Raw genomic sequence first — 114,029 nt, 5'->3', positions numbered from 1 at the left:
CGATTTCGATTACCTGCTCAAGGCGCGCATCAGCGAGATGGCCTCCTACCGCAAGCTCCTCGGCAGCACCCTGCTCACCCTGCCGCACGTGCGGGAATCCAAAAGCTATATCGTGATGGAAGAGGTCAAGGAGACCTGGGCACTGCCGATCGCCGACTGACCGTCGCCCACGCCGTCCCCAGGATCCTGCTGGCGCGGCCGCTCGGAGCATCGGCGCGGCTCAGGGATCGATGCGCGAGTCCGCGCCCTGCGGCACGCTGTCGTGATACCGGCCGGTGCGCGAATCGAATACGCGGTTGGGACCGGCCTGCTGCACGCCTGGAATGATGCGGCCTTCCCGGTCGTAGACCTTGGCCGGCGCCGTGGTGCGCGGTGCCGGCAGCGCCTGCGCCGGGCCCGTGCTGCTGATCGGCCCGGCCGGCGGGGAGGGCACCGGGCGTGGGCCCTGCATGGGCGCGGGCACGGCCGGTGGTGCCGGCCGCGCGGGCTGCACGGGCCGTACGGGCTGCACGGGCGGCGGCGGAGAGACCGTGGTGGCGCCGCGCGTGGTGGTCGGGCTGGCAGGCGCCGCCACCTGGGCCAGCGCGAGGGTGGGCAGCAGAAGGGCCCCGAACAGCAGCGACGAACGTTTCATGGCACGCTCCAGCGGACGATTTGCCCCAGCTTGGCCCTGCGCCCGTGTGCCGGCCATGAACGCCGCACCGGCTTGCCTGATCCCGGCGCATCCCCATCTATAGAGCACCCCCACGGAGAATCCGCATGAGTGACTTCGACCTCACCCCACCCTCCGACGCGCAGCGCCAGACCCTTGCGGCCCAGCTCAGCCCCGACGAAGCCCGCGTCCTGCTCGCCCACGGCACCGAGGCCCCCTTCTGCGGCGTGTTCCTGGACAACAAGCAGGACGGTGTCTACTGCTGCCGGCTGTGCGCGCTGCCGCTGTATCGCTCGGGCACCAAGTTCGACTCCGGTACCGGCTGGCCGAGCTTCTTCGCCCCGTTCGCGCCGGGCCACGTGACCGAAATCCGCGATACCAGCCACGGCATGGTACGCACGGAGATCACCTGCGCGCGGTGTGGCAGCCATCTGGGGCACGTGTTCCCGGACGGTCCGCCGCCCACGTTCGAGCGCCACTGCCTGAACTCCGTCTCACTTTCCTTCACCCCGCTGGGCACCCCCTATGCCGACCCGCTGGGCCGTGGTGGCGCGGAGGCCGAGCCGGCGCGCTGAGCCCGCGCGCCGTCCCGTAGCGCCGCCCGGGCCGACGGACGTCACACAATCGCCCCTTCAGAAAACCGACGAGCCGGCCGACAACGGTGATACCCCCTCGCCCTGCGTCACGCCATGCTCATCATCATCGGTTTCCTCGTCGTCATCGCCAGCGTCATCGGCGGTTATCTCGGTGCCCACGGCAAGCTTGGCGTGCTGTGGCAGCCGTATGAGGTGGTGATCATCGGCGGCGCGGCGCTGGGTGCCTTCCTGGTCGGCACGCCGCTGAAGGTGGTCAAGGACACGCTGCGCGCCACCCTCGGGGTGTTCAAGGGGCCGCAATACAAGCAACAGGACTACATCGACGTCCTGAGCCTGGTCTATGAACTGCTCAACAAGGCCCGGCGCGAGGGCTTCATGTCGTTGGAAGAGCATGTGGAGCGGCCGGCGGACAGCCCGATCTTCGCCAATTATCCGAAAGTGCAGGCCGACCACCACCTGGTGGATTTCATCACCGACTGCCTGCGCCTGATGATCGGCAGCAACATCGAACCGCACGAGCTGGAACCGCTGCTCGAGCTCGAACTGGACAAGCACCACGCCGAAGCACTGGCGCCTTCGCAGGTCATCAACCGCGTCGCCGACGGCCTCCCCGGCTTCGGCATCGTGGCAGCCGTGCTCGGCATCGTGGTCACCATGGGCTCCATCGGCGGGGACATCGTGGAGGTCGGCGGGCACGTGGCGGCCGCGCTGGTGGGCACCTTCCTCGGCATCCTGATGGGCTACGGGTTCGTCGGTCCGCTGGCCTCGGCCATCGAGGCGCGTGCCGAGCAGGACAGCCGCATCTACGAAGCGGTCAAGACCGCCCTGCTGGCCTGTCTGCGCGGCTATAACCCGAAGATCGCGCTCGAGTTCGCCCGCAAGACGCTGCCCACCGACGTGCGCCCGGCCTTCGCTGCGTTCGAGCAGCACCTCAAGACGGTGAAGTAGGCCATGGCCGAGACCAAGCCCACCGTCATCATCCGCCGGGTCAAGAAGGGCGGCCACGCCGCGCACCACGGTGGCTCGTGGAAGGTCGCCTACGCGGACTTCGTGACCGCGATGATGGCCTTCTTCCTCGTGCTCTGGCTGATGGCCAGCACCAGCCAGCCGCAGCGCGCGGCGATCTCCGAATACTTCCGCAACCCGAGTCCGCTGAGCGGCACCAGCAGCACGCCGGCGCCAGGCATGGCAGGACCGGGCGGCGCCAGCACCTCGATGATCAAGCTCGGTGGCGCCACCGATGTGAGCCGCGGCGACAGCAGTGATCCGTTCCAGAACCGCAAATCCTCGCTTGCCCAGCAGGTCGAGCAGCGTGACCAGCAGGCCCATCGCGAGCGCGAGAAGCAGCAGCTCGAATCATTGATGCAGGAACTGCAGGAGGCGATCAGCAAGAGCCAGGCACTGGAACCGTTCAAGGACCAGCTGCTGCTCGACCTGACCCCGGAAGGCCTGCGCATCCAGATCGTGGACAAGCAGAACCGCCCGATGTTCGACCTCGGCGGCGCCAGCCTCAAGCCGTATACGCGCGACATCCTGCATGAGCTCGCGTCCTACCTGAACCATGTGCCGAACCGCATCAGCCTGACCGGCCACACCGACACCACCGCCTACAGCTCCAGCCGCGGTTACGGCAACTGGGAGCTGAGTGCGGAGCGTGCCAATGCCGCGCGGCGTGCACTGGTGGACGGCGGGCTGCAGGAGGACAAGGTCACCCGTGTGGTCGGCCTGTCCTCGTCGGTGCTGTTTGACAGGCAGAATCCGCAGAATCCGATCAACCGCCGCATCAGCATCGTGGTGATGACCAAGGACGCCGAGGCCACCTCGCTGGCGGGCGCCGGCCCTGCGGTGGGCATGTCCGCGGCCACGGTCGATCCAGACGTGCAGGCGGCCACTGCGCCCGAGGTCGCCCCTTGACGCGCGGCCCGGCGGGCTTCAAGCGGGGCGGTGCACAAGCCCCTACAATGGACGCCTGAACCTTTTGCAGGCGATTCCCACGATGTCCAAGCAGTCCAAAGCCAAGCGTGACAAGCGCAAGAAACAGCAGGGCCAGCGCCCCTTCATGCGCCTCAACGATGCGCAGCAGGTGCAGAACCATGCCGTGCTGACCAACGAAGAAGACCAGGTCATCGCGGCCATCGGCCTGCAGGGTCGGCAGTGGCTGCTCTCCATCGGTGGGCAGACGATGGGCAATGCGGAAAACCCGATCCCGATGCTGGCCATGCTCAAGCACCTGGCCAATGTGCAGGAGCAGGAAGGCCGCAAGGTCGAGCTGCAGTATTCCGAGGGCCTGAAGGGCCTGGTGGAAGCCGTGGCCGCCGAGAAGGGCCAGAGCGTCGATGACTACCTGGAAGCGCTGACGGCGGAGTTCCGCAACGTCGATGCCGAAGGCGCCGACGAAGACACCTCCGGGGCCAGCGAAGGCCAGGCCCAGGGCGATGCCGCCGATGCCGACGCGGACCAGGACGCAGCGCAGGCGCCTGCCGACGACGCCAAGCCGCAGGCCTGAGCCTGCCTCCGGCGCGGTGGCGGTCTACATCGACGATGCGGTGCAGGCCTGGCGCGGACAGCGCTGGGCGCACCTGATGGCCGACACCCTGGCCGAGCTGCACGCCATGGCGGCGCAGCTCGGCATTCCCCGGCGCGCCTTCCAGAACAAGGCCAGCGGGGCGCACTACGACGTACCCGCGCCACTGCGTGAGCAGGCCATCGCGCTGGGCGCACGGGCTATCTCGCGGCATACCGATCGCGCGCTGCTGAAGGCCGTGATCGCCAATGCACGGTCACAGTACGAGGCGGACGGCTGAGCCCCTCGTCGCTGGCGTGCGCGAGCGCTGCGCCGGGTCGGGCTGCGACCTGGCGTGGCGAACAACCGCCGCCGTCGCTGCTGCCGGCCGTGTCCGGGCGCCCCTGTCACCCTTCAGCATGACCATTCTGTTCCGCTGGAGGCTGAACGTGGACGCGCCTCCGACAGATCACGTCACCAAACGTCTTGATCGACAGCAGATCCCTCCGGGAACCCACCGTATCGTGAGCGCCGATACCATCAGACTGGAGTGAAAACATGAAATACAGAACCGGCGCAGCGGCCTTCGCGACCCTGATGCTCTCCGGCTGCGCCTCCATTCCGCTGCACGATCAGGCCGCGGGCGTTCGCCTGACCCACGAGGAGCCCAAGGGCTGCCAGTTCCTGGGCGATATCACCGGCAACCAGGGCAACTTCCTGACCGGAAGCTACACGTCCAACAAGAATCTTGAATCGGGTGCGCGCAACGACCTGAAGAACCAGGCTGCGGCCAAAGGCGGCAACGTGGTGTACCTGCTGACCAACCGCGCCGGCATCACCGGCCGCCAGGGCAGCCAGGCGCAGACCAACGTCACCCTCAGCGGCAACGTATATCGCTGTCCCTGAGCTGCAGGGTGCCTGCCGACGCGCCGCCCAGCCGCAGGGTGCACGGGCGCCGGCACTCGAGCGGTTGCGGCGGGTGCGGGGGCACAGCCCCTGCCCTGCCGCTCAGAAAGGATCGCTGCCCAGGCGCACTTCCACGTTCAGCAGCGAGCACAACGCCAACATCGCATCGTCATCGCGCGTGAGCGCCATCCATCCAGTGAACCCGTCGCTGCCCGCATCCACGCTCCACAGTGTGTAATTGTGCTCGCGCAGGCGGTCAAATGCCGTGGACATCAACTGCACACCGTCCAGCTCCCGTGCGAAATCCTCATCGTCCAGGTCGCCACCCCAATCCACCTGCAGATTGAAGCGCGCCGACAGCTCGTTCACCGCCGACATCAGCGACTCCAGATCGTCGCGGTCCACCTCCAGGCCTGACTGCCAGTTGATCGCCGCCAGCAACGGCGGCAGCCAGTCACTTTCAGCTTCCAGCGGCTCGCCCTGCTCGGCCAGCAGCTCGCGCCAGCGGTTGAACTGCTGCAGCGCCAGTTCTTCGTCGCCCGGGTTGATCAGCACCAGAAGGTTCCAGATACGCGCTTCGAAATCGGCTTCGTCGAAATCGTTCTCGCTCTCTTCGAAATCGAAATAATCGCTGTTGTCTGGCATGGTCGGAATCCTTGGCGCAAGGGCACGCATTCTACGCGCCGGGCCGCCGGCCCGCTGCATGGCAGTAGGGCGATCGCGCGGGGAACGGTATCCTGTGGGCATGAAGCCGGCCGTGGTGGCCGTCAAAGTGAACAACGAAATGAGCGAGACGCCTCCCGATCACCTGGCCATCAACCCCGACAGCCCCTTCCACGACGCCCAGGCGCTGGAGCGCGGCGTCGGCGTGCGCTTCAACGGCATCGAGCGCACCGATGTCGAAGAATATGCGGTAAGCGAAGGCTGGATCCGCGTGCAGGCCGGCAAGGCGCGTGACCGTCGCGGCAACCCGATGACACTGAAGATCAAGGGCACCGTGGAGGTGTACTACCTGGATCTGCAGCAGCGCAACGCCTGATCCAACAGGTGGCAGGCGTGCCGGCCGGAGCGGGCACGCCGTGCGTTCACTCGCGCTGGCGCGATTCCAGCAGGTCCAGGTTGCGGATCAGCTTGCGTGAGATCTCATCGGAAATCACCCCGCGCCGGGTCAGCCGGAACAGTTCTTCGCGCTCGGCCACCAGGCCCGCGCTGCGCAGCTGACGGTAGCCCCGTTCCATGCGCCGCACCTTTTCCGGGTTCACGTCCGGGCCGTTGTCCTTCTCCAGGTGCCGCTGGTACAGCAGGCTCACGCGCGAGGCCGCATCGTTGTAGAGCTGCACGTTTTCCGTGGTCTGGTTCTGCACCAGCTGCTGGCGCGTACGCTCCACCCCGGCAAGGGCCGCCTTCGAAGCCAGTTTGCGGGCCAGGTCCTCCTCCTTGCGTTCGCCCGAGTCGGCCGGCAACTGCAGTCCCTTGAGCAGCTGCGGCAGGGCCGCGCTCGCGGTCACCAGCGAGAACAGGATCACCGCAGCGGCAAGGAAGATCACCAGGTCACGCGCCGGGAACGGATCACCACTGGGCAGGAACAGGGGCAGGGTCAGCACGCCGGCCAGCGTGATCGAACCGCGTACGCCCGCCACCGAGGTCGCCACCACGATGCGCCAGCCCGGCGCTTCATTGTGCTTCTGGCCGCGCCGACGCGCACGCAGCAGGTTCCAGCGCAGCGACAGCCACACCCACAGCAGGCGCAGCGCGACCAGCACCAGGTTGATCACCAGCACGTAGACAAGCAGCCACCACGGGCTGTGATGCCCGCTCTCGCCCATCGTCGCCACGGCGCGCTCGACGATGCCGGGCAACTGCTCGCCGAGCAGCACGAACATGATGCCGTTGAAGGTGAACTGCAGCATGTTCCACACTGCCGAACGCTGCACGCGCATGCTGCCGGACACCCGCCCGCTCATCTCCACGTAGCTCATGGTGATGCCCGCCGCCACGGCCGCCAGGATGCCCGAGGCCTCGATCTCTTCGGCCAGCAGGTAGGCCGCGAAGGGAATGAGCAGGTTGACCAGCATCGCAGCGCCCGGCTCCTCGCCGAAACGGCGCCACAGCCAGCGCTGGAACGTGGACACCCCGAAGGTGACCGCCACGCCGACCGCCAGGCCGGCGAGCGCCACCCACAGGAAGGTCACCGACGCGGTGGCGAGCGAGAACGTGCCGGTCATCACCGCGGCCACGGCGAAGCGGAAACAGACCAGGCCGGAGGCATCGTTGAGCAGCGACTCACCTTCCAGGATATGCATCAGCCGCTTGGGGATCGGCGCCTTGGAAGCGATCGCGCCGACCGCCACCGGATCGGTCGGCGAAATGATCGCCGCCAGCGCGAAGGCCACGGCCAGCGGCATCGCGGGAATCATCCAGTGGATCAGCAGGCCGGCACCGATGACGGTGAACACCACCAGCCCGAACGCCAGTTCAAGGATCGCGCCCTTGTCGCGGAACAGGCCCTGCTTGGGGATGCGCCAGCCATCAAGAAACAGCAAAGGCGGCAGGAACAGCAGGAAGAACATGTCCGGGTCGAGATCATGGCCCCGGTTGAACACGCCCGAGATCACCGCCCCCAGCGCGATCTGCACCAGTGGCAACGGCAGCGAAAACGGCAGGACTCTTACCAGATAACCACTGGCGACCACCGCCACCAGCATCGCCAGAACTACTTCAATCGTGTGCATGCATCCGTCCGCGAGTGGCGCCGCGGGAGGGCCGTCGGGGCCGGCGCCAGAGCGCAAAAACTAGCATATCGCCGACCCGCAGCGCATTCGGACGCGTCCGGGCATCAGGCCGGCAGCGCGCCATCGAACCGGTAGATGTCCATCGCCAGCAGGCCCGCCTCGATGCCCGCATCGATCCGCGTGGCGCCCAGCGCGGAGCCCCCGGCCGCCCCCATCGCGAAATGCAGCGGCTGCAGGTGTTCATCGGTGGGGTGCGCACGCTCGGCGTGTGGGGCCTGGCGGCGGTAGTCGAGCAGCGCACCGAGATCATCGGCCAGCAGGCGCTGTTCCAACCACTGGATGAAGGGGCGCACGTACGGTGCTTGCTTGCCCTCGTGGTAGGTGCGCAGGTCGTGCAGGTTGTGGGTGATGCTGCCCGAGCCCACCAGCAGCACGCCCTGTGCGCGCAACGGCGCCAGCGCGCGCCCCACTGCGAACTGGTGCGCAGGCCCGGCCTGCGGCTGCATCGACAACGGCACCACGGGGATGGCGGCGTCCGGAAACAGGAAGCGCAGCGGCACCCACACGCCGTGGTCAAGCCCGCGCGTGGCATCCAGCGTGGCCGGCAAGCCCGCCGCAGCCAGCCGCCCCTGCACCTCCGCCGCCAGGGCGGGATCGCCCGGCGCGGGGTACTGCAGCTGGTACAACGCCTGCGGAAAACCACCGAAATCGTGCACGGTGGGCGGTCGCGGGTGCGCGCCCACCTCGATGCGCGGTGTCAGCCAGTGTGCGCTCAGCACCACGATGGCGCGGGGCCGCGGCAGCGTCGCCGCCAGTGCCGCCAGTCGTTCGCCTACCGCGCCGGGGTGCAGCGCGGTCATCGGCGAGCCGTGCGAAATGAAGAGACTGGGCAGGACAGCCATGGCGGAAAATCCATGCGGAACGATCCCGTGCCATGCTCGGCGCGGCCCCCCGCAGCGTCAAGCGCGGCGCCGGAACGCACCGTCCGCTCAGCCTTCAACCCCCTCGGCCTGCAGCATCCCCAGCACGTCCGCCAGCGGCGCCGGCCGACCCAGCAGGTAGCCCTGCACCTGGTCGCAGCCATGGGCGGCCAGCCACTGCAGCTGCCCCGCCGTTTCCACGCCCTCGGCGATGATGGTCAGGCCCATGCTGTGGCCCAGCGACAACAGAGCGCGGCAGATGGAGGCATTGCGTGGATTGACTTCCACGTCGGTCACGAACGTGCGATCGATCTTGAGGATGTCCAGCGGCAGGTGCTGCAGGTAGGACATGCTGGAATACCCCGTACCGAAGTCATCCAGCGACACGCAGATGCCCTGCTCCTTCAGTCGCTGCATGGTCTGCAGTGCCTGCGCCGGCCGGCGCATCAGGCTGCTCTCGGTGAGCTCCACCTGCAGCGCGCCGCGGGCCAGTCCGAACTCTTCGATGGCCCGGGTGAACTCGCCCACCAGGTCGCTGTTGAAGAACTGCACCGCCGATACATTGACGGCGATCGGCAGGTCCCCGCATCCGGCGGCCACCAGCTGCGCCTGTGCCTGTGCCGCACTGCGGATCACCCAGCGCCCGAGTGCCAGGATCAGCCCGGTATCCTCGCAGAGCTGGATGAACTCGCCCGGCGGAATGAAGCTGCCATCGGCCTGCGGCCAGCGCAGCAGCGCCTCCAGCGCGGCCGGGGTGCCATCGGCGGCATGGCAGATGGGCTGGAAATACAGCTCGAACTCCGCGTCGATCGCATTGTGGATGCGGCCGGCAAGCCGCAGGCGCTCGGCCAGCCGCGCGTTGACGCTCGGATCGAAGCGGGCCAGCACCTCGCCCTCGGCGTGCGCACTGTGCGCGGCCTGCGCCGCCATGCCGATCACCTGCTCGGCCGAAAGGCCATCATCGGTGGCGTGCGTGGCCACGCCGATGCGTGGCTCGAACTGGTGCAGCGACTCCTGCCCGCGCACCGGCTCGGACACGATCTGCACCAGGGCATCAAGCGCACTGCGCGCATCATGCGCATCACTGAAGGCGAACACGAAGTCTTCAGCCGGCTGGAAGGCCAGCCAGCCATAGCGTGCGCCCAGCCCGCCCAGGCGCGAGGCCATTGCCTGCAGGACCGCCTCACCGATCTCACGGCCCAGCGCGTCGGCCACCAGCTGCAGGCCCCGCAGCTGGATATAGGCCACGGTATAGCCGCTGCCGCACGCATCCAGCGCCTCGGAGAGCGCGCGCGTGTTGAGCAGCCCGGTCTGCGGATGGTGGCTGGCATGGAAGGCCAGATCGCGCTCGTAGGCCAGCCGCTCGCTCACGTCCTCGGCCAGCACCAGGCAGGCGGTACGGCCATCGAAATCCAGGCTGGCCAGGTGCGCACGCACCTCGAACACGCTGCCATCCTTGCGCTGGTGCAGGCGGATCTTGGCATCGTGGTTCTCGCCTGCGCGGGCCTCGGCGATCGCATTTCGGATCTCATCCCAGCCTTCGCGCGGGCGGATGTCCAGGATGCTCATCGAGAGGAACTCCTCGCGCGAGTACCCGTACTGCTCCACGGCCGCCTGGTTGACCTCGATGAACCGCAGGGTGTCCGGATCGAAGACCCAGAACGGCGCAGGGTTGCGGTCGAACAGCAGGCGGAACTGGCGCTCGGCCTGGTCCACGCGGTCGCGCGCGGTGTAGCGCTCGCTGATGTCGGTGAGCGCACCGATCATCCGCCGCTGGCGGTCGGCCAGGGCCACGCGCTGGCCACGCGCGGTCACCCAGCGCACGTCGTCGCGTGCGAGCACGATGCGGAAGATCTCATCCAGCGGCGCGTCGCCGGCGAACGCCCGCTCGAATGCCAGCTTCAACCGCGCCACATCGTCGTGGTGCACGCGGGTGAAGAACTGCGCAAGCGGCAGCGTATCCACGGTCAGCCCGAGGATTTCGCGTGCCAGTGGCGACCAGTGCAGGGCGCACGCATCCTCGTCCACGTACCACGTACACACCCGTCCCACCTGGTGGGCCAGCTGCAGTTCGGCGTGGCCGGCACGCAGCTCCTCGGTCAGCAGGTGCTGGCGCCGCGCCGCGCGGCCGACGCCCCACACCACCAGGGCCAACAGTCCGCCATACAGCAGCAGCAGGGCCACCGCACCGCGCACATAGGGCCACCAGGCCGCCAGCACGTCACGGCGGCCCAGTCCGGCGTACACCGCCAGCGGGTACTGGCTGAGCGTACTCATCGCCGAGATGCGCGTCCTGCCATCGATGGCGCTGGTCTCCACGCCCAGCGCGATCACGCCATCGGCACCGAGCGCGCCGCGGTTGGGCAGATCGAAGCGCCTGCCCGTCACCTGGCCGCTGGCCGGCGCACGCGCCAGCACGTGACCGTCCACGTCGGTGATGGACACCACGCCTTCGCTGCCGATGTCCAGGCCACTGATGATGCGCTGCATCTCGCTGGCATGCAGTCGTGCCAGCAGCCAGCGCTCGTCGTCCAGGCGCAGCGCCAGCGGCACCACCCAGTTCAGGCCATCGAAGCGCTGCGGCGGCCCCAGGTACAGGCTGCTCTGGCTGCCGCGGCGTTTGCCATCCACCCATAGCGGCAGCTGCAGATCGCCGACCCCGCTGGTCAGCGCGCGGCCGAAGGCATCGACCACCACGATGCTGTCCAGCTCGGCATGCCGGTGCAGCACACCGGCGATGTTCTGGTCCAGCATGGCCGCGGCCTGCCCGGGCACGCTCGCGTAGAGGTGCGCGGCGTCGGCCGCGATACCCTGCATGGCACGTTCCAGATTGCGCAGTTCCAGCCACAGCAACCGCTGGCTGCCCATCGCGAGGGTGCGGCTCTGGCGCTGTGCGGCGGCCTCGCGGCGCTCCAGGTCGTTGGCCAGCAGGGCCACCAGCCCGGCGCCCAACAGCAGCCCAAGCAGCACGCCGCCCCAGAGCAGGGCGCGTTGTGGGCGGGCCAGCACCCGCATCAGCGTCAGCATTGCAGCAACGCAGGCGGTGGTGGAGCGAGGGCAGTCATGCGCGGAAGTTTTCCTCTTATCCAACATCACAGCGGCCGCGGCAGGCGATTCTTGACGCTTGCCGCCAGCCGATTCCCCGGCGAGACCCGCGGGGGCCCGGCACCGGCCCCAGAATGCATCAGTCCCATGACGACAGGAAGCGTCGCCGCCACACCGTGTGCGCCGCCCCCCCATCACCGCTTCGGACCGCCCGTATGGTTGCCGTTGCAACCGGCCCGCAGCCAGGGGATTAGACTGGTTCTTTCCCGTCGCCCGAGATGTCCATGCCCGCGCTGCGCCGCTCCGCCCTGTCACTGGCCCTGCTGTCCTGCCTCTCCCTCTCCCTCAGCGCCTGCGGTGATTCCGCGCCGGCGCAGGCCCCGCAGGCCGCCGCGCCCGTGGCGCCCGCCAAGCCCACCCCGCAGCTCGGCAGCTTCGGTTTCGATGCCGAAGGCATGGACCGCAGCATCGTCCCGGGCGAGGATTTCTATGGCTACGCCAATGGCGGCTGGATGAAGACGACCGAGATCCCGGCTGACCGCTCGCGCTTCGGCAGCTTCAACCTCATCGCCGACAAGACCCAGGCCGATACGCGCGCCCTCCTGGAGGGCGCCGCCAACGCCGCCGATGCCAGCGGCGAAGACAAGCTGATGGGCGACTACTACGCCGCCTACATGGATGAAGCCGGCATCGAACAGCGCGGGCTGGCGCCGCTGCAGCCGCAGCTGGACGGCATTGCCGGCATCGCCGACAAGGCCGGCCTGGCCAAGGCGCTGGGCGCGGACATCCGTGCCGACGTGGACCTGCTGAATGCCACCAACTTCTACACCGACCGCCTGTTCGGCCTGTGGGTGTCGGTGGACCTGCTGCAGCCCGAGCGCACCGCGCCCTATCTCGTGCAGGGCGGACTGGGCATGCCGGACCGTGATTTCTACCTGGGCGATGGCCGCATGGCCGTGCTGCGCAAGCAGTACCAGGAATACATCGGCAAGGTGCTGCAGCTGGCCGGGGTGGCCGATGCCGCCGGCAAGGCGGCGCGCATCCTCGCGCTGGAGACGAAGATCGCGCAGGCGCACGTCAGCCAGGAACAGACCAACGATGTGACCAAGGGCGCCAACGCCTGGACCCGTGCGGACTTCAACGCCAAGGCCCCGGGCATGGACTGGGAGGCCTTCCTGCAGGCCGCGCGGCTGGGTGGGCAGCAGGACTTCATCGTCTGGCAGCCGACGGCGGTTGCCGGCCTCTCGCGCTTGGTCGCCACCGAGCCGCTGGATGCCTGGAAGGACTACATGACCTTCCACGCGCTGGACCGCGCTGCACCGTATCTCCCCAAAGCGTTCGCCGATGCACGGTTCGCCTTCCACGGCACGGCGCTGAGCGGCACGCCGCAGCAGAGCGAGCGCTGGAAGCGCGCCGTCGACGATGCCAACCAGTCCATCGGTGAAGCGGTCGGCAAGCGCTACGTGGAAAAGCATTTCAGTCCGGCCACGAAGGCCCGCGCGGACGAAATGGCGCGCAACATCATCGCGGCCTTCGGCGCACGCATCGATGCGCTGGAGTGGATGTCGCCGCAGACCAAGGCCCAGGCCAAGGCCAAGGTGGCCGGCCTGACCGTCAGCATGGGTTATCCGGAGACGTGGCGCGATTACAGCGGCCTGGAGATCAAGCGCGATGATCCACTCGGCAATGCGCAGCGCGCGGCGCTGTTCGAATATGAGCGCAACATCGCCAAGCTCGGCAAGGCGCCGGACCACAGCGAGTGGTCCATGTTGCCACAGACCGTCAATGCGATGAACGTACCGCTGGAAAACCGCCTGGTCTTCCCCGCCGCGATCCTGCAGCCGCCGTTCTTCGACGGTGCTGCCGACGATGCGGTGAATTACGGTGCGATCGGTGCGGTGATCGGCCATGAAATCAGCCATGGCTTCGACAACGCCGGCGCGCTGTTCGATGCCACCGGTCGGCTGCACAACTGGTGGACGCCGCAGGACCTGCAGAAATTCAACGCGGCCGGCGATGCGCTGGCCGCGCAGTTCAGCCAGTACGAACCGTTCCCCGGCGCGAAGGTCAACGGGCGCCTGAGCCTGGGCGAGAACATCGCCGACGTGGCCGGACTGGCCACCGCCCACGATGCCTACCGGCTCTCGCTCAAGGGCACGCCGGGCGAGACGCTCGAAGGCTTCACGCCGGACCAGCGCTTCTTCCTCGGCTTTGCCCAGGCATGGCGCAGCAAGAGCCGCGAGCAGGCGCTGCGCAACTCGCTGCTGACCGACGTGCATGCGCCGGGCCAGTACCGGGCGCTGACGGTGCGCAACCTCGATGCGTGGTACCCCGCCTTCGATGTGCAGCCCGGGCAGGCGCTGTATCTCGCACCCGAAGCCCGCGTAAAGGTCTGGTAAGCCCAGCGCACGCCGGGCCTCGCCTGGAGCCGGGTCCTGCCCGGCTTCAGGCGGCCTCGCCCGGCCACGCCCGCAGGGTCTCCACGGGCAGGCCCATGCGGGCACACGCCCGGCTTGCCGCGCCATCGGGCAGTGCGCGGCGGAACACGGGGGCCAGGCCCTGGACCATCCGCATCGATGCGCGTGCCTGCAGCTGCTGTGCCGCCGTGCGTTGCAGCAGAGTGGCCGCCCAAGGGGGCAGCAGGGCGGCGCCCGCGCCAAGAAACACATCGCGCGAGAGCCCCGCTGCAGGCACCGGCAACCGCACCGCCGCCAGCACCTCCAGCACTTCGTGCGAGCGCGCATCCATCCGCAGCCCCTCGCGCTGGTCGGCGAAATACGCCGCCACCGCCGCTTCGCTGCACGGCACATCGCGCGCGCCCAACGCCTCGGCCACGCGCCGGTATTCGTCGTAGTACTGGTCCGCCAGCGCGGCCGGCACCTCGCGCACGTAGCGGCGATAGCCCTGCAGGAAGGCGTACGCCTCGGTCACGTGCACCCAGGTCAGAAGATCCGGATCATCCGCGGCGTAGGGCACGCCGTCCGCCGTCACTCCGCGCACGTGCGTGTGGATGCGGCGCACCTTCGCCACCAGCGCATCCACTTCGGCGCTGGCCGCGTAGGTGGTGCCCGCCACGAAGGCGGTCGTGCGCCGCAGCCGCCCCACCAGGTCGGCACGGAAATTGGAATGGTCATACACCCCTGCCAGTGCACGCGGGTGCAAGGCCTGCAGCATCAACGCGCACAGGCCGCCGGCCAGCATCGAAGGCAGCTCGGCGTGTATGCGCCAGGTCATGCTCTGCGGGCCGAACCAGCCCGGGTCACCGGCCGGCAGGTCGTAGCTGATGCCGCTGTGCCCACGCGGGAACGCCTCCAGCACCCAGCGGCGCACGGGGGAGGTCAGCGGACGGGACAGGCGGTTGAACAAGGAGGGCATCGGACGTCGTTTCTGCGCGCAGGAGCTTTGATTCTGGCTGAACCACACACCTGCGGGCGAGAAGGCGCGCTCACACCAAGGTGCATGTGCAGGTGCAGCAGCCAAACCCCTGCGACAACTTGTCGCAGGCACTTTTTGGCATTGTGCGCCGCACCACATCGACCTTGGCGCGACGCATTCAGCCAGACGACCCGCACGGCGCTTGCGTCCCGGCCATTGCACCGGCCTACGGAAGTGCTAGAAATGGACCCGTACCGCGACCCAATGCAGATGCCGCGACGTTCCCCAAAGGAGCCAGCCATGATTGCTTTGTTCAAAGGTTTGGGACTGCTGCTACGTGACAACGAGCTGTACCACAGTCCCTTCGAAAAACAGGCCGCGCACTGGCGCAACCTGAGCGAGCAGCAGATCCGCGAGGAAGTCACGCTGCTTGGCAAGGCCAAGACCCAGTGGCTGATCGCCTCCATCATCGGCTGGCAGTCCGTTTCGCTGCTCATCCTGGGCCTGATCGCCAATTATCTGTGGCGCGATGACTTCCACATCACCTTTACCCGGGTGGTCATCGTGTTCGGTTCCTGGGTATCGATTCTGTTCGTCATCTGGTTCATGGCCAACATGTTCGACCAGAAGGCCGGTTTCGAGCGCTGGATGAAGGCATTCAACAGCCGCGAGCGGATCAGCTCACGGGCCGATACCGTGGAGTGCGTGGCCAACGCCCTGGGCATGGCCGAGCATTATCCGGAGGTCCTGGACTACAAGCAGGCCGTGACCGCCAAGCGCGAACTGCGGCACGAAGACATCCGCATCATGAGCGAGATCGGACGGATGAAGCAGCATTCCGAACTGGTCGGCCGCCTCAACCATGTGGGTGAGACCCGCAACCACCGTGACATGACCCTGCAGCCCGCGTTCTAGCCTCGCCGGGACACGGCCACCGCGCCCATCCGGCCGACGATGCCACCGCCCTCACCCGCGGTGGCATTGTCCGTCTGCCGCCGCGGCGACACAGCTCGAACTGTCTTCCGGCAGGTCCGCACGCGCGCGCTGCTGGCCGGCCCGCACCTGGAACCGCTGCACCTCGCTGCGTTCACAGTGCAGGCCACCGGCCGCACAGGTTTCCCGGAACACCTGGTAATGGCAGCGGCCGCTCGCGCTGCGCATGCATTCAAAGGTGGTTCCGGTGCCGCGCACCGTGATCCGGCTGAAGAGCTGGTCCGCCCCCCGCTCGGTCACCCGTGTCACCGATGTACGGGCCGACGGCTCATGGCAGCCGAACAGCGAAAGCAGGCAGCTGAGAATCATGGTGAGATGACGCATTGGCGAATCCTTTGCACAGGGTGCGGTCAACGACGTGCGCGGCTTACATGCCGCGGAACAAACTCATGAAGGGCTGGCTGACGGTGAGGGTTTCCGGGCGGTGGCGCAGCCTCAGCACACCGCGGCCGGTATCATCACGGCTCACCGCCGCCACCGCTTTCATGTTCACGATGGTCGAACGATGCACCTGCCGGAACTGCGTGGCATCCAGCGCTTCAAGCAGCTCCCGCAGCGGCGTGCGCAGCACGCATTCGCCCTCGGCGGTGACCACCGTGGTGTATTTGTTGTCCGCGCGGAAGTAGGCCACGTCTTCGAGCATGATCAGCCGCGTATCGCGGCCACTGCTGGCGGTGATCCACGCCAGCGGCGGCTTCTCCGCGGTGCCCGGGCCCCTGCCCAGCCGCTGCAGCAGGCGCTCAAGCACGGCATCGTCGGCGCGCGGAGCGGGCAGCCGGCTCAGTACGCGCTCGCGCGTGGCGAGCAGCCGTTCATCGCTCACCGGCTTGAGCAGGTAATCCATCGCCCCCTGTTCAAACGCATCGATGGCGTACTGGTCGTAGGCAGTGACGAACACCACCTGCGTACGCGGACTGATCGTGGCCGATGCACGCGCCACCTCGATGCCGGTGATGCCCGGCATGCGGATATCCAGCAATGCGATGGCCGGCTGATGCGCGGCCAGCGCCTCCAGCGCCGCCGCCCCATCCTCGCACGCCGCCACGATGCGCAGCTCCGGCCACAGCCGGCCCAGCTGCTGCACCAGCGCCTGGCGCAGCAGGTCCTCGTCCTCGGCAATCACTGCATCAAGCGGCATGTGCGGCCTCCCTGGCACACACCGGTGGCAGGCTGATGGTCGCAGCCACGCCGCTCGGGAAGTTGGCCACGATGGCCACCCCCGCGTGCGGCCCGCAGGCCAGGCGCAGGCGCTCGCGCAGGTTCTTCAGCCCGACGCCGGTACCCGACGTGCCGCTGCCGAAGCCCAGCCCATCATCGGCCACGGTCACCGTGGCATGGTCATCGAAGGCCCGCGCGATGATCCAGATCGTGCCCCCGCCCGGCTTGGGCTCCAGGCCGTGCTTGATCGCGTTCTCCACCAGCGATTGCAGCGCCATCGCCGGCAGCTGCAGGGCCATCAGCGCATCCGGCACCTGCACGTCCACGGCCAGCCGCGTGCCCATGCGGATGCGCAGGATTTCAAGATAGGCCCGCGTGCGCTCCAGCTCCACGCGCAGCGTGGACAGCGATTCGTCCGCGCTGGGCAACGAACTGCGCAGGTACTGGATCAGGTGGCCCAGCATCTGTTCGGCACGGGGCGCGTCGGTGCGCGTGAGCACCTGGGCGTTGGCCAGCGTGTTGTAGAGGAAATGCGGTTCCACCTGCGCCTGCAGCAGGTTCAGGCGGGCCACCGAAAGCTCCTTTTCCACGTGGCTCTGCTCGGCGGCCGCCTGTTCATCGCGGCGTTGCTCGGCCACGCGACGGGTGAGCGCGCGGGTCAGGGTCTCTGCATTCTCATGATTGCTGCCTTCATCCAGCGCCAGCAGGTCGGCCCACCAGCCGGCATCGGGCTCGAACAGCAGCGTCACCGTGCAGGTGCCCTGCCCCGGCGTCACCGTGGCCTGCACCGCGTTGCGGGTGATCGCCAGCTGCGCGGGCAGGTTCCAGCGCGAGGGCTGGCGGCCGCTGCGCGTATCCATGCGGCGCACGAAGGCTCGGACCTCCAGGCCACCCGGCGCACTTGCGATGTCCTCCACGCGCGGCAGTCCGGCGATCGCCGCTTCCACCAGCGCAAACGCCGGCCCGGCGTCCATCGGCAGCTCGATCTGGCGGCGCTGGCGGCTCGATACCGTGCCACCGTCCAGGCGCCCGGCGAGCAGCCGCACGCGGCGCAGGTGGGTGATCGCACTGCCCAGGGCGGACAGCATGAGGAACATCGCCAACAGGCCGAAGACCCAGCCCGGGCCTTCGTCCATGCCGTTGAAGAAGCCACTCCACACCACGCCCAGCACAAAGATCGCAGCGGCCCAGGCAAGCAGATGGCGGAAGATCAGCGAGAGGCTGGCGAACACGGCCGGTACCCGGAAGAAGGATCCGCCGAGCATAGGCCGCCCCGTCCGCGCCGCAAGTCCCCTGCGACGAAACGGCCCGGCGGCCGATGAAACCCCACAGGGGCCGACCCGTGGCCGGCCCCTGCCACGTCGCAGGGATCAGCGGCGCTGGTCCGCGCTCTGGTCACGCACTGCCCGGAACGATTCCGAACGGTCCCAGTTCGGCCACGCCCGCGAATTGGCCAGGTCGTGGCCGAGCGTGTACAGCACTTCCAGGTCACGCGCCGCGCCAGCGAACGTCCAGTCCGACTGCCATTGGTCACCCTGCTGGTGATAGCGCTTGGCGGTGTAATCGTCCGATGCGCGCTTGCCCGCCGCCACGCCACCCTCCACCCAGTCCTGGCCGGCCGACCACGAAAGCGCCGGCACGCCGCGCTTGGCGAACGGGAAATGATCGGAGCGGAAGAACAACCCCGCTTCCGGCTTGGGGTCGGGCGTGTAGCGGGTGTCCCAGCGCGCGGCGACGTCCTTCAACTGGTCCAGCAGCTCGAACTTCGCCGAACCGTAGATCCCGAAATCGCGCGAGGGACCGAACGGCGCCATGCCATCCATGTTGATCACCGCCACGGTCTTTTCCAGCGGGTACAGCGGGTGCGTGGCGTAGTACTCCGAGCCCAGCAGCCCCTTCTCTTCGGCGGTCACCGCCAGGAATACCACCGAGCGGTCGGGCGTGCCGGCCTTGGCGAAGCCGCGGGCCAGCTCGACCAGCGCGGCGGTGCCACTGGCGTTGTCCAGCGCGCCGTTGAAGATGCGGTCGCCGTGGGCGTCAGGCTCGCCTACGCCGATGTGGTCCCAGTGCGCGCTGTACACGATCGTCTCGTCGGCATGGGCGCTGCCCTCCAGCCGCGCCACCACGTTGTGCGAGGTGATCACTTCGGTCTTCACCGCGTACTTCGCATCCAGGCTCGCCCCGGTCAGCTCCACCGGGGTGAAGTCACGCTGCTGTGCCTTGCGCTTGAGTGCTTCGAAATCCAGTCCGGCCGAACGGAACAGGTCCACGGCCAGGTCGCGCTGGATCCAGCCTTCCAGTAGGGGATGGGTCTGCGAAGGATCCTCGCGCACCACGTCGAACATGGTGTTGGTATTGGAGCCGGCGACGGTGGCCCAGCCGTAGGAGGCCGGTGCGGTCTCATGCACGATCAGTACGCCCAGCGCTCCCTGCCGCGCGCCTTCTTCGTACTTGTACGGCCAGCGTCCGTACCAGGTCATGCCCTTGCCGTCGAAGTCGCCCTTGCCGGTTTCGAAGTCGGGATCGTTGATCAGCACCACGGCGATCTTGCCTTCCAGATCCACGCCCTTGAAGTCGTCCCAGTTGCGTTCCGGTGCCTTCACCCCGTAGCCCACGAACACCAGCGGTGCCTTGCTGATGTCCACGTTGCTGGCACCATTCATGGCCGCGCGCACGGCGATCTGCTGGCCCTGCTGCAGCTGCTGCGTCGCACCCTTGCGGGTCAGTGCCAGCTGCGGCGTGCCCACGATGTCACCCTTGAGCAGCGGGACCGCCTGCGTCCACAGCCGCTTGCCGTCCTTCATGTCGCCGCCCGGCTGCACGCCGGCCGCTTCGAACTGGCGGGACAGGAAGGCCACGGTCTTCTCTTCACCGGCGGTGGCCGGGGAGCGGCCTTCGTAGGCATCGGAGGCCAGCTCGCGCGCATCGGCGGAAATCCGCGCGCCGTCGAACTTCGGCGTCGCCGCCATCAGGGCACTGGACACCGAAAGGGCCAGCACGCCCATCACAAGTCGTTTCATTGCTCTCTCTCTCACGCCTCACAAGAATCCCGAGTGTAAGCGCATCGCGCAGGTGTGCAGCCTGTGGCTATTTCGCCGGGACTTCGCGGGGCGGCCCCAGCGCCTGCCGATAGCGCGCGTGCAGGGCCATCACTTTGTCCACGTACGCAAGCGTCTCCGCGTACGGCGGTACGCCGCCATGGCGCGCCACCGCGCCGATGCCCGCGTTGTACGCGGCCGCTGCCAGCACGTGGTCGCCGTGGTACCGGCGCAGCAGCATGCGCATGTAGCGCGCACCGCCGTCGATGGACTGCTCGGGCGAGAACGGATCGGCCACGCCGTACGCCTTGGCCGTGTCCGGCATCAGCTGCATCACGCCCTGCGCCCCCTTGGGTGAGCGTGCGGCGGCGTCGAATCCACTCTCTGCATGCGCGATCGCACGCAGCCAGGCGTCTTCCACCCCGGTGGCCTTGGCCGTGGCGAGGAACGCCTTGGCATGCGCGCGCAGCTGCGGCGCCCCGACCCGGCCGAGCCCTTCATGCGCCGGCTCGCCTTCGGGCGTCTTGGCGGTGAAGCGCAGGAACACCGTGGAGCCCGGCAGGTTGCGCGTGGAGTACACCCGCTTCCCGTCCTGCTCGCGCTCGTACAGGACACCACTGAACACGCCCATCTCACCCCACAGGTTCGGCGTCTGCACTGCGGCATCGTCCACTTCGCGTGCGTGGCAGCGCGACCCCGGTTCCGGCGCGGTGGCCAGGCTCACCGTATTGCCCTGCACGCAGCGGTAGACCGTGCGCGCCGAGGCCGGCCCCGTGCTCAGGGCAAGCAGCACCGCACAGAGGGCACCAGGCAGACGGATCATCGGAGGGGAGGCATCCACGGCGTGCGAGCGTGCGGCCGGGCCTGCGAAACGGCGGTGAAGGACATGTCGCGGACGGCTCCTGCCCACGTCCGCCATGCCCGGCACGGCCAGTAGCCGCAAGGCCGCAGCGTCCCTGGACAGCGCGCGGGGCCCCGGTTCAGTTAGGCTTGCCATCAAGGACGACCGTCGCAGGTCAGCGCCGAGAGCCCTCCTCCCACCCGGGTGCCCTGACCATGAAACGCTTCCGCGTCCCGCTCATCATGTCCGGCACCGCGCTGCTCAGCGCCCTGGTGCCCCTGCTGGTGATGACCTGGCTGAGCTGGACCCAGGCCGTGCACGTGGAGCAGGCGCAGGTGAAGGACGTCGCCGAGCGGGCCCTGCGCCGGGCCGACCAGTCCTACCGCAAGGCGCTCGATGCGCTGGGCCGCATGCAGCGCGCGTCCCTCCCGGCGTGCTCGCCGGCGCACATCCAGCTGATGCGTTCGCAGGTGCTCGCAACGCCCTCGGCCGACCAGATCGGATATTTCGTCGATGACAGGATGCAATGCACCTCCTGGGGGCCGGCGGACGGCTCGGTGCAGTGGGGCACGGCCGATTACACCACCGCCGACGGGGCTACCCTGCGCCTGGACGTCAGGCCGGCGGCCACGCGGGGCATGCGCATGCTCTCGATGCGCCTGGGCGCGCACGACGTGCTGATGGATCCGGGGCACTTCGTCAACCTCATCGGACCGGACGACATCCGGGTGGCCATCGCCACGCCTGACGGCGCCCTGGTCGCCCACCAGGCCATGCCCGACCCCGCCCTGCTCGGCACCCTGCTGCGCGATCCGCGCGATGGCATGGATCAGCACACGCTGTTCGCCACCGCGCGCAGCGACGAATGGCTGGCCGTGGCCACCGCCCCGCGCAGCCGCCTGCAGAAGGCGTTCGTCGAGCAGATCTGGCTGTTCCTGCCGGGCGGCCTGCTTGCCGCCGTGCTGTTCGCCGGGGGCGGCGCCTGGCTCTCGCGTCGGCGCCTTTCGCTGCACGGCGAGCTGGCCAAGGCGATCCGCCGCAACGAACTGTACGTGGTGTACCAGCCGATCATCGAACTGAGCACCGGCATCTGCGTCGGTGCCGAAGCGCTGGTGCGCTGGCAGCGCCGCGACGGCAGCAATGTGCGGCCGGATGTGTTCATTCCCATCGCCGAAGACGGCGGCCTCATCGAAGCGGTCACCGACACCGTCATCGACCGCGTGATCACGGACATGCGTGAGCTGCTGGTCAGTGACCGCAGCGTGCACATCGCGATCAACATCGCGCCCGGTGACATGATCAGCGGCCGCGCGTTGAAGGTGATCGGGCGCAAGCTGGAAGGCACGCAAATCAACCATCCGCAGATCTGGCTGGAAGCCACCGAGCGCGGCTTCATGGATATCGACCGCGCGCGCGTGGTGATCGCTGCCGCGCGGCATGCCGGGCACGCCGTGGCCATCGATGACTTCGGCGTGGGGTATTCCAACCTGCAGTACCTGCAGCAGCTGCCGCTGGACGCGTTGAAGATCGATAAATCCTTCATCGATGCCATCGGGACGGACAGCGCAACCAGTCCGGTCACCGACCACATCATCGAAATGGCCCGCACGCTGGGTCTGTTCGTGGTGGCCGAGGGCCTGGAGACCGAAGCACAGCTGGCCTACCTGCACGCGCGGCAGGTGGAGTTCGGACAGGGCTGGCTGTTCTCGCAGGCGCTGGCACCGGAGGCGTTCGTCGCCTTCCATCGCCAGCGCCAGCAGCAGTACGGCGCCGCGCGCGAAAACATGCAGAACGAGCGGCACGCGGCCGAGGATCCACCGCCGCCGGGCTGAGCCAGGACGGTTCAGCCACGCCCGCTATACTGGCCGCCTCACCTGGAGGCCTGTCCCGATGCGCCACTGATGCCGCCGTCTTCCCGACGGCCTGATTCTTCCCGCCCCTGTGCGCAGGGGAGTTGATGGCATCTGCTGGAGGTCTCCATGACCGCGCTTCCGCTTACCCTTGACCGCGTGTCGTACCGGCTGGCCGACGGCCGCACGCTGTTCTCCGATCTGTCCTTTTCCTTCGAGCCCCGGCTCACCGCACTGGTTGGCGCCAACGGAGTCGGCAAGAGCGTGCTCGCCCAGCTGCTGGCCGGCACCCTGCAGCCGCAGCAGGGTCGCTGCGGGGGCGGCGGCAGGGTGCACCTGGTACGCGCGCTCAGCGGCACGCCCGGGGGCACGCTCGGCGAGCTGGCCGGTGTGGGCCCGGTGCTGGCGGCGCTGCAGCGCATTGGCGAGGGCAGCGTTGATCCGCGCGATTTCGCCCGTGCCGAGGGCCACTGGGATCTGCCCGTGCGGCTGGCCCGCCACTGGCGCGAGGCCGGGCTGCCCGCGCACCTGCAGGCACACGATGCGGCCAGCCGCCTGAGCGGCGGGCAGGCCATGCAGGTGGCGCTTTCCGGCGCGTGGGCGAGCGCGGCCGACTGGCTGCTGCTGGACGAGCCCAGCAACCACCTTGATGACGCGCAGCACCGGCTGCTGCAGGACCAGCTGGCGCAGTGGCGCGGTGGCCTGCTGGTCATCACCCACGACCGCCGGCTGTTGGAACGCGTGCACACCCTCGTCGAGCTGGATGCCGAGGGTCTGCATCGTTACAGCGGTGGCCATGCGGCCTTCGTGCAGGCCCGTGCGGCACGCCACGCCGCCGCGCAGGCCGGGCTGGACCACGCGCGGCAGGCCGACCGCCAGCAACGCCGGCAGGCGCAGGCGCAGGTGCAGCGTCTTCAGCAGCGACAGGCGCGCGGCGCCCGTGCCGCACGCGATGCGAACCAGGCCCCGATCCTGCAGGGCCTGCAGGCCGGCCGCGCCGAGGCCACCGCCGGGCGCCTGCGTAGCGTGCAGGCCGAGCGTGTAGCCGCTACGGCGGCACAGCTGCGCCAGGCGGCGGCAGGCGTCGCCAGCGCCCCCCAGCTGGCCGCGTTGCCACCCGCGCTGGCGCAGGGCCCGCGACAGGTCGCCGCATTGCGGGCGGTGGTGCTGCCGCACGGGCTGCAGGCGCCCCTCCATCTGACCCTGCTGCGTGGCCAGCGGCTGGCCGTCACCGGGGCCAATGGCAGCGGCAAGTCCACGTTGCTGCGGGTGCTTGCCGGGCAGCTGCCGCCGCAGGCCGGCACGGCGCGGGTCAACGTGCCGGTGGCCCTGCTCGACCAGCAACTGCTGGCGCTCCCCGGCGAGGCATCCGTGCTGCAGGCGCTGCAGGCCGCCGCACCCACCACCGACGCGGGCGTGCTGCGCACCCACCTGGCACTGCTCGGCCTGGATGCCACGCGCATCGAACGCGCGGCGAGCACGCTCAGTGCCGGCGAACGCCTGAAGGGCGCCCTGGCGTGCGCGCTCCATGCCGAGCCCGCGCCCGGCCTGCTGCTGCTGGATGAGCCCGGCAACGGCGTGGACCTGGCGGCGCGGGAGGCGTTGGAGGCGTTGCTCGGTCAGTACCGCGGCACACTGGTGATGACCAGCCATGACCCGCACCTGCTGCAGGCCCTGGGACCTTCGCACCGGCTGCATGCAGGACAGGCGGGATGGCAACTGGAAACATGCGTGCAGCGGTGACGTCCCCTTCAGGCTTGAGGTGTTACTCTGTAACACTACCGATTGATGCGGGTTCCTCGATGAAGTCTTCTCCTGCTGCGCTGCTGGATGCCGGTGCGCTCGCCCTGTCCAGCCTGTGCCTGCTGCACTGCCTGGCGCTGCCGCTGCTGGCGGCCGCGCTGCCGCTGTTCGGGGCATGGGCTGAAGCGGAATGGGTGCACCTGCTGTTCGTCGCCGTTGCGCTGCCGATCACCGCCGTGGCGCTGTGGCGCGCACACCAGCAGCAGCGCCTGCCCACCGGCGCATGGGCAGCGGCCACGCTCGGCCTGGGCCTGCTGCTGGCCGGTGCGCTGGGCTGGCCGAGCCACGAAGCCGAAACGCCCCTCACCGTGGCTGGCAGCCTGCTGCTGGCGGCCACCCATGTCTGGAATGCCCGCCGCCGCCACCGCCGCTGCCACGCCTGAGCGTTTTCCCGCGCGGTCACAGCGCCTTGCACAGCCCCTGCCTACAGTGCGGTGACACGACCCGGGGGGGGATCCCATGCACACCGCATTGCGCACACCACTTATCTTTCTTCCGCTGCTGCTCGCCGGCTGCGGCAAGTCGCCCGAGGCGCCCTACAGCGCCGATCCGCTGGTCGGCTGCTTCGCCACCAGCGCCCGCAAGGCGCCGGAGTTCCGCATCGAACAGAGCGGTGGACAGTACCTGGTGGCCTTCAGCCGGGAGCACGGCTGGGAGACCGATCCGTCGCCCCTGCAGAAGGCCACGCGCGCGGAAATCAGCCAGGCCTTCGGCAGCGGCGCCGGACAGATCCAGTCCGCCCTGGTACGCCCAGGTGGCGGTTTCGGCATCTTCCACTTCGCCCCCGGGGCCACGCTGAAGGGCAAGGACCGCAACAGTGATTACATGGCGCTGGTCCTGATCGGCGCAGGCCCGGTCTTCAAAATGGCCTGCGGGTCCTGAGCCGCATCGCACCTCGGTTACCATGCGCTGCCCTCACCTCTGGTCCTGCCCGTGCCCCACTACACCGGTCCCCTGCTCACCCGCGAAACCCTCGCCGTGCTGCAGCGGGCAGTCGCTGCCGGGCAGGCCGAATGGACCGGCTCGCTGGATCTCGGGCGCAGCGAAGACACGGTGCGCCTGGACAGCACGGGCTTCATCTTCGGCGGCACGCACCATGCGTTCCCACCGAAGCTGAAAGACCGCACGCTGTATTACTGGGACGGTGAGGCGTTCGAGCCCATCTCGCGCTACGGCACGGCCCTGATCAAGCTGGTGCCCACCGAATGGGGCGCGCCCACCTTCGAGATCGACGGCATCAAAATGTTGCCCTCGGCCAAGGTCTCGCCATATGAGGACGCACGGCGCAAGGTTGAACTGGTGGCCCCGGCCGGCAAGCAGCTGCTCGATACCTGTGGCGGGCTGGGGTACTTTGCCGCCTGCAGCCTGGACGCCGGCGTAGCCCACCTGCGCTCGTTCGAGAAGAACCCGGACGTACTGTGGCTGCGCACGCTCAATCCCTGGTCCCCGGATCCGGAAGCGGCCTCCGCCGGCGGTCGGCTGCAGCTGACCCAGGGCGATGTGTCGCAGGAAATCGAGGCGCTCGCCGCCAACAGTTTCGACGCCATCCTGCATGACCCGCCGCGCTTCGGGATTGCCGGCGAACTGTATTCGCAGGTGTTCTACGATCACCTCGCACGCGTGCTGCGCAAGGGCGGGCGGCTGTTCCATTACACCGGTGCGCCGAACCGGCTCACCAGCGGCCGCGATGTCCCGCGTGAGGTGGCCCGGCGGCTGGAAAAAGCAGGGTTCAAGGCCGACCTGGCGCTTGACGGCGTCCTTGCCATCAAGCGCTGAGCGCGGATCACCACCAGCCGGATGCTTCGCCGATCTGGTTCACGCCGGCCACCGCGGACGCCCCTGCCGCCGCACCGATGCTGAAACTGCTCACATAGCTTTTCAGATCGGCGCCGACAACCGCCATCAGGCGGCCGAACCATCCTCTGCGCACGGCCTGGCGGCTGTCCAGGCGCCCTTCGACCTTGTGCCAGAACGCGGCCGAGCCGCGCCCCAGCGTGAGCGATTGCAGGATCAGTTCGCGTGCCTCGGTCTTCTCCGGCAGCGTCTCCATGGCCTCTTTCTGCAAGGCCGCCAAGCGCGCATCCACCTCGTCGAAATCAGTACTGGTGGCGAGGACGTCGTCGATGCGCTCAAAGAAGGCGAACGCGGTCTCGCCGTAGGCTTCGCGCTCGCCCGCCATGAGGCGGGTCAGGGGCTGACTGTAATCGACCTCAAGCGTGGGCTGGAACGTGCGGATGAATTCCTCGCGCGAGGTCTCGATGGGATAACCGCAGCCATCCACGAGCACCGCGAGCGCTGTTGCCGCCGACGGCCCACCGTGATCGAGCAGACAGGCCAGGTAGGTGTTGTGCAGCTCACCGGCATCGGCGGGGTCGTCGCTCTGTGCCAGCGCCGGCGCACTGACCAGGGACAACAACGCAAGAGACAGCAAAGACGTTTTCATGGACACCTCCGGATCGAAGCGTGGGCTGCCGGATGAAAGCCAGCGGAGCCACATTAGGATCGGCGGCGTCGGAGCGGCGGGTTCTTCCTCGATCCGGTGCACGCGCAGACAGCACACGCCGCAGGAGGTGCCGTGCTGCCGCATGGCAGGCAGGTGACTGCGACCGGTGCACGGTCACCGCTACAGGTGCTGTTCCGTCACGACCTCGGCGCGTGCTTGGCCGCCCACATGTTATCCACCAGGTTGGGGTACGGCCGGCCGTTCTCCTCGGCGCGGTCTTTCGCCGCGGACTTCTGGGCGGCCGTGAGCGGCTGGGATTTCTGCCCCTTGGGATTGGGCTTTTTCCACGGCGGTGTGCGTGTCTTCTGCATGGGGTCCTCGCACGGCACAGGTGTCAGCCACGGCCGACACCTGCACCTTGCTGAAATTACTTCTTGAGGAAATTGAGCAGCGCCAGATTGAACTCATCCGCATTGCTGACGTTGCAGCCATGCGGCGCGTCCTTCAGCACCACCAGCTCGCTGTTGGCCACGGCCTTGTGCGTACGTGCACCTGAGCCTTCGAACGGCACAGTCCCATCGGCGTCGCCGTGGATCACCAGCGTCGGCACCGTGATCTTCTTCAGGTCTTCGCGGAAATCGGTGGTGCCGAAGGCTTTCTGGCAGCCGAGCGCAGCGGTCTGATCGGACTGGTGCGCCAGCGCGATGGCGTCCTGACGCTGGGCCTCGGTGACCTTCAGCTGCCCATTGGCGCTGAAGAATTCCTTGCTGAAGTTCTCGAAGAAGGCCTCACGGTCCTTGCCCAGGCCGGCAGCCATCTCATCTGCTTTTTCCTTGGTGAGCGGACCGTCGGGGTTGTCGTCGGTCTTCAGCAGGTACGGCGGCACCGCCGAAGCGAACACCACGCTGTGCAGCTTGTCCTGCCCGTACGTGGCGATGTAACGCGCCACTTCGCCACCACCCATGGAGAAGCCCACCAGGCTGACATCCTTGAGGTCTAGCTCATCGATGATGCCTGCCAGATCGGCGGCGAGCGTATCGTACTCATAGCCGTCCGTCGGCTTGTCGGAACGGCCGAAGCCCCGGCGATCGTACGCGATCACCCGGTAGCCGGCATCGCGCAGCACCGGTACCTGCGCCTTCCACGAAGCAGCGGACAACGGCCAGCCGTGGATGAGGACCACGGGCCGACCGGTGCCGCCGGAATCTTCAACGTGCAGACGGACCTTGGAAGCAGTCATGGGTACTCCTGGGAGGGGAAGGGGAGCCTCTACGCTAGTGACGGCTCCCTACGAACGGCGTGAAGGATCGGCCCTGCGCCGTGACATGCCTTACACGTGTGGGACGCGCAGCGGCGGTCCACCGCTATCATAGCCGCACATGTTCTGGCAGGACCGTATCGCTGATGTCGCAGCTGTGGAAGCCCTCGCGCTGGGGTCGCCTTTTTACCCGTTCTGAACCCTGGGTCCTGCAGCTGGAAGACGAGAGCCTCCAGCTGCACAGGGCGGGCGCTACGCAGCGCTTCACGCCCGGCGCGGACAGCGAGCTGCACGTCCGTCCCGGCCTGCTTTGGTCCCGCCTGCACCTGCAGCCGGACCACGGCCCCGCGCTGGCACTGCACGGCCTGCCCAATGCCCCTGCGCGCCGGCTGCACCGCGCCATCGAGGCCCTGCTGCAGCAGCGGGAGGCACGCGATCGCGTGCCCACCTTCCAGCGCGCGCTCGCGGCCATGCGCGCCTGGAACGGCGAGGCCGAAGACCTGCTCACCCGCCGCGAGGCCGAGCGTCGCTGGATCGCCCATGACTGCCTGCAGGCACTGCTCGCACGCCGCCCCGTGCTGCGTCCACGCGGCAAGGCACTGCGCACGTTGTTCCTCGACCCCGATGTGCATGCCACCGCCGAGGACCGCGATGCGGCGCTGATCGAACTCCAGCTCTGGGAGCAGGACTGGGCCGCCGCCAGCGAGGCCGCCAACGCGCGGATCCTCGCCGCTGAACTGGAGGCCGCACGGCCGCTGCTGGCGCGGGTGGAAAGCCGCCCGCTGAGCGAAGAGCAGTCCCGCGCGGTGATCGTCTTCGACAACCGCGTGCAGGTGGTGGCCGCGGCCGGTTCGGGCAAGACCTCCACGATGGTCGCCAAGGCCGCCTACGCCGTGCAGCGCCGCATCGCCGAGCCGGAGGCCATCATCCTGCTGGCGTTCAACAAGGAAGCCGCAACCGAGCTGCAGCAGCGCGCGGACACCGCCTTCGCGCGCGTGGGCCTGGGCGGCTCGCGCGTGCAGGCGCGCACCTTCCACGCGCTGGGCCTGGCCATCATCGGCAAGGCCACCGGCCGCAAGCCCGACGTGCCGGACTGGGCGGTGGATGCCACGCTCGGCTTCCGCAAGCTGGCCGAGCTGGTGGATGGGCTCAAGGACCGCTCGTTCGCCTTCCGCGCGCAATGGGACATGTTCCGGCTGGTGTTCGGGCGCGATCTTCCCGCGCTGGGCCATGAGGGCGCGGCCGATGGCTGGGACAAGGAAGGCAGCGCCTACCTGCGCACCCTCAACGGTGAGCGCGTGCGCAGCATGGAAGAGTGCGTGCTCGCCGACTGGCTGTTCTACAACGGCGTGGCCTACCAGTACGAGCGGCGCTATGCCTTCGACACCGCCACCGACACCTTCCGCCAGTACCGTCCGGATTTCTTCTACCCGCAGGCTGATCTGTACCACGAACACCTCGCCCTCGATGCGCAGGGCAACCCGCCGCCGCACTTCGAAGGCTACGCCGAGGGCATTGCCTGGAAGCGCGAGGAGCATCGCCGGCGCGGCACCGCACTGGTGGAGACCACCTCGCATGGGCTGCGCACCGGCGAGGCCTTCGATGACCTGGAAGATGCGCTCTCGGCACGCGGCATCGTGCTGGACCCGAACCCGGACCGCGAGATCCCGGACGACGGCCAGAAGCCCATGCCGGATGCCGACCTCATCGGCCTGGTGCGCACCTTCATCAGCCACGCCAAGAGCAACTGCCTCAGCCTGGACGACCTCGCCGCGCGCCTGCGGGCCCTGCCCGAAGACCAGTTCAAGGAACGCCACCGCCGCTTCCTGCAGATCGTGGCACCGGTGCTGGAAGCGTGGGACGACGCACTGCGCGCCGAGCGCGCCATCGACTTCGAGGACATGCTCAACCAGGCCGCCGAACACCTCGAACAGGGCCGCTATGCCTCGCCGTACACGCTGGTCATGGCCGATGAATTCCAGGATGCCTCGCGCGCCCGCGCGCGCTTGTGCCGCGCCCTCGTGCAGGCGCCTGGCACGCACTTCTTCGCCGTCGGCGATGACTGGCAGTCGATCAACCGCTTCGCCGGTGCCGATGTCTCGGTGATGACCGGTTTCCGCGAGTGGTTCGGCCATGGCCAGGTGCTGCGGCTGGAGCAGACCTTCCGCTGCCCGCAGGCCCTGTGCGATGTCTCCAGCCGCTTCATCAGCGCCAACCCGGCACAGCTCCGCAAACAGGTGCACTCGCGCACGCCCGCGCACGGGCCGGTGCTGCAGGCGTTCCAGGTGGCCTCGCGCGACCAGATCAGCGATGGCATCGCGCAGTACCTGCAGCACCTCCACGAGCAGCGGCTCACCGGTACCGTGCCACCGGGGCGCGATGGCAAGCTCAGCGTGTTCGTGGTCGGCCGCTACAACGCGGACCGCGCGCAGGTGCCCGGCAACTGGAAGGCACGCTTCGGCGCCACGCTGGAGGTGAGCTTCATCACCGCGCACCGCAGCAAGGGCACCGAAGCGGACTACGTGATCCTGCCGGGCATGGTGGACCGCGGCTTCCCCAACCTGCGTGCGGATGATCCCGTGCTGGGCCTGGCCATGCCCCATGGCGATGATTTCCCATTGGGCGAAGAACGCCGGCTGTTCTATGTCGCGCTGACGCGTGCACGGCGCTCGGTGGCGATGTTCACCGTGAGCGGCAAGCGCTCGGCCTTCCTCACCGAGCTGGTGCGCGCCGGGGCCGTGGAGGTCACCCGCCTTGACGGCGAGCCCCTGCGCGAGCAGCCCTGCCCCGCCTGCGATACCGGCGTGATCGTGACGAAGACCGGCCGCTACGGTGAATTCGCCGGCTGCACCGGTTACCCGCGCTGCGAGTACAAACCCACCACGCGGGTGACCTGACGGCCTGCTGCCCATGCGCTGCCGGGCAGGGCCCGGCAACACGTCACAGCTGGATGCGTGCCACGCTTTCCTTCGCGTCCTTGGCGGCGTCCTCGCCGTTCTTGATGCTCACGTACAGCACGTTGCCCTTCGCATCCAGGGCCAGGCTGTTGGGGTGCCCGGATACCTCCCAGCGCCCGGTCCGCGCGTAGGTCTGGCTGTCATACGCGGTCACCGTGCCGGCCTCACGGTTGGTCACGTACAACCGCTTGCGCGGTGCGTCCAGCAACACCGCCAGCGGACCGGCATCGGTGGAGATGCTCGCGATTTCCCTGCCGGTGGTACGGTCCAGCACCAGCACGCGTTGCCCCGGATGCTTCGAAGCGAAGCCTTCGATGCTGCCTGCCTGGTACTGCCGGATCATCGCCAGCCCCTGGTCGGTGACGAACATGCGGTTGCTGTCCGGATCCAGCGCGATGTTCATCGGCTGCTCGGCGGTGATCGGAAAGCGCTGCTCTACCTCGCCGCTGTCCGTGCCGATCACCACCACCTCACCCCGCAGGTTGCTGGTGTACACGCGCTTGTTGGCGGCATCCAGCGCCAGTCCCGGCGCCTTGGCGTTGCCCAGCCCCTCGAGGGTGGCCAGCAGCTTCAGCGACTGCGTATCCACCACGAACAACACGCTGCCCTCCTGTGCGTGGCCGGTCACGTACAGGCGATGGTTCGGCGCATCCACCACCAGTTCGCGCAGGTCATGGGTGTAGCGCGCCTTGCCGTCCGCACCGGTCTTCTTTTCCATCAGCTGCACCACGCCCAGTACGCGCTTGGCCGCGGTGTCGACCACGGTCACCGAAGTGTCCACCGTGTTGCCGACATACAGCCGGTCGTTGGCATCGTCCAGCACCAGCCCGAAGGCCTTGCGTTCCAGCACCACGCTGGCATCCACGCCGAGGTCATCGGCATCGAGCCACACGATCCGCGGCGCCTCGGAGGTTTCGGCGAAGGTGCCTGCCGAAGCCACCAGTACCTTGTCCTGCTTGGCGCTGTAAGCCAGCTCATACAGGCCGGTTGCCACTTCGGCGCGCTGCACGGCATCGGCTGCGATGGCCGGGCTGACAACCAGCAGCGCAGACGCGAGACCGCACAGCAGCGCGGACAGGCGAAGGCCGCGCGGGGCGGGACGGGTGCGGAGAATCGGGGCCGTGCGAACAGCCGGGGCAATGAACATGCGAGCGTCCTTGTAGAGGAAAGTCAGGATGTCCTTGCTTGCGCGGCCACGGTGCGGTGCCAGGCACCGGGAGCGGCCGTCCACGGCGTGGAGCGCGTGGTGAGGCTGGCTGGGTCGTCGCACAGGATAGCAGCACCTTCCGACTCATGGGGCCGCTGGCGGCGTGCCGCGCGTGCCTTACTCCAGTGAATGCACCTTCGCCGTGCCACGGTCCAGCACGTATTTGATGATCTTGTACGCATCACGATCAAAGCCCTCGGTGCCGGCTTTCATGCGCCGCGCCCTGGCCAGCGTGGGCGCACTGCCGTGGTAGCTCCAACCGTCCAGCACATGGAACTGGCGCAGGGCTTCACCCTGCTCCTCGATCGCCACGCGGCCACCGTAGGGCCATGCCGCCACCTCCAGGCGCTCCAGCGCGCCACGCAGGCGCAGCTCGTGCTCGGCCAGCGTCTCGCGCCCGCAGCACGCGCCCAGGCACTGGCGCAGCATCGAACGGAAGCACGGCCGCCCCTTCGGCAGGCGCTCAAGGCCCAGCAGCGAATAGCACAGCGCATGGTCATCGGCCACGCGCCGCAGGGATTCCTTCGCCGAACGCTCACTGGAGTACAGGCCGTACAGCATCGGCGCGCTGGTGAGATCGTGATCGGAAGAGTTCACCACCGAGATCTCGCCGCAGTACAGACGCAGGCTGAACTGCCGTGGGAGCTTGCGTAGCAGCCGGTTGTAGAGCGGCATCTGGCGCTTGACCATCTGCGCTTCCAGCAGCCGCGCGCCAAGGTCCCCGGCCATGGGAATGCAGGTGATCTGCTGGCTCTGGCGCAGCAGCGAGGCTTCTTCCGGCGTGCGCAGGTGATCCATCACGCGGGTGCGGATGTTGATGCTCTTGCCGATGTAAAGCGGAAGACCGCCCTGCGCACCGTGGAAGGTATAGACCCCGGGCGTGCGCGGCAGCTGCTCGGCGACCTCACGCAGATGATCCGGGTAGACATAATTGGCGGCACGGCTGGAGCGGCGTGCCTGGGCAGCGGATGAAGGCATTGGGGGAAATGCTAGCAGCGGTAATGCAACTGCTGCTGTACGGCGGCAAGCGGTAGCTGACAGGTTCAGCATCTGGCTGGAGGCGGCCATGGGAAACCCCTCGATTAAAGATTGCCCACCTCGTGCCGCTAACGTGTCGCATTTCCCTGCTTGCGAGCGTCGCAATTCACGGGACATGATCACTACCCGCTTCACCGCCGTCCATATCAAGGAATGAACATGAGCGACACCGTAGACAAGAGCAAGAGCCTGACCGAGCAGATGACGGAGAAGCTGACGGAGGGCCTGGAAAACGCCTTCGAGTCCGTGCACAACGCCAAGCAGGCCTATTACCGCAACAACCCGCTGAAGATTCCCAGCGAGAGCGAAGTCGGCTCGTTGATCCGCGCTTCGGTTGCGCAGAACGCTGCGGTTTCGGGCGGCGCCAGCCTGATCCCCGGCCCGTGGGGCATGCTCGCGGTGGTGCCTGAGCTCATTCTTGTCATCCGCAACCAGATCGGCCTGATCTACGACATCGGCGCCGCCTACGGCAAGAAAGACGTGATGACCAAGGAGCTCGCGCTCGGCATCTTCATCAGCGCGATGGGCAGCAGCGCGGGCAGCCTGCTGGTTTTCCACGGCGGCAAAGTCCTGGTCAAGCGGGCCTCGCTGCGTGTCATCCAGCGGCTCATCGTGCTGCTGGGGGGGAAAATCACCCAGGCGGCCATCAAGTCGGCCGTGGCCAAGTGGCTGCCGGGCGTTGGCGCAGCGGCGATGGCGGCATGGAGCGGCTATGTAACCAAGCAGATCGGTGCCAAGGCCAGGGAGATCATGCAGCAGGAGATCGAGCTGGACGGCTCCGCAGCGCTGGATGTGGATTTCATCGAGCCCCTGGACGTGGCCGATATGGATGCTGTCTCCGCCGGATTCGCCAACCCGATTGCCTACGGCAAAGCTCAGGTACTGATCGACCTGGCCAAGGTCGACGGGGTGCTCAGTTCGGAAGAGCGCGAAGCGCTGGACCTCTATCTCGAGGGAAGCGAGTGCACGCCTGAGCAGCGCGCCACCCTGCGTTCGGCCTTTGATGGACCGTCGTCGCCGCTGCAGGGGATGGACGAGATTGCAGCAAATCCAGAAGCGGCGATCTCGCTGCTCTCGACCATGGTCGCATTCGCGAAGAAGGATGGCGCGGTGCGTATCACCGAGAAGCTCTACATCAAGCGCGTGGCCGGCCTTCTGGGCTTCTCCGCCGCCGATGTGGACGAGGTTCTGGCTGCGGCCTGAGCTTGGCAGACAGCGCTGCCGGATGACTCTGGCGGCGCTACCCACTCGGACGCACCGTCCTGAGTCTCAGGATCCCTTCCGAAGGGCGCTGCCTCGTGCTGCGTCCGGTTTCCGCCGCTTCGTTGCAGGCAGGCCCGTCGCGCGGCTGCGTGGAACGGCCTCAGAAAAGGAATTGAACGCCCATGGGCTTCAGCCAGGCTGACTTACTCAATGTTGATCAGGTCACTTCACGTACACCTCTGGTAATCCCGGAATTCCAGCGTGGCTACGCGTGGCAGCTTGAGCAGTGGACCGCCCTCTGGGAGGATCTCACCAGCGTCGTGCACCGCAACGCAGCACAGCATTACACCGGCTCGATCATGGTCACTGACGCCGCCGTGGGTGAGGCCTGCGAGTTGATCGATGGCCAACAGCGCATGGTTACGATCGCGCTGCTGTTGGCAGCCCTGGGCGCCAACGCGTATCCCATCACCTTCCGCGGAAATCCTATCCTGCAGAACAGCTACGACCTGCATGCCCTCGGCAGGGAGGAGTTCGTGGCATCCGTTGCCCGCGAGCGATCCTACTACGCGCGCAACCTGTCCGCCGCCAAGCAGCATTTCCAGACACTGGCCGCGGCGCTGCCGGACGACAACCCGAGTTTCCGTGGCGCGGCTATTTCAGTGCCGACCACGTACTGGCGGCCATCCATGATCGTTTCAGCAAGAAACGAGGTGCGGGATTCTACGGCTGGCCGTTCGCAAAACTGGTGGTGCTTGCATGGGAGGACCGGCTTCGGGGCAAGCGCGGCTCACCCGATCGCCAGCCATGGGAGAGGTTTCACTGGTCCGACTCCGTTGAGCATATCTATCCGCAGACGCCGGACCCGATCTGGGGTGAAAGCATCTGCATCAAGGGCCGCAACAAGGACCAGGTGGCGGCAAGCATCGCCGGCTCGCTTGGCAACCTGTTGATGCTCTCGGGCTCGTACAACAGTGAGCTCTCCAACCGCCCCTTCCGCTGTGTCGACGGCAAGGACAAAGCAAGCCGCTACGCACACGGCAGCTATTTTGCAGAGCGGGTCGGTCGGGGCGATTTCTACAATGGTGTCAGGCTGGATGGCCGCAATGTCGGCAAACTGGTTGAGCGTTTCAACCAACCGCTGGTCGAGGCCAGCGCAGGACGAGCTGGAAAGGGTCGCATATGGAGATCATGAACACCACGCCTGGCACTTCAGGTGTAGTGAAGTGCCGGACGTGCTGCGGCCTAAGGTGGCACAGGGTGCGGGTGGATCAGCAACCCGCGGACTGGAAAAGTGACTTATTTTCCGCGATCAGCGATTCCTGGAAGCCGGGTCTACGCGGCGGCTGAAAATCAAGTGATACGCCTGAGCTTTTGATGCACAGGGCAGCCCCGCTTGCACCACTTCAAGGACGTCCTCATGAAGAACCGTGGTACCGCCAGAGTCAAGAGTCCTTATCAACCAGCGACCAGCGTTTCACGGATCGCCGTGATCTGCCTCCTTCTTTGTATGGCGTACACAGGCGGCTCCCCCAAGGCAGCATCGAGTCGGCTGGCCGCGGCGTCCATCGCTATTGCCACAGCGCTCGCATGACGTTAGTCGAAATCTGCGCACGCGGCTCCCGCTACAGGTCTGCAGCCGACTCCGCTTCAGCCCGCGACATGCGGTCAGCGCCAGCCAGGGTGCGGTGAGCAGAATGGTCATGGACCTCAGTGTTCAAATGGCTTGTGTACTCCAAAGGGCTCGGCATAGCACAAACTTGGAACCGGCGTGAGGTTTCTCATCCACGGACCCTACGGCCATGCGGTTTTCATTTGTATCGGAACTGGTAGGCGAGCAACAAATCGGCGTGCACATGAGCCAGCTCCGCAGGCGGATCGATCAACCGCAAACTAAGCCGATACGTTCCGGCCTGAGCATCGGGCGCCCACGCAAAGGCCAACGTGCGAACTCCCTCACCGGCCTCGATGATGCCTGCATCGATCAAGGAGCTGATATCCACGGTGTAGGGTTCAGCGCCGGGCACCAAGCCGTCTGGACCCACCTCCACCGCCGTCGCTGCCGCGTTTGGCCGTGGAACAAACCGAGCCAATCGCACAGGCACCTCCCGGCCTTCATCGAGTCGGATCAGGCGGACCTCGGCTGCCAAGCCCAGTCGTGTGACCTGGTCCCTCACTTCTGCAGAGCTGCGCGTTGCGCTTTCTCTTACTCGCACTGTCACGGCAAGTTGAGGTGTTGCGTTCGGCGAGGGCTTGGGTGCCTCAAACTCCACCAGCAGCGGCTGCTCCATCGCAACCAGCCTGAGCGGTCGGACGATGGGCAGTGTCCGGTAGCGAACGTCCGGCGTCATTGCTCTCTGCTTGTCTTCTGCAGGGCCACTACATGCCGCCATCAAGCAAAGCGCAACTACCAAGATGGCCGAACGCTTCACCGATAGGATGCACATGTAGGTTTCGGCTGAGTTCAAGAATGAGCGAAACATGGGCGCTCTTATTGTATCTCTTTCCATTTCATTCTCTATTTGGATCTCTTGGCGAAGGCCACCAACAACGCCGCGTTGACCTTGCTCAATGACGCCTGGGCATCGACCAGCTGGATGCTGAGTCGGTAGGTGCCCGGGGAAATGTCTTCTGCCCATGCAAAGGCCAACTCGCGACGTTCGTCATTCTCACCCGCACTACCTGCGGCCATGAGTGCTGTAGAGTCGACGGTGTCTGGGACGACACCCGGCACCATTTTGTCCATCGAGATAGGCACGCGAGCTGATCCGCTGTGACCGAAGAAGGCACGGCGTATCAGGGGGACAGGAACTGTGATTCCATCATCGATACGCTGCAACGTGATCTGGGCAGGCAAACCCGCATCTACGACGATATTGGCAGCCTCAGCTGCGCTCAGATCGGCCGAACGACTAACGAACAGATCCAGCGACAACGTTGGAACTGCATTAGGACCATTGACCGGCACGTCAAATTCCACGACCAGCGGCTCCTTCATCGGCACCAGCTTGAAAGGCCTGACGATCGGCACAGTGCGCGCACGCGCCTCCGGCGACAGGTTGGCGGCAGGGTCCGCTTCGGGGCCGCGACATGCGGTCAGCATCAGGGTGAGTGCGACTGTCAGAAAGGCCAGGAGCTTCGAGTTCTTCATATGCGTAACGGATCCAAGGGTCGCGCCCGGATAGATGCGGGTGCAGCTGACTGCGCCTGCACCTGCACCTGCGCTTGGTTGAGCGTGTGCGCATGCGCGGCGGGGTACCGAGCCTCATTCATCTGCTCAAGCAGCTGTTTTTTGAACGGTTGTAGTTCGGATTGAAGCTGTAGTTTCCCGGTGCTTCATCGAACTCTTTCAGCATGCTGCATTCACCTTCAGCGACGTCCATTGTTCGCCCATACAACGGGCTCTGGTACGTCTGAGCGTCTTCCGACCTCACCCGCCCCGGTCCAACAACCACCTCATGGTCCCGGGGGGACAATCCGTAGCGCTTCTCATATTCTCCGCCTGATATCTGGTAATTTAGATGGCCAGCAGCTGATGTTGAACCATCTGGCAACGGAGCTCCGGGTGCGGCAACACATACGGTTACGGTGTAACGATATTCCATGGTTCGCCCTACTTTGCGCGGGACTTGTAGGCCACTAGAAGATCAACGTCGAAAGCTGATAGGTCTGCGGGTGGGTCAATCAGGCGTATGCTCAAACGGTAGCTTCCAGGCATTAAGTTGAGTGCCGAGGCAAAATCGAGTGCGCGAATCTGCTCTGTCTCCGGGATCAGACCTACTGCGACGAGTGCTGTCGAGTCGACCGAGAAAGGGCCCATCTTATTGGTGCGACCATCCTTCCCTACGGCTTCAACCCAGTCGCCCGGAGCGCGCACGGAGCGCTGCCGCTGCAATGTCACGGTCTCTTCCCCTCCGTTATCGACTCGCGTGAGATGCACCTCCGCCTCAACAACCGAGCGTTCGATGATGTCCATTGCGCGAACCGCCTCAAGGCCGTCGGAGTCCTTCACCCAGATGCCGATTGAAAGCCAGGAAGACGCATTCGGCCCGGGCGGTAGGGCGTCAAACTCCACAACCAGCGGCTTCTCCATCGGCACCAGCTTGAACGGTCTGACGATCGGCACAGTGCGCGCTCGCGCCTCCGGCGACAGGTTGGCGGCCGGGTCCATTTCTGGCCCGCGACACGCGGTCAGCGTCAGGGTGAGTGCGGCCGTGAGACAGGCCAGCAGCTTCAGGGTCTTCATGTGAATAAAAGATCCGAGGGTTGCGCCTGGTTGACGCGGGCGTCAACCAGGCGGCAGACGGAATGCCCGCCCGCATTCACGCCATGCCCTGTAGGGCCACCGAGTGTTCCTGCACCTGCGCCTGATTGAGCATCTGCGCTTGTGCGGCAGCATGCTGATCCTGATTCATCTGCTCAACCCGCGCGAACGACTCCTGGACCGGTGTATTCACCGCGTCAGTAGTCAGCATGTCTACGCGTTTGTGGCACGGGTCAGCCAGTGCGCCCTCCACCGCGAAGATACGGTGACCGGCGGGTGCCGTAGCGGTTTCGGTGCTCAGCACAACATGATCCACTGCTTTGAGGCCCCCTTCCTTTGCCCGGCAAAGCAGGCTTGCGGCCACGCACTCGCTGGTGTTGTCGGGCTGCCGCCCGTGCTGCTTGTCCAACTCTTCGACATGACCACGGATGGAGGTCAGCAGGGTGCGGTCGTCCGGTGTCAGGTCTGCATCGCTGATAAGCCACTGCTTCAAGCTGCGTGGCGGCATGTCGTTGTAGTGCTCTTTGTTGAGCTTGCTGCTGGGAAACGGGGCCTGAATACTTCTGATAGGACCGACGTTATCGAGCGGCTTGAGGTTGCCCTCGAAGTTCTTCAACTCCATGATTGGTAAGGGACGGCCGTGGAGCCCTGCGTGGTTCAACGCGCCCCACGTGAAATCTATGCAGCTGTTGGTGGCGCCGTTGTAGTTCATGTCGAAGTTATGCTTCTCGGGATTCTCCGCAAAGTCTTTCAGCTTTTCGTACTGCGCCTTCGAGATTTCCATCGTCCGGCGGTAGAAGGGTGCGCTGTAGTTTTGAACGTCACCATTAGAAACTTCACCGGGCCCTGTAACAGAGCCATGCGCAGACGGCGCGAAGCCAAAACTGTTTCTGTCTTGACCATGAGATATCTCGAAATACAGATGACCAGCAGCTGATGTCGTGCCATTGGCCAGCGGTGTACCCGGCGCTGCAACGTAGATGGAGACGGTGTATCTAGACTGCATTACGCTTTCCTTACTTCGGCTTGCGTTGGTAGGCCAACAGTAGCTCTGTCTTCAGAGGTGCCAGTTCCTTCGGCGGATCCAACAGACGGAAACTGAGTCGATACCTACCAGGCGTGAGGTCAGGGGCCCACGCAAATGCCATGAACCTGAGGGCTCCACTACGGTGCGCAGCGCCAGTCTCTCCCAGTGACGTCGAGTCGACCGTGTCCCGGACTGCGCCCGGCACCATACCGCTGGATGGCACTGGCACCAGCCGTTGACCATCTTCGGCCGATTGATCATCGCGTATCAGCCGTACAGCAATCTCCCGAGAGTCTTCGATACGCATAAGAGTAATCTGCACCGGAAGACCCGCATCCTTTATCCTGTCAGTGACGCCCGCAGAATCGAGCGTGCCAGTAGCTCTGACGCGTATGCCAATGGATAGGGTGGAGCTGGCATTCGGCCCAGGCGGTAAGGCATCAAACTCCACAACCAGCGGCGTCTCCATCGGCACCAGCTTGAGCGGCCTGACGATCGGCACAGTGCGCGCACGCGCCTCCGGCGACAGGTGGGCGGCAGGGTCCGCTTCGGGGCCGCGACACGCGGCCAGCGTCGGCGTGAGTGCGGCCAACAGACAGGCCATGAGCTTCAAGGTTCTCGTATGCATCGAGGATCCAGCGAGTCGAACCGGGATAGGCCTGAGTAGATTGATCGTGCCGGCGGGGAAAGGCCATAGGACGCCCAGCTAGTGCAAATGAACCTCTGTGCGGTCGCGGCAATTGCAGCCCAGAGCGGCTGCGATCTGGATGTCGTTTGCTCGGCTCCGCGCCACTAGCGACACGGGGGCGTGTCGCAGGTAACGCGCTGCTGGGACCTGTGGCATCCAGACCCCTGTCAGCGCATCGGGAGAACGGGGCACGCGCTCAAGACCTGTTACCTGGTAGCGGCTACAGTTTTCCTCATAGCCAACGGGCACTTATCCCACGCAGGATGACCGGGCCAAGCAACGAAGAGTGCTGGCCGGGATTGGCATCCCGTATTCAAAGTGAATTGGCTCTGCTTTGCCGCCTCGGCACGGCGGAGAATGCATTGCCCCGCCGGTTCAACGGCGGGCGATGCGCGGGGATTCCGATCCGCCGGCTTTTCTCACTTTGAACCGGTATGCCAACCCGCATCGCCCGCCACCTCGCGCCTCGGCGCAGGTGGCCCACCGCCATGCGAGGCCACCGATGCGTGATTTCCCAAACAGTTCTCCCCGCCTGTACGCCCTGCTGGGAGAGTCCATGAAGAGCCTGCCGCTGCATTTCATCGAGAAGCTGGAATCGCTGCTCGACGAACCCTTGTACGGCACCCCCCCTCATCTGTACGTGGTCGGCAAGGAGACGGGCGCACCGCCGTACCCGGAGCACGACGAATCAGCGGCTGCAGCGCCTTCCGGCATCTCTGCGGCCGCCGCCTGGATGCGCCAGGCGAGGGACAAAGACCGATGGGTCTCCGCGCGCTTCCAGGGGTTGTCCACCGTGCTTGAACTGCTCCATGCGGTACAGCTGGAGCGTGGCGGATCCGAGGCCGAACCGATGCTGGGCGAGCACCTCGTGGAGGGCCTGCTGGTGACCGGGCGCCTGCTGGCAGGCCATCGGCTTGACGCCACTGCCCCTTCTGCACCAGCGTCCTGAGGCCGCCGCGCCGCCCTGTTCCATCGTGCGGTGAGTCCCAGCTTCTGAGACGCCTTCTGGTCATCCTCTTCGCCTCACGAGGAGCGGACCATGACGTACATCGACACACTCTGGCTGGCGGATTTTGACACCGCCCTGCTTGGCTACTTCGCCATCGACCACAGCGACGCCGGCATGGACCGGCGTCTGCTCAGCCGCTACGCCTGCCTGCCCCCGATGGAAGCGGCGCTGGCGTTCGGCACCGATTTCGACCTGGACCGGGCCGATGCGTTGTGGCCGCCGCCGGGGCTGATGCTGCACAGCTGACGCGGCCCGAACGCGGGGTGACAGCGGGCGTGCTTATCGATTTATCGACGCGCCTGCGCCTATAGTCTGGCAACTGCAATGGAGGGCATGGCCTGTGAAGCTTCGTTCGGTGTTCCGCCCTGCCCGACTCGCTCTCGTGTCGGGGCTTTTGACCAGCCTGAGCGCGTACGCAGAGCCGCCGCCATCAGGCAAAGACGGCCAGGGAGGAACGCGCAAGGTGGACATCGTCGAAGGCCCCACGTTCAACGGCCATACCTACACGACCGCGCCAGTCGAGGCGAAGCTTGGGCCACACCGGTTCAACTTTCCGGCCAACTACTACGATGACCAGATCGGCCCCCACGTTGGCGGCGGCGTGGGCATCACGTTGATTTGGCCTGAGATGAAGCCGGGGGATCCGGGCGCGAGGCGCTTGCGGTCACCGGTCTATCGCTATCGCTCGGTGATCGTTTCTATCGACTACGTGGACAAGGTGCCGATCGCGGATTTGATGGAAAAATCCGTGAGCAACGACGTGCTTAGGCCCGAAGGTACCATCCATGAGCGGGATCCCTTGGACAGGCTTGATCAACGTCTGCGTGGCGCTGAAACCATGGGCCTTACGCCGTATCTGATCGACAAGAGCAAGCTTGCGAAGTACGCCGAAGACTTCCAGAGAGAGACCGGGCTGGTCTATAGGGGAGCGGAGCTCAACTCGGAAGATTGGTATATCGCCAGATCGGCGACGGAGGCGATCGACACGTTCATCAAGTGCGACAGCGCTGATCGCGTGTCGGACGGGTTGGTTATCGAGGGTAAAGAGCTGATTTCGGACGGCAGCCATCGAGTCGCATACTGCACCCATACTTTCGTTGACTTAAGCGATAGCCTTGATATACGGATGATATATCCTCGTGTTGTTTTACGTGATTGGAAGCGAATGGAATCAACGGTTCGCGATGTTCTAGCCAAGTACAAAGTTCAATGATTGGCTTACGCGGAGAACAGGACGATGAGTGGACTGATCCAGAAGGATATGGACGTCCTCACGGATTAGGCGAATAAACGAGCAGCGAGCTTTATAGGAATTATTTGGCCCAGCTTCCGGGTGTGGACGGATATGGCTTCCTTTAGCGATTTGTTGACGCGCCTGTTCCTATAGTTCGCCCAACTGCAATGGAGGGCATGGCCTGTGAAGCTTCGTCTGCCGTACCGCCCTGCCCGACTCGCTCTCGTGGCGGGGCTTTTGACCAGCCTGAGCGCGTGCGCAGAGCCGGCGCCATCGGGGAAAGACGCTCAAGGAGGAACTCGCAAGGTGGACATCATCGAAGGCCCCACGTTCAACGGCCATACCTACACGACCGCACCGGTCGTGGCGAAGCTTGGGCCACACCAATTCAACTTTCCGGCAAATTATTACGACGACCAGATTGGGCCCTACGTCGATGGCGGCGTGGGCATCACGCTGATATGGCCTGAGATGAAGCCTGGGGATCCGGGGGCAAGGCGTTTGCGGTCGCCGGTCTATCAGTTCCGCTCCGTGGTCGTTTCTGTCGACTACGTAAATAAAGCGCCGATCGCAGGTTTGCTGGAGCGTCTGGGGAGCACCGACCATACCTACCCCGCGGATTCGATCTACCAGCGGGACCCCATGCGGCGGCTTGATCAACGGATCCGCGGCGATGAGACCTTCGGCCTTACGCCTTACCTCATCGACAAATCAAAGATCGCGCAGTTCAGTGCTGATTTCGAGCGTAAAAGCGGCGCGCCCTACAAAGGCGTGGAGCTGAACTCGGAGGACTGGTACGTCGCGAAAGACGCGTCAGGCTCCATTGCCACCCTTATCAAATGTGATAGCGCCGACCGTGTCCCGGATGGGTTGGTCATCGAAGGAGAGGAATTAGTGGCCAATGACGAAGGGCGTTTCGCTGGCTGTACTCATTATTTTGTTGATCTAGACGACAGGCTTGCAGTAGAGATGACCTATCCGCGGGCTGTTTTACGAGATTGGAAAGAAATGGAATCAGCGGTCCGTAATGTTCTAGCCAAGTACAAAGTTCAATGATTGGCTTACGCGGAGAACAGGACGATGAGTGGACTGATCCAGAAGGATATGGACATCCTCACGGATTAGGCGAATAAACGAGCAGCGAGCTTTATAGGAATTATTTGGCCCAACATCCGGGTGTGGACGGATATGGCTTCCTTTAGCGATTTTTTGACGCGCCTGTGCCTATAGTTCGCCCAACTGCAATGGAGGGCATGGCCTGTGAAGCTTCGTCTGCCGTACCGCCCTGCCCGACTCGCCCTCGCGGTGGGGCTTTTGAGCAGCCTGAACGCGTGCGCGGAGCCGCCGCCGTCAGGCAAAGATGCCCAAGGAGGAATGCGCAAGGTGGATATCGTTCAAGGCCCCACGTTCAACGGCCATACCTACACGTCCGCGCCGGTCGAGGCGAAGCTTGGGCCACACCGGTTCAACTTCCCCGCGAATTACTACGATGACCAGATCGGCCCCTACGTTGATGGCGGCGTGGGCATCACGCTGATCTGGCCGGAGATGAAGCCTGGGGATCCGGGCGCGAGGCGACTGCGGTCGCCGGTCTATCGGTATCGATCAGTGATCGTTTCCATCGACTATGTGGACAAGGTGCCGATTGCGGATTTGATGGAGCGCATGACGACCACTGACTTTATCGTCCCGGCAGATTCGGTGTATCGGCGGGATCCAATCCGTCGTCTTGATCAGCGGATACCCAGCGACGAGGTTTTCGGCCTTACGCCCTACCTGATCGACAAATCAAAGATCGCGCAGTTCAGTGCCGACTTCGAGCGTGAAAGCGGTGCGCCCTATAGAGGCATTGAGTTGAACTCGGAGGATTGGTACGTCGCAAGAAATGCATCAGGCTCCATTGATACCCTCATCAAATGTGACAGCGCTGACCGTATCCCAGACGGCCTGGTAACTGATGGGAAGGATCTCGTTCCCTCTGGCACCGATCGTATTGCTCATTGCACCCATTATTTCTTCGACTTGAGTGACAGCCTTTCCATTCGATTGATGTATCCCCGGGTTGTTTTACGTGATTGGAAGCGAATGGAATCAACGGTCCGCGACGTCCTGGCGGAGTACCGAGTCCGCTGATCGGATCACAAGGAGGGCAGGACGATGAGTGGATTGACCGAGAAGGATGTAAAAGTCCTTTTGCATTACGCAGACACGGGGAACAGAGAGCTCTACTGGAATTACCTCGCCCAGCTGCCGGGCGCTGATGGCTACGGCCTGCTCGCACTGGGCGTAGTGAGGAACGATAGCCTGCCTGGCCGCGTTGCGAACAACTACGCCCAGGACTATGCGTCTCATCAGTCAGAACGCGGCAAGCACCTACCTGATCGTCATATGTCTGAAAGACAGTGGGACGAATTCGGGAGCACGTTGCTTTCTCGGGATCTGGAGCGACGAGTGCAGTGGTTGGAGAGCGGTGACCCACAGCGCGCTCTCAACCTACCAGGCAAGGATGTCCAGCAGGCACACGATGCAGCCTTCCTCGACCACGGGCTGGACCCCAATTGCTGGACGCCGCGCCTTCTACTCGAAGCTGTGCGCGAAGCCAAGGGCGATGAGGCAGGTGAGCGTGTCTGGCGGTCGATGCTCAACAATGAGCTCGGCGGCGCGGTGCGGGTGTGGGACACCAGCGGCGCAGCACTTGGCGCCATGCCGAAGGCCGAAGCGGCGGCTTACCTGGGCAAGCTGACGCTTCTGGAAGCGGGGGCCATCTACGACCGATCGAACACAGATCCAAACGTCGTCGGATCGGTCATGCGCTTTCATGCCTACGATGAGAAGGCATCGAAGTGGTACAGAGTGGATACAACAGACCCGTATTTCGTCCCAAGGGAGGAGCGTGATCCGGCGAAGCTGGCCGAGTTGAACGACGTACGGGCGCTACGGTTGGAGCGTCAGGCAAAAGCCACGCAGTTCCATGCCGAGGATCCCAACACCTCCATCATGGCAAGCCCGAAGACCGCCGCGCTTGATATCCCGCAGAGGGGAGAGCCGCCACGGCAATTGGCGGATTTGAAGGCGGGAGATCCGAGCTACGCGCTCTACACGCAGATCGCCGAGGGGGTCAGAGGATTGGATGCGGCGCATGGACGAAGTTTCGATGCAACCAGTGAACGGCTGACAGCCAGCCTGCTGGTGCGCGCCAGGGAAAGTGGGCTGGATCGCGTTGACCATGTCCTGCTGAACACGCAGACGGCCACGGCCGCAGCGGGCGAGAAGGTATTCCTTGTGCAGGGTGCTTTGGACAACCCCGCGCACAAGCGGGTGACGATGACCATGACGGACGCCCTCCAGTCACCAGTGGAGGTGTCTCTGGCGCGAATCCCCGCGGCCGAGGAACAGGCCAGGCAAGTGGCGGCGGTGCAGGTTGAGCAACAGACGGTCGCGATGCAGTCCCAGCCGCTCCAGATGGGTTGATTGCGGTGTGTGTCGTACTAGACGCGCTGCCTGATGGGGGGTGCGCATAGGGACCTCTTCGCTTTGGTCAGTGATTGCGATACGTTCCATGCCCACAACTTGGTGCCGCCTGCATTTTTCCTCATAGCCAACGGGCACTTATCGCACGCAGCATGTCCGGGCCAAGCAACGAAGAGTGCTGGCCGGGATTGGCATCCCGTCGCAAGGAAACTATGAACTCTGTTTTGCCCCTTGGGCACGGCTGAGAATGCATCGTCTCGTCGATTACATGGCGGGCGATGTGAGGGGATCCCTGATCCGCCGGTTCGTTTCCTTGCCCGGTATGCCAACCCGCATCGCCCGCCACCTCGCGCCTCGGCGCAGGTGGCCCACCGCTATGCGAGGCCCTCGAAGCGTGATTTCCCCCGTAGCTCTCCCCGTCTGTACGCCCTGCTGGGCGAATCCATGAAGACCCTGCCGCTGCACTTCATTGAGAAGCTGGAATCGCTGCTTGAACAACCCTTGTACGGCAGCACCCCTCATCTCTACGTGGTCGGCAAGGAGACGGGCGCACCGCCGTACGCGAACGAAGATCCCCCGACCGCTCCAGCGCCGTCCGGCGCGTCTGTCGCCGCCGCCTGGATGCTTCAGCAGCGGGACAAGGATCGCTGGGTCTCGGCACGCTTCCAAGGGTTGTCCACCGTGCTGGAACTGCTCCACGCGGTGCAGTTGGAGCGCGGCGGGACCGAGGCTGAGCCGATGATTGGCGAGCACCTCGTGGAGGGCCTGCTGGTGGCCGGCCGGCTGTTGGCAGGGCATCGGCTTGAGGCGTCTGTCTCTCCTGCGTCGACGTCTTAGGGATAAAGCGCAAGGCGGTGGAGCGTTTCGCCAGAGCGCACTTTCCGTCCTCTGAGGCTCTTTCTGAAGATCCCTTTTTTTCCCACAAGGAAAAATTAAGGCTGACATCGACGACACTCTGGCCGACAGACCTCGACAGCCCGGTCGGAACTTCGCTATTGGTCACCACAACGCATGCATGAACCGGCGTCTACTCCGTCGCTACACGAGTTCGCCGCCGACGGAGCCAGTGCTGGCGGTACTTTGCTGCCCAGTACCAGAAGCTCTGACGTTGGCGTTCATATCAATTAGAACCGAGGCGCGCGTCCGTTCTCTATCGCGAATGCGCGATAGATGAAAGTTCTCTTGCACGTGCGGGAAGATCCTGACGCTCAGCCGCCTTGAGTCGAGAACATTTTGGATATCCAGCCGTCCAGCTTGACGATCCTGCCTACGTAAAAGTTCAGTGCCCAATGTGAGCAATGCTGCTTCAGTTCCAGTCATCGCTTGAGCCAGCGCTTGACGCTGACTTCCATCCTCGAACAAATAGACGAGGTTACTCGCTCCTCCCGAGGGTTCGCCACACAACCTTCAGTGGGGGCGAGGCTCTACTCTTGAGGGACGATCTACCTACCGCACTCAAAACCTGCGCAGAGAAAGGCCTAACCACTCGGATTGTGAGCAATGGCTTCTGGGGGAGACGTGCCGAAGGGGCGCTGAAAAAGAGCAATGACCTGAGGTCCGCCGGGCTGTCTGAGCTTAACCTCAGTACTGGAGCCGATCACATCAAATATGTACCTTTAGACAGCGTCTTGAATGCGGCTGAGAGCGCTATTGCTCGTGTAATGCGCACCTTGATCACGGTCGAAACCGATACAGATGCGGTCCCGAGGAGACACCGACGAGCGAAGTATGGAGGAAGAGACCAAGCGTTTGACGACCCGGCGCAAGTCGGCGCTGGTGCTTGAGATCCTCCAAGGCAAGGCCACCATAGCTCCGGCCCCAGCTCAAGGGCTGGCAGGTGCGCAGACGCGCACGTGGGCAACGGCCCAAGGTCGAAACAAAGGTCTGTCATGCCAAACGAGCCGACCTACGATGGGCTACCGACCTGTGCCGTGTCCGGGGCGGCAAGGACGGCTAGCTGAGCCTGGCAAACTGCAGCACGCGGCGGCTGCTGGGCTGGCACCTGTCACGCACCGGCGAGTATAGTACTGCGTCAGCCGCTCTGGAGCAGGCTTTAATCACCCGCTTTTGCACGCTGAGACGTGTGCCAAAGTGTTTCCTGCTGCGCTCAGATAACAGTATGGGCTTCATCAGCCGTGACTACACGTGCCTGGTGCGCAGCTACGGCCTGAACCAGGAATTCATCACGCCGCACTGCTCGCAGCAGTACGGGATGGTTGAGCGTGTCATCCGGATGCTCAAGGACCGGTGCGTGCATCGCTTTCGCTTTGGGAGCCAAGTCCATACCCTGCGGATCACTGGCAACTGGGTTGGCTTCTTTAACCAACAGCGCCCGCATCAGGGGCTCAAGACGATGACCCTGGGAGCGGCTTGTCCGGCTACATCAACCGCCCGACCTGAGCAGAAGCCGGTGAGTCATGACATGACTGGCTAGCCTCTCTTTCGCCCCGCGTATAAAGCCAGATCACTCGCAGTAATGCATGATGAGGGCACCAGCTCGTAGTGCTCTTCGGACACAACACGAATCTCATCGTCCTGGACGGCAAGTTCGAACATGGCAATCTTGTTTGCGGTAATGAACTGCGCAGATACAGGGCGGCAGACCAGCGCAGGGAATTTCTCTTTGCAGCAGGCTATGTCTTGTTCCGTCTGCTGCCGGCCATGTTTGTCCTTGCCACCCTTTGCTTGCACAGGAACCACATACTGCGCACCGTTACGATCCAGGCCGACGTAGAGCTCATCAATCTCAATCTGTCCGATGTCCTTCACCGTAGTGCGCAGGTGATTCTGCAACGACGATGCGGTGACGCCTAGGAAGATATCGATCAATCGGTTGTAGCGGACCTTGGCCAGCAGCGCCTGTTCATCGCCCAGCGCATGGGCCGCAATGATCTCGGGCGTGGCATCTGGAATCTTGACAACCAACTGATTTGCGCGTGGGACGATCAAAAGAGGGCGCTCTAACCGAAACTCGTACTTCGCACGCCCTGCACCATAAATGCCCCACTCGAAACCTTCCGGAGCCGTCGCCGTGATGGACGCAGGCAAGCTGTTGCGGTATTTGAACGAGTAGATAGTATCGCCAAGGTTCTTCGGCAACCGAATTCCTCGCTCTGCTGCCGCATGCTCGAACTCATTCCGCTGAAAAGGCACCCTGGCACTACCGGGGGTAAAGTTCTTTCGGAATACCTCGCCAATGATCTCAGAATAGCGGTTGAGTTTTTTTGGTTTCTGCGGCTTTTCCACATTGTGTCCTTCGCAAAAGTTTCTTCATTGTCGTGCTCCGGCAGATCTCTAGCTCAGAACACTCGATAGCTTGTTCGCCAACTTGCCGCGCTACTTGGGCTCACTCTCCCGGGGCACCATCACCTGACACCCAAGCCCGATCAACTGCCGACGCTTGCGCCTATCTTGGCGGATGTTAGCTTCAATCCTCGGCTCTCAATTACCTGTTCTGGGCTTAAGCACCCGTACACGAAGCTCAAGGCGGTCCTCGACGAAGAAGCGAGACGCGTTAGCCGAGTCTTAAGGAATCGACCGGACGGCAGCCTTTGACTTCGTATGTCCCGATTCCCGATGATATCAGCCAACGACCGCGCCCCGCGGTAGTGCCGGCCCGTCCAAGGTTGCTGGTCTCTTTCCATGAGACTGACTGGCCGCATGATGAGCGCGCGAGAGGGCACCGGCCCAGTGGATCTCGACGCATTCTCCGATCGACATTCAGCCTAGCGGGCCTTATAATTACTCCATGACCAGACCTATCGGAATCGACCTCTTCGCAGGGGCCGGCGGACTTAGCCTAGGCTTTGAGCAAGCGGGCTTCGATGTTGTGGCCGCTGTTGAGATCGACCCAGTGCATGCAGCAGTGCATGCGTTTAACTTCCCCAACTGCGCCGTCGTCCCGCGGTCCGTTACCGACCTCACGGGCGATCAGATTCGTGTCGCCGCGGGGGTGGGCCAACGGAAGATCGACGTCGTATTTGGTGGAGCTCCTTGCCAGGGGTTTTCCTTAATCGGCCGTCGTGCGCTTGATGACCCGCGAAATTCGCTGGTGAAAGACTTCGTACGGATCGTTCGTGAACTCGATGCGGACTATTTCGTCTTCGAGAACGTGAAGGGTCTGACGCTGGGTAAGCATCGCAAGTTCCTGGAGGAGCTCATTCAGGAATTTGAAGCATCCGGTTACGACGTTGTTAAGGACTGGAAGGTACTTAATGCCTACTCCTATGGTGTACCTCAGGACAGGCAGCGGCTTTTTCTCCTGGGCGCCAAGCGTGGCCTGAATATCCCCACTTATCCTCATCCAGTGACGGCGAAGCCGGGGCTCAAAGGCTCGTTGCTGCCCGATGCACCTACGTGTATAGAGGCACTGGACGACCTGCCCGATGCCGAGAGCTTCCCTGCGCTAAATGTTACTGATGAGGTCAGAGTTAAGAAGTTTGGTAAGAGCACGCGTTACTCCGCGCTGATGCGCTGCGAGGACGTACAGGGCTGGGCGTTTGGCTACCGCCGTGCGTGGGATCCACTGCTACTTACATCCAGCATGCGCTCTAACCACACGGAGCTTTCTCGTGCTAGGTTCGCGAGCACCTTGGCTGGGCAGGTTGAGCCGATTTCCCGTTTCCTTAAACTGCCCCCGAAAGGTGTCAGCAACACGTTACGCGCGGGGACGGATGCGGCACGCGGCGCATTTACCAGCCCCCGGCCGATTCATTACAAGTGGAATCGCTGCATTACGGTGCGTGAGATGGCACGCCTTCATGGGTTTCCGGATTGGTTCCGATTCCACGAAACCAAGTGGCACGGGGCGCGGCAAATTGGGAACGCGGTGCCGCCACCACTGGGCAGGGCCATTGCTGGGGAGCTTTTGAAAGCTATTGGCGCCACACCGGAGCGCCCAGCTAACGAGTTGGCGATGGGTGGAACTGGCTTGCTCAGAATGAACTTGGCTCAAGCTTCTGCTTATTGGGGTATTCCCAGCCCCATTGCGCAGAGAGACAGGAAAAGCGGTAATCGATCATCCACCAATTCGTAGCCTCACGCACGTCCTCCACGCGTGCGAAGAGGTATTGATCCAACACTTCTTCACGGAAAATTCGGTTAAAGCGTTCGATGAAGGCGTTCTGGTTGGGGCTTACTTGGTTGGATCTATCGCAACGCCATGGCGCTGATTTTGGCGGACTGCGTAAGCGCCTCGCCGAGGACCTCAGGGCCGCTGTCCGACCGCAGAATCTGCGATAATCCGTCATCACGTTTGAGCTACTCAAACGTGCGCGCCAGACTACCGTAGTTTAGAGAGATATTCATCTCAATGTGCAACGCCTCGCGGCTTAAGTCATCGACTACATTGAAAAATTCGGAACCGTTTGCCGCAGGCCGATGCGTCAGTCGTTGGTAGGTCGCCGTGCTGATACCAGATTGTCGACGTAGACCCTTCACCGCGAGCCTGCACCGCCCTGATTGACGATCATGATGATCTGCGTCTCTGTGGATCTTGATCTGCGCATGCGACCCTCTGGCGGCAACGATCTCACAAAGGTCTAGTTATCGGGCGCCTGCCTGCCGGGAGAGCTTACTATGCCACCAAAGTTACTATTCCATACACAGCATGAAGCCTCCCTGAGGCCATTTCCGCATGGTAGGTTGTCTATCAGTATGCCAATTGGCCTCCGACCAGGAAGCCAATGGCCAGTTATTTTGAAAAGCGCTTTTTCACGTCCAATCGGCTTGCCGTTAGGGTAGGACTCCAAACTTTCACGCCGCTCAACCTAGGAGGGACGACATCAGGAGAGCGGCTAATCGTAGAAGCTTTAGTAATTTCCGAAGGCAGCAGTCGGTGGGCTTTTTATCGCGCCTGGACGTAAAACTCGCATTGACGCACTAACGCTCCGCCTGAATTGATCGAACTCGATCTGAAATTGCTCTAAGGCCATCTACGGAACATAATCCCGATAGCCGAACCTTTATATTTAAATTACTTGACTTACTTCCTGTTACATTACGCATGCGACATATCAAGAGAGGCAAAGTAAAGTCCTTGGCGGAGACGTACTTGGATATGAAGCAAATGCGCGTCTCTACTGACGAAGAAATCTTGGCCCACGCCTCGTCCACAATTGTGTCACCAAACCGCTGCCGAAGCGCACCCTCGATCTCATAAGCTATTGAGTTAACCTTATCGTAGTCCACATCACCCGCTTGGTTCTTGCATACACTTTTATATGCTCTAGATACCGTCGGAAGTCCTGACTGAAGAAGGTGGCTAACAGCAAACCAGTGAAATAGAAGAGCAAGCCCGGAGGTTGACTCGTTCCTCCAATTAACGTAGCCATATAGATCCTGTATTTCCTCCAGCGAAAGTTCAGGAGATTCTTCAAACATAATCTGAAGAATTGCCGGCTCATCAATCAAGAAGTTTTCAATGCAATAAACAGGCAAGACGCATACGTTGTCGGGTGGCGGCTCTTCGCCAGTCAGAAGGTAGAGATCGCCATCAACGATAAAGATTGAATCTGCAGATCCGGCGGAAGCTTCTTTGTTTGCGGCCGCAATGACCTCGCTCCTCCCGCCCAATGGGAATACTCTGTCGATAGAGACCCTCTGATCAGAAAGCGCCCTTCCGAGCATGGTTGAAAAAATTTTCCTATAACCGTCCGCTGTATCTTCGATGTACACATCGACGTCATTATAATTTCTATGAAAGATTGCCTCCGCATATCTGGCAGCAACATTTCTTGTCGGAAATCCATAATCGTGTGTGGACATATTTTAACCCACCAGCGCGCATTTTTCTTTTCGGAAACCAACAATTTCGGGTGAATGGGTGGCAAATATCATCTGACTACCCGACCCTCTTGAAATTTCATCAACAAGGCGCTCCTGCCATCGTAGATGGAGTGATATCTCCGGCTCGTCTACAATCACGACGCCTTTGTCGCTCCGAGCAAACCATGCGTGAGCCAGAAGAATCAAAAGCTGCTTTTCACCTGAAGACATATTTGGAAGTGATATTTCTGCGCCATCTTGTAGCACCTTCAACTTCCCAAGTGAATCTACCGAAACACTCTTTCTTGAGTCGCGCAGAAACCCATTGATACTTTCGAGGAAGTTCTTCACCGGCTCATAGAATCTCTCAGCCTGTTTTTTCTGCTTATCCATTTCCGCAAGCAGCTTGTGGATTCGAAGAATTTGAGACTTATTCATCAACCACTCGATGTTGACCCCAGCGTTGCTTTCCTCAAGTACTGCCTGAATCTTCGAAAAGAACCTATTTATTTGAAGCTCAGCTAGGCGATTTCCACCCAAATTCATGGCCAGGGCTTCTATTTCTCGACGCCGGTCAAGAAGCCCCTGAAATTCTGCTGCACTCTGAGCCCTGCCAACTAGAGATTCCGGATCAAATTCTATGTAGTCAAACATGGAGTCTACGATGATATTGATGAGACGACCTCCCGCCCCGTCGCTCACCTTCCTATATTTTCTGTAAGCTTGCTCTACTAGCACTTGACACCTATCAAGCCCCTCTTGAACCCCCCTGCCCAGGACCTGCTTTCTCATGGCAAATGAGCGCGGCGAAGCATCGTCTTCGTAGTAGAACGATTCATTCTCATAACGACTGGCCCTTCTTTCCAATCCGAGAAATAGAGGGCGCCTAGACTTGAGAAATCTTGGATGTATCGTGGATACGGCGTGTACGAGCTCAACTCGCTGATCTTCAACGTACGCCTCTATTCGGTCAGATTTTGAGTACATATTAAGTTTGTCGTCATCAAGCTGGGACGCCTTGAACGGCACGTCCATCCCGTTTACTAGAAACGACAGATGCTTTCCAGTACTTTTTACACCAACCGAACTTAGCTCAGAATCATCCGTCACCGACACGCGTATTTCAGAGAATCGGATTGAGAGCAAGGTATATAAGTCTAGCGTGAGAACAGCTTGCATCAGACGCAGCGCGGTGGTCTTTCCACTTCCGTTGATACCAACTAGAAACGTCATGTCTGAATTAAATTCAATATCGAAGTTATATCGATTATGGACATTCCTTGCCACCAGTCTTTCGATTCTCACTTATACTCCTTTCCATGGTTAGATGTGTTGGTTGCAGTAAGGCCACCGGCCATCGACTTGAAATGGATGGCATGTGTAGCGGTTGCCGGAGGGTCTTCAGGTGCGATTATGCTTTCGTCAGAAGCACAAAAAAAGGCGGCCTCTCGGCCGCCTCTTTCGTGTCAATTAATTGACGAAGTCAAACCCCAACAGGATTAGCCTTCTCAACATCAATCCCGTACGTCTTGATCGCCCGGGCCACATCCTTCCCGGTCATCTTGCCTTCCTTCGACAGCGCCGCGATGGCCGCATGCGCGATGTAGTACCGGTCAACCTCGAAGAACCGGCGCAGGTTCGCACGTGTATCCGAACGCCCGAACCCATCCGTACCCAGCACCGTGAACGTCCCCGGCACGAACGCACGAATCTGGTCCGCATACGCACGCACGTAGTCGGTCGCGGCAATCACCGGACCCTGGCGGCCTTCCAGCAGCTGCGTCACGTACGGCGTGCGCTGCGTGTCTTCCGGGTGCATGCGGTTCCAGCGCTCGGCATCGAACCCATCGCGACGCAGTTCGTTGAAGCTCGGGCAGCTCCAGATATCGGCCGTCACACCGAAGTCCTTGTCCAGCAGCTCGGCCGCGGCAATGGCTTCGCGCAGGATCGTGCCCGAACCCATCAGCTGCACGCGCAGTTCGTTCTTTTTCGGCTTGCCGGCGTCGGTGAGCAGGTACATGCCCTTGACGATGCCTTCGGCCGCACCTTCCGGCATTTCCGGATGGGTGTAGTTTTCGTTCATCAGGGTGATGTAGTAGTACTCATCAATCTGATCTTCCATCATCGCCTTAGTGCCGTGCTGCAGGATCACCGTCACCTCGTAACCGAAGGTCGGGTCATAGCTGCGCACGTTCGGAATGCCACCGGCGGCCAGATGGCTGTGGCCATCTTCGTGCTGCAGGCCCTCACCGTTGAGCGTGGTGCGCCCTGCGGTACCGCCCAGCAGGAAGCCACGCGTGCGCATGTCCGCCGCCTGCCACGCGATGTCGCCCACGCGCTGGAAGCCGAACATCGAGTAGTAGATGTAGAACGGCAGCATCGGCACGTTACTCACCGAATAGCTGGTACCGGCGGCCATCCACGAAGAGATCGCGCCCGGCTCGCTGATGCCCTGCTGCAGCACCTGGCCGCTCTGGTCTTCGCGGTAGAACATCAGCTGGTCCGCATCCACCGGCTTGTACTTCTGGCCGAACGGCGCGTAGATGCCGATCTGCCGGAACAGGCCTTCCATGCCGAACGTACGCGCCTCGTCGGCCACGATCGGCACGATGTGCGGGCCCAGTTCCTTGTCACGCAGGGTGATGTTCAACGTCTGCACGAAGGCCATGGTGGTGGAATACGAACGCTCGCCACTGCTCTTGAGCAGGCGCTCGTAGTTTTCCAGCTTCGGCACGGTGAAGCTCTTGCTGGCCTTCTGGCGACGCTGCGGCAGGTAGCCGCCCAGCGCGGCGCGACGCTCCTGCAGGTACTTCACTTCCGGCGAATCCGGGCCCGGGTTGTAGAACGGCACCTGGCCATCGGCCAGCTGCTCGTCGGTCACCGGAATGTTGAAGCGGTCGCGGAAGTGGCGCACGGCCGCATCGTCGAGCTTCTTGGTCTGGTGGGTCGGGTTCAGTGCCTCGCCGGCGCTGCCCATGCCGTAGCCCTTGACCGTCTTGGCCAGGATCACGGTCGGCATGCCCTTGGTGTTCACGGCCTGGTGATAAGCGGCATACACCTTGTGCGGATCGTGGCCACCACGGTTGAGGCGCCAGATGTCATCGTCGGACAGGCCCGAAACCATCGCGGCCGTCTCCGGGTACTTGCCGAAGAAATGCTCGCGGGTATACGCGCCGCCGAAGGCCTTGCAGTTCTGGTACTCGCCGTCGACGGTTTCCATCATCAGCTTCTTCAGGACGCCATTGGTGTCCTTGGCCAGCAGGGCATCCCAGTAACCGCCCCACAGCAGCTTGATCACGTTCCAGCCGCCGCCACGGAACACGCCTTCCAGTTCCTGGATGATCTTGCCGTTGCCGCGCACCGGGCCGTCCAGGCGCTGCAGGTTGCAGTTCACCACGAAGATCAGGTTGTCCAGGCCTTCGCGGCCGGCCAGCGCGATCGCACCGAGGGTTTCCGGCTCATCGCTCTCACCGTCGCCGATGAAGCACCACACCTTGCGGTCGGACTTCTCGATCAGGCCACGGTTTTCCAGGTACTTCATGAACTGTGCCTGGTAGATCGCCGCCAGCGGGCCCAGGCCCATGGACACGGTCGGGGTCTGCCAGAAGTCCGGCATCAGCCACGGGTGCGGGTAGCTGGACAGGCCGCCACCGTCGACTTCCATGCGGAACTTGTCGAGCTGTTCTTCGCTGATGCGGCCTTCCAGGAACGCGCGTGCGTAGATGCCCGGCGCGCTGTGGCCCTGGATGAACAGCAGGTCGCCGGGGTGGTTCTCGCTCGGCGCGCGCCAGAAGTGGTTGAAGCCCACGTCATACAGCGTGGCACCGGAGGCGAAGGAGGCGATGTGGCCACCCAGGTCGCCCGGCTTGCGGTTGGCGCGCACGACGGTGGCCATCGCATTCCAGCGGATGATCGAGCGGATGCGCCATTCCAGCTCGGCGTTGCCCGGGCTCTTGGCCTCCAGGCTCGGCGCGATGGTGTTGACGTATTCGGTGGTCGGTGAGAACGGCAGGTACGCGCCCGAACGACGGGTCAGCTCTACCATGCCTTCCAGCAGCTGATGCGCGCGCTCGGGGCCCTCGACATCAATCACGGCCTTCAACGACTCGATCCACTCCTGGCTTTCCACCGGGTTCGGGTCGTTGTTCAGCAGCTCGTTCAACCAGTTCATTAGCGCTCCGATTTACCGCACGCACGCGCGCGACTGTTATTGATTTCTAGACCGTGAAGTGTAGCGCACCCATGGCTTTCGTCACTTCTCTACGGGTGCGTATGGTCGTAAATGGCCCATGTCCCGCTGACCTGGCCAGCCCTGTCCAGGCCAGTGCTGGCGGGGCATTGGCCGGCCTGCGGCGCCTGCCGACTTGCTGTACGGCGGCTGCCATGCCATTGATCGACGCTGGAAAAACCGGTTCACGCGCTTGGCCTCCTGCCTGCCGCCTTCCGCTCCGCCACGACGCCCGGGCCGCAGCCTGCGTACCCGCCTGATGCTGTGGTCGTGCCTGGTGCAGGGCGCATTGTTGCTGACGCTGGTCTCACTGTTCTATCTGGGTGCACGCTCGCTGGTGCGCCAGCAGGCCGAGCGCGAACTGGTACACCTGGCCGAGCAGACCGCGCGCAGCCTGGGCAACACGCTGCGTTCGGCCGAGATCAGCGCCGAGATGCTGTTGGCGCCACTGCGGGACCAGCATTTCGACACCGAACAGCTGCACAGCCTGCTGCAGGCGGCGGTCACCGCAGACCCGAACGTGGATGGCGCACGCGTGTTCATCGAACCCGGGCGCCTGCCCGGCGTTCCGGCAGGCTACGACTGCCATGCCCAGCTTCGGCTGGGCGTGGTGGAGCGCCGCTGCAAGGGCGATATCAACAACGAAGAGGCAATGCGCCAGCTGCGCGTGCACTCGCCGATGTGGACCGCGCCCTACGCCAATGCCGACGCCGGCGGCCGCCTGTTCATCACCCACACCATCCCGCTGCACGCCACCGGCCATGCGCTCCCGGCGGGGGTGGTCAGCGTGGATGTCCCACTGCAGCGCCTGCGCCTGGACCTGGGCCGCCTGCCCGGGGCGGTGGGACTACGCGCCACGCTGCTGGCGCCGGACCAGCGGGTGGTGCTGAGCAGCACCGACGGCGTGCGCGCCGGCCTGCCCATCCGCGATTACCTGCGCCTGCGGCCGGACCTGGCCCCGTTGCTGGGTCATGGCAGTCCTTCGGCAGGCAATGAGCTGGACCACCGCTCCAGCGAAGGCGTCCGCTTCCTCACCCGGGTGGCGGCCCTGGAGCAGCCGGGCTGGCGGCTGGTGCTTTCGGCCGACCACGATCTGCTGCTGGCCGACCTGCGTGCAGTGACGTGGGGCACGGTGGCGCTGGGGGTGCTGGGCCTGGTGTTGTGGCTGCTGCTGGTCCGTCGCCACGCCCAGCGTCTGCTGCAGCCCATGGAGGCGCTGACCGCCGCCGCGCGGCGCTTCGACGCCGGGCACTTCGAGCAACCGCTGGTGGCGGGCGAACAGGACGACGAGGTGGGCCAGGTCAGCCGGGCCTTCGAGCATGCGCGGCGGTCCATCGTGCAGCAGATGGCCACCATCGCCGAGCTGGCCAGCGCGCGCGAGCGCAACCAGAGCGAACTGCGCATCGCCCATGGCATCCAGCAGGGGATGCTGGCCGAACCGCCACAGCTGACCGGCGGTGGCTACCAGCTGCGTACCTGTGCCCTGCTGGTGCCGGCGCGCGAGGTGGGCGGTGATTTCCAGCACGTGGCCTGCATCGCCCCCACCCGCCTGTGCTTCGTGATTGGCGATGTCTCCGGCAATGGCGTGCCGGCGGCGCTGTTCATGGCCCGTGTGCTGACCATCCTGGAAGCAGCGATGCACCTGCACCAGCACCCGGACCGGATCCTCGCCGATGCCGCGCGTACGCTCGCCGACCGCAATGAGAGCTGCATGTTCGCCACCGTGCTGTGCGGCGTGGTGGATGTGGCCACGGGCATGTTCGAGCTGGCCAGCGCAGGCCATGAATCGCCGCTGCGGCGGCAGGTCAACGGCCGCGTGCGGGTGCTGCCGGTCCGCAGTGGCGCCGCGCTTGGCATCCCGAACGAAGACGGTTTTCCGCTCTCCCATGGCGTGCTGGCCGATGGCGAATACCTGGTTGCCTACACCGATGGCATCACCGAGGCGCAGTGCCCGCAGCAGACCTGGTTCGGGCTGGATGGCCTGCGTGCGGCGGTGGCGGCGGTGGCCGATGACCGCTTGGTATGCGCCCATACGGCGCGCGCGCTGGAGCGCTTCACCGGCAGCGAGCATGCCCACGACGACATGGCGCTGGTGGTGATCGGCCGGCATGTGGTGCCGTCGCCGGTCACGCTGCAGGCGCCGGCCACCCTGAGCGGACTGCAGCGCCTGCTGGCCTGCCTGGAAGACGGCCTGCGCGCGCGTGGCGTGGACGGCGAGCAGGTACACCGCGCGCAGTTGGTGGTGGATGAGCTGTGCGGCAATGTGATCGCTCACCAGCGCGATCTGACGCATGTGACTCTCGACGTTGTGGCAACCCCCACTGACGATGGGCTCGTGCTGGATGTCCGTGATGGCGGGAGTGCATTCGATCCGACCACGGTCCCCACGCCCGATCTGGACGCGCCGCTGGCAAAGCGCCCGATCGGGGGGCTGGGACTGCACCTGGTGCGCTCGCTGTCGTCCTGTTTCCAGTACCGGCGCCGCGAGGGCGTCAATCACATCCACCTGGTGCTGCTGCCGGCAGGACCGCCCAAGGAGTAAGCCATGTCCCGCCTCAACCTGCGTATCGATGGGGGTGATGGCCCTTACCAGCGCATGCACCTCAGTGGCCGGCTCGATGGCAGCACGCATGCCGCGCTGGACCAGGCACTGGAGCCGCTGCTGCATGAAGGCACGCACATCCTGGAGATCAATCTGGCCGGGCTGGAATACATCTCCAGTGCAGGCCTGCGTTCGATCTTCCGGGCCCGCAAGATGCTCGGCGCGCATGCCGGACGCGTGCTGCTGATGCAGCCCCAGCCGCCGGTGCGCAAGGTGTTCGAGCTGGTGAAGGCGGTGCCTGTGGACGAGGTGTTCGCCTCCCAGGACGAGCTGGACGACTACCTCGCCGCGATCCAGGCACGCATGGCCGAGGATGACCTCTGACCCCTGATCGGCGATAGGTCATTTGCGTCATCCTACATTTCGATATATCGTTTCGATACCGCTTTCCGATATATCGAAATGGCGCACCCTGCCTCTCCCGTCCGTCCCCCCCGCGCGCTCAGCCGCGGTGACCTGCGCCTGCTGGTGCTGGCGCTGCTGGCCGAGCAGCCGCGGCACGGGTATGAACTGATCCAGCACATCAGCGCCCTGTTTGTACGGGCCTACACACCGAGCGCGGGCACGATGTACCCGCTGCTGGCGAGCTTCGAGCAGCTCGGCTGGATCGTCGCCGAGGACGAAGAAGGCGACCGCCGTCGTTTCCGTATTACCGACGCCGGGCTGGCGGAGCGGCAGGCCCGCGCCGCGGAGGTGAAGGATGCACAGCATCGTGCACGCCACCGCGCGCGGGAGATCGCCAAGGCCGCCCTGCCAGCGCCCCTGCGCGATGCCCTGCGCCAGTTCAAGGGCGCTTTGCTGCACCACCACGGCCGCTGGCAACCCGGCGAAGCCGAGCAGGTGGCCGAACACCTGCAGCGCGCCGCTCGCCAGCTGATGGCACCCGACACCGCAGCGAGCTCGCCAGGCGATGCCCCGCTCCCCCCTGATTCCACCGAGGATTCCTGATGACCCCCCATGAAAACACGCGCCTGCGGCTGGACGTGCGCTTGCGCCACCTGACCGTGCTGCGCACCGAGGCGATCACCCCGCGCATGCGCCGCGTGGTGCTCGGCGGCGAGGATCTTGCCGGCTTCGAGTCCCCCGGCGCCGATGACCACGTCAAGCTGTTCTTCCCCAACGCGGATGGCGAGCTGGTGCTGCCGACGATGACGCCCGAGGGGCCGAGGTATCCCGAGGGCAGCACGCCCTCGCCTGCACGTGACTACACCCCGCGCGGGTGGGACCACGAGGCCGGCGAGCTGGCGATTGATTTCGTGCTGCACGGCGACCACGGCGTGGCCGGTCCGTGGGCCGCGCGCGCACAGCCCGGTGACCGGCTGGTGGTCGGGGGGCCGCGTGGCTCGTTCGTGGTCGCCGACGACTACGATGGCTACGTGCTGATCGGCGATGAAACCGCGTTGCCGGCCATCTCACGCTGGCTGGAAATCCTCCCGGAAACCGCCGAGGTCCAGGTGTTGATCGAGGTGGCAGACGAATCGGAGCGGCAGGACCTGTGGCAGGGCGACAAAGTGCGCATCCAGTGGCTGGAGCGCAACGGGTTCGCGGCCGCCAGCAGCACCCTGCTGGAAGACGCATTGGCCGATTTCGAGGCACCCGAGGGCGATACGTTCTACTGGATCGGCACCGAATCACGCCGGGCGCGCATGATGCGCAAGTTCTTCGAGGGCCATCATGCGGTGCCGCGCGACTGGATCCGCTCGACCGGCTACTGGAAGGCGCACCCGGAGGACACCGACGGCGATTGAGATCAGCGTGCGGGAATCGACCAGGCATCGCCCCTGCGGCAACGCGCGTGGAGCGATAATGCGCGCATGACCACCCTCTCAGCTGCATCGCTCAGCGCTGCCCTCGACCGCCTGCAGGCGGATGCGTCCACGTTTGACAGCACGCTGGCCGCGGCCGGCGACGCCCCCTTGCTGCGCCCCGCGTTGCAGGCGCTGCTGACCGCGCGGCTGGCCGCACTGAAGGCCGACGACGAGGTGGGGCAGGTGGCCGATGTGCTGCGCCGGGACCAGAAATACGCGCCCGCCGGCCGCCCCTCGATCCATCTGGTGCAGCTGCGCAAGCAGCAGGCCGGCGCCAAGCAGGCCGCGCTGGTAGCACGCCAGGCGCATGCGCGCGCCGCGCAGGATTTCGTGCGCGCGCTGGCGCTGAAGATCACCCCGCGCCTGACGCCGGTGGCGGTGACCGACCGCTGGCTGCAGCAGGCCATCTGACCGCCTGCCAGCACCCCGAAAAAAACGCCCGCTTGGAAGCGGGCGTTTTTCATTGCGACGCTGGACGGCGCTGGATCAGGCAGCCGGCTTCTCGCCAGTGGCTTCGGTGGTGATGCGGATCTTGACGTCGTCGCTGACGTTCGGAGCGTACGCGCCCACGCCGAAATCGCTGCGCTTGATGGTGGTGGTGGCATCGAAGCCCGCCGCAGGCACCTTGGCCATCGGGTGCTCGCCGCCGCCGTTGATGGTCACATCCAGGGTGACCGGCTTGGTGATGTCCTTGATGGTCAGGTCACCGGTGACGGTCAGCTTGTTGGTGCCCGCCGATTCCACCTTGGTGCTCTTGAAGGTCGCAGCCGGGAACTTGGCCGAATCGAAGAAATCGGCGCTGCGCAGGTGTTCGTCGAACTTGGCGGTGAAGCTGTTGAGGCCGGTCAGCGGCAGCTTCACTTCAACGCTGGACTTGCTCACGTCGGCGGCGTCAAAGACCAGCGTGCCTTCGGCCGAACCGAAGTGCGCGCTCGGGTTGGAGAAGCCGAAGTGGCTCCACTGCGCCAGCACGTCGGTGTGCGACGGATCGATCTTGTAGGTTCCTGAAGCAACCTGCACGGCGGTGGCGGCCGGTGCGGCATCGGCGGCGGGGGCGGCCTGCTCGGTGGTGGCCGGCGCGGTGGCATCGGCGGCCGGCTTGGCCGCTTCGTCGGCCGGCTTGGAGCAGGCGGCCACGGCGAGGGTCAGGGCCAGCGGGAGCAGCAGTTTGCGGGTAGTGTTCATTTCAGGTCTCTCTCGATTCAGATGGAAGAAGGGCAGCCAAACTCGACCCGTCCCGAAGGGGACGGACCGATTCAAACACACCGACTGTCAAACGATCCGGGCAGCTTCGTCGAAGGACAGCCGCGGTGAGCGCGGGAACAGGCCAGCGGTATCACCGTAGCCCAGATTGATCAGGAAATTGGTCCGCAGGGCGGTGCCGCTGAAGAACGCTTCGTCGACCTTGGCCGCATCGAATCCGGTCATCGGGCCGGCATCCAGGCCCAGCGAGCGCGCGGCCATGATCAGGTAGGCGCCCTGCAGGGTACTGTTGAGGAAGGCCGGCTTCTGGCGGTTTTCCTGCGGCCCTTCGAACCAGCTCTTGGCATCGGTGTGCGGGAACAGGTAGGGCAGCTTCTCATGGAAGTCCAGGTCGTAGGCGATGATCGCGGTGACGGGCGCAGCCAGGGTCTTGGCCAGGTTGCCTTCGGACAGGGCCGGGGCAAGCTTGGCCTTGGCCTCCTGCGAGGTCACGAAGACGAACCGGGCCGGGCTGGAGTTGGCAGAGGTCGGCGCCCACTTCACCAGATCGTACAGCGCGCGCAGTGTCGCTTCTTCCACCGGCGTGTCATGGAAATCATTGGCCGTGCGTGCGGTTCGGAACAGCTGGTCCAACGCGGCAGCGTCGAGTTCGTGCGACATGCATCCTCCTGGAAAGGCCTAGCGGACCGGCGGCACTGCGAGGGCACGCGACCGGCGTGATGCGGGCCAGTGTAGAGTGTCGCGTCTGCTGCAACACCCAGCAGCGCTGAAACGAATCAATGCCGGCAGTGAAACGATCGACCGCCCCGTGGACTATCACCGATGGCCGCGCTGGAAACGTCCGCCAGGCCGTGGCGCTGGCCGGTGCCCTGCAGCTGGGCACCCATCGGCCGCTGACGCTGGTGCCGCGCGCGCCCTGGCGCTGGGTGTCGCCGCGGCGATTGCCGGGCGATGCACACGGTTATGGCAACTCGTTGCAGGCGCTCGCGCACACGCCGCCGCCGCTGGCCATCGGCTGTGGCCGACAGGCCGCCGGTGCGCTGCGCGTGCTGCGTGCGCGAGGTTGCCGGACGGTGCAGATCCTTGATCCCCGCCTGTCCGCCAGGCACTGGGATCTGGTGGTGGTGCCCGAGCACGACGCGCTGCGCGGCGCCAATGTGCTCACCCTGCTGGGCAGCCTGAACCCGGTGGACGATGACTGGCTGGCGCTGGGGCGCGCGGCCTTCGCCGATTTCGGCACCCTGCCCGGGCCGCGCACCGCGCTGCTGGTGGGAGGACCGACCGCACACGCGCCCTGGACCGAACAGGCCATGCAGCAGGTGTTCGTCGAACTCGCCGCGCAGCTGCGTGCCGAGGGCGGCAGCCTGCTGGCGACGACATCGCGACGTACCCCGCCCGGCCTTGCCGAACAGCTGCGCGCGCAGTTCGCCGATGTGCCGAACGTGATCTGGGGCGATGGCGGTGACGGCGTGAACCCCTATGCGGGCCTGCTCGGCTGGGCCGACCGCGTGGTGGTATCGCCGGATTCGGTGAACCTGCTGTCCGAAGCCTGTGCCACGCGCCTGCCGGTGACGGTGGCGCTGGCGGACACCGCACAGGGACGCGTGGCGCATTTCCAGCAGGCCTTGCACGTCCGCGGCCGGCTGCAGGGGCGGTGGCTGCAATGGGACGCCACCCGCAGCGAGCCGCTGCGCGAGACGGCGCGGATAGCGGCGGAGGTGCGGCAGCGGTTGGACCTGCCTGCGGCGGTCGCGGGGCGATCGCGGGCCTGAACGGCGGGATTGGTGCCACAGCGGCGCCCGGCGGATAATGCGCGTCCGCTTCCCATTGCCCCGCTCGCCATGTCCGCGCGTCCCGCCCCTGCGTTTGCCCCGATGACGCTGCCTGCGCTGTTGCTGGGCGTGCTGGCGATGGGCGCGGTGGTGCTGGCGTCGAACGTGCTGGTGCAGTACCCCATCAACGATTGGCTGACGTGGGGCGCCTTCAGCTATCCGGTGGCCTTCCTGGTCAGCAACCTGATCAACCGCCGGTTCGGGCCGGGGCCGGCCCGGCGCGTGGCGTGGGCGGGGTTCGCGCTGGCGGTGGTGGTGTCGCTGTGGGTGGCCACCCCGCGCATCGCGCTGGCCTCGTGCACGGCCTTCATCGTGGCGCAGCTGCTGGATATCACCGTCTTCGACCGCCTGCGCCGGGGCGTCTGGTGGCGGGCGCCGATGGTGGCCACCACCTGCAGCGCCACGGTGGACACCACGATCTTCTGGAGCATCGCCTTCGCTGGATCCGCCCTGCCGTGGGTGAGCTGGGCGGCGGGCGATCTGGCGGTGAAGCTATTGATCGGCGTATGCCTGCTGGCCCCGTTCCGCGCGTTGCTGTGGAAGATGGCACCGGTACGCTAGGGCTCAGCGCGGAGGCAAGGTATCGAACGGCAGCCCGGCGGCGGTGCAGGCGCCGGAGATGGTTTCGCGGGCGGCGTCCAGGGCGTCGCTGGCGGGGGCCATGCGTGGGCGCCGGTCGAGGGTGCAGGCCAGGCCGAGGTCCAGCAGCGTGGCGTGCGCGGCGTGCAGTGCCACGGTCTTTTCCTCCGGCAGCCAGCCGCTGCCGGTCAGCGCGTTGATCAGGCCCGGGGTATCGCGCGGTTGCAGCAGTGCCGGCCGGCTCGCCGCGCCCAGCAGCACCCCCGCCTGCAGCAGGAACTCCAGGTCGGCCACCCCGCCCGAGCCCTGCTTCAGGTCCATCCGGGCGGCATCGCTGCGGTCCAGCTCGGCGCGCATGCGCTGGCGCATCTTCAGCACATCGCCGAGCAGCGCCTCCGGCTCGCGCACGCGGGACAACGTCTGCGCGCGCACGGATTCGAAATCGGCCAGCAGGTCCGCATCACCGGCCACGCCGCGTGCACGCACCAGCGCCTGGTGTTCCCACGTCCACGCGCGCTCACGCTGGTAGTCGCGGTAACTGGCCAGCGAAGACACCAGCGCGCCCTTGCCGCCATCCGGACGCAGCCGCACGTCGATGTCGTACAGCCGTCCCGCCGCGGTCACGGTCGCCAGCAGCGCCATCACCTTCTGCGCCAGGCGGGCATACCAGCGGCTCGGCTCCAGCGGACGCGCGCCATCGCTGGCTTCCACGCCCGGCGGATGGTCGTACAGGAACACCAGGTCCAGGTCCGAGCCGAAGCCGAGTTCCAGCCCGCCCAGGCTGCCGTAGCCGATGATCGCAAAGCGGCCACCGGGCACCGCACCGTGCGCGGCCCGCATCGCCGACTGCACCATGTCCAGCGCGGTTTCCACCACCACCTCGGCCAGTTCGGCCAGCTGCCGTGTGCTGTCCACCGCGCGCTGGCGGCCGTCCAGCGCGGCCATGGCCATGCGGAAACTCAGCGCCAGGCGGATCTCGTTGAGCCAGCGCAGCGCCGCTTCGGGGTCTTCCAGGGTGAGCACCTGCCGACACTCGGCGCGCATCTCGTCCGGCGCCGGCATGGGCCCGGAGACCCGCGTGTCCAGCAGCTCGTCCAGCAGCAGCGGATAGGCCACCAGGCGCTCGGCCAGCAGCGCGCTGCGCGCCAGCACGTCCACCAGCCGCGCCAGCGCGCTGGGCTGTTCGTCCAGCAGCGCCAGGTAGCTGGTGCGGCGCAGGATGGCCTGCAGCAGGCCAAGCACGCGCTTGAGCGCAGCATCCGGCCAGGGCGAGCGCGTGGCCGCGTGCAGCAGTGCCGGCAGCACGCGGTCCAGCCGCGCGCGCGGCGCATCGGAGAGTGCCTTCACGCCGGCGGACTGCGCGAAATCCTGCAGGGACTGGTCGGCCGCCGTCGGTTCGGCGAAGCCGGCGTCGGCCAGCAGCTGCGGATCGCCCGTGTGCGGCAGCCCGCGCCAGTAACTGGCCAGCGCGTCGGGCGCGGCGTGGCCCCTGCGCGGTGCCAGCAGCGCGGCGAACTCGGCGCTCACGCGCGTCTGCTGCGCCGCCAGCGCCTGCACCAGGTGCTCGACGTCCGGATAGCCCAGCCCGAGGGCGATGCGCAGGCGGTCCAGCGGATCGGCCGGCAGGGTGTGCGTCTGCGCGTCGCGCAGCATCTGCAGGCGGTTTTCCAGCCGGCGCAGGAACAGATAGGCCTCGCGCAGCGCGGCACCGTCCTCGGCTGCGATCTGCCCGGCGTCCACCAGCGCCGCCAGCGCGAACAGCAGCCGCCGCTCGCGCAGGGCCGGCTCGCGGCCGGCGCGGATCAGCTGCAGCGCCTGGCAGAGGAATTCGATTTCGCGGATGCCGCCGGACCCGCGCTTGATGTCCTCGTGCATGTCGCGCCGGGCGACCTCGGCGGTGATCGCCGCCTTCATGTCGCGCAGGCCATCCAGTGCGGTGAAATCCAGGTAGCGGCGGTAGACGAACGGCCGCAGCGTGGTCAGCCAGGCCTGGCCGGCGGCGATGTCACCGGCCACCGCGCGCGCCTTGAGCCACGCATAGCGTTCCCAGTCGCGGCCCTCGCGCTGGAAGTACTGGTCCATCCCGGCGAACGACAGCGCCACGCGCCCGGCACGGCCGAACGGCCGCAGCCGCAGGTCCACCCGGTGGCTGAAGCCATCGGCGGTGGTGTCATCGAGCAGCTTGGCCAGGCGCTGCCCGAGACGGGCGAAGTACTCTTCGGCGGCCAGCGGACGGGCGCCATCGGACTCGCCGCGCTCGGGGTAGGCGTAGACCAGATCGACATCCGAACTGAAGTTCAGCTCGCCGCCGCCCAGCTTGCCCAGGCCGAACACCACCAGCCGCTGCACGCCGCCGTCCTCGCTACGGACATGGCCGTGGCGCGCGGCGAACTCCTGTTCGAGCGCCTCCAGCGCCAGCCGCAGGCAGTCTTCGGCCAGCGTGGTGGCGCCGGCCAGCGTCTGCTCCACGCTGTCCTGCCCGGCGAGGTCACGCCAGATCAGCCGCGTGGACATGGCCGCGCGGTAGCGGCGCAGCAGGGCCGGCCACTGCGCGGGGTGGCCGGGATCGAGCACGGGCTGCGGCAGCGGTGGGCAACCGGGCTGCAGCAGATGCGCGAGCAGTGCTGGCTGGCGGCACAGGGTGTCCATCGCGAAATCACTGGCCACGGCGAGCTGGCGCAGGAAGGGCAGCTGTTCGATGGCGGGAGCTTCGCCCAGCGCGGCGCCAAGGCGGGCCAGCGCGCGGTCGATCAGCGGGACGAGGGCATCGGGCAGCGTCGCAGCGTTCAAGGTCATGCCCTGATTGTAGGGGCCTGCGCGTACATGAGCGGCCGATGGTTGCGTATTCAGGCGCTTTGCCCAGACACTAAAAAGCCCGCTTGCAGCGAACTGCCAGCGGGCTCTGCTCCCTCCCCCACGTCGGGATGCAGGGCCATCGTGCCGGGTGCAGAAGCAACTTGCACGCTGCACTGCAAAACAGTACTCCCAGGTACAGAAGCGTCAGCGGGCGAAAGACCATCCCACCAAGGTCGCAGCCCCCGCACCATGGACGATCGCCGATAATCAGGCTTTCCCCCAAGGAAGTGCTGTCGTCATGTCTGCAGATCGCATCGCCAACGCGCGCCTGCGCGACCGTGTGGTGTCCGCCGAGGCCGCCGCCGCGCTGATCCAGCCCGGCGAAACCGTGGCGATGAGCGGCTTCACCGGCTCCGGCTACCCGAAGGCAGTGCCGATGGAACTGGCGCGCCGCATTGAATCAGTGCACGCGCAGGGCCAGCCGTTCCAGATCAGCCTGATGACCGGCGCCTCCACCGCGCCCGAACTCGATGGCGCCCTGGCGAAGGCCGACGGCATCGCCATGCGCATGCCGTTCCAGAGCGATCCTGATGCGCGCAACCGCATCAACGAGGGCAAGCTGGATTACATCGACATCCATCTCAGCCATGTCGCCCAGCATGTCTGGTTCGGCTTCTACGGCGACATCGACACGGCGGTGATCGAGGTGTCGGCCATCCGCGAGGACGGCTCGCTGGTGCCTTCCACGTCGCTGGGCAACAACAAGACCTGGCTGGACCTGGCGAAGAAAGTGATCGTGGAGGTCAACGAGTGGCAGCCGGCCGGCGTGGATGGCATGCATGACATCTACTACGGCACCGCCCTGCCCCCGCACCGCACCCCGATTCCCCTGGTGCATGCCAACGACCGCATCGGCGAAACGGCACTGCGCTGCGATCCGGAGAAGATCGTCGCGGTGGTGCGCACCAACGGCCCGGACCGCAACAGTCCGTTCAGCCCGATCGACGCCACCAGCGAGCAGATCGCCGGGCACCTGATCGACTTCCTGCAGCACGAAGTGGCCAAGGGGCGCCTGCCGCCCAACCTGCTGCCGCTGCAGAGCGGCGTGGGCAATATTCCCAATGCGGTACTGGCCGGGCTGGCCCGGAGCGGATTCCGTGATCTGACGGCTTTCACTGAAGTCATCCAGGACGGCATGCTGGACCTGCTCCGCGACGGCGTGCTGAGTCATGCGTCGTGCACCGGTTTCGCGCTCAGTCCGCAGGCCAACGAGACGTTCAAGGAAAACATCGATTTCTATCGCGAGCGCATCATCATGCGTACGCAGGAAATCTCCAACCACCCGGAACTGGTGCGTCGGCTGGGCTGCATCGGCATGAACGGCATGATCGAGGCCGACCTGTACGGCAATGTCAATTCCACCCACGTGATGGGCACCCGCATCATGAATGGCATCGGCGGATCCGGCGACTTCGCGCGCAACGGCTTCCTGTCCGCGTTCCTGAGTCCGTCGACGGCGAAGAACGGCAGCATCTCGGCCATCGTGCCGATGGTCAGCCACGTGGACCACACCGAACACGATGTCTCGGTGATCGTGACCGAACAGGGCCTGGCCGACCTGCGCGGACTGCCGCCGCGCAAGCGCGCGCAGGTGGTGATCGATACCTGCGTGCACCCGGACTTCCGCGCACAGCTGCAGGACTACTTCGACCGCGCGCAACTCGAGAGCTACGGCAAGCACACCCCGCACCTGCTGCCTGAAGCGCTGAGCTGGCACCAGCGCTGGCTGGACACCGGCACGATGAAGGCCTGAGGCACGCGTGCACCGAGCCCCGGCGATGCGCGGAATCGTGCAGCGCCGGCAGGGCCGATGGCTTCAGATACGGTCTGCCTTCCACGCTGGTGCCGCCCGATGTTCACGCCCGCTCAATCCCCCGTGTCCCACGCCGCTGCCGGCGCCTGGGCATCGGCCCTGATCGCAGGGTCCGAGGCCAGCGGCGTGTCCCCCATGCCGCCCCCGATGCCTGCCCCGGCCTCCGTTGCCAACGCGGCCAGGCTGCCCGGCCTGGCGCAGGGCGGGCAGCCCGCCCCGACCCTGCCAACGCTGCAGCAGACGCTGTCGCAGCACATGCAGCGCCACGGGGCACCGGAAACAATCAGCTTCTGCCTCGCCAAGGGGAGCCTCCTGGCGCCGGCGGAGCGTGCGGTGATGCTGTGCTGCCTGACATGGGTCCTGCAGGAGGATTCCACGCTCGTCCAAGCCGACGCCATGCGCAGTTACGGTGTTGTCGATCGCGCCCCGGCAGTGGACCTGCACGCCTACCGAACGGCCTTGGGCGCGCTGCATGAAGCCATTTGCGAGTGCTACCACACCCTGCCAGGAACCTACGGGTTCGTGCAGCAGTCGGTGCAGTGCGCCAGCCGCTATGACCAGGCGCGGGACGCTGCGACGCGGCGCGAAGCCATCAATGGCTGGCTGCACTGGCAGTGGGCGGCGCTGGCCGCCGTCAGGTGCGATCCGCTGATGCACCCCACCGCGGAGGCGGGACATCGCGCGCTCTGCGTAGCCTATGCATTGGAGAACAGTCCCGAGGGCGGGCGCGTGCTGGACACGTTGCTGCCGCAGCGACGCAACGCCCGCTGACGCCACTGCGCCGGATCAGCGCTGCAGCGCCGCCAGAGACTCGGCCTGCAGCGCCTCATACAGCGCGAATTCGTCATGCACCCGGTCGCCCAGCGCGGCTTCGAAGGCCTCGCGGTTGGCATGCGCGGCATAGGCACGCTGCTCGCCGCCGCCCAGGTTGGACTGGAAGATACCGGCCGCGCTGACCGGCAGGAAATCCTCGTAGATGATCGGATCGGCCGTGGCCAGGCCGGCTTCGATCAGCGCTTCGGCGGGCAGGTCACCCCGCGCGGCCGCACGCCCGGCGTCCGTCAGCCGATAGCGGAAGTAGCCCAGGCCTTGCCTGCGCAGAGTGGCGGCATCGTCCGGGAAACCGGCAAAGGCGGCCTGCAACCGTTGGCCATAATCGCCGCCGCTGCTGCCGGCGCCCTCGGCTTCCCGGGCCTGCGCCAGCAACTGGTCGTACAGCGCGCGTCCTTTCGGGGTGAGGGCCAGGCCACGCTGTTCGATCTCGCCGAAGCGCGCGGTGTGGGTGCCTGCATCGCCACCGCCGTCGCCCCCGCGTGGAAAGTGCACCGGCTCTTCCAGGGCCTTGAAACTGGTCTGCCGCAGCAGGATGGGGACGGCCCGGCGCGGCGGCCCTTCAATGACCGCTTTGGCGGCCATGCCCTGGGCGATCATGGCGGTCTGTGCGGCGTCGATGTCCAGCGTGCGCGGGGTGAGGTGGTTGATGTGCGGGCCACGGAAACTCACCACGTCGGCGATCAGCCGGTGGGCCGCCTGCAGGGCCTGGTAGGTGGGCAGGTCCACCGTGGCCGCGCTGTGCCAGCGGAAGGTTTCCAGCGCCTCGGCAACGAACCGTTCGGCGTCGGCCGCGCCCAGGCCACCGTCGCGCTCGGCCTGCCCGATCAGCGCCAGCGCCGCCTCGGTGAAGATCCGGCGCTGCGACAGGATCTGCGCCGCCTGCTCCCGAAGTGCCGCGTCCTCGATCAGCTCCAGCCGCAGCAGCGAGGTGAACACACGGAACGGGTTGATCGCCAGCGCGGCGGCGGAGATCGGGCGGAACGCGGTGGAATGCACCGGGACACCGGCGACGCTGAGATCGTAGTAGCCCACCGGCTGCATGCCCATCACCGCGAACAGGCGCCGCAACGTGGCAAGCTCGGCGGCGGTCCCCACGCGGATCGCACCATGGCGCTCGTCGTCCAGGCGCGCGCGCTCATCGTTGCGCTGCAGTTGCGCAGCCAGCGCCGGATCGGCCGCCAGCGTCTGCGCGTTGATGCGCGCCACCAGCGCGATCAGATCGCCATACAGCGGCACCTCGGTGCGGTACATGCGGGACATCGCCTGCGCGAACAGGCTGCGGATGGCATCGGGCGAAACGAAGGCGGCGGCGTTCATGGAAGACTCGACAGGGGAAACGGGACCGGCGTGATGCCGCATTGTCACCGCTGCTGGCCGCCGGCGCGAGACGCACAGCAGCATGCCTGCCGGGGCTTCAGCGCTCGGACGGGCCCAGCTGGCGGCGCAGCATGGCGTCGAGCGTGATCGGGCGATCCCAGTGCCGGTAGCTGGCCACCATGGCATGTCGGAGCACGCGCCAGTGACGGTTCTCCGGCTGCACGGGAAGCCGCTGCACCACCGCTTCCCAGCTCCCTTGCGGATCAGAGGTGAAGGCACGCACGCTGTCACGGCAGCTGCGCTCGATCGCCTTGGCCCAGAAGCAGGCGAAGTAGACATCCGCCGCCTGCCACCCATGGGTGTTGACCAGCGCGGCCACGTAGCCGCGCGGCACGTCCGCATACCGCGAGACCTCATCCAGGAAGCTGTCCGGATAGCGTTCCGCATACCGGTTGATGTCCTGCAGCCAGGTATCCACCCAGGCGTCCCCGGTCTGAACGCTGTAAGCGGCGGACATCGCTTCGGTCTGCTGCGCATGCGCGGTTCCGGACAGGGCGAGCAGGCAGAACAGCAGGCGCGGCAGGAAGGTCATGGACCTGATTCTGCCGCATGGGCGCCCGCTTGTCAGGCGACGGTCAGGCAGGTCATGCCGTGGCCATCGCCTCGATGCGCGCGATCGCCCCTGGCCAGTCCCAGGCCGTGTCGGCAGTGACCATGCGCGGCTCGTCGTCGGCCACGCCGTGTTCGGTTTCATGGGCCCAGGTCACCGCATACGGCGTATGTACGCCCCAGCCGCCCAGCGTGACCACCGGCTCGATGTCCGAACGCAAGGAATTGCCCACCATTGCAAACCGCGTGATCGGCAGATCGAACTCGGCCAGCACGCGGGCATAGGTGTCCGGATCCTTCTCGGACACGATCTCGATACGAGGGAAAAGATCGTGCAGCTGGGCAAGCTTGATCTTGGCTTCCTGATGGAACAGATCGCCCTTGGTGATCAGGACGACCGGGTACTGCCCGGCGATGCGGGTCACCGATTCGCGGACGCCGTCGATGAGTTCGACCGGATGGCGCAGGGTCTCGTGGCCGATGTCGAGCATGCGCTGGATATGCGCGGCGCCGATGCGCTGCCCGGTGATCTCGATGGCCGCTTCGATCATCGACAGAGTCATCGCCTTGACGCCGTAACCGAACACCTTGAGGTTGCGTCGCTGGACCTCGAGCAGGTGACGCGCGGTCTGCGTGTCATGCACATCGATGTAGTGGGCCAGCAGGGCGAGGTAGTCTTCTTCCGCCTTGCGGTAGAACTCCTCGCTCTTCCAGAGGGTATCGTCTCCATCGAAGCCGATGAGACCCAGCGCGCGGGCGGGCGTTGAAGCTGAAGTAATCATCGCCCAAGAATACCAGCCCGCGCACCGGGGGCCCGGCGGCGGGCTGGCGGTTACCGCGCACGAGGGCCGACCCTGGACGGTCGGCCCGGCGGCTCAATTGCCTTCTGCGGCGCCCGCTGCGCCACGCTGCGCTTCGACGAACGCCTTGTATTCATCCGGCGTCAACTCACCGTCCTTGTTGGCATCGGCCTGGTCAAAGACCTGCGCCAAGCCTGCATTGGCCTGCGACTCGGCCTTGTTGATCGTGCCGTTGCCATCGGTATCAAGGCTGGCCCAGGTCTGGCCGCCACCGCCTGCCTGCCCGGCCGCCTGCCCGGCCCCGGCCGCCGAGGACGCGGCCGCGGCCGCGGCATCCTGCTGGGTCTGTGCCTGGCCAGCGGTTGATTGCGCCATGGCCGGGAGGGCGAGCACGCTGCCGGCAGCAACGATCAGGGCGAGGAGGGGCTTGCGGATGCGATGGGTCATGAAGATGTCTCCTGTGGAATGTGGCACGGGGTGTGTCGTCCGTACGCTTGCCACACTGCCAGCGCGGAAATGAACGCCTGTTGGGACGCGATCGACGTGCCAACACCCTTTTAACCCTTTCCGCTCGTCCCTCCACTAGCCCGCTGGTTAGCGATCGGTGAGCCCAGCGTAAGGTGCGCATTCAACGCTGCCGGTTTTAACCCGGCGCCAACACCCTGCTAGCGGTTTCCTTCGTTTTCCACCGCTGACCGCGCACTGAACACCAGCCACCCCAGCGCGACACCGGCGAGCGCACCGGTGATCTCAAGCACCACCCGCGTCCCGAGTTCGTTCGGATCGTGGATGGTCGCCAGGAACAGGCGCGCATAGAACGGCGACTCCATGCGCACGATGCCCATGTAGAAGAGCTTCCAGGAATCGATGCCGGCGCCGATCAGCACCGACACGCCGAACGACCACGCCAGCGTATGGCCAACGGCCCAGCGCAGCGGACGGGTGAGGTAATGGACGATCAGGTGGACCAGCAGACCGATCAGCAGCGCGATGCCGGCAGCCTCGAGCGAGCCGAGCAGTCCGAAATGCAGGGGAAGGTTCATGGCCACAGTGTAGAGGGTGTGCCGGTTATCCCGCGCTGCCCTGCACCGACTATCCTTGGGGGTCGTGGCCCAGGTCAGGAGCAATCGCATGCGGCAGGTCGTTGGAGGGGTAACCGGGCCGCGCGCCCTGCTGGCGCTGTGCCTGCTGCTGGGCGCCGCGTCCCCACTCACCGCCCAGCCGGCGCCGGCGCCGGACCCCGGTGCGCCGCTGCCGTATGTCATCGGTTTGCACGAGGCCTACCTCACGCCGGCCTACTGGGCGGCGCGGGTGCCACAGGCTGATGGCCCCCTGCTGCTGCCGGCGCAGATCGCCGCGCAGAATGCGCGCCTGCTGGCCGACGATCCCCATCTGCGGGACATCGCCGCGCTGCCGGCACGGCTGCCGGCCCGCGAGGTCCGGGCCGCCATCGGTGCGTTGTCAGCCTGGCCGTCGCGCACGCTGTACGGCGAAGACGGCCAGCCAATACCGGTCGCGGTGCGCGCAGCCATCGAGCGCAACGTGGACCAGGCCAACGTGCCGGCCAGCACGACACCGCGCTATGGCCTGGTCGTGCGGCGCGCCGCGCTGCGGACCTTTCCCACCACGGTGCGTGTCTTCAGCAGCACGGACAGCACCGATATCGACCGCTTCCAGGAATCGGCGCTGTTCCCCGGTGACAAGGTCGCGGTGATCCACCGCAGTGCCGACGGCCGCTGGTACTTCGTGCATAGCGAACGCTACAGCGCGTGGATCAAGACCGACGACGTGGCACTGGGTGAGCGCGCACAAGTGCTGGGCTATGCCACGCAGGGCCCGTACCGGGTGATTACCGGGGCCACGGCGATGACCGCCCATACGCCCGAGGAGCCGCGCGTTTCGCGCCTGCAGCTGGACATGGGCGTGCGCGTTCCGGTGCTGTCCGGCTGGCCGCCCGGCGAACCGGTCAATGGCCAGCAGGCGCACGCGGCGTGGGTGGTGCAGCTGCCGGTGCGCGAGCCCGATGGCTCGCTGCGGCTGGTGCCGGCCCTGCTGCCGCGCGCGCAGGACAGCGCGCCGGACTACCTGCCGCTGACACCGCGCCTGCTGCTGCAGCAGGCTTTCAAGTTCCTCGGCGAGCGCTACGGGTGGGGGCACGATTACAACGCGCGTGACTGCAGTGGTTTCATCTCCGAGATCTACCGCAGCTTCGGCGTGCTGCTGCCGCGCAATACCGGCGCCCAGGCCGCCAGCCCGCTGCCGGCGCGCCGGCTGTTCACCGCACGCGACGCCGTCGCCGCGCGGGACCGTGCCGTGGCGGCGCTGCAACCGGGCGACCTGGTGTACATCCCCGGGCATGTGATGCTGGTGATCGGGCACGTGGAAGGACGCACCTGGGTGATCCATGACACGGCGGGCGGCCGCTGGCGCGATGCGGAGGGCACGTCCGTGCAGGCGCATCTCAACGGTGTCTCGGTCACCCCGCTGGAGCCGATGATGGCCAGCGATACGCAGCGCTACATCGACCGCATCACCAGCATCCAGCGCATCGGCACCCGCGCACCTTCCGGACCACCCGAATGAAGATCACCCGTTTCGACCTGGGCATGCTGCGCGTGCCGCTGAAAACGCCGTTCAAGACTGCGTTGCGCACCGTGGATGCGGCCGAGGACGTGGTGCTGCGCATCCACACCGACACCGGGCACATCGGCCACGGCGGAGCGCCGGCCACGGCGGTGATCACCGGCGATACCCATGGCGGCATCGTGGCGGCGGTGCGCACGTGCATCGCGCCGCGGCTGATCGGCCAGGAGGTCGCAGACCTCAACCGGCTGTGCGCGCTGGTGCACACCGCGATGGAACACAACACCAGCGCCAAGGCGGCGGTGGAGATCGCGCTGTATGACCTGTGGGCGCAGCTGCACGGAGCGCCGCTGTACCAGCTGCTGGGCGGCGGCGAGCCACTGATCACCACCGACATCACCATCAGCGTGGATGACCCGGAGATCATGGTGGCCGACGCGCTGGCCGCCATCGAGCGCGGCTACACGGCATTGAAGATCAAGGTCGGCAAGGACATCGGACAGGATGTCCAACGGGTGAAGGCGATCCATGCGGCGGTGCACGGCCGCGCGACGCTGCGGCTGGACGCCAACCAGGGCTGGAGCGCGAAGCAGGCGGTGCAGGCCATGCATGCGCTGGAGCACGCGGGCGTGGGACTGGAGCTGCTGGAACAGCCGGTCAAGGCGCACGATCTCGCCGGCCTGAAATATGTCACCGAGCGGGTGCACACGCCGGTGATGGCCGACGAAAGCGCGTTCTCGCCACGGCAGGTGATCGACCTGCTCCAGTGCCGGGCGGCGGACATCATCAACATCAAGCTGATGAAGACCGGCGGGATCTCCAACGCACTGCGCATCGCCGACATCGCCGCCGCGCATGAGGTGCCGTGCATGGTCGGCTGCATGATCGAATCCAGCATCAGCGTGGCCGCCGCCGCGCATCTGGCCGTTGCCAGGGCTGGCGTGGTCAGCAAGGTGGACCTGGACGGCCCTGCGCTGTGCCGGTTCGATCCGGTCAGTGGCAACGTGCAGTTCGCTGAGGCGGTGATCCGCATCGGCGATGCACCGGGACTGGGCATCACCGAAGTACGCGGCATCCAGCCCCTTGCGTAAGCGCGGTGGGGGCGCGCCGCCGGCGCCAGCAGCGGCGGCGCAGGTGCTATAACGCTCAGTACCGCAGGGATGAGCCGAGCATGTCCACCCACCGCACCCTCATGAACGCACTGCTGCGCGCCGCCGCGCTGGCGCTGCTGGCCCTCGCCGGCACCGCCGCTGCCAACCCGCTCGAGGGGGCGCGCCAGCTGGTGGTGGTCACCACCGATGGCTGGGACAGCACCGCCGGGCAGCTGCAGTCCTTCGAGCGCGGCGCCAGCGGCTGGCAGGCCACGGCCGAACCGTTCGCCGTGGCGCTGGGCCGCAGCGGCAGCGCCTGGGGCATCGGGCTGCACCCGGCGCGGATCGAACAGGACGGTCCGCGTAAGGTCGAAGGCGATGGCCGCAGCCCGGCCGGGGTGTTCGCCCTGGGCACGGCGTTCGGTGCGGCCGCCAACGCGCGCACCGGACTGCCGTACCAGCCGATGCAGGAAACGAGCTACTGCATGGACGTGCCCGATTCGCCCTATTACAACCGGATCGTGGACGCCGGCCGGGTCGGTGCCGAAGCGGTGGCAGGCTCCACCGAGCCGATGCGGCTGGACCTGCAGGATCCGCAGGACGTGCGCTACCGGCAGGGCTTCGTGGTGGCGCACAACCCGCGCAATGAACCGGGCAAGGGCAGCTGCATCTTCGCGCACCTGTGGCGCGAGCCCGGCGAGGCCACCGCCGGCTGCACCGCCATGCCCGGGCCGCGCATGGCGGCGCTGCTGCAGTGGTTGAAGGCCGACCAGCAGCCGCGCTTCGTGCTGTTGCCACGTGCCGATTACCTGCGGCTGCAGGCGCAGTGGCAGCTGCCGCCGCTGCCCGACGTACACGGGTCCGCGCTGTGAGCACCGGCCCCGGCGCGGCGCCGGGCGGCAGCGCACCTGGGCCCAGCCTGCAGCGCGCGGTCAGCCGCTGGCAGATCGTCGGGCTGTCCATCAACGATGTGGTCGGCAGCGGGATCTACCTGTTGCCGGCCGCCACGGTGATGCTGCTGGGACCCTTCAGCCTGTGGGGCGTGGTGGCCGCCGGCGTGGTGGTGGCACTGCTGGTGCTGTGCTACGCGCAGGCCGCCAGCTATTTCGATGAACCCGGCGGCAGTTACCTCTACGCGCGCGAAGCCTTTGGTCGCTTCGCGGGGTTCGAGATCGGCTGGATGATCTGGTTGACCCGCATCAGTTCGGCGGCAGCGCTCAGCAACGCGCTGGCCGATGCCGTGGCGCGGTTCTGGCCCGGCGCAGACACCGGCCCGGGACGGATCGCGGTGATCGTGCTGTCGCTGGGGTTCCTGACCTGGGTCAACCTCATCGGCGTGCGCTCGGCCGCGCGCACCGGCGTGGCACTGGTGGTGGGCAAGCTGGTGCCGCTGGTGCTGTTCGTGGCCATTGGTGCGTTCTTCGTGGATCCGCAGCTGGCCTTCGCGGGCGAGCGCCCGGACCCGCGTGACCTGCAGCGCATGGGCGAGGCCGCGCTGCTGCTGCTGTACGCCTACGCCGGCTTCGAGAACATTCCGGCCGCGGCCGGTGAGTACCGCAATCCACGCCGCGATATTCCTTTCGCACTGATCACCATGATCATCACGGTGACGCTGATCTACGCGGCGGTGCAGGTCGTGGCGCAGGGCACGCTGCCAGGCCTCTCCACCTCCACCGCGCCGCTGGCCGATGCCGCCGCCGGCTTCGGTGGACAGGCCCTGGCGCTGATCCTCACCGTGGGTGCGACGATCTCCATCCTGGGGACCAACAGCAACACCATGATGATGGGCCCACGCTTCCTGTTCGCGCTGGCACGCGATGGCTACGGCTCAAAGGTGCTCGCCCAGGTCCATCCGCGCTTCCGCACGCCCGCCGCGGCGATCCTGTGCCAGGGCGTGATCGCGCTGGCGCTGGCATTGACCGGCTCGTTCGTGCAGCTGGCGCTGTTGTCGATGACCACGCGGCTGTTCGCCTATATCGGCACGGCGGCGGCGGTGCTGGTGCTGGCGCGGCGCTTCGGCGACCGTCCCGGTGCGCTGCAGCTGCCTGGCGGGCCCGTGATTCCGGTGCTGGCGCTGCTGGTCTGCGTGGGCCTGTTCCTGAGCGCGAGCCTGGCCAACATCCTCGCCGCGTTGGCAGCGTTCGTGGTGGGCGCGGTGATCTACCGTTTCCCGCGCGCGGACTCCATGAACGATTGACCCTGTGCTCACATCGCCGGCCCGGGTCATTAACGGGGCGATCTGCATTCTGGACCCTCATCCCCAGCAAGCGGAGCCCGAACGATGAGCCCCGATTACCAGATCCCCGGCCGAGTGCCTGAAGACGGCGTGCAGCGCCAGACGTTCACCGATTATTGGCGCGAGCGGTATCCCAGCGAGCCCTATTTTGATTCGAACTCCGCGTTCGACGATTACGAGCCGGCGTACCGCCTGGGTCATGAATCGCGTGCGCAGCAGATCGCGCGTGCGTATGACGAAGTCGAGCGCGAGCTCGAAGACCGCTGGCTCGCCGAGCGCGGCACCAGCCGTCTGGAATGGGAACGTGCGCGCCTGGCGGTCCGCCGTGGGTGGGACGAAGCCCTGCTCGCCGATCCGCGTCTGGACACACGGACGCACAGCGGCACCTGATCGGCCGCAGTAGAACTGTTGTTTCGGGGGTGAAGCCGGGCTCAGGCCCGGCTTCGCTTTGTCCGCGTACCGCGCGGCTGCGGACATCGGGTGCACGCCACGGGTGGTATACAGGAGGGGTTGGCCATCCGCATCCCCTCCTGGAGATACCCATGACCCGGAAACGTCCGTTGCCGTTCGCCGTCAGCCTCGCCTGCGCACTTGCCATCACTGCGTGTAACGCAGCCCCGCCGAATGCTGCCTCTGCCGCCGCCCCGACAGCCTCCGCGCCTGCCGCCGGCACCCCAGCGTCAGCTGCCAAGCCGGCCACCGGGCCGGTCTCGAAGATCGCCGCGTTCGATGCCGCGGACGTTGCCTCGTTCAATGAGCCGTGGGCCATGGCGTTCCTGCCCGATGGCAGCCTGCTGGTCACTGAAAAGGGTGGCCGCTTGCAGCATCTGGACATCACCAGCGGTGCAAAGCATGAGGTCACGGGTGGCCCCAAGGTGGCCTATGGTGGGCAGGGCGGACTGGGCGATGTCGTGCTGCATCCGGACTTCGTCCGCAACGGCCTGGTTTACCTGACCTTCGCCGAGGAAGGCCCCAATGACACGCGCGGGGCTGCACTGGCCCGCGCGAAGCTGGTGCTGGACGCGCAGGGAGGCGGTTCACTGCAGGACCTGCAGGTGATCTGGCGCCAGGTACCCAAGGTCAGTGGCCGCGGGCATTTCGGGCACCGGGTCGCCTTCGGTCCAGATGGCAAGCTGTGGTTGACCTCCAGCGAGCGGCAGAAGTTCGATCCGGCGCAGGACATGGCCAGCAATCTCGGCAAGCTGCTGCGCCTGAACGATGACGGCACGCCTGCGGCCGACAATCCCTTTGCCTCGCAGGGCGGGGTCGCGGCACAGGTGTGGTCGCTGGGGCATCGCAATGCGCTGGGGCTGGCCTTCGCACCGGACGGGAAACTGTGGCTGCACGAGATGGGCCCGGCCGGCGGCGATGAGCTGAACCTGATCGAGCGCGGTGCCAACTATGGGTATCCGGTGGTGTCCAATGGCAACCATTACGACGGTCGCGAGATTCCCGACCATGCCACCCGCCCCGAATTCGCCGCGCCGAAGGTCACCTGGAACCCGGTGATCTCGCCGGCAGGCTTCATGATCTACAGCGGCGACCTGTTCCCGCAGTGGAAGGGCAGCGGGTTCATCGGCGGGCTTTCATCGCAGGCACTGGTGCGGGTGAAGCTGGACGGCGAGACCGCCAGCGAGGCGGAGCGCTTCGACATGGGCGCGCGCATCCGCGAAGTCGAGCAGGGCCCGGACGGCGCCGTGTGGGTGCTGGAAGACGGCAAGAACGCCCGCCTGCTCAAGCTGACGCCGAAGGGCTGAGGCAACCGCCCGCAGCGTGCCGGGTCATGACGGCCCGGCACGGCGGAGGCTCATTCCTGGATGGAGACCACGCGCACATCGCTGCGCGCGCAGGCCGCGTCGACGCAGGTGCCGTTGATCCAGACCTGACCGTTGCCGATCATCACGCCCTGCTGGTTGACGAACACGGTATCGAAACTCTGCGCGGCGATGGTGCGCGCCACGCCGCGGGTGACGATGCTGTCGTACTCGCGCTCGAAGGTGGCGGCATCGCGGACCTGGCGCGCCTTGCCCGCCACATCCACGCGCAGCGGATAGCGCATCAGCGCTGCCACGGCCGCCTGGTCACCGCGGGCCACGCCCTGCTGCAGGTCCGTGAATACCTTTTCGTACGCGGCGGCATCACCCAGCACGCGCTCGATGCGCACGCGGGCATCCCCCTGCGCCGGCTCGGACGGCGGCGCATCGGCCTCCGGCGGTGTCGCCGGGGCGGCAGGTGCGGCGGGTTGGAAAGGTGCGTCGCGGGTGTGCGGCGTGGGGGCTTCGGTGTCATCCGGTGGCGTCGGGGCCGCCGGGCCCTGCATCGGCGGCGGTGCGGCGGGGTCGGCGCCCTCGCCTGCATTGTCTGATGGCCCGGCGGTCGCCGCGTGATCCGGCGGCGCGGGCGCCGGACTGGGCGAGCACCCCGCCAGCCACACGGTGGAGGCAAGCATCAGGGGAATCGACAGCGGAGAGGTCAAGCGCATGCGCGGCTCCTGCAGGGAACAAGGAGGCGCAGGCTAGCGCAGCCGATGTGAGTCGGCGATGCAGGCAGGCGCGAAGGCCGGTGCATGGGGCCCGGAGGCGCTGAAGCCGTAGCCGAACCCGTGGCAGATACGACACGCCATGGCTTGGCGACCCGCTCCGTGCCGGGGTGTACCGGCACGGCCCTGTGGCGGGCCTCAGCCGGCCAGCAACTCGAACTGCGCGGCTTCGCCAGTGATCGAGGAAGCGCACACCCACACGTCGAACAGGCCCGGCTCGGCACGCAGCACGCCATCGCGGCCGGTGAACGCCAGCTGCGAGCGGTCCAGCGTGAACGCAACCTCCATCGATTCGCCCGGCCGCAGCAGCACCTTGCGGAAATCCTTGAGCTCGCGCACCGGACGGACGCGGCTCGCCACGCGGTCGTGCACGTACAGCTGCACCACTTCTTCGGCCGCCACGCTGCCGGTGTTGGTCAGCGTCGTGGTCACGGTGAGGGTGTCGTCCCAGCCCAGCGTGGCGGTGCTGAGGTGCGGAACGCCGTAGGCAAAGCTGGCGTAGCCGATGCCATGGCCGAAGGCATACAACGGCTCGTTCGGAATCTCGCGCCAGCGTGCCTTGAACTCGGACATCGTCGGCAGTTCCGGGCGGCCGGTACGCGGGTGGTTGTAGAAATACGGCTGCTGGCCGGACACCTGCGGGAAACTCACCGGCAGGCGCCCCGACGGGCTGTAGTCACCGAACAGGACGTCCGCCACGGCGTGGCCGGTCTGCGTGCCGAGGTACCACGTCACCGCGATCGCCTGGGCATTGCGCACCGCGCCCTGCAGTGCCAGCGCGCGGCCATTGCGCAGCAGCACCACCAGCGGTTTGCCGGTCATCGCCACCGCTTCGGCCAGCGCCTGCTGCGCCGGCGGCAGGGTGATCTCCACGCGCGACTGCGCCTCACCGCTGTAACGCTGCGGTTCGCCCAATGCCAGCACCACCACATCGGCGCGCAGCGCAGCCGCCACGGCGGCCTCGATGCCACCGGACACCGCCGCTTCCAGGTCGCAGCCCGGCACCACGTCCAGCAGCGCCGGGTCGCCGATCGCGGCGCGCACGCCCGTCTCCAGATCCACATAGCGCGACTTGTCGCCGAACAGCGTCCAGCAGCCTTCGATGTTCTCGCGGTCCTGCACGAACGGACCGATCAGCGCGATCTTCTGATCCTGCCTGCGCAGGGGCAGCACCGACTGCTCGTTCTTCAACAGCACGATGGAACGGCGCGCGGCATCGCGTGAGAGTTCGTCATGCGCCTGCAGGTGCGACAGGTCGGCTTCGCGCGCCGGGTCCAGCGAACGGTATGGATCATCCAGCAGGCCGATGGTCTCCTTCAGCCACAGCATGCGGCGCACGCCTTCGTCGAGCACGCTCATCGGCACCTCGCCACTCTCCACCAGGCCCGGCAGGTGCTCGGCGTAGAAACCGCTCTGCATGCTCAGGTCCAGGCCGGCGGTGAAGGCCTTGGCGGTCGCGTCGCGATCATCGGCCGCATACCCGTGCGCCACCAGTTCCATGTCGGCGGTGTAATCGGAAATCACCACGCCCGGGAAGTTCCATTCCCCGCGCAGGATGTCGGTCAGCAGTTCGGCGTTGGCACTGGCCGGTACGCCGTTGATGTCGTTGAAGGACGACATCACGGTCACCGCGCCGGCATCGAAGGCGGCCTTGAACGGCGGCAGGTGTACATCGCGCAGGGTCTGCGGCGAGATGTCGACCATGTTGTATTCCATGCCCGCCATCACCGCGCCATAGGCTGCGAAATGCTTGGGCGTGGCCAGCAGCGCATCGTCGGCGCGCAGGTCATCGCCCTGGAAACCGCGCACGCGGGCGGCGGCGAACGCACAGCCCAGCACCACGTCTTCACCGGCGCCTTCGGCGCCACGGCCCCAGCGCTGGTCGCGTGCGATGTCCACCGCCGGCGCGTAGGTCCAGTGCAGGCCGGCGGCCGTGGCTTCGATGGCGGTGGCGCGCGCGGTGCGGCGGGCCAGGTCGGGCTCGAAACTGGCCGCCTCGCCGAGCGGGATCGGGAACACGGTGCGCATGCCATGGATGACATCAGCGGCAAGGATCACCGGAATACCCAGGCGGCTCTCTTCGATGGCTACCTTCTGGATGCGCCGGCCCAGCTCGGCACCGACCCCGTTGAACAGCGAGCCGACCTTGCCCTCGCGCACCTGCTGCAGCACCTGGTCGGCATTGCTGACGTTGGCTTCCGGGTTCACATCCGGGGCGAAGGGGCGAACCATGTCGGCGAACACGCCCAGCTGACCGACCTTCTCTTCAACGGTCATCTGCGCGATGAGGGATTCGATACGTTCGGAAGCCACCGGATGTCCTTGATGAAAACGTTTACAGTCCCGGCATTCTAGCGTTGCCGGGCACAAAAGTGAGGAACTTCTGCGTTCATTTTACCAGCCGCGGCCGCGCTGTCCGCCCCTCGCCGAGCCGCGTCAGGCGGTCGGCGGCGCGTGCGGCCCCATGAACATCGCGTCGCTGGAGGACTGGAACACGCGCAGCCCGAAGGCCGGCAGCACCGCCAGCAGGTGGTCGAAGATGTCCGACTGCACCGCCTCATACTCGGCCCAGGCCGTGCTGCGGGTGAAGCAGTACAGCTCCAGTGGCAGGCCCTCGGTGGTGGGCTGCAGCTGCCTGACCAGCAGGGTCATGTCCGGATGGATGCCGGCATGGTTGCGCAGGTAACACTCCACGTAGGCACGGAAGGTGCCCAGGTTGGTGATGCGGCGGCTGTTCACTTCGCCCTGGCCGCGCGCGCGCAACTCGGCGTTCCAGCTGGCCAGTTCGGCATCCTTGGCGGCCAGGTAGTCACCCAGCAACGCGAACTGCCCGATCCGTGCGCGGCTGTCCGCATCCAGGAACCCGACGCTGTGCTGGTCCAGGAACAACGCGCGCTTGATGCGGCGCCCGCCGGCCTCCTGCATGCCGCGCCAGTTCTTGAACGATTCGGTGACCAGCTTCTTGGTCGGGATGGTGGTGATGGTCTTGTCGAAGTTCTGCACGGTGACGGTGTGCAGGGCGATGTCGATGACATCGCCATCCGCATTCTGGCTGGGCATCTCGATCCAGTCGCCCAGGCGGATGCGCCCGTCGCCGCTGATCTGCACGCTGGCCACCAGCGAGAGGATGGTGTCCTGGAAGATCAGCATCAGCACGGCGGTGGCCGCGCCCAGTCCGGTCACCAGGAAGCGCAGCTCGACACCGGCCAGGGTAGCCACGATCGACAGGCCGGCGACGACGAAGATGATGATCTTCACGACCTGCAGGTAGCCCTTGATCGGCTTGTTGCGGGCGTTGTGGGCACGCCGGTCGTAGATGTCGTTGGCGGCGTCCAGGGCATGCGAGAAGGCCAGGGCCAGCGTCAGTACCGCCCACGCCTGGCAGGCGCCCTGCACGAAGGCGACCAGCCCGGGCGGCAGGTCCGGCACGTGGCCGATGCCGGAGGCGATGACCTGGCTGGGCACGATGTTCGAAAGCCGCGCCACGACCCGCATCATGTTGCTTCCACGACCACTGTCGGCACCGGGCAGGCGCGCCAGCAGGCGCCGCAGGCCGCGCAGCAGGACGCGCTTGGTCACCCAGTTCGCCAGCGCGGCGGCCAGCACCAGCGCCGTCAGGATCAGGGCAAGATAGGCCCCGGGATAGGGCACCAGGCTGTCCTGCAGACGGTCCAGCCAGCTCACGACAACAACAGCATCCAACATCAAAACTATCTCCTTGCGTACCCGCCTGGCGGATCTGCGGCGGGAACCTGGGGTCCTGCCGCGTGCGACGACGGTCAGGATCGGAATTCAGAGGTCACACAGGTAAGCCAGGCCGTCAGGCCGCGCGTTCGCGCTCGATGATCACACCCACCGCACGCGCGCCGCGCACCGCACCGGGTTTGCTCAGCTTCAGCCGCAGCCAGCGCACATCGAACTCCTGCAGCACGATCCCGGCGCAGCGCTCGGCCAGCGTCTCCACCAGCCCGAAATCCGATGCCCGCACGTACTCTTCCAGCCGCTTGCTCACGGCCTTGTAGTTGAGCGTATGGCTGATGTCATCGCTCGCCGCAGGGCGGCGGTTGTCGAAACCCATCTCCAGATCGAACACCAGAGTCTGGCGGATCCGCCGTTCCCAGTCGTAGATACCGATCAGGGCGTCGATCTCCAGCCCCTCGATGAATACCTTGTCCATGCAAACGCCCTGAAGAAGAGGCGGCCATGGTAACGGCCCGGGCGGGACGGCGCAGGCCGCCGGATGAACAGCGCGGCGCGCCTGCGGCGCGACTGGGCCGATAGCGTCACACCACCGGCAGCGTAGCCATGTCCCAGCGCGGGGTGACATCCACCGCCGCTGGCGACTGGTGACCGGCCTGCAGGCGCAGCGCGCCGGCGAAGGCGATCATCGCGCCGTTGTCCGTGCACAGCGCAGGACGCGGGAAACAGGCGCGCCCGCCCAGGCGCGCCGCCATGTCCTGCAGCCGCAGCCGCAGGCGCTTGTTGGCCCCCACGCCGCCGGCCACCACGATCACGTTGGTGCCCGCCGCCTCCAGCGCGCGGCCACACTTGATGACCAGCGTCTCCACCACCGCGTCCTCGAAGCCGCGTGCGATGTCGGCACGTGTCTGCTCGGTCTGGTCGCTGTCGCGCCAGGCCAGCAGGACCTGGGTCTTGAGTCCGGAGAAGCTGAAATCCAGCCCCGGGCGGTCGGTCATCGGACGCGAGAAACGGTACGCGCCCGGGCGCCCGGTCTCGGCCAGCGCCGCCAGCTGCGGCCCACCGGGATAGGGCAGGCCCATCATCTTGGCGGTCTTATCAAAGGCCTCGCCCGCGGCGTCGTCCAGGGTCTCGCCCAGCAGCCGGTATTGGCCGATTGCGTCAACGGCGACCAGCTGGGTATGGCCACCGGACACCAGCAGCGCCACGAACGGTGCGGCCGGCGGGTCGTCTTCCATCAACGGGGCCAGCAGGTGGCCCTCCATGTGGTGCACGCCGATGGCCGGCACCTCCAGCGCCCAGGCCAGCGAACGGGCCACCCCGGCCCCGACCAGCAGCGCGCCGACCAGTCCCGGCCCCGCCGTGTAGGCCACGCCATCGATGTCGCTGATCGCCATGCCGGCTTCGTCCAGCGTCTGCCGGATCAGGGGCACCAGCTTGCGGACATGGTCACGGCTGGCCAGTTCAGGGACCACGCCGCCGTATTCGGCGTGCAGCGCGATCTGGCTGTACACGGCGTGGGCGCGCAGGGCGTCGATGCCGGTGCGGTCGGTGTCATACACCGCCACGCCGGTCTCATCGCAGGAAGATTCGATACCGAGGACTCGCATGTGGTGTATTATGCGCCCCCTGCGTGCTCCTCAGGGGCGATGCAGGCCCCTGAGATGCAAGAAGACTGGCCAGATACAGGCCGGGCGCCTTGCAGTTTGTCGATTCGCCGCTATAATGTGCGGCTCGCCGGGTACAGACCCGGTTCTACACAGTGTCCGGAGATTCCATGCCCAGCGTCAAAGTCCGCGAGAACGAACCTTTCGAGTTTGCTCTTCGCCGCTTCAAGCGCACTTGCGAAAAGGCCGGTGTGCTGGCCGAAACCCGTAAGCGCGAGTTCTACGAAAAGCCGACCCAGGAACGCAAGCGCAAGGCTGCTGCTGCAGTGAAGCGTCAGCTGCGCCGTTCTTCGCGCGACGTCACCAAGCGTCAGCGCCTGTACTGATCGGACGCACTCATGGCGACAGGTCCTGCCTGTCGCGGTGAGGAAGAAGCCGGCACGCGCGAGCGTCGCCGGCTTTTTGCGTTCCCGGAGGGCCGTTCCGACGTGCCTCCCCTGAACCACCACACACGAGGTGCCCCATGAGCATGAAGCTGCAGCTCAACGAAGACATGAAGGCCGCCATGAAGAGTGGCGACAAGCACGCCCTTGGCGTGATCCGCCTGATCAAGGCCGCCATCCAGCGCAAGGAAGTGGACGAGCGCGTCGAACTCGACGATGCCGGCGTCATCGCCGAGCTGGACAAGATGGTCAAGCAGCGCAAGGACTCGATCAGCCAGTACGAAGCGGCCAACCGCGAAGACCTGGCGCAGGTCGAGCGTGAGGAAATGGTCGTGATCGACCGCTATCTGCCGGCCAAGATGGGTGAAGCCGAGATCGTGGCCGCCATCCAGGCCGCCGTGGCCGAGACCGGCGCCGCCAGCCCGGCCGACATCGGCAAGCTGATGGGCGCCCTGAAGCCCAAGGTCGCCGGCAAGGCCGACATGGGCCTGGTTTCCAAGCTGGTGAAGCAGCAGCTCGCGGGCTGACGTAAACGGCAGCGACCGCGCTGCCTGTGTGCCGCCGGGTGTCCCCGGCGGGCACGACGCCGGGCCTTGCCAGCACAGGCGCCGATGGCCAGTGGCGTGTTCTTCGCCTGCCGCTTCACCCCTTCTTCGACACGCCGCTGGTAGAAATGCCGCATGTCCGAACCGACCCTGCCCCCCGCCACCGACGCCTCCGGCAAGCCCGTGCCGCACGGTCTGCGCAAGTACGTGGACCGCCTGCAGCGCAGTTTCCCGATGGCCGTGCTCAACCGTTTCATGGAAGTGGACGTGCTGAGCCAGGCCGCCGCCGTCTCGTTCTATGCCCTGCTGTCGATGGCCCCGCTGCTGGTGCTGCTGCTGTGGCTTACCGCCTCGCTGTATCCGCCGGCACAGCAGGCGCTGGTGGAGCAGATCGGTACCGCGGCGGGAAGCAGCGTGGCCACCGTGGCCGAGACCGTGCTGAAGAACGCCGACGACCAGCCGGACATCGGTTCGCTGGCCGGCATCTGGAGCACGCTGTTGCTGTTCATCGGTGCCACGGCGGTCTTCGCGCAGCTGCAGGGCGCGCTGAACCTCATCTTCCGCACCAGTGGCGAGCGCCTGGAAGGCATCGCGGCGTGGCTGCGCAAGCGCGTGTTCTCCTTCGGTGTGGTGCTGGCGCTGGGCTTCCTGCTGGTGGTCTCGATGACTGCCACCACCATGCTGCAGGTGGCCTTCGCCCAACTGCCCTCGCTGCTGCCCGCGCTGGGCTACCTGAGCACATTACTGCTGTATACCGTGGCGTTCGCCTTCATGTACCACTACCTGCCTGACCGCCGCGTCGCGTGGCGCCAGGCGTTCATCGGCGGTGCCATCACCTCGGGCCTGTTCGCGCTGGGCCGCTATGGCATCGGCGTGTACATCGCGCAGGTGGCCCCCGGCAGTGCGTACGGCTCCATGGGCGCCCTGGTGATCTCGCTGGTCTGGATCTACTACGCCATGGTGGTGTTCTTCATCGGTGCGCTGATGACCTCGGTGATCGATGAGCGGCTGCGCGCCCACAGCCGCCTGCTGCAGGCCGGGCTGACGCCGCCGGAACCGGGCGCAGCGGCGCGCAACGGGTAAACTAGGCGGACGTTGTCTCCGCCCTGCACAGCCCCTGCGGCCGTGCCCCTGCTGGTTGCCATGGCCCGCATTCCCGACGCTTTCATCGACGATCTGCTTGCCCGCTCCGACATCGTCGAAGTGGTTGGCAGTCGCGTGCCACTCAAGCGCCAGGGCAAGGAATACGCCGCGCGGTGCCCGTTCCACGACGAGCGCTCGGCCTCGTTCACCGTCTCGCCGACCAAGCAGTTCTATCACTGCTTCGGCTGCGGAGCGCACGGCACCGCGATCAGCTTCCTGATGAATTATGACCGCCTCGAATTTCTCGACGCGGTGGACGAGCTGGCCAAGCGCGTGGGCATGGACGTACCGCGCGCCGAGAACCCGCGCAGTGCCCAGCAGCAGGACGACAGCCGCGAACTGTACGCCGCGCTGGACGCGGCGACGCGCTTTTTCCAGAAGCACCTGGAAGAAAGCGAAAAGGCCCGCACCTACCTTGAGGGTCGTGGCGTGGACGAAGCCAACCGCGCGCGCTTCCAGATCGGTTACGCGCCCGATGGCTACAGCGGATTGCGCGATGCGCTTGGCAAGGACGAGCGGCGGATGAAGCTGCTCGACCGCGCCGGGCTTTTCTCCAAGAATGATCGCGGCCACGTGTACGACAAGTTCCGCGACCGCGTGATGTTTCCGATCTTCGATCGGCGCGGCCGGGTGATCGCCTTCGGCGGGCGCGTGTTCGAGAAGGACGACGGTCCCAAGTACCTCAATTCCCCCGAGACCGCGCTGTTCCACAAGGGCCGCGAACTGTACGGCCTGTGGCAGGTGCGCCAGGCCAACCAGAAGATCGAGCGGCTGATCGTGGTGGAGGGCTACATGGACGTGGTCTCGCTGTTCCAGTTCGGCGTCACCCAGGCCGTGGCCACGCTGGGCACGGCGACCACGCCGGACCATGCCGAGCTGCTGTTCCGCAATGCACCGGACGTGTTCTTCTGCTTCGATGGCGATGCCGCCGGGCGTCGTGCGGGCTGGAAAGCGCTGGAATCGGTACTGCCGCGCATGAAGGATGGCCGCCAGGCCTTTTTCCTGTTCCTGCCCGATGGCGAGGACCCGGACACCATCGTGCGCAAGGAAGGCGCGCAGGCCTTCGATGAGCGGTTGAAGCAGGCCACCCCCCTGTCGCAGTTCTTCTTCGACGAGCTCACCCGCGAGGTCAACCTGGGCACGCTGGACGGCAAGGCACGCCTCGCCGAGCGCGCCAGGCCGATGCTCGCGCAGATTCCGGACGGTGCCTTCGGTGATCTGATGAAACAGCAGCTGGGCCAGCTCACCGGACTCGGCCAGGGCAACGCCGCGCGCGCGCCGGCGCCCTCGCGCCCGGCCACCCGGCCGATCCTCCCGGTGGCCCGGCGCAGCCTGGTGCGCGCAGCCATCGCGATCCTGCTGCAGCAGCCTTCGCTGGCGCTCTCGCTCGGCGGGCAGCACCATTTCCACGGCCTGCGCCTGCCCGGCGCGGACCTGCTGCTGGAACTGCTGGCGCTGGTGGAACAGCGGCCGGACATCAGCACCGGCGCCCTGCTCGAACACTTTGATGGCCGCGATGAGCTGGCCTCGCTGCAGACGCTCGCCGCGCAGACCCTGGCCGGCGATGAAGCGATGTGGACGCAGGAACTGCACGATGCCATCGAGCAGCTGGAAAAACAGCTGCTGCTGCAACGTCTGGATGACCTGCTGGCAAAGCAGCGCAGCCAGGGTCTGGACGATACTGACAAATACGAACTGCGCGAGCTGCTCAAGGCGCGCGCCAGCGTCCGCCTGTGAGGCACGGCGGACCCGGCGCGGCTGAGACCGCCGCCCTCCCTGGAGACTGCCCCCCATGACCCACCGGTGGTCGCGCCTGCGACCGGACAATTTCACCCTCGCGCTGCTGGCGACGGTCCTGCTGGCCTCCTTGCTGCCCATGAGAGGCGCCGCAGCGATGGTGCTGGACGACGTCACGGCGGTGGCCATCGCTGCCCTGTTCTTCCTGCACGGTGCGCGCCTGCCGCGCGAGGCGATCCTCGGCGGGCTGCTGCACTGGCGCCTGCACCTGGTGATCCTCGCCTGCACGTTCGTGCTGTTTCCGCTGCTCGGGCTGCTGTTCCTGCCGCTCAGGGGCTGGCTGCTGACGCCGGAGCTGTACATGGGCGTGCTGTTCCTGTGCGCCCTGCCCTCCACCGTGCAGTCGTCGATCGCGTTCACCTCGATGGCCCGCGGCAACGTGCCGGCAGCCGTCTGCAGCGCCTCGCTGTCGAGCATCCTCGGCGTGTTCCTGACTCCCCTGCTGCTGACCGCGCTGGCAGGCACCTCCGGCGGCATCCATAATCCGCTGCAGGCCATCGGCGGCATCATGCTGCAGCTGCTGGTGCCGTTCGTGGCTGGCCATCTGCTGCGGCCATGGATTGCCGGCTGGGTGGAACGCCAGCGCGCGCTGCTGCGCTACACCGACCAGGCCACGATCCTGCTGGTGGTGTACTCGGCCTTCGGCGAGGCGGTCAACGAAGGCCTGTGGTCGAAGACCCCGCTCATCTCCCTGCTCACCGTGGCGGTGGTGGCCGCCGTGCTGCTCGGCATCGCGATGCCGCTGATCACCCTGATCGCACGCCGGCTGCGCTTCAACCGCGAAGACGAGATCGCCATCGTGTTCTGCGGCTCGAAGAAGAGCCTGGCCACCGGCGTGCCGATCGCCAAGGTGCTGTTCGCTGGCGGCAGCCTGGGCGCCATCGTGCTGCCGGTGATGATCTATCACCAGATTCAGCTGATCGTCTGCGGGATCATCGCCCAGCGCTATGCGCGGAAGCTGCCGCACTCGTAGCGCTGGGCAAGGATCGCCACAAACTACTCGACGCCCTCCGCAATCTTCCTGAGAAGCCTCAAGTGCTTTTCCACTGATTCACCCTCATCGCTGAACAGGCGAAGCTCGTACGACTTCGAAGGTGTCCGCCAGGTAAGTGACGCCATGCCTCTTCCGTCCTTTGACCGCTGCATGAAGGATGTGGCGGGCGTGCCCGCGACTGAATCATTCAACGCCTCCGCTATCTGCGTGACCGTTGCCGATCCAGACTGATAATCAACTTCGTTGAATTCCACAAGCCCTGCACCTTGAAGCACGAAGATTCTACTGAGGCCTGTGAACTTTCCTCCAATGGAAGTGCCTGCCCAGCTGGAGCTGAGCAAACGTGCATCCCGCAAGGGCGTCTTCGAAATCGTACTAGGCGCAACCAGCAGCCGATTCCGAATTACATCTTCCGCCAGCAAGGAGTGGGATGTGCGGCCAAGATAGCTGGCCACAGACGGAAGATCGCCCGCTGGAATCATCTGCGGCCCTGAAGCTTTCAACTGAATGTTGCGCAGAAGGGCTGCCTTTACTTCTGGCGGCGCTGCAATCTCTTCTATTGAAACGGTCTCGAGGTTGCTGATCCGCCCGGATCTTTCCGTACGGGCGGCGAGTGAGGTTGGGACGTTGTCAGGTGGTGTCATTCCACTCAACCAGCGACGGACCGCTTCATCATCCCGCACGTCTGCCGCACGTACAGCTCCCAAGGCAAGCGATGAGGCTGCGAGCGTACCTAGAACGCAGATCATTCCTAGAATTTTCATGAGTCACCACTCGGTTAGATTGCAGTCGACCGCGGAGGTAGTACTCCTCCAGACCCCTCCCCCTCCATCGATCCAGGTATGAAAGCCACGCACGGCCATCCTCTCTGGATCCGATGCATCACCAGCGTAAAAGCGGGCGGCGAACAGACCGTTGTTTTGCGCCCCGATTTCATGTTTTGGCTTGGTATTTCCCAATGGGGTGTGGTAGCTCGCAGCTGACCCCTGAAATCGAACAAAAAATGGGCGATCGTACGTCACCGACTCGTTGATCCATCCAATACAGTTCGCTCTGCTGAGTGGCTTGATAACGGCATGTGCATTCAGAGAGCAGAGAACTAACCAAAGGACTGTGGCAAATCTGACCACTCCAGTTCCAGCCATCATGATAGTTTCCTGACTACACGCGGGCTGCGTGCAACACCATGGCAACATCCCGATTCAACGCAGGCTTGGATCACTTCTCAGGACTGTGATTCACGCGCATCGGAGCGAATTAGGCGAGCAAATATCTGACCGGTCCATGTACAAGAGCCTGTGCGCAATCGTGCTTGCTGCGACATCTGTTTGTTCGGACGCACGGCTGGCGACGACGCTGCAGCCGTCGATGATTTCGATGCACATCCTGTTGAGCGTCTGCGTCCTTATCGCCCATCGCCGTGCGCGTTCGTCCGCGCTTGTCCGGTCCCAGGGAACCGGACGAAGGGCAGTGGCCATTGCATGGCCGAAGGGCCTGTCAAATGGCTTCTTTCCGTATGCCGCGACGCACCGTCTTCATGCAAGCGGTCGCCCGCTCCATCACACAGGTCAGGTTTCAGCAGACAACCCGACGCCCGCCCGGCGCTGCGCTCACACCCACGGCAGGATCCAGTGGTCCACCAGCAGGAACGCGAACAACGCCATCAGGTACACCACCGACCAGTTGAACATCTTCATCGAGAAGAATTCATCCGGCGGGTCCTGCATGCGCCAGGCGTACCAGAGGAACACCGCGTTGAGCACGATCGCCCCGCCCAGGTAGAACGGGCCGCTCATGCCGACCACGTACGGCAGCACGCAGATGATCGCCAGTACCACCGAATAGGCGAGGATCTGCCGGCGCGTGTGCACCACGCCGTGGGTGACCGGCAGCATGGGGATCTTCGCCTTGGCGTAGTCCTCGCGGCGGAAGATCGCCAGCGCCCAGAAATGCGGCGGCGTCCAGATGAAGATGATCAGCACCAGCAGCCCGGAGTACCACCAGTCCGAGGCCGTCTGCATGCCGGTCACGGCGGCCCAGCCGAGCATCGGCGGCATCGCCCCGGCGAGCCCGCCGATGACGATGTTCTGCGAGGTCGCACGCTTGAGGTAGACGGTGTAGATCACCGCATAGCCGATCAGTGAGGCAAACGTCAGCACGGCGGTGATGACGTTCACCCACACCACCAGCAGCGTCATCGAAAGGGCGATGAGCACCCCGGCGAAGGCCAGCACCTGCCACGGCCTCACCTTGCCGACCACCAGCGGCCGCCAGGAGGTGCGCGCCATCTGCGCGTCGATCTTCGCATCCAGCAACTGGTTGATGGCCGCCGCTGCGGAAGCGGACAGCCAGATGCCGATGAAGCCGAGCACGCCCAGGCGCACCTGCTCCCAGCTGGGCACGCCGGGCACGGCAAGCACCATGCCGACCAGCGCGGTGAAGATGATGAGGGCCACGACCTTCGGCTTGGTCAGGTCCCAGTACTGGCGGTAACGGGCCATGGCGTCAGTCCGGCGCGCGCAGGCGGGCCAGCAGGCTGACCAGCACGAACAGCAGCACGACCGCGCCCCCGTTGTGCAGGACCGCCACCGGCAGCGGCAGCGCCATCTTGACGTTGGCGATGCCCAGGCTGACCTGCGTGACCAGGCCCACCATCAGCACGGTGGCCCATCCCCGCATGCTCGGCACGCGGAACAGGCGCAGGCCCAGCCATAGCAGGTACACGGCGACCACGACCGCGAACAGCCGGTGTCCCATCTGGATGGCGATGCGCGAGGCGCCGTCGAGGATGCCGCCTTCGTAATCCACGCCGATGCCGCGCCACAACGTGAAGCCCTCGCTGTAGTTCTGCTGCGGCCACCACTGGTTCGCGCAGCGCGGGAAGTTGTCCAGCGAGAGGCTGCCACCGCCGCAGGCGAGTGCCGCGTAATTGGCGCTGACCCAGCCGCCCAGGGCGATCTGCAGGGCCAGCACCGCGATGCCCGCGCGCAGCAGCCACTTCAGCCGCGGCGCCTGGGCCAGCGTGATCGGCAGGTGGGTGGCGCGCCAGGCCATCCAGACCAGCATGGCGAACATCAACATGCCACCCAGCAGGTGCGCCATCACTACGATGGGTTTGAGCAGCCAGGTCACCGTCCACATGCCGAGCAGCGCCTGGAAGATCACCACGGCCAGGGTCAGCACCGCTGCGCGTGACAGGTCGCTGTTGCTCCAGCGCCATGCGGCCACCAGCAGGATGATCTCGCCGAGCAGCGCCAGCACGCTCGCCGTGCCGTGCCAGCCCATCATGTACAGCGGTATGCCGGTCGCCACCAGCGCGCAGGCCATGATCACCGCCGTGCGGCCCAGGCGGCGGCGCCGCGCCGCAAGCAGCGCAAGGGTGAGGATCTCGATCCCCAGCGCGCCGGCGAGGAAGCGGTGCACCTGCTCGCGCCACGCCTTGTGCGTTTCCAGCGGACGGATGTCCGCAGCGGGGTGCCCCACCGTTTCGGCCACATGCTGCGGCCAGGTTGCGCGACCGTAGCAGGTCGGCCAGTCGGGGCAGCTCAGGCCCGCATCGGAGAGACGCACGAACGCGCCGAACATGATCGTGCTGGCAGTCATGATCAGCGCGAACCAGGCCAGACGGTGGAAATTGCGGTGCGGCGCCGGACGCGCGGAGGGGCTCATCAAACAGGACTCACTTCAGTTTCAGCAGCGTGGCGAGGTCTTTGCGCAGGCCACCCAGATCGCTGCCCGGGGCGTGCCGCATGATCACGAAGCCGTTCGGATCAACCACGTAGACCGGCGTTCCCGCCGGATCGTCGACACCTGGCAGGGTGGCGCGCCACGCCGGTGAAGGCGCCAGCTCGCGCAGGGCGGGCACGCCGGCCAACGGCGCGGGCGCCTTCCCAAGCCACAGGATGTCGACATTATCCGCGTTATGGCCGAACAGCTGCCACACCTTGACCAGTCCCTGCGACAAAGTGACGCACGATTGGCCGCAGTCCTGGGCCGGTGCCACCAGAATGCGCCAGGTTCTGCCCTCGCCCTGCCACGCGTAGGAGGTGCCGTCGGCCAGGCGCGGGGTCTGCGCGCGCAGGTCCACTGGGGGGCGCAGCAGGTCCCCGTTGTTGCGATGCCCCGCCGGCTGCCAGCCCGCAAAACGCAGGACCCCGGCGAGCGCCATGGCGCCGAAGAACACGGTAAACAGCAGCAGCAACGTGCGGCGGCCGGGATTGCGGGCGGGGGACTGCGTGGAGGGGGCAGCGGTCATGACGCATTTTCTCATGTAAGGGAGCGGTGTGCCGTCGGGCGCCCGCGCGGGACGACCGCACCGCACGCGGCCGGCGCTACCGGGTGCGACGTCTGCGCCCTTCCAGCACCAGCGCGACGATCAACACCGTCAGTGCCAGCGCGAACCACTGCACGGCATAGCCGAGGTGGCGCTGGGGCGGCAGCGTGTTGGGCAGCAGGTCCAGATCACGCGCATCGCCGAAGGGCAGCGCCGGATCCAGCCGCAGCACGCGCTCGGGCAGTGCCGCCAGGCCCAGCAGCGGCCCCAGGGCGGCCGGCTGCAGGCGCGCGGCAAGCCAGCGCTGCGGGCCGGCGTCGATCATCGCCGGACCCAGCGCGAGCCCGGGGGCCGGCGGCGGCGCCAGCAGCCCCGCCACGGTCACCGGCGAGGGCGGGGACGCCAGCATCGGGAGCGCCCGGTCCGGTGGCAGCGCGCGCCATCCCAGATCCACCAGCACCACACCGCCCGCATCGCTTCGGAACGGTCGGTAGACCTTCACCCCGGCGCGGCCGTGGCGCATCTGGTTGTCCAGCAGCACCACGCCGGGCAGGAAGCGGCCGTGGTCGCTGACGCGCTGCACGGACACGCCCGTGTTTTGGAGCGCGCGCGCGAGCGGGACGGCCGGTGCCCGCAGCGCCGCCTCCGCCGCCCCGAGCAGGGCTTCTTTGCGCTCCATCCGCTGCAGCTGCCAGCCTCCCAGCAGTCCGAAGGCCAGCATCGCCAGCACGGCCAAGCCCCAGCCGATCCGGCGCGTGTGCCGGCGCATCATGACAAGCGGCCGCAAACGCGGTCAGATAGCCGCATCTGTTCCGTCCTGGAGCCACGCATGAACGATTCGCTGAAGACCCTGCTGGTGATCGCGTTCCTCATCGTCATCGTCTGGAACCTGGGCGCGGGCCTGTATTACCTGCTGGTGGACCGTGGCCAGACCCGGCGGACGGTCAACGCGCTCACCCGTCGCATCGCCGTGTCCGTGGCCCTGATCCTGCTGGTCATCATCGGCATCTGGGGTGGCTGGATCCAGCCGCATGGTGTCGGCCGCTGATGGCCTCACGCGCGTGCTTCAGAGCACATAGACGAACAGGAACAGCATCAGCCACACCACATCGACGAAGTGCCAGTACCACGCCGCCGCTTCGAATCCGAAGTGGTTGTCACGGGTGAAGTGGCCTTTGGCCGAGCGCAGCCACATCACGATCAGCATGATCGTTCCCAGCAGCACGTGGGCGCCGTGGAAGCCGGTCAGCATGAAGAACGTCGAGCCGTAGATGCCCGACCCCAGGGTGAGATTGAGCTCGGTGTAGGCGTGGATGTATTCCTCGGCCTGCAGGGTGAGGAACACCAGCCCGAGGGTGACGGTCAGGCCCAGCCACACCAGCAGCTTGCGGCGGTGGCCGGATTTGAGCGCATGGTGGGCGATGGTCAGGGTGATGCCGGAGGTCAGCAGGATCAGCGTGTTGATCAGCGGCAGGCCCCAGGCCGGAATGGTCTGGAACTGCCCGCCGAGGGCAGCCGGCCCATTGCTCGGCCAGCCGGTCGAATAGCCCTGCCAGAGCAGCTCGTTGGTCATCGCGCCGTCGCCCTCGCCGCCCAGCCAGGGCAGGCCCAGCGCGCGGGTGTAGAACAGCGCGCCGAAGAAGGCACCGAAGAACATCACCTCGGAAAAAATGAACCACACCATCCCCATCCGGAAGGAGCCGTCCACCTGCTGGTTGTAATGCCCAGCCTGCGATTCGCCGATGACGTCGCTGAACCACCAGAACAGCGTCAGCACCAGCATCGCCACGCCGGCGAAGAACGTCCAACGCCCCCACGTGGCGTCGTTGAGCCAGCTTGCCACGCCGACCATGGTCACCATCATCGCGATGGACCCGATGAACGGCCAGCGGCTCTGGGTGGGCACGTAATACACGTTCGCGTCGGTTGGAAGCTGGGCCATGGTGGTCTTCCCGGGTCAGGGTGCGGCGTGCGCGTCGGCCGGCCCGCTGGCCGGTGCCAGGCGCGCGGAGAGCGCGTCATTCTTGTAGAACGTGTACGACAGGGTGAGCGTGCGGATCTCCGGCGGCAGGTCCGGATCGACGATGAAGCGCACCGGCATGTCGCGCTGTTCGCCGGCCTGCAGCGTCTGTGCGGTGAAACAGAAACACTCGGTCTTGCTGAAATAACCCGATGCCCGCGCCGGCGCCACCGAGGGCACGGCACTGCCGACCACCGCCACGTTGCCCTCGTTGCGGGCGAAGTACATCGCCTCGTTGAGCTCGCCCGGCACCACGTCCATGGTCAGCTGTTCGGGGTGGAAGGACCAGGGCAGCTGCGAGTTGACGCCGCCATCGAACTCCACCCGCACCGTCCTGCGCGCGGCCGCTGCAGCGCCACCCTGGCCCTCCGCCGCACCCCGCTCCAGGCGCACGCCGAAGATCTTCTCGCAGGCGATGCGGTACAGCGGCACCAGCGAGAACGTCAGCAGGAACACGGCCACCACCACGGTGACCAGCCGTCCCAGGCCGGCATGCGGCGACGGTGCGGAGGCCGGCGGGGCGTTCATCGACCGATCACCCCGCTGAGGATGAAGAGCACATAGACCGTCGCTGCGACGGCACCGGCCCACAGGGCGGTGCGTCGCGCGTTGCGCTGCTGCTGGTCATGCATGGGGCACCTCAGTGACCGATGTCATCGTGGGCCAGGTCACCCGGACGGATGACCGGTGGCGTGGTGAAGGTATGCGCCGGCGCCGGTGACGGAACCGTCCATTCCAGGCCACGGGCGCCTTCCCAGACCCGCGCATCGGCCTTCTCCCCGTTGCGCAGCGAGGACAGCAGGATCGCGGCCATCATGAACGGCGTGGCGAACATGCCGAACGCACCGATCGAGCTGATCAGGTTCCAGTCGGCGAAGGCCACGCTGTAATCCGGGATGCGGCGCGGCATACCGGCCAGTCCCAGGAAATGCTGCGGGAAGAACAGCAGGTTGACGAACACGATCGACCACCAGAAATGCACTTTCGCCCATTTCTCGCTGTACATGCGCCCGGTCCACTTGGGCCACCAGTAGTAGACCGCGGCGATCAGCGCGAACACCGCGCCGGTGACCAGCACGTAGTGGAAGTGCGCTACCACGAAGTAGGTGTCGTGGTACTGGAAGTCCGCCGCGACGATGGCCAGCATCAGGCCCGAGAAACCGCCGATGGTGAACAGGATGACGAAGGCCACCGACCACAGCATCGGCGCCTCGAAGGTCAACGACCCGCGCCACATGGTGCTGATCCAGTTGAAGACCTTCACCCCGGTGGGAATGGAGATCAGCATGGTGGCGAACATGAAATAGATTTCCCCGCCCAGCGGCATGCCCACGGTGAACATGTGGTGGGCCCAGACGATGAAGGACAGGAAGGCGATGGCAGCGGTGGCGTAGACCATCGCCTGGTAGCCGAACAGCGGCTTGCGGCTGAAGGTGGGGATGATCTCGCTGACCACGCCGAAGGCGGGCAGGATCATGATGTACACCTCCGGATGCCCGAAGAACCAGAAGATGTGCTGGAACATCACCGGATCGCCGCCACCGGCAGCGTTGAAGAAACTGGTACCGAAGAACTTGTCGGTGAGCAGCATGGTCACCGCACCGGCCAGCACCGGCATCACCGCGATCAGCAGGAACGCGGTGATCAGCCAGGCCCAGCAGAAGATCGGCATCTTCAGCAGGTCGATGCCCAGCGCGCGCATGTTCAGCACGGTGGCGATGATGTTGATCGCGCCCATGATGGAGCTGATGCCGGCCACGTGGATGGCGAACACGGTGAAGGCGACGTTGTAGCCCCCCTGCAGCGACAGCGGCGGGTACAGCGTCCAACCGCCGGCCGGCCCGCCGCCGGGCAGGAAGAGGGTCAGCAGCAGCAGGCTGAAGGCCACCGGCAGCAGCCAGAAGGACCAGTTGTTCATGCGCGGCAGCGCCATGTCCGGTGCACCGATCTGCAGTGGAATCATCCAGTTCGCCAGACCCACGAAGGCCGGCATCACGCCTCCGAAGATCATCACCAGCGCGTGCATGGTGGTCATCTGGTTGAAGAACTCGGGCTTGACGAACTGGAGGCCGGGTTGCGCCAGTTCGGTACGGATGACCACGCTCATCGCCGCACCGATGATGAACATCATGAAGCTGAAAAGCAGGTACAGCGTGCCGATGTCCTTGTGGTTGGTGCTGAAGAACCAGCGCGCGACGAATCCCTGCCGGTGATGTCCCTGGTGGTCGTCATGCCCAACTGCCGAGTGCGCCATTGCCAAACACCTCTCAGATCGGTTCTGTCACGGTGGCCGCAGCCGGCCAGGAGCGGGCGGGTCAGGCGTCGGTGGACGGCGCGGCGGCCGCAGCAGGTTCGGCGGCCGGCGCCGAGGCCGGTGCGGCAGGTGGTGCTGTACCAGGCGCTGCCTCAACGGCCGGCTCGATCGGCTGCCGCGCATCGGTGCCGGTGCCTGTCGCCGGCACCGTCTCCGGTGCCGCGGGCGCCGTGGCGGCAGGCGGCTTCTTCTGCGCCAGCCAGCGCTTGAACGCCTCCTTGGACACGGCTTCGACCACGATCGGCATGAAGCCATGGTCCTTGCCGCACAGCTCGGCGCACTGGCCGCGGTACACCCCGGGCGTCTCGATGCTGGTCCACGCCTCGTTGATGAAGCCGGGAATGGCATCCTGCTTCCAGCCCAGCGCCGGCACCCACCAGGCATGGATGACATCGTCGGAGGTGATCACGAAGCGCACCTTGGTATCCACCGGCAGCACCAGGCGGTTGTCGACATCGAGCAGGTAGTGCGGATGGGTCTCCCGCGTGGGCACCACCCCGCTCTGCCGCACACGGTCGGACTCACGGTCCAGGCGGCTGGTGAACGCCACGTTCTCGCCGAGGTATTCGTACTTCCACATCCACTGGTAACCGGTGACCTTGACCGTCATCTCGGCATCGCGGGTGTCGTACATCCTGATCAGGTTCGCTGTCGCCGGCCAGGCCATCACCACCAGGATGACGATGGGAATGACGGTCCAGACGATCTCCGCCTTGGTGTTGTGGCTGAACGTGGCCGCGACCGCCCCCTTGGATTTGCGGAACTTGAAGATCGCATAGAACATCGCGCCGAACACGATCGCGCCGATCACCGTGCAGACGATCAATGAGAGATTGTTGGATTCCCACGCCAGCCGTGAGGTCTGGGTCACGCCCTTGCCCATGTTGAGCTGCCAGGGCGCCGGGTCAGCCGACTGCGCCCACCCCAGGGCATGAACCCCGGACAGAGCCATCAGTGCGACGCTTCTGGACATCCACCTGCCGCCCCACGCGCTGCTTTGCTTCATTGCCTAGACCCTTGACGTCGTCGGTGACCGCCATCGCTGGCGGAGAGCAAACCTTGCAAGCGAACTGCCGGGCACTGCGCGATCGTGGGGGGATCGCACCCGCAGGAGGAAGACGAACGTGCGACTCCCGCACCGCCGTTCGTGTCGTCCCTGCAACCGTGCCGCGGGAAACGACTCGATGGTAGCCCTGCCCTCTCGCCTCTTACAAGGTGCATTCACGGTAAATCCCATGCTGCAGCACAGCATGGGCGCGTCAGAGCATTTGCCGAATCCAGCACAATTCCGGCACTGCATCGGCGGGCTGCTGAATCCTTTACGCAGCGGCGCTATCAGGAAAGTGCCAGTGCACCACCAATGCACTATCCGATAACCGAAAAATGATTAAAATCGCCAAGTTTTCCACTGGCCGGACCGGCATGAACGCACCCTCTTCCTCCCCCGCTGTCTCCGGCTCCGCGCCACAGCCCACCAGGCTGTTGTCGCCGGAACTGCCGGCAACGCCCTCGCCCCTGCGCCAGGCCATCACCGATGCCTGGCTGAAGGACGAGACCGAGCACGTCACCGAACTGCTGGCGCAGGCACGCCTGCCCGCGGCCGAACAGGCGCAGGTGCAGGCGCTGGCCGCTGATCTGGTGGCCCGGGTGCGCGTGCGCGCCAAGGACCAGGGCGCGATCGAAGCCTTCATGCGCCAGTACGACCTGGGCAGCGAGGAGGGCGTGCTGCTGATGTGCGTGGCCGAAGCCCTGCTGCGCATTCCCGACCAGGAAACGGCCGACAAGCTGATCCGCGACAAGCTGGCCGACGCCGACTGGAAGAAGCACCTCGGCGGCAGCGAGTCGGTGTTCGTCAACGCCTCCACCTGGGGCCTGATGCTCACCGGCAAGCTGGTGCAGATCAACGACGCCACCCGCGCCGACGGTCCGAACGCGTTCAAGCGTCTGGTGGGTCGCATGGGCGAGCCGATGATCCGCATGGCCGTGCGCCAGGCGATGAAGATCATGGGCCATCAGTTCGTCATGGGCCGCACCATCGGCGAGGCCCTCGAGCGCTCGCACAAGGGTGACAACGCCAGCTACCGCTATTCGTTCGACATGCTGGGCGAAGGCGCGCTGACCATGAAGGACGCGCTGCGCTACCTGGAGGACTACCGCCGCGCGATCCACGCCATCGGCGGCGACCACAAGGCACGTGGCGGCCGTCCCGACGGCGACGTCAACAATGCACCGGGCATCTCCATCAAGCTGTCGGCGCTGTACCCGCGCTACGAACATGCCAAGCGCGCCCGCGTGCTGCACGACCTGGTGCCCGGTGTCCTGGAACTGGCGCAGCTGGCCAAAAGCTATGGGATCGGCTGCACGGTCGATGCCGAAGAAGCCGACCGCCTCGAGCTGTCGCTGGACATCATCGATGCGGTGTTCTCCGATGCTTCGCTGGCCGGCTGGGATGGCTTCGGCGTGGTGGTGCAGGCGTACCAGAAGCGCACCCCGTACACGATCGATTTCCTCGCCGACATGGCCCGCCGCAACGGCCGCCGCCTGCAGGTCCGCCTGGTCAAGGGCGCGTACTGGGATGCGGAGATCAAGCGCGCGCAGATCGAAGGCTACCCGGGCTATCCGGTGTTCACCCGCAAGCAGAACACCGACGTGAGCTACCTGGCCTGTGCCAAGCGCCTGTTCGGCCATGCCGATGCGATCTACCCGATGTTCGCCACGCACAACGCGCACACCATCGCAGCCATCCGCACGATCGCCAAGGGCGGCGTGTACGAGCACCAGAAGCTGCATGGCATGGGCGATGACCTGTACGCCGAAGTGGTGCCCGCCGACCGCCTCGGCCTGCCCTGCCGCGTGTATGCGCCGGTGGGTTCGCACGAAGACCTGCTGCCCTACCTGGTGCGCCGCCTGCTGGAGAACGGCGCCAATTCCAGCTTCGTCAACCGCATCACCGATGAGCGCGTACCGATCACCGAACTGGTCCGCGACCCGGTTGAAATGGTCGCTTCGTTCGCCTCCATTCCGCATCCCAAGATCCCGCTGCCGGTGAACCTGCTGCGCAGCCAGAACCATGACAGGAACAATTCCATGGGCATCAATCTGTCCAACGACAACGCACTGCGTGCCCTCGCCGAGCAGCTCAACGCAGCCGTCAAGCCGTGGAACGCCACGCCGCTGGTGCCCGGTGCGAACCTGACCGGCCCGACGCTGCCGGTCACCAACCCGGCCGATCATCGCCAGGTGGTGGGGCAGTGGCAGGCGGCCGACGATGTCACCGTGCAGAAGGCCCTGACCAACGCCGTGGCCGCGCAGCCGGGCTGGAACCGCACGCCGGCCGCGCGCCGCGCCGCGATCCTGGAGAAGGCCGCCGACCAGCTGGAAGCACGCATCGCCGAGTTCATGGCGCTGTGCGTGAAGGAAGCCGGCAAGAGCCTGCCCGATGGCGTGGCCGAAGTGCGCGAGGCCGTCGATTTCCTGCGCTACTACGCCAAGCAGGCGCGCGAGCAGTTCGGCCATGCCGAGAAGCTGCCCAGCCCGACCGGCGAATCCAACGAACTGCAGCTGCATGGCCGCGGTGTGTTCGTCTGCATCAGCCCCTGGAATTTCCCGCTCGCGATCTTCCTGGGCCAGGTAGCGGCCGCGCTGGCGGCGGGCAACAGTGTCATCGCCAAGCCGGCCGAGCAGACCAACCTGATCGGCTACTACGCGGTCAAGCTGCTGCACGACGCAGGCGTGCCGGAGGAGGTGGTCCAGTTCCTGCCAGGTGACGGCGCCACCGTCGGCTCGGCGCTGACCGCTGATCCGCGCGTGGCCGGCGTGGCCTTCACCGGTTCCACCGATACCGCGCGTGCGATCAACCGCGCGATGGCCGGACGCGATGCGGCCATCGGCGTGCTGATCGCCGAAACCGGTGGCCAGAATGCGTTCATCGCCGATTCCTCCGCACTGCCGGAGCAACTGGTCAAGGATGCCATCGGCTCGGCGTTCACCTCGGCCGGCCAGCGCTGCTCGGCTGCACGCGTGCTGTTCGTGCAGGACGACATCGCCGACAAGGTCATGACCATGCTGGCCGGTGCGATGAAGGAGCTCAAGATCGGCGACCCGGGCGAGCTGTCCACCGACGTCGGCCCGGTCATCGATGCCGATGCGCTGAACATCCTGACCGGCCACGCCGAGCGCATGGACCGGGAGGCGCGCCTGATCGCCGCCGCCACGCTTCCCGAGTCCGCCGCGCACGGTACGTTCTTCGCCCCGCGCGCCTATGAGCTGAAGGATCTCGGCCAGCTGCACAAGGAGATCTTCGGCCCGGTGCTGCACGTGATCCGCTGGAAGGGCGACCAGCTCGGTGCGGTGATCGACCAGATCAACGCCACCGGCTACGGGCTCACTCTTGGCGTGCACTCGCGCATCGATGAAACCGTCGATCGCATTACCAACGGCATCCAGGTCGGCAACGTGTACGTCAACCGCAACCAGATCGGTGCGGTGGTCGGCGTGCAGCCGTTCGGTGGCCAAGGCCTGTCCGGTACCGGCCCGAAGGCCGGCGGCCCGCATTACCTGCTGCGGTTCGCCACCGAGAAGACCGTGACGGTCAACACCACCGCTGCGGGCGGCAATGCGTCGCTGCTGACGCTGGGCGACTGATCGATCGGCGTGGTGATGGAAGGGTGCCGACATGCGTCGGCGCCCTTTTTCATGCGCGTTGCCCGGCGTCGCCAGGGTGGGACCGGCACGAGGCCCGCCAGTGGCGCAGCGCGAGCAGCGCGTTGATCCAGTACCCCACGTACAGCAGCGCGGTCAGGTGCAGCCCGCCGCTGTAGTACAACGGCACTGACAGCGTGTTCACCAGCAGCCACAGCCACCAGCATTCCAGCTTGCGCCGCATCATCAGCAGCTGCCCGGCCATGCTGAGCACCACGAGGGTGGCATCCAGCCAAGGCGCATGGCCGTCGGTGTGCCGGCCGAGCAGCCAGCCATAGCCCACCGCCCCGGCCACCACCACAGGCGCCAGCCACAGCCACGTACGTGGCGCCATGCGGGTGATCGGCAGCGGCCTGCCCGCAGCACCACGCAGCCACTGCCAGGCACCCAGCGCGCTGACGACCATGAAGAACCCCTGCAGCGTCACCTGTCCGTACAGGCGCGCCTGCGCGAACACGACGGCGAACAGGGCCGCGGCCACGATGCTCAGCCACCAGCCGTGCACGTTGTTGCGCCCGGCCAGGACGATCGACAGCGCAGCGGCCAGGTTGGCGGCGATCTCCAGCATGAAGGACGGGTCGGTTGGATCCATCAGCGCATTGTGGCCGCACGCCGCGCATGGCGGGCGTCAATGCGGGCGCGGTGGCGCGGGCACGGGCACCGGAAAAAAAAAGGGACCCCGCTTGCGCGGGATCCCTCAAGCAGCCAGCAACACGCTGGACTGCGGCTTAGAACTTGTACTGCATCGAAGCGGCCAGCACGTCGCCACGGACCTTGTACTTGCCCGAGAGCGAGTTGCCCTGGTTGTTGGTGGTCGGGCCGACAACGACATTCGGATCGCTGGTCAGCAGGTGGGTGTAGCCGAAGTTGTATTCGACGTTGTCCGACGGGGTCCAGCCCAGGCCGACCGACAGCCACTTGCGGCTGGTGTCCGGCACGCGCACGTCACGGTGGGCATCGGTGGTCGGAGTCTGGTCCAGGGCCACACCACCGCGCAGGGTGACGGTGTCGCTCAGCTTGTAGTCGGTACCCAGCGAAACGAAGGTGGTATCGCGGTAGCCGAAGTCCAGCACCGAATCGGGCTGCTGCGAGGCGTAATCGATGGTCACCGAATCGAACGCGGTCGACCAGGCGGTGCGGGTCACATCACCCATCACGGTCCAGCGGTCGTTGATGTTGTGGGTCACGCTCAGGGTGGCCGACGCCGGCAGCTTCACCGTCGCCTTGCCGCTGGTGGTGACGAAACGACCCGGCTGGGCCACGGCCAGCACGGCGGCGGCGTTGGCCGGGACGTCGAAGGTGGCGTCGCCGCCGGTGATCTTGTGGGTCACCTTGGAGCGGTAGCTCAGGCCGATGTGGGTGTTCTCATCGATGGAGAACAGGCCACCGACGGTCCAGCCCACCGCGTTGTTGTCGCCCTCGACGGTCAGCTTGCCGTCGGCGCTGCCCGGGCGGAAGCCCGGCACGCGGGACTGCGCCAGCGCGGTGCCGAAGTCGATCGCATTGCTCAGTTCGATGGTCAGGTGCTCGACGAACACCGAGGCGCCGAAGGACACGTACGGGTTCACGTCGTAGGAGGCGGCAAAGCCAAGATCAATCGCCTTCAGGTCGGTCTTCAGGCCGCTGTAGCGGCCGACCCAGCCGTTGTCATATTCGGTCTTGAAGCCGAACGGGGCGGTCAGCGACACGCCGAAGTGGGCCTTCTCGCCGACCGGCATGTGGAAATAGGCCGCCGGAACCGGCGCGATCATGCCAGCGTCGCCGCCGTCACCACCGGTCTGCGGAGCGCCGGTCGCGGTGCGGCCAGCGCCTTCGAACTCGGCCTTGAAGCTGATCGCGCTCAGGTCGCCCTGGAACACGCGGCCATCGAGCTGGCGCATGCCGGCCGGATTGGCGGCGATGATGGAGGCGTCGCCCTCGGCGCTGCCCGAACCGGCGAAGGCGCGGCCGAGGCCCTTGGCGCTCTTCTCAGCCAGCTGGAACGCAGCGGCGTTGGCGTCGGTGGCGGCGAGCACGCCGGCGATGCCGACGGCCAGCAGGGTGATACGGGCAAAGGTGGAAGCGGTTTGCATCTTGTCTCTCTCCGGAAAGCGGTGATGGTGCTCTGCGCGCGCCTGCGTTCCCCGCAGGCCTGTGCCCACCGGAAAACGCGCCGGATTCCCCTCCCGACATACGACGCCGTATGCGAGTATCACCCAGAGCTGTTAATGAAACAATAACAGCTGCGGCGCATTTCCCTCACAAAATCCTGAATGCGGCAGCTTGCGTCACCGTCAAACCGGATACGCTACGGCCATGTTCCTGTCCCTTCCCTCGCGCCGGAAACCGGTCTTCCGCTGGGCGACGCCATTGCTGTTCCTGGCGGTGTGGTTGGCCTTCCTCTGGACCATCTCGCGCCCGGACGAAGCGCGCTCCACGCTGTGGCTGGACTGGGGTGCGCTCTCGACCGGCCTGGCGCAGCCGCACGACTGGTGGGCGATGCTCCAGGACGGCAGCGTGCTGCGGCTGTTCACCGCGCTGTTCCTGCATGCGGACTGGTCACACCTGCTGGGCAACCTGGTGTTCCTGTTGATCTTCGGGCTGCCCGCCGAGCGGGTGCTTGGCCCGTGGCGCCTCATGCTGCTGTTCCTGATGGGCGGGGCGGTTTCCAACCTCACTGCCATTTCCACGATGGGCGCGCCGGACCAGATCATCATCGGGGCCAGCGGAGCGGTCTCGGCGCTGATCGGCACTTACCTGGCCCTGTTCCCTGGCGCCCGGCTGGGCGTGGTGATTCCGCTGGGCCTGTTCCTGGAGTTCGTGCGGGCGCCCGCCTATCTGCTGATCGGCCTGTGGGCGATCCTGCAGGTGGTGTTCGCCTATATCGGCCCGACCTTCGGCATGGTGGTGTGGTGGGCGCACATCGCCGGCTTCGCCTTCGGCGTGGTCTATGGCATCTACGTGCGCGCCGCGATCGCCCGGCGCCTTCGCAAACGCCAGGGCTTCTGAGTACTGCCGCAGCGCGGTATCCGGGGACTGATGACAGGACCCGGAACCGCGCCGGCAATTACGGCTTGGCTTCGGCTGCAGGCTTGGCTTCGGCTGCAGGCTTGGCTTCGGCTGCAGGCTCGGGCTCGACTGCAGGCTTGGGCTCGGCCGTTGGCTTGGCTTCGGCCGTCGGCTTGGCCGCGGCTGGCGGCTTCGGACGCGCCGCCACCGAGCCCGGCTGCTTCAGCTCGGCCAACGCGTCGGCGATGAACGTATCGCCCTGCAGCACCTCACCGGCGCTCAGGCCTTCCACGCCTTCCTGGTCACCGTGCAGATGGCCCGGCAACTTCGCTTCGCTGTAATCGGCGAGACTGGCCGGCAGCGCATCGTCGCCGTCCTGCGGCAGCGCCGTGAACACGACCTCCGGCACGATGCCGGTGGCCTGGATCGACTTGCCGCTGGGTGTGTAATACCGCGCCGTGGTCAGCTTCACCGAATCACCGTTGTCCAGCGGCAGCACGGTCTGCACCGAGCCCTTGCCGAAGGTGCGGCTGCCGACCACGCGCGCGCGCTTGTTGTCCAGCAGCGCGCCGGCCAGCACCTCCGAGGCGCTGGCCGAACCTGCGTCCACCAGCACCACCACCGGCGCGCCGGCGAGCAGGTCGCCGGGCGTGGCATCGAAGCGCGCATCGCTGATGCTCAGCCGGCCCCGCGTGCTGACGATATTGCCTTTCTCAAGCAGGTCATCGGCCACCTGTACGGCGGCGGTGAGCAGGCCGCCCGGATTGCTGCGCAGATCCAGCACCAGGCCTTTGAGCGCGCCACCTGCCTGCTTCTGCAGGTCACGCACGTGCTTCTGGAAGTCCGCGCCGGTGTCGGCCTGGAAGGTGCTCAGGCGCACGTAGCCATAGCCGGGCTCCAGCATGCGGCTGCGCACGCTGGTCACGCGGATGGTCTCCCGGGTGAGCGACACATCGAACGGCTTGGCGCGCCCCTCGCGCACGAGGGTGAGCACCACCTTGGTGCCCGCGCCCCCGCGCAGCGGCTCGCTGGCCTCGATGGCGCTGATCGGCTTGCCGTCGATGGCGATGATCAGGTCGCCCGCCATCACCCCCGCGCGTGCCGCCGGGGTGCCGTCGATGGGCGAGATGACTTTCAGGCTGCTCTTGTCAGGCTGCTGCTGCAGCTCCACGCCGATGCCCTCGTAGGCACCCTGCGCCTGCTCATCGAATGCCTCGGCATCTTCCTTGTCGAAGTAGGTGCTGTGCGGATCCAGGTCGAGCAGCAGGCCACGTACGGCGGACTGCATCAGCTTGCCGTCATCCACCGGCTCCACGTACGCAGCGCGCACGGCGTTGTACACCGCGACAAAACGTCGGATTTCCTCCAGCGGCACCGTGGAGGTGGCCGCTTCTTCCTGGCTCGCTGCACTGCCCGCAGTGGGTGCGGCCGGCGCAGCCGGCTGGGCCCAGGACACCACCGGCAACAAGGCCAGCAGCAGAATGGCGGGACGGGCTACGCGCATGAAGCACTCCTGTGGGCGGGGCTTCGACACGAAGCCAGGTTCGCCCGATTATGCGCGAAGTGCCGGTAAATTCCCGTTGACGCACAGCCCGCGCATGCGGCGGGATTCAGCGCCGCTGCAGCCAGCTGTCGGGGTTGACCGGCTGTCCTCCACGGCGGAGCTCGAAGTACAGCGCGGTGACGCCCTGCCCGCCGGAATTGCCGACCTTGGCCACTGCATCGCCGCGTTTGACCTGCACGCCGGCATCCTTCAACAGCGCATCGTTGTGGGCGTACAGGCTCATGTAGCCGTTGCCGTGATCGATGATCAGGATCATGCCGTAGCCGGTCATCCAGTCGGAGAACACCACCGTGCCATCTGCGACTGCAGTCACCGTGCTGCCCGCCGGCGCACCGATCAGCACGCCGCTGCTGGTGCGCCCATCCGGCAGGCGCCCGCCGAAGCGGGCCAGCAGGTTGCCCGACAGCGGCCAACCGAGGCCGCCGACCTTCGGCGCCGGTGCAGAGGCGACCGCCGGTGGGGTCCGGGTCGGTCGAGGTGCCGGTCGGCCTTCGGCCACGGCCTTGTCCGCCGCCGCTTTTTCGGCCGCCTTTTCCGCTGCCGCACGGCGCTCGGCGGCACGGCGTTCGGCGGCGGCGCGCGCGGCCGCGGCACGCAGGTTGGCCAGCAGGGTTTCCAGCGCCTTGGCGTCCTGGCCCAGGGCCTTCTCGCGCTCGGCGCGGTCGTTGAAGCGTTCTTCCAGCGTGGCCACCGCTGCCGCGCGGGCCTTGCGATCGGCCTCCAGCGCGGCGGACTGCCTGGCCTGCTGCTGGCGCGCCTGCTGCAAGGCCTGCTGGCGCTCGGCGATCTGCCGCTCCACCGTATCCAGCGCCTGCAGGTCGGCGGTCAAGGCATGGATACGCTCGCTGCGCTCGCGCTGCAGGTAGCGGTGGTACGCCAGGGCACGGTTGGCGCCAGCGACCGTGTCCTGTGAAAGCAGCAGTTTCAGCGGCGCATTGTTGCCCAGGCGATGCGCGCCGCGCAGCAGTCCCGCCAGCTCGGTCTTCTGCTGCTGCAGAGTGCCCTGCAGGGTCGCGCGGCGCTGCTGCAGCGAACCCAGCTCGGCATTCTGCTTCTTCAGCGCCGCGTCGGTCTCTGCCAGGCTGCGCCCGGTACGCGCGACCTTCTGGTCCATCTCGCGCAGTTGGCGGCTGGCCGCACCGCGCTGGTCATCCAGCTGCCGGCGCTCCTGGGCCACGCCCTTGAGCTCGCTGCGCAGTTTCTGCAGCTTGCGCTCGGCTTCCCGCGTGCTCTGCGCCGGTGCCACGCTGGGCGCCAGAACGAACGCCAGCAGCACGGCCAGCGCCAGCCGCCGCACGGTCGGCGCAGCAGGCGTGGCAGGACGTCGAAGGTAAGGGGCAACGAAGGACAAGGCGGTTCCAGTGACTTCAGGCAGATGCGCTCATGGGCCCCGCATGGTGACATTTTTGCCGGGCGGCCTGCCAGCCACCTGACACCCACGGAGAACGACCATGAAATCGCACGCACTGCCCCTGATCCTGGCCCTCGGCCTCGGTCTGGCGGCGTCACCCGCACTGGCGCAGGAGAGCATCAGCAAGGTCAACGGGAGCATCACAGCGCAGGCCGGCCAGCGCTACGGCAAGCTCAATACGGTCAATGGCAGCATCCGGGTCGACGACGGCGTGGAAACCGGGAAGATCGAGACCGTCAACGGCAGCATCCAGGTCGGTGCGGGCGCGCGTACCGGCGGCATTTCCACCGTCAACGGCGCGGTGCGGCTGGCGGGCCATGTCACGGCGGAAGGGGACGTTGAAACGGTCAACGGCAGCATCTTCAGCGATCGCCGCAGCCTCCTGCGTGGCAGCGTGTCCACGGTCAACGGTGGCATCGGGCTGGTGGACACCCAGCTGACCGGTGACATCGAGACGGTCAATGGCGATGTCACCGTGGGTGTCGGCTCCACGGTCGGCGGCGGGATCCGGGTCAAAAAGCCCAACTTCAACCTCTCTCTGACACCGGGCCGCAAACCGCGTGTGATCATCGGACCGAACGCCGTGGTGGAGGGCACGCTGGATTTCGAGCGTGAGGTCGTCCTGCAGGTGCATCGCACTGCCAGGATCGGCGCCGTCCAAGGTGCCACCGCCGAGCCGTTCGACACCGATACCGCTCCCGAGAACTGAACCCATCGGCCCAAGCCAGACGGGCCCCCCTCTGTAGGACATGCTGATGCCCCGTAGATTGTTTATGTGCCTGGCCATCTCGGCCGCCTTGAGCGCCTGCAAGGCTGAGCCCGGGGCGTCGGCCGCGCCGGCGGCCGCGACAACCGCGGCGTCCGGCGTAACGACGCCGCACGCGTTTTCGCCGGAGATCAATGCAGCGGATTTCTCCGAGTTGGTGAAAACGCTCGCATCGGATGCGTTCGAAGGCCGTGCACCCGGCAGCAAGGGTGAGGAACTGACCGTCACCTACATCCGCGACCAGATGCAGCGCATCGGCCTGCAGCCCGGCAATGCAGGCAGCTGGTTCCAGGATGTGCCCATGACCGAGACCACGGCCGATGACACCACGGTGCTGAAAATCGACCAGGGTGGCGCGTCCCGTGAACTGGCGTTCGGCACGGACATGGTCATCGGCACCCGCAGTGGAAAGACGCATGTGACGTTGGATCGCAGCGATATCGTGTTCGTCGGCTACGGAGTGGATGCGCCCGAGCAGGATTGGAACGATTACGCCGGCCAGGACTGGACCGGCAAGACGGTGGTGATGTTCGTCAACGATCCCGGGTTCCACACCGAGGATGCGGCGCTGTTCGGTGGCAAGCGCATGACCTATTACGGGCGCTGGACCTACAAGTTCGAGGAGGCCGCGCGCAAGGGTGCGGCAGCGGCCCTGATTGTGCATGACACCGCAGGCGCGTCCTATGGCTGGGACGTGGTGAAGAACTCGTGGTCCGGGCCGCAGTACGATCTGCCGGCCAAGGATGATCCGGAGGCGCGGCTGCCGGCGCAGGGCTGGTTGAGCGCAGAAGCGGCCAAGGTGCTGTTCGCCGGCGCCGGCCTGGATCTTGCACAGGCCTACAGGGACGCCAGCCGGCCCGGTTTCAAACCGGTGCCACTGAAGGCCAGGTTATCCCTGGATCTCAAGAGCACCACGGCCGAGAAGACCTCGCGCAATGTGGTGGGTGTGCTGCCCGGCACCACCCGTGCGGACGAGGCCGTGCTGTACCTGGCGCACTGGGACCACCTGGGCAAGCATGAGGGCGAGGGCGAAGACACCATCTACAACGGCGCGGTGGATAACGCGACCGGCGTGGCTGGAATCCTGGAGGTGGCCGAGGCGATGGCGCACCAGCAGCCGAAGCCGGAACGATCGGTGGTGTTCCTGGCAGTGACGCTTGAGGAATCCGGGCTGCTGGGATCGAAATACTACGTCGCCCACCCGACGTTCCCGCTTGACCGCATTGCCGGTGTGATCAACATCGATGCGATGTCGGTTGCGGGTCGAGCGAAGGACATGACGGTGACCGGGTACGGCAGTTCGGAACTTGAGGACCTCCTCAAGCCCCTCGCGGAGAAGCAGGGCCGGACGCTGCACGGCGAGTCGGCCGTGCAGAGCGGCTTCTATTTCCGTTCGGATCATTTCAATTTCGCCAAGGCGGGTGTGCCGGCGTTGTATGCCGACGGTGGTGAAGACCTGCGCGAGGGCGGCGTGGACGCTGGCCGCAAGGCGGCCGAGGCCTATGGCCGCGAGCGCTACCACGGGCCCAAGGATGAGTTCGACGTGGCCACGTGGAAACTCGACGGCACCGTCGAGGACCTGCAGCTGCTGCATGGCGTCGGTCAAGCGCTCGCCGGTGGCGATGCATGGCCGAACTGGTACGAGGGCAATCCGTTCAAGGCGGCGCGCGACACCATGATGACGAACAAGACGTCAGCGCCCTGAGCGAGCCCGGCACGGAAAAGAAAAACCCCGCTGCGTGAGCAGCGGGGTTTTTTGTTTGAACCCTGGCGATGACCTACTCTCGCATGGCTTGAGCCACACTACCATCGGCGCAGCTGCGTTTCACTTCCGAGTTCGGGATGGGATCGGGTGGTT

104 protein-coding genes, 1 rRNA gene and 1 pseudogene (1 of these 106 running past the window's edge) are annotated in these 114,029 nt (G+C 66.0%); 53 read left to right on the top strand and 53 right to left on the bottom strand.

From position 1 onward, the window contains the following. On the top strand, window positions 1–160 hold the final stretch of the coding sequence (locus FHY09_RS00535; RefSeq protein ID WP_166923121.1) for a winged helix-turn-helix transcriptional regulator. It extends 320 nt beyond the left edge of the window; 160 of the gene's 480 nt are visible here — the last part of the coding sequence; the start codon falls outside the window, past its left edge; it ends in the stop codon at window positions 158–160. A gap of 60 nt (window positions 161–220) precedes the next feature. Here FHY09_RS00535 and FHY09_RS00530 read toward each other — a convergent pair whose 3' ends face one another. After that, window positions 221–634 (bottom strand): classical arabinogalactan protein 4, encoded by a 414-nt coding sequence (locus FHY09_RS00530; protein WP_166923120.1) that lies wholly within the window; start codon window positions 632–634, stop codon window positions 221–223. A gap of 125 nt (window positions 635–759) precedes the next feature. On the opposite strand from FHY09_RS00530, the gene msrB reads away from it, so the two are divergent. From msrB to FHY09_RS00500, 6 genes are all read left to right on the top strand, one after another. Beyond that, complete coding sequence (msrB, locus tag FHY09_RS00525; protein WP_166923119.1) at window positions 760–1,227, top strand: peptide-methionine (R)-S-oxide reductase MsrB; 468 nt, start codon at window positions 760–762, stop codon at window positions 1,225–1,227. A 114-nt stretch (window positions 1,228–1,341) separates the two neighbouring features. Continuing rightward, complete coding sequence (motA, locus tag FHY09_RS00520) at window positions 1,342–2,196, top strand: flagellar motor stator protein MotA (protein WP_166923118.1); 855 nt, start codon at window positions 1,342–1,344, stop codon at window positions 2,194–2,196. 3 nt (window positions 2,197–2,199) lie between these two features. Beyond that, window positions 2,200–3,162 (top strand): flagellar motor protein MotB, encoded by a 963-nt coding sequence (gene motB / locus FHY09_RS00515; RefSeq protein ID WP_166923117.1) that lies wholly within the window; start codon window positions 2,200–2,202, stop codon window positions 3,160–3,162. A gap of 82 nt (window positions 3,163–3,244) precedes the next feature. Continuing rightward, the gene (locus FHY09_RS00510) at window positions 3,245–3,754 is read left to right on the top strand and encodes a hypothetical protein (protein WP_166923116.1); all 510 of its coding nucleotides are present in this window, start codon (window positions 3,245–3,247) and stop codon (window positions 3,752–3,754) included. 16 nt (window positions 3,755–3,770) lie between these two features. Further along, window positions 3,771–4,052, top strand: a complete 282-nt coding sequence (locus FHY09_RS00505; protein WP_166923115.1) for a DUF4031 domain-containing protein — start codon at window positions 3,771–3,773, stop codon at window positions 4,050–4,052. Window positions 4,053–4,309: 257 nt separating this feature from the next. Further along, the gene (locus FHY09_RS00500) at window positions 4,310–4,657 is read left to right on the top strand and encodes a DUF4156 domain-containing protein (protein WP_166923113.1); all 348 of its coding nucleotides are present in this window, start codon (window positions 4,310–4,312) and stop codon (window positions 4,655–4,657) included. A 102-nt stretch (window positions 4,658–4,759) separates the two neighbouring features. Here the strand turns inward: FHY09_RS00500 and FHY09_RS00495 are convergent, their stop codons facing one another. Beyond that, complete coding sequence (locus FHY09_RS00495) at window positions 4,760–5,302, bottom strand: DUF6630 family protein (protein WP_166923111.1); 543 nt, start codon at window positions 5,300–5,302, stop codon at window positions 4,760–4,762. Window positions 5,303–5,441: 139 nt separating this feature from the next. Here FHY09_RS00495 and FHY09_RS00490 point away from each other — a divergent pair, with 139 nt between their 5' ends. Continuing rightward, entirely contained in the window at window positions 5,442–5,696 is a 255-nt protein-coding gene (locus FHY09_RS00490) for a DUF3297 family protein (protein ID WP_166924285.1), read from the top strand. A 46-nt stretch (window positions 5,697–5,742) separates the two neighbouring features. On the opposite strand, the gene FHY09_RS00485 is transcribed toward FHY09_RS00490, so the two are convergent. From FHY09_RS00485 to FHY09_RS00475, 3 genes are all read right to left on the bottom strand, one after another. Then, window positions 5,743–7,389 (bottom strand): Na+/H+ antiporter, encoded by a 1,647-nt coding sequence (locus tag FHY09_RS00485; protein ID WP_166923109.1) that lies wholly within the window; start codon window positions 7,387–7,389, stop codon window positions 5,743–5,745. 104 nt (window positions 7,390–7,493) lie between these two features. Continuing rightward, window positions 7,494–8,291, bottom strand: coding sequence for a DODA-type extradiol aromatic ring-opening family dioxygenase (locus tag FHY09_RS00480; protein WP_166923107.1), 798 nt, complete (start codon window positions 8,289–8,291; stop codon window positions 7,494–7,496). 87 nt (window positions 8,292–8,378) lie between these two features. After that, a complete protein-coding gene (locus FHY09_RS00475) occupies window positions 8,379–11,336 on the bottom strand; it encodes an EAL domain-containing protein (RefSeq protein WP_166923105.1) in 2,958 nt (985 codons plus the stop codon). 302 nt (window positions 11,337–11,638) lie between these two features. Here FHY09_RS00475 and FHY09_RS00470 point away from each other — a divergent pair, with 302 nt between their 5' ends. Then, window positions 11,639–13,753: a M13 family metallopeptidase gene (locus FHY09_RS00470; protein ID WP_166923095.1), complete on the top strand. Its 2,115-nt coding sequence runs from the start codon at window positions 11,639–11,641 to the stop codon at window positions 13,751–13,753. Between the two features lie 46 nt (window positions 13,754–13,799). On the opposite strand, the gene FHY09_RS00465 is transcribed toward FHY09_RS00470, so the two are convergent. After that, a complete protein-coding gene (locus FHY09_RS00465; protein ID WP_166923093.1) occupies window positions 13,800–14,729 on the bottom strand; it encodes an oxygenase MpaB family protein in 930 nt (309 codons plus the stop codon). Between the two features lie 300 nt (window positions 14,730–15,029). Between FHY09_RS00465 and FHY09_RS00460 the strand changes: the two genes are divergently transcribed. Further along, a complete protein-coding gene (locus FHY09_RS00460; protein WP_166923091.1) occupies window positions 15,030–15,644 on the top strand; it encodes a hypothetical protein in 615 nt (204 codons plus the stop codon). 51 nt (window positions 15,645–15,695) lie between these two features. On the opposite strand, the gene FHY09_RS00455 is transcribed toward FHY09_RS00460, so the two are convergent. The 5 genes from FHY09_RS00455 to FHY09_RS00435 form a co-directional block, all read right to left on the bottom strand. Beyond that, window positions 15,696–16,046, bottom strand: coding sequence for a hypothetical protein (locus FHY09_RS00455; protein ID WP_166923089.1), 351 nt, complete (start codon window positions 16,044–16,046; stop codon window positions 15,696–15,698). Between the two features lie 43 nt (window positions 16,047–16,089). Then, window positions 16,090–16,860 carry a LytR/AlgR family response regulator transcription factor gene (locus FHY09_RS00450; RefSeq protein ID WP_166923087.1) on the bottom strand — a complete coding sequence of 257 codons (771 nt, stop codon included), beginning with the start codon at window positions 16,858–16,860 and terminating at the stop codon, window positions 16,090–16,092. After that, a complete protein-coding gene (locus FHY09_RS00445) occupies window positions 16,850–18,112 on the bottom strand; it encodes a histidine kinase (protein WP_166924282.1) in 1,263 nt (420 codons plus the stop codon). The genes FHY09_RS00450 and FHY09_RS00445 overlap by 11 nt, the downstream gene beginning before the upstream one ends. A 138-nt stretch (window positions 18,113–18,250) precedes the next feature. After that, window positions 18,251–19,900, bottom strand: coding sequence for a M28 family metallopeptidase (locus FHY09_RS00440; protein ID WP_166923085.1), 1,650 nt, complete (start codon window positions 19,898–19,900; stop codon window positions 18,251–18,253). Between the two features lie 67 nt (window positions 19,901–19,967). Then, a complete protein-coding gene (locus tag FHY09_RS00435; RefSeq protein ID WP_166923083.1) occupies window positions 19,968–20,741 on the bottom strand; it encodes a lytic transglycosylase domain-containing protein in 774 nt (257 codons plus the stop codon). 233 nt (window positions 20,742–20,974) lie between these two features. Between FHY09_RS00435 and FHY09_RS00430 the strand changes: the two genes are divergently transcribed. From FHY09_RS00430 to FHY09_RS00410, 5 genes are all read left to right on the top strand, one after another. Beyond that, window positions 20,975–22,591 (top strand): EAL domain-containing protein, encoded by a 1,617-nt coding sequence (locus FHY09_RS00430; protein ID WP_166923081.1) that lies wholly within the window; start codon window positions 20,975–20,977, stop codon window positions 22,589–22,591. A gap of 147 nt (window positions 22,592–22,738) precedes the next feature. Further along, window positions 22,739–24,352: an ATP-binding cassette domain-containing protein gene (locus FHY09_RS00425; RefSeq protein ID WP_166923079.1), complete on the top strand. Its 1,614-nt coding sequence runs from the start codon at window positions 22,739–22,741 to the stop codon at window positions 24,350–24,352. 59 nt (window positions 24,353–24,411) lie between these two features. Beyond that, window positions 24,412–24,795, top strand: coding sequence for a MerC family mercury resistance protein (locus FHY09_RS00420; protein ID WP_166923077.1), 384 nt, complete (start codon window positions 24,412–24,414; stop codon window positions 24,793–24,795). Window positions 24,796–24,883: 88 nt separating this feature from the next. Continuing rightward, entirely contained in the window at window positions 24,884–25,294 is a 411-nt protein-coding gene (locus FHY09_RS00415; protein WP_166923075.1) for a hypothetical protein, read from the top strand. Between the two features lie 51 nt (window positions 25,295–25,345). Further along, window positions 25,346–26,188: an MnmC family methyltransferase gene (locus FHY09_RS00410; RefSeq protein WP_166923073.1), complete on the top strand. Its 843-nt coding sequence runs from the start codon at window positions 25,346–25,348 to the stop codon at window positions 26,186–26,188. A 7-nt stretch (window positions 26,189–26,195) separates the two neighbouring features. On the opposite strand, the gene FHY09_RS00405 is transcribed toward FHY09_RS00410, so the two are convergent. The 3 genes from FHY09_RS00405 to FHY09_RS00395 form a co-directional block, all read right to left on the bottom strand. After that, entirely contained in the window at window positions 26,196–26,855 is a 660-nt protein-coding gene (locus FHY09_RS00405) for a hypothetical protein (RefSeq protein WP_166923071.1), read from the bottom strand. Between the two features lie 197 nt (window positions 26,856–27,052). Next, window positions 27,053–27,226, bottom strand: coding sequence for a hypothetical protein (locus tag FHY09_RS00400; protein ID WP_166923070.1), 174 nt, complete (start codon window positions 27,224–27,226; stop codon window positions 27,053–27,055). 56 nt (window positions 27,227–27,282) lie between these two features. Continuing rightward, complete coding sequence (locus tag FHY09_RS00395; protein ID WP_166923069.1) at window positions 27,283–28,095, bottom strand: alpha/beta fold hydrolase; 813 nt, start codon at window positions 28,093–28,095, stop codon at window positions 27,283–27,285. A gap of 164 nt (window positions 28,096–28,259) precedes the next feature. On the opposite strand from FHY09_RS00395, the gene FHY09_RS00390 reads away from it, so the two are divergent. Then, on the top strand, window positions 28,260–31,010 hold the full coding sequence (locus FHY09_RS00390) for a UvrD-helicase domain-containing protein (protein WP_166923068.1): 2,751 nt from the start codon (window positions 28,260–28,262) through the stop codon (window positions 31,008–31,010). Window positions 31,011–31,053: 43 nt separating this feature from the next. On the opposite strand, the gene FHY09_RS00385 is transcribed toward FHY09_RS00390, so the two are convergent. Both FHY09_RS00385 and cho read right to left on the bottom strand, forming a co-directional pair. After that, window positions 31,054–32,217, bottom strand: coding sequence for a YncE family protein (locus FHY09_RS00385; RefSeq protein WP_166923067.1), 1,164 nt, complete (start codon window positions 32,215–32,217; stop codon window positions 31,054–31,056). 177 nt (window positions 32,218–32,394) lie between these two features. After that, on the bottom strand, window positions 32,395–33,255 hold the full coding sequence (gene cho / locus FHY09_RS00380; RefSeq protein WP_166923066.1) for an excinuclease Cho: 861 nt from the start codon (window positions 33,253–33,255) through the stop codon (window positions 32,395–32,397). 213 nt (window positions 33,256–33,468) lie between these two features. Between cho and FHY09_RS00375 the strand changes: the two genes are divergently transcribed. The 3 genes and pseudogenes from FHY09_RS00375 to FHY09_RS16380 all read left to right on the top strand — a co-directional run bounded on the left by FHY09_RS00375 (window position 33,469) and on the right by FHY09_RS16380 (window position 35,713). Beyond that, entirely contained in the window at window positions 33,469–34,518 is a 1,050-nt protein-coding gene (locus FHY09_RS00375) for a TerB family tellurite resistance protein (protein ID WP_166923065.1), read from the top strand. A gap of 182 nt (window positions 34,519–34,700) precedes the next feature. Then, a pseudogene (locus tag FHY09_RS16385) lies at window positions 34,701–35,030 on the top strand (DUF262 domain-containing protein); the annotation flags it as partial. 236 nt (window positions 35,031–35,266) lie between these two features. Continuing rightward, window positions 35,267–35,713: an HNH endonuclease family protein gene (locus FHY09_RS16380; protein WP_456362660.1), complete on the top strand. Its 447-nt coding sequence runs from the start codon at window positions 35,267–35,269 to the stop codon at window positions 35,711–35,713. Between the two features lie 616 nt (window positions 35,714–36,329). On the opposite strand, the gene FHY09_RS00360 is transcribed toward FHY09_RS16380, so the two are convergent. The 5 genes from FHY09_RS00360 to FHY09_RS00340 all read right to left on the bottom strand — a co-directional run bounded on the left by FHY09_RS00360 (window position 36,330) and on the right by FHY09_RS00340 (window position 40,437). Then, window positions 36,330–37,001, bottom strand: a complete 672-nt coding sequence (locus FHY09_RS00360; RefSeq protein WP_166923061.1) for a hypothetical protein — start codon at window positions 36,999–37,001, stop codon at window positions 36,330–36,332. Window positions 37,002–37,036: 35 nt separating this feature from the next. Further along, window positions 37,037–37,669 (bottom strand): hypothetical protein, encoded by a 633-nt coding sequence (locus FHY09_RS00355; RefSeq protein ID WP_166923059.1) that lies wholly within the window; start codon window positions 37,667–37,669, stop codon window positions 37,037–37,039. A gap of 462 nt (window positions 37,670–38,131) precedes the next feature. After that, complete coding sequence (locus FHY09_RS00350; protein ID WP_166923057.1) at window positions 38,132–38,764, bottom strand: hypothetical protein; 633 nt, start codon at window positions 38,762–38,764, stop codon at window positions 38,132–38,134. Between the two features lie 76 nt (window positions 38,765–38,840). Continuing rightward, on the bottom strand, window positions 38,841–39,788 hold the full coding sequence (locus tag FHY09_RS00345; protein WP_166923055.1) for an XVIPCD domain-containing protein: 948 nt from the start codon (window positions 39,786–39,788) through the stop codon (window positions 38,841–38,843). Between the two features lie 10 nt (window positions 39,789–39,798). Beyond that, complete coding sequence (locus FHY09_RS00340) at window positions 39,799–40,437, bottom strand: hypothetical protein (protein WP_166923053.1); 639 nt, start codon at window positions 40,435–40,437, stop codon at window positions 39,799–39,801. 616 nt (window positions 40,438–41,053) lie between these two features. On the opposite strand from FHY09_RS00340, the gene FHY09_RS00335 reads away from it, so the two are divergent. The 8 genes from FHY09_RS00335 (at window position 41,054) to FHY09_RS16340 (ending at window position 48,645) form a co-directional block, all read left to right on the top strand. After that, window positions 41,054–41,446: a hypothetical protein gene (locus FHY09_RS00335; protein WP_166923051.1), complete on the top strand. Its 393-nt coding sequence runs from the start codon at window positions 41,054–41,056 to the stop codon at window positions 41,444–41,446. Between the two features lie 90 nt (window positions 41,447–41,536). Continuing rightward, window positions 41,537–41,752: a hypothetical protein gene (locus FHY09_RS00330; RefSeq protein ID WP_166923049.1), complete on the top strand. Its 216-nt coding sequence runs from the start codon at window positions 41,537–41,539 to the stop codon at window positions 41,750–41,752. Window positions 41,753–41,846: 94 nt separating this feature from the next. Continuing rightward, window positions 41,847–42,719, top strand: coding sequence for a hypothetical protein (locus FHY09_RS00325; protein WP_166923047.1), 873 nt, complete (start codon window positions 41,847–41,849; stop codon window positions 42,717–42,719). A gap of 327 nt (window positions 42,720–43,046) precedes the next feature. Then, the gene (locus FHY09_RS00320) at window positions 43,047–43,796 is read left to right on the top strand and encodes a hypothetical protein (protein ID WP_166923045.1); all 750 of its coding nucleotides are present in this window, start codon (window positions 43,047–43,049) and stop codon (window positions 43,794–43,796) included. Window positions 43,797–44,000: 204 nt separating this feature from the next. Continuing rightward, on the top strand, window positions 44,001–44,873 hold the full coding sequence (locus tag FHY09_RS00315) for a hypothetical protein (protein ID WP_166923043.1): 873 nt from the start codon (window positions 44,001–44,003) through the stop codon (window positions 44,871–44,873). Window positions 44,874–44,897: 24 nt separating this feature from the next. Continuing rightward, window positions 44,898–46,211: an XVIPCD domain-containing protein gene (locus FHY09_RS00310; protein ID WP_166923041.1), complete on the top strand. Its 1,314-nt coding sequence runs from the start codon at window positions 44,898–44,900 to the stop codon at window positions 46,209–46,211. 444 nt (window positions 46,212–46,655) lie between these two features. Further along, window positions 46,656–47,048 (top strand): hypothetical protein, encoded by a 393-nt coding sequence (locus tag FHY09_RS00305; protein ID WP_166923039.1) that lies wholly within the window; start codon window positions 46,656–46,658, stop codon window positions 47,046–47,048. Window positions 47,049–48,330: 1,282 nt separating this feature from the next. Beyond that, complete coding sequence (locus tag FHY09_RS16340) at window positions 48,331–48,645, top strand: integrase core domain-containing protein (RefSeq protein ID WP_456362659.1); 315 nt, start codon at window positions 48,331–48,333, stop codon at window positions 48,643–48,645. Here FHY09_RS16340 and FHY09_RS00290 read toward each other — a convergent pair. Then, window positions 48,642–49,457 carry an endonuclease gene (locus FHY09_RS00290; RefSeq protein WP_166923037.1) on the bottom strand — a complete coding sequence of 272 codons (816 nt, stop codon included), beginning with the start codon at window positions 49,455–49,457 and terminating at the stop codon, window positions 48,642–48,644. The genes FHY09_RS16340 and FHY09_RS00290 overlap by 4 nt on opposite strands. Before the next feature lie 502 nt (window positions 49,458–49,959). Here FHY09_RS00290 and FHY09_RS00285 point away from each other — a divergent pair. After that, a complete protein-coding gene (locus tag FHY09_RS00285; RefSeq protein ID WP_166923035.1) occupies window positions 49,960–51,246 on the top strand; it encodes a DNA cytosine methyltransferase in 1,287 nt (428 codons plus the stop codon). On the opposite strand, the gene FHY09_RS00280 is transcribed toward FHY09_RS00285, so the two are convergent. The 4 genes from FHY09_RS00280 to aceE form a co-directional block, all read right to left on the bottom strand. Further along, on the bottom strand, window positions 51,146–51,460 hold the full coding sequence (locus FHY09_RS00280) for an integrase core domain-containing protein (protein ID WP_166923033.1): 315 nt from the start codon (window positions 51,458–51,460) through the stop codon (window positions 51,146–51,148). The two genes, FHY09_RS00285 and FHY09_RS00280, sit on opposite strands and share 101 nt — an antisense overlap. A gap of 631 nt (window positions 51,461–52,091) precedes the next feature. Further along, window positions 52,092–52,976 (bottom strand): DUF4435 domain-containing protein, encoded by an 885-nt coding sequence (locus tag FHY09_RS00275; protein ID WP_166923031.1) that lies wholly within the window; start codon window positions 52,974–52,976, stop codon window positions 52,092–52,094. 3 nt (window positions 52,977–52,979) lie between these two features. Then, a complete protein-coding gene (locus FHY09_RS00270) occupies window positions 52,980–54,281 on the bottom strand; it encodes an ATP-binding protein (RefSeq protein ID WP_166923029.1) in 1,302 nt (433 codons plus the stop codon). A 178-nt stretch (window positions 54,282–54,459) separates the two neighbouring features. Further along, window positions 54,460–57,147 (bottom strand): pyruvate dehydrogenase (acetyl-transferring), homodimeric type, encoded by a 2,688-nt coding sequence (aceE, locus tag FHY09_RS00265; protein WP_166923027.1) that lies wholly within the window; start codon window positions 57,145–57,147, stop codon window positions 54,460–54,462. 250 nt (window positions 57,148–57,397) lie between these two features. Here aceE and FHY09_RS00260 point away from each other — a divergent pair, with 250 nt between their 5' ends. From FHY09_RS00260 to FHY09_RS00240, 5 genes are all read left to right on the top strand, one after another. Beyond that, the gene (locus FHY09_RS00260) at window positions 57,398–59,746 is read left to right on the top strand and encodes a SpoIIE family protein phosphatase (RefSeq protein WP_166923025.1); all 2,349 of its coding nucleotides are present in this window, start codon (window positions 57,398–57,400) and stop codon (window positions 59,744–59,746) included. Window positions 59,747–59,749: 3 nt separating this feature from the next. Next, entirely contained in the window at window positions 59,750–60,130 is a 381-nt protein-coding gene (locus FHY09_RS00255; protein WP_166923023.1) for an STAS domain-containing protein, read from the top strand. Between the two features lie 78 nt (window positions 60,131–60,208). Further along, window positions 60,209–60,754, top strand: coding sequence for a PadR family transcriptional regulator (locus tag FHY09_RS00250; protein ID WP_166923021.1), 546 nt, complete (start codon window positions 60,209–60,211; stop codon window positions 60,752–60,754). Next, window positions 60,754–61,554 (top strand): siderophore-interacting protein, encoded by an 801-nt coding sequence (locus tag FHY09_RS00245; RefSeq protein WP_166923019.1) that lies wholly within the window; start codon window positions 60,754–60,756, stop codon window positions 61,552–61,554. The genes FHY09_RS00250 and FHY09_RS00245 overlap by 1 nt, the downstream gene beginning before the upstream one ends. Window positions 61,555–61,620: 66 nt before the next feature. Beyond that, entirely contained in the window at window positions 61,621–62,025 is a 405-nt protein-coding gene (locus tag FHY09_RS00240; protein ID WP_166923017.1) for a hypothetical protein, read from the top strand. Window positions 62,026–62,100: 75 nt separating this feature from the next. On the opposite strand, the gene FHY09_RS00235 is transcribed toward FHY09_RS00240, so the two are convergent. Continuing rightward, window positions 62,101–62,799, bottom strand: a complete 699-nt coding sequence (locus FHY09_RS00235; RefSeq protein WP_166923015.1) for a YceI family protein — start codon at window positions 62,797–62,799, stop codon at window positions 62,101–62,103. An 87-nt stretch (window positions 62,800–62,886) separates the two neighbouring features. Next, complete coding sequence (locus tag FHY09_RS00230) at window positions 62,887–63,477, bottom strand: malonic semialdehyde reductase (protein ID WP_166923013.1); 591 nt, start codon at window positions 63,475–63,477, stop codon at window positions 62,887–62,889. Between the two features lie 119 nt (window positions 63,478–63,596). Between FHY09_RS00230 and FHY09_RS00225 the strand changes: the two genes are divergently transcribed. Further along, window positions 63,597–64,589 (top strand): mitochondrial fission ELM1 family protein, encoded by a 993-nt coding sequence (locus FHY09_RS00225; RefSeq protein WP_166923011.1) that lies wholly within the window; start codon window positions 63,597–63,599, stop codon window positions 64,587–64,589. A 69-nt stretch (window positions 64,590–64,658) separates the two neighbouring features. Then, on the top strand, window positions 64,659–65,210 hold the full coding sequence (locus FHY09_RS00220) for a queuosine precursor transporter (RefSeq protein WP_166923010.1): 552 nt from the start codon (window positions 64,659–64,661) through the stop codon (window positions 65,208–65,210). Between the two features lie 3 nt (window positions 65,211–65,213). Here FHY09_RS00220 and glnE read toward each other — a convergent pair whose 3' ends face one another. Then, window positions 65,214–68,024: a bifunctional [glutamate--ammonia ligase]-adenylyl-L-tyrosine phosphorylase/[glutamate--ammonia-ligase] adenylyltransferase gene (glnE, locus tag FHY09_RS00215; RefSeq protein WP_166923008.1), complete on the bottom strand. Its 2,811-nt coding sequence runs from the start codon at window positions 68,022–68,024 to the stop codon at window positions 65,214–65,216. 298 nt (window positions 68,025–68,322) lie between these two features. Between glnE and FHY09_RS00210 the strand changes: the two genes are divergently transcribed. After that, window positions 68,323–69,837 carry an acetyl-CoA hydrolase/transferase family protein gene (locus FHY09_RS00210; protein ID WP_166923006.1) on the top strand — a complete coding sequence of 505 codons (1,515 nt, stop codon included), beginning with the start codon at window positions 68,323–68,325 and terminating at the stop codon, window positions 69,835–69,837. Between the two features lie 99 nt (window positions 69,838–69,936). After that, window positions 69,937–70,668 (top strand): hypothetical protein, encoded by a 732-nt coding sequence (locus tag FHY09_RS00205; protein WP_166923004.1) that lies wholly within the window; start codon window positions 69,937–69,939, stop codon window positions 70,666–70,668. 15 nt (window positions 70,669–70,683) lie between these two features. Here the strand turns inward: FHY09_RS00205 and hglS are convergent, their stop codons facing one another. The 5 genes from hglS to FHY09_RS00180 form a co-directional block, all read right to left on the bottom strand. Next, on the bottom strand, window positions 70,684–72,048 hold the full coding sequence (gene hglS / locus FHY09_RS00200) for a 2-oxoadipate dioxygenase/decarboxylase HglS (protein WP_166923002.1): 1,365 nt from the start codon (window positions 72,046–72,048) through the stop codon (window positions 70,684–70,686). 97 nt (window positions 72,049–72,145) lie between these two features. Further along, window positions 72,146–72,640, bottom strand: coding sequence for a hypothetical protein (locus FHY09_RS00195; protein WP_166923000.1), 495 nt, complete (start codon window positions 72,638–72,640; stop codon window positions 72,146–72,148). 52 nt (window positions 72,641–72,692) lie between these two features. After that, window positions 72,693–73,439 carry an HAD family hydrolase gene (locus FHY09_RS00190; RefSeq protein ID WP_166922998.1) on the bottom strand — a complete coding sequence of 249 codons (747 nt, stop codon included), beginning with the start codon at window positions 73,437–73,439 and terminating at the stop codon, window positions 72,693–72,695. A 93-nt stretch (window positions 73,440–73,532) separates the two neighbouring features. Continuing rightward, window positions 73,533–73,904 (bottom strand): EF-hand domain-containing protein, encoded by a 372-nt coding sequence (locus FHY09_RS00185; protein ID WP_166922996.1) that lies wholly within the window; start codon window positions 73,902–73,904, stop codon window positions 73,533–73,535. A 218-nt stretch (window positions 73,905–74,122) separates the two neighbouring features. Further along, a complete protein-coding gene (locus tag FHY09_RS00180) occupies window positions 74,123–74,500 on the bottom strand; it encodes a hypothetical protein (protein WP_166922994.1) in 378 nt (125 codons plus the stop codon). An 88-nt stretch (window positions 74,501–74,588) separates the two neighbouring features. Here FHY09_RS00180 and FHY09_RS00175 point away from each other — a divergent pair, with 88 nt between their 5' ends. The 6 genes from FHY09_RS00175 (at window position 74,589) to FHY09_RS00150 (ending at window position 81,124) form a co-directional block, all read left to right on the top strand. Next, window positions 74,589–76,040 carry an SH3 domain-containing protein gene (locus tag FHY09_RS00175; RefSeq protein ID WP_166922992.1) on the top strand — a complete coding sequence of 484 codons (1,452 nt, stop codon included), beginning with the start codon at window positions 74,589–74,591 and terminating at the stop codon, window positions 76,038–76,040. Further along, a complete protein-coding gene (locus FHY09_RS00170) occupies window positions 76,037–77,131 on the top strand; it encodes a dipeptide epimerase (RefSeq protein WP_166922990.1) in 1,095 nt (364 codons plus the stop codon). The genes FHY09_RS00175 and FHY09_RS00170 overlap by 4 nt, the downstream gene beginning before the upstream one ends. Before the next feature lie 101 nt (window positions 77,132–77,232). Continuing rightward, window positions 77,233–78,003, top strand: a complete 771-nt coding sequence (locus FHY09_RS00165) for a L,D-transpeptidase family protein (protein WP_166924280.1) — start codon at window positions 77,233–77,235, stop codon at window positions 78,001–78,003. Beyond that, on the top strand, window positions 78,000–79,328 hold the full coding sequence (locus FHY09_RS00160; protein ID WP_166922988.1) for an amino acid permease: 1,329 nt from the start codon (window positions 78,000–78,002) through the stop codon (window positions 79,326–79,328). The genes FHY09_RS00165 and FHY09_RS00160 overlap by 4 nt, the downstream gene beginning before the upstream one ends. Window positions 79,329–79,412: 84 nt before the next feature. Further along, window positions 79,413–79,757: a hypothetical protein gene (locus tag FHY09_RS00155; RefSeq protein WP_166922986.1), complete on the top strand. Its 345-nt coding sequence runs from the start codon at window positions 79,413–79,415 to the stop codon at window positions 79,755–79,757. 152 nt (window positions 79,758–79,909) lie between these two features. Continuing rightward, window positions 79,910–81,124 carry a PQQ-dependent sugar dehydrogenase gene (locus tag FHY09_RS00150; RefSeq protein WP_166922984.1) on the top strand — a complete coding sequence of 405 codons (1,215 nt, stop codon included), beginning with the start codon at window positions 79,910–79,912 and terminating at the stop codon, window positions 81,122–81,124. Window positions 81,125–81,174: 50 nt separating this feature from the next. On the opposite strand, the gene FHY09_RS00145 is transcribed toward FHY09_RS00150, so the two are convergent. From FHY09_RS00145 to tsaD, 5 genes are all read right to left on the bottom strand, one after another. Next, a complete protein-coding gene (locus FHY09_RS00145) occupies window positions 81,175–81,849 on the bottom strand; it encodes a hypothetical protein (RefSeq protein ID WP_166922982.1) in 675 nt (224 codons plus the stop codon). A gap of 195 nt (window positions 81,850–82,044) precedes the next feature. Beyond that, window positions 82,045–84,219 carry a glycoside hydrolase family 3 N-terminal domain-containing protein gene (locus FHY09_RS00140; RefSeq protein WP_166922980.1) on the bottom strand — a complete coding sequence of 725 codons (2,175 nt, stop codon included), beginning with the start codon at window positions 84,217–84,219 and terminating at the stop codon, window positions 82,045–82,047. Between the two features lie 123 nt (window positions 84,220–84,342). Further along, window positions 84,343–85,611 (bottom strand): mechanosensitive ion channel domain-containing protein, encoded by a 1,269-nt coding sequence (locus FHY09_RS00135; RefSeq protein ID WP_166922978.1) that lies wholly within the window; start codon window positions 85,609–85,611, stop codon window positions 84,343–84,345. Window positions 85,612–85,726: 115 nt separating this feature from the next. Continuing rightward, window positions 85,727–86,083: a dihydroneopterin aldolase gene (gene folB / locus FHY09_RS00130; protein WP_166922976.1), complete on the bottom strand. Its 357-nt coding sequence runs from the start codon at window positions 86,081–86,083 to the stop codon at window positions 85,727–85,729. 106 nt (window positions 86,084–86,189) lie between these two features. Further along, window positions 86,190–87,215, bottom strand: coding sequence for a tRNA (adenosine(37)-N6)-threonylcarbamoyltransferase complex transferase subunit TsaD (gene tsaD, locus FHY09_RS00125; RefSeq protein ID WP_166922974.1), 1,026 nt, complete (start codon window positions 87,213–87,215; stop codon window positions 86,190–86,192). Window positions 87,216–87,382: 167 nt separating this feature from the next. Here tsaD and rpsU point away from each other — a divergent pair, with 167 nt between their 5' ends. From rpsU to FHY09_RS00100, 5 genes are all read left to right on the top strand, one after another. Then, window positions 87,383–87,598, top strand: coding sequence for a 30S ribosomal protein S21 (gene rpsU, locus FHY09_RS00120; RefSeq protein WP_002808376.1), 216 nt, complete (start codon window positions 87,383–87,385; stop codon window positions 87,596–87,598). A 137-nt stretch (window positions 87,599–87,735) separates the two neighbouring features. Then, window positions 87,736–88,182: a GatB/YqeY domain-containing protein gene (locus FHY09_RS00115; protein WP_166922972.1), complete on the top strand. Its 447-nt coding sequence runs from the start codon at window positions 87,736–87,738 to the stop codon at window positions 88,180–88,182. A gap of 153 nt (window positions 88,183–88,335) precedes the next feature. Then, entirely contained in the window at window positions 88,336–89,283 is a 948-nt protein-coding gene (locus tag FHY09_RS00110) for a YihY/virulence factor BrkB family protein (protein ID WP_166922970.1), read from the top strand. Window positions 89,284–89,343: 60 nt separating this feature from the next. Next, complete coding sequence (gene dnaG / locus FHY09_RS00105; protein ID WP_166922968.1) at window positions 89,344–91,080, top strand: DNA primase; 1,737 nt, start codon at window positions 89,344–89,346, stop codon at window positions 91,078–91,080. 55 nt (window positions 91,081–91,135) lie between these two features. After that, a complete protein-coding gene (locus FHY09_RS00100; protein ID WP_166922965.1) occupies window positions 91,136–92,113 on the top strand; it encodes a bile acid:sodium symporter family protein in 978 nt (325 codons plus the stop codon). A 23-nt stretch (window positions 92,114–92,136) separates the two neighbouring features. On the opposite strand, the gene FHY09_RS00095 is transcribed toward FHY09_RS00100, so the two are convergent. The 5 genes from FHY09_RS00095 to FHY09_RS00075 all read right to left on the bottom strand — a co-directional run bounded on the left by FHY09_RS00095 (window position 92,137) and on the right by FHY09_RS00075 (window position 97,179). After that, on the bottom strand, window positions 92,137–92,898 hold the full coding sequence (locus tag FHY09_RS00095) for a hypothetical protein (RefSeq protein ID WP_166922963.1): 762 nt from the start codon (window positions 92,896–92,898) through the stop codon (window positions 92,137–92,139). An 846-nt stretch (window positions 92,899–93,744) separates the two neighbouring features. Further along, window positions 93,745–94,635, bottom strand: coding sequence for a heme o synthase (cyoE, locus tag FHY09_RS00090; RefSeq protein ID WP_166922961.1), 891 nt, complete (start codon window positions 94,633–94,635; stop codon window positions 93,745–93,747). 4 nt (window positions 94,636–94,639) lie between these two features. Then, window positions 94,640–95,803, bottom strand: a complete 1,164-nt coding sequence (locus FHY09_RS00085; protein WP_166922959.1) for a COX15/CtaA family protein — start codon at window positions 95,801–95,803, stop codon at window positions 94,640–94,642. Window positions 95,804–95,813: 10 nt separating this feature from the next. Beyond that, window positions 95,814–96,389, bottom strand: a complete 576-nt coding sequence (locus FHY09_RS00080) for a hypothetical protein (protein ID WP_166922957.1) — start codon at window positions 96,387–96,389, stop codon at window positions 95,814–95,816. A gap of 76 nt (window positions 96,390–96,465) precedes the next feature. After that, complete coding sequence (locus FHY09_RS00075; protein WP_166922955.1) at window positions 96,466–97,179, bottom strand: SURF1 family protein; 714 nt, start codon at window positions 97,177–97,179, stop codon at window positions 96,466–96,468. Between the two features lie 57 nt (window positions 97,180–97,236). Here FHY09_RS00075 and FHY09_RS00070 point away from each other — a divergent pair, with 57 nt between their 5' ends. Continuing rightward, the gene (locus tag FHY09_RS00070; protein ID WP_166922953.1) at window positions 97,237–97,455 is read left to right on the top strand and encodes a twin transmembrane helix small protein; all 219 of its coding nucleotides are present in this window, start codon (window positions 97,237–97,239) and stop codon (window positions 97,453–97,455) included. An 18-nt stretch (window positions 97,456–97,473) separates the two neighbouring features. Here the strand turns inward: FHY09_RS00070 and FHY09_RS00065 are convergent, their stop codons facing one another. From FHY09_RS00065 to coxB, 4 genes are all read right to left on the bottom strand, one after another. Then, a complete protein-coding gene (locus FHY09_RS00065) occupies window positions 97,474–98,349 on the bottom strand; it encodes a cytochrome c oxidase subunit 3 (RefSeq protein WP_166922951.1) in 876 nt (291 codons plus the stop codon). Between the two features lie 15 nt (window positions 98,350–98,364). Further along, a complete protein-coding gene (locus FHY09_RS00060) occupies window positions 98,365–98,955 on the bottom strand; it encodes a cytochrome c oxidase assembly protein (RefSeq protein ID WP_166922949.1) in 591 nt (196 codons plus the stop codon). 112 nt (window positions 98,956–99,067) lie between these two features. After that, the gene (gene ctaD / locus FHY09_RS00055) at window positions 99,068–100,681 is read right to left on the bottom strand and encodes a cytochrome c oxidase subunit I (protein WP_166922947.1); all 1,614 of its coding nucleotides are present in this window, start codon (window positions 100,679–100,681) and stop codon (window positions 99,068–99,070) included. Window positions 100,682–100,742: 61 nt separating this feature from the next. Next, entirely contained in the window at window positions 100,743–101,714 is a 972-nt protein-coding gene (gene coxB, locus FHY09_RS00050) for a cytochrome c oxidase subunit II (protein ID WP_456362658.1), read from the bottom strand. A 449-nt stretch (window positions 101,715–102,163) separates the two neighbouring features. Between coxB and putA the strand changes: the two genes are divergently transcribed. Further along, complete coding sequence (gene putA, locus FHY09_RS00045; protein ID WP_166922943.1) at window positions 102,164–105,385, top strand: bifunctional proline dehydrogenase/L-glutamate gamma-semialdehyde dehydrogenase PutA; 3,222 nt, start codon at window positions 102,164–102,166, stop codon at window positions 105,383–105,385. 49 nt (window positions 105,386–105,434) lie between these two features. Here putA and pnuC read toward each other — a convergent pair whose 3' ends face one another. Both pnuC and FHY09_RS00035 read right to left on the bottom strand, forming a co-directional pair. Beyond that, entirely contained in the window at window positions 105,435–106,034 is a 600-nt protein-coding gene (gene pnuC / locus FHY09_RS00040) for a nicotinamide riboside transporter PnuC (RefSeq protein ID WP_166922941.1), read from the bottom strand. 136 nt (window positions 106,035–106,170) lie between these two features. Beyond that, window positions 106,171–107,514: an outer membrane protein transport protein gene (locus FHY09_RS00035; protein WP_166922940.1), complete on the bottom strand. Its 1,344-nt coding sequence runs from the start codon at window positions 107,512–107,514 to the stop codon at window positions 106,171–106,173. A 223-nt stretch (window positions 107,515–107,737) separates the two neighbouring features. Between FHY09_RS00035 and FHY09_RS00030 the strand changes: the two genes are divergently transcribed. Next, complete coding sequence (locus tag FHY09_RS00030; protein WP_166922938.1) at window positions 107,738–108,430, top strand: rhomboid family intramembrane serine protease; 693 nt, start codon at window positions 107,738–107,740, stop codon at window positions 108,428–108,430. A 58-nt stretch (window positions 108,431–108,488) separates the two neighbouring features. Here FHY09_RS00030 and FHY09_RS00025 read toward each other — a convergent pair whose 3' ends face one another. Together FHY09_RS00025 and FHY09_RS00020 are read right to left on the bottom strand one after the other, a co-directional pair. Then, window positions 108,489–109,934, bottom strand: a complete 1,446-nt coding sequence (locus tag FHY09_RS00025) for a S41 family peptidase (protein ID WP_166922936.1) — start codon at window positions 109,932–109,934, stop codon at window positions 108,489–108,491. A 106-nt stretch (window positions 109,935–110,040) separates the two neighbouring features. Beyond that, window positions 110,041–111,345 (bottom strand): peptidoglycan DD-metalloendopeptidase family protein, encoded by a 1,305-nt coding sequence (locus tag FHY09_RS00020; RefSeq protein ID WP_166922934.1) that lies wholly within the window; start codon window positions 111,343–111,345, stop codon window positions 110,041–110,043. 100 nt (window positions 111,346–111,445) lie between these two features. Between FHY09_RS00020 and FHY09_RS00015 the strand changes: the two genes are divergently transcribed. Beyond that, window positions 111,446–112,114 (top strand): hypothetical protein, encoded by a 669-nt coding sequence (locus FHY09_RS00015; RefSeq protein WP_166922932.1) that lies wholly within the window; start codon window positions 111,446–111,448, stop codon window positions 112,112–112,114. 46 nt (window positions 112,115–112,160) lie between these two features. Beyond that, a complete protein-coding gene (locus FHY09_RS00010) occupies window positions 112,161–113,876 on the top strand; it encodes a M28 family metallopeptidase (protein ID WP_166922930.1) in 1,716 nt (571 codons plus the stop codon). A gap of 60 nt (window positions 113,877–113,936) precedes the next feature. On the opposite strand, the gene rrf is transcribed toward FHY09_RS00010, so the two are convergent. Beyond that, window positions 113,937–114,029, bottom strand: a 5S ribosomal RNA gene (gene rrf, locus FHY09_RS00005); the annotation flags it as partial.

The sequence above is a fragment of the Xanthomonas sp. 60 genome (assembly GCF_011761925.1).
This window is presented reverse-complemented; position numbering and strand designations above follow the sequence as displayed.

Bases quoted from the DNA above. Each gene is read 5' to 3' on its own strand.
- msrB (WP_166923119.1), top strand. From the start codon at position 760: ATGAGTGACTTCGACCTCACCCCACCCTCCGACGCGCAGCGCCAGACC.
- FHY09_RS00455 (WP_166923089.1), bottom strand. From the start codon at position 16,046: ATGCGTCATCTCACCATGATTCTCAGCTGCCTGCTTTCGCTGTTCGGC.
- FHY09_RS00490 (WP_166924285.1), top strand. From the start codon at position 5,442: ATGAGCGAGACGCCTCCCGATCACCTGGCCATCAACCCCGACAGCCCC.
- FHY09_RS00285 (WP_166923035.1), top strand. From the start codon at position 49,960: ATGACCAGACCTATCGGAATCGACCTCTTCGCAGGGGCCGGCGGACTT.
- FHY09_RS00530 (WP_166923120.1), bottom strand. From the start codon at position 634: ATGAAACGTTCGTCGCTGCTGTTCGGGGCCCTTCTGCTGCCCACCCTC.
- FHY09_RS00190 (WP_166922998.1), bottom strand. From the start codon at position 73,439: ATGATTACTTCAGCTTCAACGCCCGCCCGCGCGCTGGGTCTCATCGGC.
- FHY09_RS00345 (WP_166923055.1), bottom strand. From the start codon at position 39,788: ATGCAGTCTAGATACACCGTCTCCATCTACGTTGCAGCGCCGGGTACA.
- FHY09_RS00145 (WP_166922982.1), bottom strand. From the start codon at position 81,849: ATGCGCTTGACCTCTCCGCTGTCGATTCCCCTGATGCTTGCCTCCACC.
- FHY09_RS00510 (WP_166923116.1), top strand. From the start codon at position 3,245: ATGTCCAAGCAGTCCAAAGCCAAGCGTGACAAGCGCAAGAAACAGCAG.
- FHY09_RS00395 (WP_166923069.1), bottom strand. From the start codon at position 28,095: ATGACTGCTTCCAAGGTCCGTCTGCACGTTGAAGATTCCGGCGGCACC.
- FHY09_RS00430 (WP_166923081.1), top strand. From the start codon at position 20,975: ATGAAACGCTTCCGCGTCCCGCTCATCATGTCCGGCACCGCGCTGCTC.
- FHY09_RS00360 (WP_166923061.1), bottom strand. From the start codon at position 37,001: ATGTTTCGCTCATTCTTGAACTCAGCCGAAACCTACATGTGCATCCTA.
- motB (WP_166923117.1), top strand. From the start codon at position 2,200: ATGGCCGAGACCAAGCCCACCGTCATCATCCGCCGGGTCAAGAAGGGC.
- FHY09_RS16340 (WP_456362659.1), top strand. From the start codon at position 48,331: ATGGGCTTCATCAGCCGTGACTACACGTGCCTGGTGCGCAGCTACGGC.
- FHY09_RS00150 (WP_166922984.1), top strand. From the start codon at position 79,910: ATGACCCGGAAACGTCCGTTGCCGTTCGCCGTCAGCCTCGCCTGCGCA.
- FHY09_RS00335 (WP_166923051.1), top strand. From the start codon at position 41,054: ATGAAGAGCCTGCCGCTGCATTTCATCGAGAAGCTGGAATCGCTGCTC.
- FHY09_RS00100 (WP_166922965.1), top strand. From the start codon at position 91,136: ATGACCCACCGGTGGTCGCGCCTGCGACCGGACAATTTCACCCTCGCG.
- FHY09_RS00420 (WP_166923077.1), top strand. From the start codon at position 24,412: ATGAAGTCTTCTCCTGCTGCGCTGCTGGATGCCGGTGCGCTCGCCCTG.
- FHY09_RS00015 (WP_166922932.1), top strand. From the start codon at position 111,446: ATGAAATCGCACGCACTGCCCCTGATCCTGGCCCTCGGCCTCGGTCTG.
- FHY09_RS00495 (WP_166923111.1), bottom strand. From the start codon at position 5,302: ATGCCAGACAACAGCGATTATTTCGATTTCGAAGAGAGCGAGAACGAT.
- FHY09_RS00025 (WP_166922936.1), bottom strand. From the start codon at position 109,934: ATGCGCGTAGCCCGTCCCGCCATTCTGCTGCTGGCCTTGTTGCCGGTG.
- rpsU (WP_002808376.1), top strand. From the start codon at position 87,383: ATGCCCAGCGTCAAAGTCCGCGAGAACGAACCTTTCGAGTTTGCTCTT.
- FHY09_RS00245 (WP_166923019.1), top strand. From the start codon at position 60,754: ATGACCCCCCATGAAAACACGCGCCTGCGGCTGGACGTGCGCTTGCGC.
- putA (WP_166922943.1), top strand. From the start codon at position 102,164: ATGAACGCACCCTCTTCCTCCCCCGCTGTCTCCGGCTCCGCGCCACAG.
- FHY09_RS00065 (WP_166922951.1), bottom strand. From the start codon at position 98,349: ATGGCCCAGCTTCCAACCGACGCGAACGTGTATTACGTGCCCACCCAG.
- FHY09_RS00165 (WP_166924280.1), top strand. From the start codon at position 77,233: ATGAACGCACTGCTGCGCGCCGCCGCGCTGGCGCTGCTGGCCCTCGCC.
- FHY09_RS00475 (WP_166923105.1), bottom strand. From the start codon at position 11,336: ATGCTGACGCTGATGCGGGTGCTGGCCCGCCCACAACGCGCCCTGCTC.
- FHY09_RS00205 (WP_166923004.1), top strand. From the start codon at position 69,937: ATGTTCACGCCCGCTCAATCCCCCGTGTCCCACGCCGCTGCCGGCGCC.
- FHY09_RS00175 (WP_166922992.1), top strand. From the start codon at position 74,589: ATGCGGCAGGTCGTTGGAGGGGTAACCGGGCCGCGCGCCCTGCTGGCG.
- FHY09_RS00210 (WP_166923006.1), top strand. From the start codon at position 68,323: ATGTCTGCAGATCGCATCGCCAACGCGCGCCTGCGCGACCGTGTGGTG.
- cho (WP_166923066.1), bottom strand. From the start codon at position 33,255: ATGCCTTCATCCGCTGCCCAGGCACGCCGCTCCAGCCGTGCCGCCAAT.
- FHY09_RS00275 (WP_166923031.1), bottom strand. From the start codon at position 52,976: ATGTCCACACACGATTATGGATTTCCGACAAGAAATGTTGCTGCCAGA.
- FHY09_RS00400 (WP_166923070.1), bottom strand. From the start codon at position 27,226: ATGCAGAAGACACGCACACCGCCGTGGAAAAAGCCCAATCCCAAGGGG.
- ctaD (WP_166922947.1), bottom strand. From the start codon at position 100,681: ATGGCGCACTCGGCAGTTGGGCATGACGACCACCAGGGACATCACCGG.
- dnaG (WP_166922968.1), top strand. From the start codon at position 89,344: ATGGCCCGCATTCCCGACGCTTTCATCGACGATCTGCTTGCCCGCTCC.
- FHY09_RS00310 (WP_166923041.1), top strand. From the start codon at position 44,898: ATGAGTGGATTGACCGAGAAGGATGTAAAAGTCCTTTTGCATTACGCA.
- FHY09_RS00350 (WP_166923057.1), bottom strand. From the start codon at position 38,764: ATGAAGACCCTGAAGCTGCTGGCCTGTCTCACGGCCGCACTCACCCTG.
- FHY09_RS00060 (WP_166922949.1), bottom strand. From the start codon at position 98,955: ATGAACGCCCCGCCGGCCTCCGCACCGTCGCCGCATGCCGGCCTGGGA.
- FHY09_RS00180 (WP_166922994.1), bottom strand. From the start codon at position 74,500: ATGAACCTTCCCCTGCATTTCGGACTGCTCGGCTCGCTCGAGGCTGCC.
- FHY09_RS00075 (WP_166922955.1), bottom strand. From the start codon at position 97,179: ATGATGCGCCGGCACACGCGCCGGATCGGCTGGGGCTTGGCCGTGCTG.
- FHY09_RS00250 (WP_166923021.1), top strand. From the start codon at position 60,209: ATGGCGCACCCTGCCTCTCCCGTCCGTCCCCCCCGCGCGCTCAGCCGC.
- FHY09_RS00085 (WP_166922959.1), bottom strand. From the start codon at position 95,803: ATGAGCCCCTCCGCGCGTCCGGCGCCGCACCGCAATTTCCACCGTCTG.
- FHY09_RS00465 (WP_166923093.1), bottom strand. From the start codon at position 14,729: ATGCCCTCCTTGTTCAACCGCCTGTCCCGTCCGCTGACCTCCCCCGTG.
- cyoE (WP_166922961.1), bottom strand. From the start codon at position 94,635: ATGGCCCGTTACCGCCAGTACTGGGACCTGACCAAGCCGAAGGTCGTG.
- FHY09_RS00225 (WP_166923011.1), top strand. From the start codon at position 63,597: ATGCCGGCAGTGAAACGATCGACCGCCCCGTGGACTATCACCGATGGC.
- FHY09_RS00110 (WP_166922970.1), top strand. From the start codon at position 88,336: ATGTCCGAACCGACCCTGCCCCCCGCCACCGACGCCTCCGGCAAGCCC.
- FHY09_RS00035 (WP_166922940.1), bottom strand. From the start codon at position 107,514: ATGCAAACCGCTTCCACCTTTGCCCGTATCACCCTGCTGGCCGTCGGC.
- FHY09_RS00135 (WP_166922978.1), bottom strand. From the start codon at position 85,611: ATGTTGGATGCTGTTGTTGTCGTGAGCTGGCTGGACCGTCTGCAGGAC.
- FHY09_RS00195 (WP_166923000.1), bottom strand. From the start codon at position 72,640: ATGACCTTCCTGCCGCGCCTGCTGTTCTGCCTGCTCGCCCTGTCCGGA.
- coxB (WP_456362658.1), bottom strand. From the start codon at position 101,714: ATGTCCAGAAGCGTCGCACTGATGGCTCTGTCCGGGGTTCATGCCCTG.
- FHY09_RS00440 (WP_166923085.1), bottom strand. From the start codon at position 19,900: ATGAAACGACTTGTGATGGGCGTGCTGGCCCTTTCGGTGTCCAGTGCC.
- FHY09_RS00170 (WP_166922990.1), top strand. From the start codon at position 76,037: ATGAAGATCACCCGTTTCGACCTGGGCATGCTGCGCGTGCCGCTGAAA.
- FHY09_RS00375 (WP_166923065.1), top strand. From the start codon at position 33,469: ATGAACATGAGCGACACCGTAGACAAGAGCAAGAGCCTGACCGAGCAG.
- FHY09_RS00500 (WP_166923113.1), top strand. From the start codon at position 4,310: ATGAAATACAGAACCGGCGCAGCGGCCTTCGCGACCCTGATGCTCTCC.
- FHY09_RS00255 (WP_166923023.1), top strand. From the start codon at position 59,750: ATGTCCCGCCTCAACCTGCGTATCGATGGGGGTGATGGCCCTTACCAG.
- hglS (WP_166923002.1), bottom strand. From the start codon at position 72,048: ATGAACGCCGCCGCCTTCGTTTCGCCCGATGCCATCCGCAGCCTGTTC.
- aceE (WP_166923027.1), bottom strand. From the start codon at position 57,147: ATGAACTGGTTGAACGAGCTGCTGAACAACGACCCGAACCCGGTGGAA.
- FHY09_RS00115 (WP_166922972.1), top strand. From the start codon at position 87,736: ATGAGCATGAAGCTGCAGCTCAACGAAGACATGAAGGCCGCCATGAAG.
- FHY09_RS00010 (WP_166922930.1), top strand. From the start codon at position 112,161: ATGCCCCGTAGATTGTTTATGTGCCTGGCCATCTCGGCCGCCTTGAGC.
- FHY09_RS00470 (WP_166923095.1), top strand. From the start codon at position 11,639: ATGCCCGCGCTGCGCCGCTCCGCCCTGTCACTGGCCCTGCTGTCCTGC.
- FHY09_RS00230 (WP_166923013.1), bottom strand. From the start codon at position 63,477: ATGTCGCACGAACTCGACGCTGCCGCGTTGGACCAGCTGTTCCGAACC.
- motA (WP_166923118.1), top strand. From the start codon at position 1,342: ATGCTCATCATCATCGGTTTCCTCGTCGTCATCGCCAGCGTCATCGGC.
- FHY09_RS00235 (WP_166923015.1), bottom strand. From the start codon at position 62,799: ATGAACACTACCCGCAAACTGCTGCTCCCGCTGGCCCTGACCCTCGCC.
- FHY09_RS00485 (WP_166923109.1), bottom strand. From the start codon at position 7,389: ATGCACACGATTGAAGTAGTTCTGGCGATGCTGGTGGCGGTGGTCGCC.
- FHY09_RS00340 (WP_166923053.1), bottom strand. From the start codon at position 40,437: ATGCATACGAGAACCTTGAAGCTCATGGCCTGTCTGTTGGCCGCACTC.
- FHY09_RS00450 (WP_166923087.1), bottom strand. From the start codon at position 16,860: ATGCCGCTTGATGCAGTGATTGCCGAGGACGAGGACCTGCTGCGCCAG.
- FHY09_RS00385 (WP_166923067.1), bottom strand. From the start codon at position 32,217: ATGTTCATTGCCCCGGCTGTTCGCACGGCCCCGATTCTCCGCACCCGT.
- FHY09_RS00390 (WP_166923068.1), top strand. From the start codon at position 28,260: ATGTCGCAGCTGTGGAAGCCCTCGCGCTGGGGTCGCCTTTTTACCCGT.
- FHY09_RS00080 (WP_166922957.1), bottom strand. From the start codon at position 96,389: ATGACCGCTGCCCCCTCCACGCAGTCCCCCGCCCGCAATCCCGGCCGC.
- pnuC (WP_166922941.1), bottom strand. From the start codon at position 106,034: ATGGATCCAACCGACCCGTCCTTCATGCTGGAGATCGCCGCCAACCTG.
- FHY09_RS00155 (WP_166922986.1), top strand. From the start codon at position 79,413: ATGAGCCCCGATTACCAGATCCCCGGCCGAGTGCCTGAAGACGGCGTG.
- FHY09_RS00240 (WP_166923017.1), top strand. From the start codon at position 61,621: ATGACCACCCTCTCAGCTGCATCGCTCAGCGCTGCCCTCGACCGCCTG.
- FHY09_RS00460 (WP_166923091.1), top strand. From the start codon at position 15,030: ATGATTGCTTTGTTCAAAGGTTTGGGACTGCTGCTACGTGACAACGAG.
- FHY09_RS00330 (WP_166923049.1), top strand. From the start codon at position 41,537: ATGACGTACATCGACACACTCTGGCTGGCGGATTTTGACACCGCCCTG.
- FHY09_RS00030 (WP_166922938.1), top strand. From the start codon at position 107,738: ATGTTCCTGTCCCTTCCCTCGCGCCGGAAACCGGTCTTCCGCTGGGCG.
- folB (WP_166922976.1), bottom strand. From the start codon at position 86,083: ATGGACAAGGTATTCATCGAGGGGCTGGAGATCGACGCCCTGATCGGT.
- FHY09_RS00425 (WP_166923079.1), top strand. From the start codon at position 22,739: ATGACCGCGCTTCCGCTTACCCTTGACCGCGTGTCGTACCGGCTGGCC.
- FHY09_RS00480 (WP_166923107.1), bottom strand. From the start codon at position 8,291: ATGGCTGTCCTGCCCAGTCTCTTCATTTCGCACGGCTCGCCGATGACC.
- FHY09_RS00220 (WP_166923010.1), top strand. From the start codon at position 64,659: ATGTCCGCGCGTCCCGCCCCTGCGTTTGCCCCGATGACGCTGCCTGCG.
- FHY09_RS00070 (WP_166922953.1), top strand. From the start codon at position 97,237: ATGAACGATTCGCTGAAGACCCTGCTGGTGATCGCGTTCCTCATCGTC.
- FHY09_RS00355 (WP_166923059.1), bottom strand. From the start codon at position 37,669: ATGAAGAACTCGAAGCTCCTGGCCTTTCTGACAGTCGCACTCACCCTG.
- tsaD (WP_166922974.1), bottom strand. From the start codon at position 87,215: ATGCGAGTCCTCGGTATCGAATCTTCCTGCGATGAGACCGGCGTGGCG.
- glnE (WP_166923008.1), bottom strand. From the start codon at position 68,024: ATGACCTTGAACGCTGCGACGCTGCCCGATGCCCTCGTCCCGCTGATC.
- FHY09_RS00185 (WP_166922996.1), bottom strand. From the start codon at position 73,904: ATGACCCATCGCATCCGCAAGCCCCTCCTCGCCCTGATCGTTGCTGCC.
- FHY09_RS00280 (WP_166923033.1), bottom strand. From the start codon at position 51,460: ATGACGGATTATCGCAGATTCTGCGGTCGGACAGCGGCCCTGAGGTCC.
- FHY09_RS00435 (WP_166923083.1), bottom strand. From the start codon at position 20,741: ATGATCCGTCTGCCTGGTGCCCTCTGTGCGGTGCTGCTTGCCCTGAGC.
- FHY09_RS00405 (WP_166923071.1), bottom strand. From the start codon at position 26,855: ATGAAAACGTCTTTGCTGTCTCTTGCGTTGTTGTCCCTGGTCAGTGCG.
- FHY09_RS00095 (WP_166922963.1), bottom strand. From the start codon at position 92,898: ATGAAAATTCTAGGAATGATCTGCGTTCTAGGTACGCTCGCAGCCTCA.
- FHY09_RS00305 (WP_166923039.1), top strand. From the start codon at position 46,656: ATGAAGACCCTGCCGCTGCACTTCATTGAGAAGCTGGAATCGCTGCTT.